The following is a 115,343-nucleotide window of genomic DNA, read 5'->3' as shown; positions in this document are numbered from 1 at the left end:
GACGTTGTAGGCCCGGTAAGCGCTAGCGCCACCGGGCTTTTTTATTCCCCCGCCAATGCCCGCGGGAACAGCACGTTATTCTCAAGGCTGATGTGCTCCATCAGGTCGTCAATCATCTCGTTAATGCCGTTGTACATCGCTTTCCAGGTGATGCACGCTTCCGGCGGCGGCGTGACGTTGTTAGTAGTGTGTTTGATCACATCCAGCAGTTCGCCCGCGTCATCGTGCTCGCTTTCCATTACGCTGATAGGTCCCATCGCCTGGCTTCCCATTCCCTGTTTAATCATCGGGAAGAGGATCTGCTCTTCTTTCATCATGTGGCTGGAAAGCTCTTCATGCAGCATGGTCAGGTATTTTGCCAGACCGCGCGGCACGGAAGGCTTGTCGGCATGTACGCGCTCAACTTTCGTTGCCTGCAGGATCAGCTCAGGCACCTGTTCACGGTGGCGGTCGTGGTAACGCACGATGATATGGTCGATGATTTCCGTGAGCGGGGCGGTGCGCCAGTCTTTTTCAACAGGCTGTTCGGCCAGCAGCGCCAGCTCCGCTTCGATAGCCTCCACGTCCAGTTCCTTGCGCGAGGCCGCTCGCGCCAGCGTTTGCTTACCGCCGCAGCAGTAATCCATATCGTATTTACGGAACAGCGCGGAAGCGCGAGGGATGGAGAGCGCCAGCTCGCCGAGGGGGTGGTCGCGAAAGGCCATAGCAGTTACCTCGTCATCAAGAATATAAGATGCATATTAAATGCATCTTTAAGGCGGCGCTATAACCCTTTAGAGGGAAGGGAGAAAGTGCGACACGGATCACAAAAAAATGTCCCGTTTAACTCCCTGAATGGATTTAGGAAAGTGGTTTAGAAAGTTTTTAAAGGTGGAGAAACAGTAAACAACCCGCCGCGCGTGCCGATAGATACACGTCAGACAAACCTGCATATAACAAAGGCAACGCATGTTTAAACGTATAAAAGTCATTACTCTTCTTATTTCGGTGCTGCTTGTGCTCGGCATCATGCAAGTGATTTCCGCGGGTATCTTTATCAACGCGCTGAATAACGATAAAGACAACTTCACCGTGTCGCAGCTTTCCAGCCAGAACGTGGCGGAATTTACCGACGCCTGGATCAGCCTGAACCAGGCGCGCGTCACGCTAAACCGCGGGATGCTGCGTCTGCAAAGCAGCATGGCCTCTCAGATTAACGGTGGACAGCTGAACGAGCTGGTTAACACCGCGAAAAATCTGCTGGCCAATGCGCAGGTCCATTACGACAAATACTACGCTCTGCCGAATACCCCGGGTCTGGATGAGAACCTGGCCGATCGGCTGGAAGAGCAGTACCGCATCTACTCCGCCACGTTGACGCAAATGAACGTTCTGCTGAGCCAGGGCAACTTGGAAGATATGTTCAAGCAGAATGCAGAACAGAAGCAGACGGCAATGCAAAAGGTCTATCGAGAGTGGCGCGAGGCGCAGGCTGCGCTCACCAGTAAAGGCATTCAGGATAACGAAAGCGACTACAAGCGCATCCTGTGGATCCTCTCTGCCGTCATGATCCTCGTCATTGCGGTGATTATCTCCAGCTGGATCGCCATGCGCCGGGTGCTGCTGCTGCCGCTGGAAGAGGTGATCAACCATATCCGCGCCATCGCGGCAGGGGATTTAACCCAGCCGATTCAGGCTGAAGGCAGGAACGAAATGGCTATCCTGGCGCGCAACGTGCAGGAGATGCAAACCTCGCTGGCGAACACCGTGGGCGTGGTGCGTGAAGGCGCAGACACCATCTATACCGGTGCGGGTGAAATCTCGGCGGGCAGCAACGACCTCTCTTCCCGTACCGAGCAGCAGGCCGCGTCTCTGGAAGAGACGGCAGCCAGCATGGAACAGCTGACCGCCACCGTGAAGCAGAACGCCGATAACGCGCGTCAGGCGTCTCGTCTGGCGCTGGATGCCTCCTCAACCGCGAAGAAGGGCGGTAACGTGGTGGAAGGCGTGGTGCGCACCATGGACGAGATCGCCACCAGCTCCAGCAAAATCGCGCAAATTACTAACGTTATCGACGGGATTGCCTTCCAGACCAACATTCTGGCGCTGAACGCGGCGGTGGAAGCGGCGCGTGCGGGTGAGCAGGGCCGTGGCTTTGCGGTGGTTGCAGGAGAAGTGCGCACGCTTGCCCAGCGCAGCGCCCAGGCGGCGAAAGAGATTAAGGCGCTGATCGATGATTCCGGCGAGCGCGTGAACGCGGGTTCTCAGCTGGTGAACGAAGCGGGCGCGACGATGGCGGAAATCGTTAACGCGGTTACCCGCGTGACCGACATCATGGGCGAAATTGCCTCTGCCTCTGACGAGCAGAGCCGCGGTATCGACCAGGTTGGTCAGGCGGTAGCCGAGATGGACCGCGTGACCCAGCAGAACGCCTCGCTGGTGGAGGAGTCTGCGGCGGCAGCGGCGGCGCTGGAAGATCAGGCCGCACGCCTGAACGAAGCGGTAGCAGTGTTCAAAATAACGCGTAATCAGGCGGTCAAAGCGGCACCGGTGAAAACCTATGTGCCAAAAGCGCAGCCAGCAGCGACGGCGTCTGAAGCGAACTGGGAAACGTTTTAAAGGCTTGCCCGGTGGCGGCTACGCCTTACAAGACCTACTGTTTTGTAGGCCCTGCAAGCGTAGCGCCGCTGGGCATTACTCACATCTCCGAAGCCGGAACGACCCTCGGTTTTTCCGGCTTCGCTCTTACCGCCATCACCACTCCCACCACCAGCAGCGCGATCCCGCAGGCCGTTAACAGCGGCGGCACGCTCTGGCGCATCAGGAAGGTGTACAGCAGCCCGGCCAGGGTTTCGAACACAATCAGCGGCCCTAAGATCACCGTCGGCAGCTTCTGGCTGGCAATGTTCCAGCACAGCGCGCCCACCCAGGAGCACAGCACCGCAATCGCAACCATTAAGCCAATAAAGACCCAGGGTCTTGGCCCGAAGGGCTGGGCAAATTCCGGCTGCTGATGACCCAGCCAGAGGCATGCGCCGGCATACCCCACTAACGAGACGGGGAGCGTGACCAGCGCCTGCGCCGTTGCCCACATCATCGGGTGTTTGTCCGGGTTCTCCCGCAGCCAGCGCGCATTGCGCAGGGCGTACCAGGCCCAGCACGCGACCGAGATGAACGCTAAAACGATCCCCGAACCGTAACGCCATAAGCTGAAGTCTGCCAGGCCGTGGCGCAGCTCGGCGATATTGACGCACACCAGCCCCACGGCGGTGCAGGCCAGGGCGGGTATCATTTTCGACCACGCCAGCTTGCCGTCCCGATGACTATAGAGCAGATTCGCGAAGATGGGGATGACCACCGGCAGCGTGCCGATAATCATGGTCGACACCGGCGCTCCGGTTCGCTGAATGGCGCTTGCCAGGCAGACGTAATAGATGAGATTGCCCATCATGGTCAGCGCCAGCGCGGTGCCCCAGTCCTGACGGCTGAGCTGTCGCAAGCGCGTACGCCCCAGCCATGCCAGAGGAAGGGCAATCAGCCCGAGCGCCAGATAACGTCCGGTAGACTGCAATATCGCCGGGTATTCCGGCACGATCAGAGGGCCGACAAAGATCAGCCCCCACATCAGACCTGCAAGCAGGGCATACAACACGCCGCTAATCATTTTTCCATCCACATTGATTTACTCTGCACTCAGTCTAGAAGGGGGAAACGCGCGCGTATTGTATGAGATTGCGCATTAGCGCCGGGCGACCTGTTTCTGGTAGCGCACGGGCGTAATGCCGTAGCGGCGGGTGAAGGCGCGGGTTAAATGCGACTGGTCGGTCAGCCCCGTTGCGGCGGCGACTTCGGCGGCGGGCATACCGTGGGTGAGAAACGCCTTGGCGCGCCACAGGCGGATGGCCATCAACATCTGGTGCGGCGTAACGTGAAAATGGGCTTTGAACTGTCGCTGGAAATGGTACGGGCTGAGCGAGACAACGTTCGCCAGTTCGTCCAGCGTCAGGGCGTGCATATAGTTGTCGTGCAAATACTCGCGCACGCGCTCGAAACGGTGTGCGCCTTCCTGAACCACCGGCGCGTGATGGGCTAGCGGCTGAAAGGTCTCGATCAGATCCAGCAATAAGCCTTTTTGCGCCAGCGGATCGTCCGTATGCCACAGGCCGTAAATTAGCCTGCCGATCTGCTGAGAGCGCTGCGGGTCGTAACGGGTTACGTCGCTGAACCACCAGTGGCGCAGGCCGGTTACCTCTTCCAGAAGATCGGGTTCGATGTAGACCATCCGGTAGCGCCAGCCGTCTTCGGTCGCGGACTCCCCGGTATGGATCTCGTCCGGGTTCATGGTAACAACGGATTTTTCAGGTGCGAGATGCTGGGTGCCGCGATAGCGAAAGCGTTCGGCACCGGTTTCGATGGTGCCGATGCCGAAGGCTTCATGGGTGTGGGGCTCAAAGGCGTAGTCAGAGATATGCGCGTGATAGAGTTCAAGGCCCGGCAGCTGCGCCAGATGGCGAAAGCGCGCGCTGTCTCTCTCGTCAGTAAACTGTTCCGGTACGCCTTGCACGATGAGCCTCCTCATGGGTCATCACACCATTATCAGAGATGACCCGAGGGGATGCCACAAAAAATAACCAATCCGTAACAATTACAGAATGGCTTTGACGCTCTCCGCCAGCGGTGTGGTCGGGCGGCCGATCAGCTTGCTCAGGGTACGGCTGTCGTCAAACAGGCCGCCTTTGGACGCGCCCACGTCGGAGTCCGCCAGCATATCCGCCAGCCCGGCGGGTAAACCCACGCTCTTCAATGCGGCTGCAAAGTCCGCTTCGCTCAGGTTTTGATACGCCACAGGTTTACCACTCTGCTTACTCAGTTCCGCCGCCAGCTCGCTCAATGTCCAGCCGTGGTCGCCTGCCAGTTCGTATACCTTGCCCGCATGACCCTCTTCAGCGATCACTTTGGCTGCCGCCGCGGCATAGTCTGCGCGGGTGGCAGAGGCAATTTTGCCTTCGCCTGCGGCACCAATGAATACGCCGTGTTCCAGCGCAGGCGGCGCGCTCGCCAGGTAGTTTTCGGTGTACCAGCCGTTGCGCAGCAGGGCGTATGGCACGCCAGATTCTGCCAGCGCTTTCTCGGTTTCGACATGTTCAACGTGCAGACCCAGCGGTGATTTATCCGCGTGTAGCAGGCTGGTGTAGGCGATAAATTTCACGCCTGCCGCTTTGGCGGCGTTGATCACGTTCTGGTGCTGGGTCGCGCGCTGGCCCACTTCGCTTGAGGAGATGAGCAGCAGCTTTTCCACGCCGCTCAGCGCGGCAGTAAAGGCGGCCTTATCGGTGTAATCCGCCTGACGAACCACAATACCCTGGTTGCTTAACGCTTCAGCTTTCGCCAGGTTACGAACAATGGCAACAATCTGGTTTGCTGGAACGGTTTTCAGCAGTTCTTCAATAACGTGCTGGCCAAGCTGGCCGGTAGCGCCGGTAATCGCGATCATGATAAATCTCCTTCGTGTTTGTCTGGTGTTGTGGCACACTATCACCATAGCTAACTTTTAGTAAGTACGCACAAAAAGGTAAGTATGAAAAAAACGATCCCAACGCTCAGCGAGCAAATGCGCGATGGCAATCTCTTCGCGGAACAGTGCCCTTCACGGGAGGTGCTTAAACACGTTACCAGCCGCTGGGGCGTGCTGATTCTGCTGGCTCTGCGCGGAGGAACGCACCGTTTTAGCGAGCTGCGCCATAAAATGGGCGGGGTGAGCGAAAAGATGCTGTCCCAGTCGCTTCAGGCGCTGGAGCAGGACGGGTTTGTCGATCGCGTGTCGTATCCGGTCGTGCCGCCGCACGTCGAGTATAGCCTGACACCGATGGGCATTGAGGTGAGCGAGAAAGTCGCCGCGCTGGCGGACTGGATTGAAGTCAATACGCCGAAGGTGATGGCGAATCGGGATGAGCGTGCGGCGTAAAAGCCGGGTGGCGGTTTCGCCTTACCCGGCACAATCACCGCTACCTGCTTAAATCCACCTGATAAATCGCGAACCCGATATCATCCGTCGCAACCTTCTTCATCGGATACTGCGCCTTATCCTTAATAAACGCGGCTGCTTTATCGGACGGTGACGTTTCAAAGCGGATATCCAGTTTCGCATCGCTGTGGATTGGCGCAAGACGCCAGTTGTTATCCACCGCCGGGTGAATTTCGCCCGCCTTCTTCGACTCCGCGCCGATCCACGCCGCCAGCACCGAGCGGTTTTCGTCCGGTGACGCAAAAGCGATGTGGCTATCGCCCGTACCGGCAAACTTGCCGCCGTAGGCGCGGTAGTTATTGGTCACGACCAGGAAGGTTGCATTCGGGTCGATCGCCTTGCCGTTGAACGTCAGGTTTTTGATGCGTTCGGCCTGCGGGTTAATCGCCTGGCACTCGCCGTCATATTTCGCCGGCTGGGTGACGTCAATCTGGTAATTTACGCCGTCGATCACGTCGAAGTTGTAGGTGCGGAAGCCGTCCCAGTTAATCAGCGGCTGTGGTTTACTGCTCTTCGGGTCGATCTGGTTAAACTGCCCGGCGGAGCACTCCAGCCACTCCTTCACCTCTTTCCCCGTGGCTTTAACCACCACCAGGGTATTCGGGTAGAGATAGAGATCGGCGGCGTTACGGAAGGTCAGCTGGCCTTTTTCGACCTCAACATAGCTTGCCGGGTCGTTCTTGCGTCCGCCCACTTTGAATGGCGCTGCGGCAGACAGCACCGGCAGCTTTGCCAGATCCGGATCGCCCTGAACAAAGTGTTCGGCATAGGCTTTCTGGGCCATGTTGACCACCTGAACGGTCGGATCATCCTGCACCAGCGCCAGGAAGCTGTACATGTTGTCGGCGGATTTGCCGATCGGCTTGCTGACGAATTCGCGGGTGGCGTCGTGGTCGTGCTTCAGCACGTCGACCAGCTTTTTATCTTCACCTGCCAGGGATTTTTTAGCCGCCGCGTCGTAAATCGGGCGCGCTTCGGCTTTTGACTGCGTCACCTTCCAGCTGCCGCTGTCGTTATTTAGCACCAGATCCACCACGCCAAGGTGGTCGCCCCACATGCCCGGCATCACCGACGGCACGCCGTTGAGCGTCCCTTTCTCGATATCCGCCCCTTTAATGCTGGCGAAATCTTTGCCCGGGAAAACGGCGTGAGCGTGGCCGAACAGGATCGCGTCAACGCCCGGGACTTCGCTCAGATAATAAACGGAGTTCTCCGCCATGGCCTGGTACGGGTCGGCTGACAGGCCTGAGTGAGCCACCACGACAACGACATCCGCACCTTTCGCACGCATTTCCGGCACGTACTTGCGCGCGGTTTCGGTAATGTCATTAACGGTCACTTTGCCGTCGAGGTTGGCTTTATCCCAGGTCATGATCTGCGGCGGTACGAAGCCGATATAGCCGATTTTCAGCGTCTGCTTTTTACCGTCCCGATCGACAACTTCACTCTCTTTAATCAGGTATGGGGTAAAGAGCGGCTTTTGCGTCTTAACGTCGATGATATTGGCGTTAACGTACGGGAACTTCGCGCCGGCCAGCGCATCGTGCAGGTATTTCAGGCCGTAGTTGAATTCGTGGTTGCCCAGGTTGCCGACGGCATAGTCCAGCGTGTTCATCGCTTTATAAACGGGATGGATCTCGCCTTTCTTCAGACCTTTCGCCGCCATGTAGTCGCCGAGCGGGCTGCCCTGAATGAGATCGCCGTTGTCCACCAGCACGCTATTTTTGACTTCACCCCGCGCGGCGTTGATCAAACTTGCTGTACGTACCAGTCCGAATTTTTCCGTAGGGGTATCTTTGTAGTAATCGAAGTCCATCATATTGCTGTGCAGATCGGTCGTTTCCAGAATACGCAGATCTACCGTCGCCGCCTGCACGCTCGCTGCAATCAGCGTCGCCAGAAGCGTTGCACTAAACTTAATCATCAGAGGAGTCCTTTTTTCGATCCGTTCCACAAAAGAGTATGTATCTATCGTTTGTTGCTTACAGAAATGTGAATCCTGACAGAAAAAAGCGACCTGAAACCGGAATTGCTTCACAGATAGCGGAATTGTTCACATTACGATATAACTAAAACAAAGAGTTAACCTCACTGCGTTAACAAAGAGGTGGAAAATGCTAGATAAGATTTGTCAGCTCGCACGGGATGCGGGAGATGCCATCATGCAGGTGTATGACGGTGTAAAACCGATGGAGATCGTCAGCAAGGCGGACGACTCCCCGGTCACGGCGGCCGATATCGCGGCGCATAAGGTGATCCTGCAAGGTCTGCAGGCCTTAACGCCGGATATCCCCGTTTTGTCTGAAGAAGCGCCGCAAAGCTGGGACGAGCGCCAGCACTGGCAGCGCTACTGGCTGGTCGATCCGCTGGACGGGACAAAAGAGTTCATCAAGCGCAACGGTGAGTTCACCGTCAATATTGCCCTGATTGAGAAGGGTAAAGCGGTGCTCGGCGTGGTCTACGCGCCGGTAATGAAGGTGATGTACAGCGCCGCAGAAGGGAAGGCCTGGAAGGAGGAGTGCGGCGTACGCAAGCAGATCCAGGTGCGCGATGCCCGTCCACCGCTGGTGGTGATTAGCCGCTCGCACAGCGACAGCGAGCTGGAGGAATACCTGCAACAGCTGGGTGAACACCAGACCACCTCGATTGGCTCGTCGCTGAAATTCTGCCTGGTGGCGGAAGGTCAGGCGCAGCTTTATCCGCGCTTTGGGCCAACCAACGTCTGGGATACCGCGGCAGGCCATGCCGTTGCCGCGGCCGCCGGGGCGCATGTGCATGACTGGCAGGGCAAGCCGCTGGACTATACCCCGCGCGAATCATTCCTCAACCCCGGCTTCCGCGTCTCTCTTTACTGAGCCAGCAGTTTGTGCAGCAGGGCGACAACCTGCTGCACCTCTTCCTGAGTTAACGCGCCGTCTTTCACCCACTGCACTCGGCCGTCCTTATCCAGCACGACAATCGCGGAGCTCTCTTCCTCAAGCTGCCAGGCCTTACGCGTCACGCCGTTGCTGTCGACGATAAACTGCGACCACGGGTAGAGCTTTTTATTGCTCTCAAGGCTTGAGCGCACAAACATCCCGGAGCCAGGAATGGCATCATCGGTGTTCACAATCGTGGTGGTCTGGTAGCGGTCATGAGGGAATTTTGCGGCCTTGATCGCCTCCACGAGGTTGGCATTCTTCTCTTTTGCGGATGTACGACCGGCAATATGTTGTACAACTCTCACTTTGCCCGCGAGCTGCGCGCTATTCCAGGCTTTATAGCTAAACTTATCATTGTCGAGAATCAATTCTCCCCGGTCAGCAATGCCGACTGGCGGTACACGTTGTCCTTTTTCAATGCTGTGAGCGGAAGCCCACAGGGGCAGCAGCAGACAAGCTGCCGCAAGGATATTACGTAGGGTCATGGCGTTTCCTTATTGTTTGCAGGTGATCCGACCACTTGGTCATACGCTTTTAATCATAAGTGCGATCAATGTGGTTTTCCCGCAATCCCAGTGCCAGTTTGCGGGTGAACGCACATATCCATGAAAAAACGACGGCTTATACTGCTCTCTATCACGCTTTGCAAAGATTATTCTGAATAATTGTAATCAAACGGTAAATAAACTTATGCACACTGGGTAACACCGTAGTTCTGGTCTATAGTCATTGGGCATCAAAATTTGCGCTCAGGACAGTCGGGCCGATTGTGGCACCGCAAGAGCGTATGATTCGCAGGAGATACAAGAATGAAAATTTTCCAACGCTACAACCCGCTTCAGGTGGCGAAGTACGTGAAGATCCTGTTCCGTGGACGGTTGTACATCAAGGATGTTGGCGCTTTTGAGTTTGATAAGGGCAAGATCCTTGTCCCAAAAGTGAAGGACAAACAGCACCTGTCTGTGATGTCCGAAGTCAACCGTCAGGTTATGCGTCTGCAAACTGAGATGGCTTAACCAACGTGCTATGCAGTAGGTAGTTAAAAAGACGGCTCCCGATGGGAGCCGTTGATGTTTGTGGGGGCAGGAACGTTACGCCGACACCTTCTCTTCCGCGTCCGGCAGCTTCGGCACCAGTACGGTCGGCTTGTTGTCGATACGCGTCACCAGCAGCTGGTCGATGCGATAGTTATCAATATCCACCACCTCAAACTTGTAGCCGGAGAACTTCACCGAGTCGGTGCGTTTCGGGATTTTACGCAGCATAAACATCATAAAGCCGCCGATGGTTTCGTAGTTACCGGACTGCGGGAACTCGTCGATATCCAGCACGCGCATGACGTCTTCAATCGGCGTACCGCCGTCGATCAGCCATGAATTATCGTCACGCTGAACAATCTGCTCTTCCAGTCCCTGGCCAACCAGGTCTCCCATCAGCGTGGTCATCACGTCGTTCAGCGTGATGATACCCACCACCAGCGCGTATTCATTCATGATCACCGCGAAGTCTTCCCCGGCGGTTTTGAAACTTTCCAGCGCTTCGGAGAGCGTCAGGGTGTCCGGCACAATCAGGGTATTGCGGATCTGCACGCCGCTGTTGAGCGCCAGGCTCTGGTTTGCCAGCACGCGGTTCAGCAGGTCTTTGGAGTCGACGTAACCGATGATGTGGTCGATATCTTCATTACAGACCAGGAACTTGGAGTGAGGATGCTGCGCTACTTTGTTCTTCAGGCTCTGCTCATCTTCATGTAAATCGAACCAGATAATGTTTTCGCGGCCCGTCATGGAAGAGGGCACGGTACGGGATTCCAGTTCAAATACGTTCTCAATCAGCTCGTGTTCCTGCTTACGCAGCACTCCGGCCAGCGCGCCGGCTTCCACCACCGCATAAATGTCGTCAGAGGTGATGTCGTCTTTACGCACCATTGGCAGCTTAAAGATGCGGAAAATCACGTTCGCCAGACCGTTGAAGAACCACACCAGCGGACGAAACACGTACAGACAGAAGCGCATCGGGTTGATGATACGCAAAGCTACAGCTTCTGGCGCAATCATACCGATGCGTTTCGGGGTCAGGTCTGCAAAGAGGATGAACAGGCCGGTTACCAGCGAGAAGGAGAGAATAAAGCTCAGCTGTTCGGCAAGCTCAGCGGACATGTATTTGACAAAGAGGCTATAAAACGCTGGAGAAAAGGCCGCATCGCCCACGATACCGCCGAGAATGGCGACCGCGTTAAGGCCAATCTGCACCACGGTGAAGAACATGCCGGGGTTTTCCTGCATTTTCAGGATGCGGGTGGCATTGATGTTGCCCTCGTCGGCAAGCAGCTTCAGTTTGATTTTACGGGACGCGGCCAGCGAGATCTCAGATATCGAGAAAAATGCACTGACGGCAATAAGACAAAGTATTACTAAAATACTGTTTAACATAGTTTATCCGGCTTCTCGCCAGATCCTCAGAAGGGGAGTTGATACCATTTGTGTGAAAACACGTAGAACGTCAGCTCGTAGCGTTGAGCCGATTATTTCAGCGGTAGTATAGCGTAAAGAGATGTAAATCTGCCAGAGGTCACATTTTTGGCATAAAACAGACCGGACAGCGTGCGCTGTCCGGTACGGGTGAAGTTTTAACGGTTAATAATCAGGCCAGCTGTGGCGGCAGGCAGACGCCGATGCCCCCGATGCCGCAGTAGCCGTACGGGTTTTTGTGCAGATACTGCTGATGATCGTCCTCGGCATAGTAGAACGGCTTCGCGGTGGCGATTTCCGTGGTCACCTCGCGCGTATCGCCTGCTTCACGCATGGCCTGCTGGAACCGCTCAAGGCTGGCGCGCGCGGCGGCGTCCTGCTCAGGCGTGAGCGGATAAATGGCCGAGCGATACTGTGTGCCGTGGTCGTTGCCCTGACGCATGCCCTGCGCAGGGTCATGATTCTCCCAGAAAACCTGCAGGAGCTGTTCGTAGCTGATGACCGTCGGGTCATATACCACGCGTACCGCTTCCGCATGGCCGGTTTCGCCGGAGCAGACTTCGCGGTAGGTTGGATTCGGCGTATAGCCGCCCGTGTAGCCGGCCGCGGTACTGTAAACGCCGGTCAACTGCCAGAAGAGGCGCTCAACGCCCCAGAAGCAGCCCATGGCGAACAGGGCGATTTCCATTCCATCAGGAACGTTGGTCATTGAATGGTTATTGACGGCGTGTAAGGTCGCCACAGGCATAGGGGTGTTGCGTCCCGGTAATGCATCAGCTTGTGAAACCAGATGCTTCTTGTCGAATAAACTCACGATGGGGCCTCCCGGGGTGCGATGTTTCGGTTAAGGTTGTCACGAAGCGTTTAATTGAACACAATAAATGCGCTGAATGAGACTAGATTTAATCATAAGAAATATTTGGGTGTTACACCCGTTTTCAACCCACGATTTGGGTTTTTGGCTTCCAGGCCGTATTTTGCCGCACGGCGGCGCTTCATTTGCTTCCAGGGTGGAAAAGGGATATTCAGGAGAAAACGTGACAAAAATCCGCCAGTTATGTTTAGTCAGTGTATTGCTGACAAGCGGGGTTGCCAGCGCGGCGAATGTCCGTTTGCAGGTTGAGGGGTTATCCGGGACGCTGGAAAAAAACGTGCGTGCGCAGCTGTCGACCATCCAGAGCGATGAGGTGACGCCGGACCGGCGTTTTCGCGCGCGCGTGGATGACGCGATCCGTGAAGGGCTAAAAGCGCTGGGGTATTACGAACCCACCATTGATTTCGATCTTCGCCCGCCGCCAAAGAAGGGGCGTCAGGTGCTTATTGCCCGCGTCTCGCCGGGCGAGCCGGTGCTGATTGGCGGCACGAACGTCATCCTGCGCGGCGGCGCGCGCACCGACCGCGACTACCTGGACCTGCTCAGCACGCGACCGAAAATCGGCACCGTGCTCAACCACGGTGACTACGACCACTTCAAAAAAGAGCTGACGAGCGTCTCTCTTCGCAAGGGCTACTTCGACAGCCAGTTCAATAAAAGCCAGTTGGGCATCGCGCTGGAGCGACGTCAGGCCTTCTGGGATATTGACTACGACAGCGGCGAACGCTACCGCTTTGGCGATGTAACGTTTGAAGGTTCGCAAATTCGTGAAGAGTATCTGCAAAACCTCGTGCCGTTTAAAAAAGGCGACTACTACCAGTCGAGCGATCTGGCGGAGCTGAACCGTCGCCTCTCCGCTACCGGCTGGTTTAACTCCGTGGTTGTCGCACCGGAATTTGATAAGTCTCGCAAAACCAAGGTGTTGCCGCTGCATGGCGTTGTCTCGCCGCGCACCGAGAACACCATTGAGACCGGTGTTGGCTACTCGACAGACGTCGGTCCGCGCGTGAAGACCTCCTGGAAAAAGCCGTGGATGAACTCCTACGGCCACAGCCTGACCACCAGCGCCAGCATTTCCGCACCGGAACAGCAGCTTGATTTCAGCTATAAAATACCGCTGCTGAAAAACCCGCTTGAGCAATATTACCTGGTGCAGGGCGGCTTTAAGCGTACCGATTTGAACGATACCGAGCAGGACTCGACAACGCTTGCGGTTTCACGCTTCTGGGATCTCTCCAGCGGCTGGCAGCGCGCCATTAACCTGCGCTGGAGCCTTGATCACTTTACCCAGGCAAACGTCACCAACACCACTATGCTGCTTTATCCGGGCGTGATGATCAGCCGCACCCGCTCGCGCGGCGGCCTGATGCCAACCTGGGGTGATTCACAGCGTTACTCTATCGACTACTCCAATACGATGTGGGGCTCTGACGTCGACTTCACGGTGGTGCAGGCGCAAAACGTCTGGATCCGCACGCTGTATGACAAACACCGCTTTGTGATGCGCGGCAATCTCGGCTGGATTGAGACGGGTGATTTCGAGCGCGTTCCGCCGGACCTGCGCTTCTTCGCCGGGGGCGACCGCAGCATTCGCGGGTATAAGTACAAATCGATCTCACCTGAAAACGAAAAAGGCCAGCTGACCGGGGCATCCAAACTGGCGACCGGATCGCTGGAGTATCAGTACAACGTCAGCGGCAAGTGGTGGGGCGCAATGTTTGTTGACGGTGGTGAAGCGGTGAACGATATCCGCCGCAGCGATTTCAAAACCGGTGCAGGCGTGGGCGTACGCTGGCAGTCACCCGTCGGACCCATCAAGCTCGACTTCGCCGTGCCGGTGGGCGACAAAGATGAACACGGATTACAGTTTTACATCGGTCTGGGGCCTGAATTATGAGTTTATGGAAGAAAATAAGCCTCGGGGTGCTGATTTTTATCGTGCTGCTGCTCGGTACGGTGGCGTTTCTGGTGGGAACGACGACCGGGCTGCATCTGCTGTTTAACGCCGCGAACCGGTGGGTGCCGGGGCTGGAAATTGGTCAGGTAACGGGCGGCTGGCGCGACCTGCATCTGAAGAACATCCGCTACGAGCAGCCGGGCGTGGCGGTCAACGCCGGGGAATTCCATCTCGCGGTGAAGCTGGGCTGCCTGCGGGACAGCAAGCTCTGCGTGAACGATCTGTCGCTAAAAGACGTCAACGTGGCGATAGACTCAAAGAAAATGCCGAAGTCTGCGCCGGTTGAGGAAGAGGACAGCGGCCCGCTGAATCTCTCCACGCCGTACCCGATTGCGCTCTATCGGGTGGCGCTCGATAACGTCAATATCAAAATCGACGACACCACCGTTTCGGTGATGGATTTCACCTCCGGCCTGCGCTGGCAGGAGAAAAACCTCACCCTGACGCCAACCTCGCTGCAGGGGTTGCTGATCGCGCTGCCGAAAGTGGCGGACGTGGCGCAGGAAGAGATCGTCGAACCGAAGATCCAGAACCCGCAGCCGGAAGAGAAGCCGCTGGGCGAAACGCTGAAAGAACTCTTCTCGAAGCCTGTCCTGCCTGAAATGACCGACGTGCATCTGCCGCTGAACCTCAACATTGAGGAGTTCAAAGGCGAGCAGCTGCGCCTGACCGGCGACACCGATCTGACGGTCTTTAACATGCTGCTGAAAGTCAGCAGCATTGACGGCAACATGAAGCTCGACGCGCTGGATATCGATACCAACCAGGGCTCGGTGAACGCGTCAGGCAACGCCCTGCTGCGCGACAGCTGGCCGGTGGATATCACACTCAATAGCGCCCTGAATATCGACCCGCTGAAGGGCGAAAAAGTGAAGGTTAAAGTGGGCGGGGCGCTGCGCGAGAAGCTGGATATCGGGGTGAATCTCTCCGGCCCGGTAGACATGGCCCTGCGCGCGCAAACCCAGCTGGCGGAAGCCGGGCTGCCGCTCAATCTGGAGGTTGTCAGCAAGCAGCTTTACTGGCCGTTTACCGGCGAAAAACAGTATCAGGCCGACGATCTGAAGCTGAAGCTGAGCGGCAAGATGACCGACTACACGCTCTCGTTCCGCACTGCAGTGAAGGGGCAGGGCGTGCCGCCCGCGACCATCACGCTGGATGCAAAAGGCAACGAACAGCAGGTTAACCTCGACAAGCTGACCGTCGCGGCGCTGGAAGGCAAAACGGAACTGACCGCGCTGCTCGACTGGCAGCAGGCGATCAGCTGGCGCGGCGAGCTGAAGCTGACGGGAATTAACACCGCCAAAGAGGTGCCGGACTGGCCGTCGAAGCTGGACGGGCTGATCAAAACCCGCGGCAGCCTCTACGGCGGCACGTGGCAGATGGACGTGCCGGAAATCAAGCTCACCGGGAACGTGAAGCAGAACAAGGTGAACGTTGAAGGCTCGGTGAAGGGCAACAGCTACCTGCAGTGGATTATCCCGGGGCTGCACGTGGCGCTGGGCCGCAACACGGCGGATATCAAAGGCGAGCTGGGGGTAAAAGATCTCAATCTTGACGCCACCATCGACGCGCCGAATCTGGATAACGCCCTGCCGGGTCTGGGCGGTACGGCGAAAGGACTCCTGAAAGTGCGCGGCACCGTGGACGCGCCGCAGCTGCTGGCAGATATCACCGCCAACAATCTGCGCTGGCAGGAGCTGAGCGTTGCCCGCGTCCGCGTGGAAGGGGATGTGAAATCCACCGATCAGATCGGCGGCAACCTGAACCTGCGCGTGGAGCGCATTTCCCAGCCGGACGTGAACATCAGCCTGGTGACTCTGGACGCCAAAGGTAACGAGAAGCAGCACGACCTCCAGCTGCGCGTGCAGGGCGAGCCCGTCTCCGGCCAGCTTCACCTGACCGGCAGCTTCGACCGGAAGGAAACGCGCTGGAAAGGGACGCTGGACAACACCCGCTTCAACACCCCGGTGGGGCCGCTGGCGCTGTCGCGCTCCATTGCGCTGGACTACCGCAACGCCGAGCAGAAGATCAGCATCGGGCCTCACTGCTGGACCAACCCGAACGCGGAGCTGTGCGTGCCGCAGACCATTGATGCGGGGGCGGAAGGGCGCGCGCAGATCAACCTGAACCGCTTCGATCTGGCGATGCTGAAACCGTTTATGCCGGACACCACGCAGGCCAGCGGCGTCTTCAGCGGGAAAGCAGATGTCGCCTGGGACACCACCAAAGAGGGGCTGCCGCAGGGCAGCGTCACGCTTTCCGGCCGTAACGTGAAGGTAACGCAGGAGGTGAACGACGCGCCGCTGCCGGTGGCCTTCGACACTCTGAATGTGAGTGCAGACCTGCATAACAACCGTGCGGAGCTGGGGTGGCTTATCCGTCTGACCAACAACGGCCAGATGGACGGGCAGATACAGATTACCGATCCGCAGGGGCGGCGCAATCTGGGCGGCAACGTCAATATTCGTAACTTCAACCTGGCGATGGTCAACCCAATCTTCGCCCGCGGGGAAAAAGCCGAGGGCATGGTGAATGCCAACCTGCGCCTGGCGGGCAACGCGCAAAGCCCTCAGCTGTTCGGTCAGCTGCGGCTCAGCGGTGTGGATATCGACGGTAACTTCATGCCGTTCGATATGCAGCCCAGCCAGATTGCGATGAACTTCAACGGCATGAGCTCGACGCTGAACGGCTCGGTATTAACTCAGCAGGGGCAAATCAACCTGAGCGGCGACGCGGACTGGAGCCAGCTCGACAACTGGCGCGCCCGTATTGCCGCGAAAGGCAGTAAGGTGCGCATCACCGTACCGCCAATGGTGCGCCTGGACGTCTCGCCGGACGTGGTCTTTGAGGCGACGCCAAGCCTCTTCACCCTGGATGGCCGCGTGGACGTGCCGTGGGCGCGCATCGTGGTTCACGAGGTGCCGGAAAGCGCGGTCGGCGTCTCCAGTGATGAAGTTATGCTCAATGAAAATCTGAAACCTGCCGAAGAGAAGAGCGCTGGTATACCGATTAATAGTAACCTTATCGTGCACGTGGGAAATAACGTGCGGTTGGATGCGTTTGGGCTGAAGGCGAGGCTCACGGGCGACCTGAAAGTGGCGCAGGATAAACAAGGGCTTGGCCTCAACGGGCAGATCAATATCCCTGAAGGGCGTTTCCATGCCTATGGTCAGGATCTGATTGTCCGTAAAGGCGAGCTGCTGTTCTCCGGTCCACCGGATCAACCGCTGTTGAACATCGAAGCGATTCGTAACCCGGAAGCGACGGAAAACGACGTCATTGCTGGCGTACGCGTCACCGGCTCTGCCGACGAACCGAAGGCGGAGATCTTCTCCGACCCGGCGATGTCGCAGCAGGAAGCCCTCTCTTATCTGCTGCGCGGACAAGGTCTGGACAGCGGACAAAGCGACAGTGCGGCGATGACCTCAATGTTGGTCGGTCTGGGGGTTGCACAAAGTGGGCAGGTTGTGGGTAAAATCGGCGAGACGTTCGGCGTAAGCAATCTGGCGCTGGACACCCAGGGCGTGGGTGACTCCTCGCAGGTGGTGGTCAGCGGCTATGTACTGCCGGGTCTGCAGGTAAAATATGGTGTGGGGATCTTTGACTCACTGGCAACACTCACGTTACGCTATCGCCTGATGCCTAAGCTATATCTGGAAGCAGTGTCCGGCGTAGACCAGGCACTTGATCTGCTCTATCAGTTTGAGTTTTAGCAATGCGAATATTTGTCTACGGCAGTTTACGAACCAGGCAAGGCAACAGTCACTGGATGACCAATGCCCAGCTACTGGGGAATTACAATATCGAGAACTACCAGTTGTACAGCCTGGGCCACTATCCAGGCGCGGTTCCCGGCGAAGGAACAGTACAGGGTGAAGTTTATCGTATTGATAATGCTACACTTGCCGAACTTGATGCCTTGCGCACCAGGGGCGGTGAATACGCTCGCCAGTTGATCCAGACACCGTACGGAAGCGCGTGGATGTATGTCTACCAGCGTCCGGTCGACGGGTTAACGCGGATTGTAAGCGGTAACTGGTTAGACAGAGACCAGTACTGAAAAACGACAACGCCACCGTGAGGTGGCGTTGTTTTTTTCACTTTCAATTCTCTTCTGTATCCCTGCGTCGGGTTAAAAAAAGAGGAACGAACAGCATGATGTATGGGGCAATAAGCCATAAAAAACACAAGGCGCGTGAACGGCCATAGTAGTTTATGCATCGCGTATTGCTTGATATGACGGGCAGGAAAAACAGTAAAAACAGCAAAATCGCATAATCGCTTCGATAAGGGATCCATAAGTAAAACAAAAACCAGGCAAGTTGGAATGTCAGGATGCAGAGATACTGCCATTTGCTGTCTTTGCCGTAACAGTCAAACGCCTTTATGTAGCCCATCTTTATGCTTTGAAGAAAGAAACTTAGCATGTATAACGCTCACGATCGCGACGGTCAGAAGCGTGCTCGTCAGCAACGCTCCTAAAAAATAGCTGTGGGTGATATCAGTAGCACCCGAGCTTAAAGTATGTAATTTAGTATATCCTCTATCTACTGCAACAAAAAGCGTATATAGCCCGATGTTAATACAGAACTGAAGCAGACAAGAAGTGACAATATTCGCTGGAATTCTTTTTAATAGCGTGAGTAACGTATAAATAATACTTGCTGAAAGAGCGAAGTAAAGCCCGTTAAATAAACTGGATAGTAAGGAGCTGTTTATTTCGCTGAATATTAAATTATCGCTTCCATAATACCATGCCAGATATTGAGTATACGTACTTCTGCCAAAGATAAAGGAGGCAATAATAATGACGAGTAGACTTACGATATGGATTTTCTTACTCATAATTTTGCTCCCTTAGAAAGCAGTTCCTTCATCGTTTTACTGGTCTCCAGCTGATCTTTGATTATGGCAAGGTCACGATAGTTGTGATTATATTTTGCAATAGCGGTTGGCGTTCCTTTACCACCATTGTCCATAAAGAAGACAATATCCTTACGACCATAAAGAAGGACCTGTGGGATGGGATCACGCCCATAGCTCACCGCCTGAGGAAGGGAGTGAATAGACTCTGTCGTGAGGAAGCGAGGAATATTTTCATGCTCAATATTGCCTAAAGGTGTAGTGGCTACAAGAGAGCCGATAAAATCAGTCGTATACACTAACGTATCTGTATCTTTGGTCGTTACTTTCGAGCCCGTAAGATATTTTATCTGTTGCCAAAGTGTAATATCTTTTGGGGTAACCTTAACACCATCCATAAACATATCTTGCTTGCGTTTTAGCTGAATGACAGTGCGGTGTACCTGTGTCAAAGAGGGGCTGATTTCCCCAACGGAAGGCATAAGTCCATCGCGGGAATATAGCCTTTCAATAATAAAGTAAATTCCAGTTGGGCGGGCAACATCAATGTTAATGGATGACATATGAATCCTGTAATCAATGGGGATTAATGCTCATTATGACAGTATGTGATTAATTGACAGCCTATTCAACCACTCCCACCATAAATGAGAGGGTGTCTTTGTTGTATTAACATGAAAGCCAAAGGGAATGGGATTTATCTTAAAAGCTAATGTATGCTGCTTTTAACAAAGATAAAAAAAGCCCCAGTATGCGGGGCTTTCATCAATCGACAGTAAGAATTACTTCTTAGCAGCGCGTTCGAAGGAGGCGATGATTTCTGCTTTCGCCGCTTCTGCGTTGTCCCAGCCGTCAACCTTAACCCATTTACCTTTTTCGAGGTCTTTGTAGTGCTCGAAGAAGTGGGCGATCTGCGCTTTCAGCAGCTCTGGCAGGTCATTCACATCTTTAATGTGATCGTACTCTTTGCTCAGCTTGGTGTGCGGTACCGCAACCAGCTTCGCATCTTCACCCGCTTCGTCAGTCATCTTCAGCACGCCAACAGGACGGCAGCGAATGACGGAGCCTGGCTGCAGTGGGTATGGCGTTGGAACCAGCACGTCAACCGGGTCACCGTCCAGAGACAGGGTGTGGTTGATGTAGCCGTAGTTGCACGGATAGAACATGGCGGTAGACATGAAACGGTCAACGAACAGCGCACCGGTGTCTTTGTCGATTTCGTATTTGATTGGATCTGCGTTGGCCGGGATTTCAATAACAACGTAGATGTCTTCTGGCAGTTCTTTACCCGCTGGGACGTTGAGTAAGCTCATGTCGGTGTCCTTTAAAATGGATGGTAAACAAGTGGCAGGTATTATAGCCAACTCACGCTGAATGTCTCCGCCTCTTTTCGCTTTCTCTCCCCGCAAGCCCCACTTTTCAGACCGTTTCCATGACAGGAAAATCCATAAACTCAGCCGCATTTTTAATGGTGAAATGAAAGCGATTACAAACTTGTGATTAACATTTTATTCACTTTCCTGAAGTGTGATGTAACGCAATTCGTTACATATTTCATTGGCTATAGTCATTTCGCAGAACATCTTTTAACCAACAATAAACACCCCTACGAGGACGCTCATATGTGGAAGCGCTTACTTCTTGTCACAGCAGTTTCAGCAGCCATGTCGTCTATGGCGATGGCCGCTCCCTTAACCGTAGGTTTTTCGCAAGTTGGCTCTGAATCCGGCTGGCGTGCGGCGGAAACCAACGTTGCGAAAAGCGAGGCCCAGAAACGCGGCATCACCCTGAAAATCGCCGATGGTCAGCAAAAGCAGGAAAACCAGATCAAAGCCGTGCGCTCGTTTATCGCCCAGGGCGTGGATGCCATCTTTATTGCACCAGTGGTGGCGACCGGCTGGGAACCGGTTCTGAAGGAAGCGAAAGACGCTGAAATTCCGGTCTTCCTGCTCGACCGTTCCATCGATGTTAAAGACAAATCTCTCTATATGACCACCGTCACCGCTAATAACGTGCTTGAAGGGCAGTTAATTGGCGACTGGCTGATTAAACAGGTCGACGGCAAGCCGTGTAACGTCGTTGAACTGCAGGGCACCGTCGGTGCGAGCGTAGCCATTGACCGTAAGAAAGGCTTTGCTGAGGCCATTGCCAAAGCGCCAAACATCAAGATTATCCGCTCCCAGTCCGGCGACTTTACCCGCAGTAAGGGTAAAGAGGTCATGGAGAGCTTTATCAAGGCTGAAAACAACGGCAAGAATATCTGCATGGTTTACGCCCACAACGATGACATGGCGATCGGGGCGATTCAGGCGATTAAAGAAGCGGGCCTGAAGCCGGGCAAAGATATCCTCACCGGCTCTATCGACGGCGTGCCGGACATCTACAAAGCGATGATCGACGGTGAAGCCAATGCCAGCGTCGAGCTGACGCCGAACATGGCGGGACCGGCATTCGACGCGCTGGAGAAATTCAAGAAAGACGGCACGATGCCTGAGAAGGTGACCGTCACCAAGTCCACGCTCTACCTGCCTGATACAGCGAAAGAAGAGTTAGAGAAGAAGAAAAATATGGGCTACTGATCCAGTGAAATTGCCGGGTGGCGCTGCGCTTACCCGGCCTACGGGAACGTGCCGGGGACATGAATATGAAAACTGAACAACACCAGGAAATCCTCCGCACAGAGGGCTTGAGTAAATTCTTCCCCGGCGTAAAGGCGCTGGATAGCGTTGATTTCAGCCTGCGGCGCGGTGAGATCATGGCGCTGCTGGGTGAGAACGGCGCGGGAAAATCGACGCTGATTAAATCGCTGACCGGCGTTTATCACGCCGATCGCGGCACCATCTGGCTGGAAGGCAACGCCATTTCGCCAAAAAATACCGCCCACGCCCAGCAGCTGGGGATCGGGACGGTTTACCAGGAAGTGAACCTGCTGCCGAATATGTCGGTGGCGGACAACCTGTTTATTGGCCGCGAGCCACGCCGCTTTGGCCTGCTGCGCCGCAAAGAGATGGAGGCGCGTGCCACGAAGCTGATGGAGTCCTACGGCTTCTCCCTCGACGTCCGCGAGCCGCTGAACCGCTTTTCCGTGGCGATGCAGCAGATCGTCGCCATCTGTCGCGCGATCGATCTCTCTGCGAAGGTGCTGATCCTCGATGAACCCACCGCCAGCCTCGATACCCAGGAAGTGGAGATGCTCTTCACCCTGATGCGCCAGCTGCGCGATCAGGGCGTGAGCCTGATCTTCGTCACGCACTTTCTCGATCAGGTGTATGAGGTGAGCGACCGCATTACGGTGCTGCGCAACGGCAGCTTTGTCGGCTGCCGCGAAACCCGCGAGCTGCCGCAGATCGAGCTGGTGAAAATGATGCTGGGCCGCGAGCTGGAAACCAACGCGCTCCAGCGTGCGGGCCGTACGCTGCTGAGCGAAAAACCGGTTGCCGCGTTCAGCGATTACGGCAAGAAAGGCGTGATATCGCCGTTTAACCTTGAGGTGCGTCCCGGCGAAATTGTCGGGCTGGCGGGCCTGCTGGGCTCGGGCCGAACCGAAACCGCCGAGGTGATCTTCGGGATCAAGCCTGCCGACAGCGGCACCGCGCTGATCAAGGGCAAACCGCAAACCCTGCGATCGCCGCATCAGGCCTCCTGTCTGGGCGTTGGCTTCTGCCCGGAAGACCGGAAAACGGACGGCATCATTGCCGCCGCCTCGGTGCGGGAAAATATCATCCTGGCCCTGCAGGCCCAGCGCGGCTGGCTGCGCCCGATCCCCCGTAAAGAGCAAAACGCCATCGCCGAGCGCTTTATCCGCCAGCTCGGCATCCGCACCCCGAGCGCGGAACAGCCGATTGAATTTCTCTCCGGCGGTAACCAGCAGAAGGTGCTGCTCTCCCGCTGGCTGCTGACCAAACCGCAGTTCCTGATCCTTGACGAGCCGACGCGCGGTATCGACGTGGGCGCGCACGCCGAAATTATCCGGCTTATCGAAACGCTCTGTGCGGACGGGCTGGCCCTGCTGGTTATCTCATCCGAGCTGGAGGAGCTGGTGGGCTATGCCGATCGCGTCATCATCATGCGCGATCGCAAACAGGTGGCAGAGATCCCGCTGGATAAACTGTCCGTTCCGGCAATCATGAATGCCATTGCGGCGTAAGGAGTGAATCGTGATGTCCCGTTCGCTTTCGCAAACCGGTGAGTCAAAGCGCCGCTTTAGCTGGCCAACCGGCACGCCGCAAATTGCAGCGCTGCTGGTGGTGCTGCTGGTAGATAGCCTTGTCGCACCGCATTTCTTCCAGATTATTGTTCAGGATGGCCGCCTGTTTGGCAGCCCGATCGATATTTTAAACCGCGCCGCGCCCGTGGCGCTGCTGGCGATTGGGATGACGCTGGTGATCGCCACCGGCGGAATAGATCTCTCCGTCGGTGCGGTGATGGCTATTGCCGGGGCCACGGCAGCCTCAATGACCGTGGCCGGTCACAGCCTGCCGGTGGTACTGCTGGCGGCCTTAGGCACCGGCGTGCTGGCCGGACTATGGAACGGCATTCTGGTGGCGGTGCTGAAAATTCAGCCCTTTGTCGCTACGCTGATCCTGATGGTGGCCGGGCGCGGGGTCGCACAGCTGATCACCTCGGGGCAGATTGTTACCTTCAACTCTCCGAGCCTGGCATGGCTTGGCAGCGGCAACCTTCTGTTCTTCCCGACGCCGGTGATTATTGCCCTGGTCACGCTTGTTGTCTTTTGGCTCTTCACCCGCAAAACGGCGCTCGGCATGTTTATTGAGGCGGTGGGGATCAACATTCGCGCCGCGCGCAACGCCGGGGTCAACACCCGCCTGATGGTGATGCTGACCTACGTGCTGAGCGGCGTCTGCGCCGCCATTGCTGGTGTCATCGTCGCCGCCGATATTCGCGGGGCCGATGCCAATAACGCCGGGCTCTGGCTGGAGCTGGATGCGATCCTCGCGGTGGTGATCGGCGGCGGGTCGCTGATGGGCGGGCGCTTTAACCTGCTGCTCTCGGTGATCGGCGCGCTGATCATTCAGGGCATGAACACCGGGATCCTGCTCTCGGGATTCCAGCCGGAACTCAACCAGGTGGTAAAGGCGGTAGTTGTACTCTGCGTGCTGATCGTCCAGTCGCCGCGCTTTGTCAGCATCATTAAGGGGATCCGTGGCCATGATAAAACGTAATTTACCGTTAATGATCACGCTGGGCGTGTTTGTGCTGGGGTATCTCTACTGCCTCACGCAGTTCCCCGGTTTTGCCTCAACGCGCGTGATCTGCAACATTCTGACGGACAACGCCTTTTTAGGCATTATCGCCGTCGGCATGACCTTTGTGATCCTCTCCGGCGGGATCGATCTCTCAGTTGGCTCGGTGATCGCGTTCACGGGGGTATTCCTCGCGAAGGCGATCGGTTTCTGGGGCATCTCGCCGCTGGTGGCGTTTCCGCTGGTGCTGGTGATGGGCTGCGCGTTTGGCGCCTTTATGGGGCTGCTGATCGACGCGCTGAAAATTCCGGCCTTTATCATCACGCTGGCCGGGATGTTTTTCCTGCGCGGCGTAAGTTATCTGGTTTCTGAGGAGTCGATTCCGATTAACCATCCGGTGTATGACACGCTCTCCAGCCTGGCGTGGAAAATTCCCGGCGGCGGGCGTTTAAGTGCGATGGGGCTGCTGATGCTGGGCGTGGTGGTGATTGGCATTTTCCTCGCCCACCGCACCCGGTTCGGCAATCAGGTATACGCCATTGGCGGCAACGCCACGTCGGCCAACCTGATGGGGATCTCAACCCGCAGCACCACCATCCGCATCTATATGCTTTCGACCGGCCTGGCAACGCTGGCGGGTATTGTCTTCTCGGTGTATACCCAGGCGGGCTATGCCCTTGCAGGCGTCGGCGTGGAACTGGATGCGATTGCCTCGGTGGTTATCGGCGGCACGCTGCTCAGCGGCGGGGTAGGGACGGTGCTGGGAACGCTGTTCGGCGTGGCGATTCAGGGGCTGATACAAACCTATATCAACTTTGACGGCACGCTCAGCTCGTGGTGGACGAAGATCGCCATTGGCATTCTGCTGTTTATTTTTATTGCCCTGCAGCGGGGGCTGACGGTGCTCTGGGAGAACCGTCAAAGCTCGCCTGTTACCCGCGTAAACACATCGGTAACAGAGCGATAACACGCTGAATTTGCTTAAAGTCTAAACATTTTCCGGTAGCGGCCGATACTCTTCTTTTATGCCCAGAAATATCTCGCTACCGGAAATAATATCATGCTTAAAACGCTATCGATTCGTACCGGCTTGCTCTCTTTACTGGCCGTTATGACCCTTCTGCTGCTGATTGTCAGCGGCATCGGCATTTATGCCCTCACACAGAGTTCTTCCTCACTGCAGCGCATTAATCACCTTCAGGGTGAGCAGATGGTGCAGCTGAACACCGGCTATACGCTGATCCTGCGCGCGCGCAATGAGGCGGGTCAGGCCGTCCGCATGATGGAAATCGGCATGCTGGACGATGCGGCCAAAGCGGTAAAAAACATCAATCAGGAAGTCGCCCTGGCCCGGAAAACGTTAAAAGGCGTGATTGACGGCGGCGTGGCTGACGAACAGGGGCAGCAGCTCCTCGACAAAGTCGCGGCCAGCCTGGCGACGTATAACCAGCAGGGGATCGGCCCGATGCTGAAAACCCTGAATGACCAGAGCGCAGACAGCTATTACGATCTGCTGGAGAACACGCTGATTCCGGTGGCGAAGCAGTTCGATAACGACATGCAGGCGTTTCAGAAATGGAGCGAAGCGCGAGGTCAGGCGGAAGTGCGTGCCGTACAGGCGAGTAAAACCCGCGTGCTGATCCTGATTATTGTCGCTGCGCTGCTGACGGCGGGCATTATCGCGCTCGCCTGGCTGGCGCTGCGCCATATGCTGCTCAAGCCGCTCTCGGCCTCCATTGCGCAGCTGGAGAACGTGGCGGCGGGCGATTTAACCCACACGCTGAATGCCCCGGCGAGCCAGGAGTTTAACCGCCTCAACGCGGCGATAGAGGAGATGCGTCAGTCGCTGATGAGCTCGGTTCTGCGGGTTCGCGATGCCAGCTCGCAAATTGATACCGGCAGCCGCGAGCTGACGGCGGGGAACCGGGATCTTGCCGAGCGCACCGAATCCACCGCCACGTCGCTGGAGCAGACCGCCGCCAGCATGGAGCAGATCACCGCCACGGTGAAGCTTAACGCCGACAACGCCGAGCAGGCGCACCAGCTGGCGAAGTCTGTTTCCGACACCGCCGATCACGGCAGCGAAATGGTCTGCTACGTGATTGAAAAAATGCGCGATATCTCCGGCAGTTCGGCGCGCATCGCCGACATCCTGAGCGTGATTGACGGTATTGCCTTCCAGACCAACATTCTGGCGCTTAACGCCTCCGTGGAAGCGGCGCGCGCGGGCGAGCAGGGGCGCGGGTTTGCCGTGGTCGCGGGTGAAGTCCGCAACCTTGCCAGCCGCAGCGCCGACGCGGCGAAAGAGATCCGCTCTCTGATCGGCGATTCGCAGGCCCACGTTAACGAGGGCAGCGAGCTGGCCCAGCAGGCGGGTGAAACGATGGATGAGATTGCCACCGAAGTGCTGCGCATGACCAAACTGATGCGCGAAATTGCCACCGCGTCTCAGGAGCAGAGCCGCGGCATCGAGCAGGTGAATATTGCGGTGAACCAGATGGATGAAACCGCGCAGCAGAATGCGGCGCTGGTGCAGCAATCCTCCGCCGCGACCCGCACCCTTGAGGAGCAGTCGCGTCAGCTGATGGAAGCCATGTCATCATTCAAAGTGACGGCTCAGACTGCGGCATAATATTTCCCAGCCCCGGTGCGTTCTGTGCCGGGGCTTTATTTCTCGCGGAATTTACCGCCTCAATATTATCGTGAATATCACCCATTAATAATTCCAGCGAGTTGGTTAACGCTAACGCTTTTTCAGTCGGCTCGAGATATAAACCTTTGCGAAAAAATAACGGCTCATCAAACAGTTGATTAAAACGCTTCAACGCCAGGCTCGCCGCAGGACGGGACATCTCCAGGCGCAAAGAGGCTTTTGCCATACTGCCGCAGCGGACGACTTCAATAAATACAGGGATAAGATTTAAATCAATGCCGGTATTAGCCCGGGAATAATTTTTCATTGCAATTCTGCTCCAGGAAATAAATGTCAAACTGTTATGGAAATAATGCAGGAGCAGGGGTGAAGATTAAAGCGTCATTTTTATAAACACTTATACGGTAAAATATATAAATGTGTTGGGGAGCCAGACTGGCTCCCCGGGAAAGATATTACGCGTCCGGGTACTCACGGATAAAACGTTCAACGTCTTCAACCATATGGTTGTTGCCAACGAAGAACGAACGACGCTGGTGAAGGCTTTCCGGCACGATGTCCAGAATACGCTGTTTACCGTCGCTCGCCTTGCCGCCCGCCTGTTCGGCCAGGAACGCCATCGGGTTGCATTCGTACAGCAGGCGCAGCTTCCCGTCCGGGTGGCTGGCGGTGCTTGGGTAGAGGTAAATACCGCCCTTCAGCAGGTTACGGTGGAAATCCGCGACCAGAGAACCAATGTAGCGGGACGTGTACGGACGCTGGGTCGCTTTATCTTCTTCCTGGCAGAATTTGATGTACTTCTTCACGCCGTTCGGGAACTTGATGTAGTTGCCTTCGTTGATGGAGTAAGTGCTGCCTTTCTCCGGGAAGCGCATACGTTCCTGACACAGGCAGAAGACGCCCAGCGACGGATCGTAGGTAAAGGCGTGAACCCCGCATCCGGTGGTGTAGACCAGCATGGTGGACGAGCCATAGACGACGTAACCGGCCGCAACCTGGTTACTGCCCGGCTGCAGGAAATCTTCTTCGGTTACCGGCGTACCAACAGGCGTGACGCGGCGGTAGATGGAGAAAATGGTACCGACAGAAACGTTAACGTCGATGTTGGAGGAGCCGTCGAGCGGATCCATCAGTACGACGTATTTCGCGTGTTCACACCCTTCGAAAACAACAATTTCATCTTCTTCTTCGGAGGCGATACCCGCAACGATGTCGCGCGCGCGCAGTGCAGCTTTCAGTTTTTCATTTGCGAACAGATCGAGTTTCTGCTGAACCTCGCCCTGAACGTTCTCGGCACCGCTGGCACCCAGGATATCGACCAGACCGGCCTTGTTGATATCACGGTGGATGATCTTAGCGCCCAGCTTTATTGCCGACAGCAAAGCAGTGAGTTCACCCGTAGCATGAGAGAACTCGTGCTGCTTTTCGACAATAAATTCACCTAACGTTTTCATAACACTTTCCCTGCATCTTTGTGAGTAGAGCGATTGTATGTTCACTAAAACGACTAAAGCCCAACAATCTTAACAAATATTCAAATACTAGCGCAGAGGTGAATCGCGCCAGCAACATACGGATTTACCTGAAATGCGTTTCACAGCCGCTAACATGTGAGTAAAATGTGCGCCACATTAAAGAAGGATAGTGACGTATGCGCATTCATATATTGGGGATTTGTGGCACTTTCATGGGCGGACTGGCAATGCTGGCGCGCTCGCTGGGCCATGAAGTGACAGGTTCGGACGCCAATGTGTATCCGCCGATGAGCACGCTTCTGGAGAAACAGGGCATCTCTTTAATTCAGGGCTACGATGCCAGCCAGCTGGATCCCGAGCCGGATCTGGTCATCATTGGCAACGCCATGACCCGCGGTAACCCGTGCGTTGAAGCGGTGCTGGAACGCAATATTCCGTTCATGTCCGGCCCGCAGTGGCTGCATGATTTCGTGCTGCGCGACCGCTGGGTGGTTGCCGTAGCCGGTACCCACGGCAAAACCACCACCGCCGGCATGGCGACCTGGATCCTTGAAGCCTGCGGCTACAAGCCGGGCTTCGTGATCGGCGGCGTGCCGGGTAACTTCGACGTCTCTGCGCGTCTCGGCGACAGCCCGTTCTTTGTGATTGAAGCGGATGAATACGACTGCGCATTCTTCGACAAGCGTTCCAAATTCGTGCACTACTGCCCGCGCACGCTGATCCTCAACAACCTTGAGTTTGACCACGCGGATATCTTTGACGACCTGAAAGCCATTCAGAAACAGTTCCACCACCTGGTGCGCATTGTTCCGGGCCAGGGCCGCATTATCCTGCCGGAGAACGACATCAACCTGAAGCAGACCATGGCGATGGGCTGCTGGAGCGAGCAGGAACTGGTGGGCGAGCAGGGCCACTGGCAGGCGAAAAAACTCAACGCGGATGCCTCCGAGTGGGAAGTACTGCTCGACGGTGAGAAAGTGGGCGAGGTGAAGTGGGGCCTGGTGGGCGAGCACAACATGCACAACGGCCTGATGGCGATCGCCGCGGCGCGCCACGTGGGCGTGCTGCCTGCGGATGCGGCCAATGCGCTGGGGACGTTTATCAACGCCCGCCGCCGCCTGGAGCTGCGCGGCGAAGCGAACGGCGTGACGGTGTATGACGATTTCGCGCACCACCCAACGGCCATTCTGGCGACGCTTGCCGCCCTGCGTGGCAAGGTTGGCGGCACCGCGCGCATTCTGGCGGTGCTGGAACCGCGCTCGAACACCATGAAAATGGGCATCTGCAAAGACGACCTCGCGCCGTCCCTGGGACGTGCCGACGAAGTCTTCCTGCTGCAGCCGCAGCATATTCCGTGGCAGGTGGCTGAAGTGGCCGACGCCTGCATTCAGCCTGCGCACTGGAGCGCGGACGTGGATGTCTTAGCGGATATGGTGGTGAAAGCCGCACAGCCTGGCGACCACATTCTGGTGATGAGCAACGGCGGGTTCGGTGGGATCCATCAGAAGCTGCTGGACGGTCTGGCGAAGAAAGCCGCGGCCGCAGAGTAAAAAAAAGCCCGGTGGCGCTAGCGCTTACCGGGCTTACATTATCTCTTCTCCCTCTTCCCTTTGGGGTGAGGGGCTTACTCTGCGTTCTCAGACAGCTCGCGCAGATACTGGAAAATCAGACGCGCGGATTTCGGCGGCTTATTCCCCTCTTTCTCTTTCTTCGCGTTGCGGATCAAAGAACGCAGCTGCTGGCGGTCGGCATCCGGCCACAGGTTCAGCACTTCCGGTACCGCATCATCACCCTGTTCAATCAGACGATCGCGGATCTGCTCCAGCTTATGGAACAGCGCAACCTGCTGGTTGTGGCGGTTTTTCAGCTTGTCCAGCGCCTGACGGATCGGATCCACGTCGCGCTGACGCAGCATTTTACCGATAAGCTGAAGCTGGCGACGACGGCCTTCTTTCTTGATTTTCTGTGCCAGTTCAATGGCATCACGCAGATCCTGGTCGAGCGGGATCTTATCCAGCGCGTTTTTACCCAGTTCTACCATTTCTGCGCCAAGCTGTTTTAACTCTTCGGCGTCACGTTTAATTTCACTTTTACTGACCCAGATGATCTCATCATCTTCGTCTTCGATGTCATCACCGGGAACGTCGTCGAGCCAGTCTTCGGGCTGCTTAGTCATGTCAGGCTCCTTAAAAAAAGAGGCTAATGTTACCAGTTAAGACGCGCACTGAAAAACGGTTCTCTGTTAGACTTCACTTAACTCTCTCTTACAGTATGGCATTTGCGATGAAAGTAACCTCACAAGTTGAAGCGCAGCGTAAGATTCTGGAAGAAGCCGTCTCCACCGCGCTGACGCTCGCTTCAGGTAAATCAGATGGCGCCGAAGTGGCGGTCAGCAAAACCACCGGCATTAGCGTGAGCACCCGCTATGGCGAAGTGGAGAATGTAGAATTTAACAGCGATGGCGCGCTTGGGATCACGGTGTATCACCAGAACCGCAAAGGCAGCGCGTCATCCACCGATCTCAGCCCGGATGCCATCGCCCGTACGGTGCAGGCGGCGCTGGATATCGCCCGTTACACCTCTCCGGATCCTTACGCAGGCGTGGCGGATAAAGATCTGCTGGCGTTTGACGCGCCGGATCTCGATCTGTTCCATCCGGCTGAAGTCACGCCGGATGAAGCGATTGAACTGGCCGCGCGCGCCGAGCAGGCGTCTTTGCAGGCTGACAAGCGCATCACGAATACCGAAGGCGGTAGTTTCAACAGCCACTACGGCATCAAAGTTTTCGGCAACAGCCACGGCATGCTGCAGGGCTACTGCTCCACCCGTCACTCGCTTTCAAGCTGCGTGATTGCCGAAGAGAACGGCGACATGGAGCGTGACTACGCCTACACCATTGGCCGCGCGCTGGGGGATTTGCAGTCTCCTGAGTGGGTGGGCAAAGAGTGTGCCGAACGCACGCTGTCTCGCCTGTCGCCGCGTAAGCTCTCCACTATGAAGGCCCCGGTCATTTTTGCCAATGAAGTGGCGACCGGTCTGTTTGGTCATCTGGTGGGCGCTATCGCGGGCGGCTCGGTGTACCGTAAATCGACCTTCCTGCTCGACTCGCTGGGCAAGCAGATCCTGCCGGAGTGGCTGACTATCGAGGAACATCCGCACCTGCTGAAAGGGCTGGCCTCCACGCCATTCGACAGCGAAGGCGTGCGCACGGAACGCCGCGATATCGTTAAAGACGGCATTCTGACCCAGTGGCTGCTGACCAACTACTCCGCGCGCAAGCTGGGGCTGAAAAGCACCGGACATGCGGGCGGGATCCACAACTGGCGCATTGCCGGTCAGGGCCTGAACTTCGAGCAGATGCTGAAAGAGATGGGCACCGGTCTGGTGGTCACCGAGCTGATGGGCCAGGGCGTAAGCGGCATCACCGGCGACTATTCTCGCGGTGCGGCAGGCTTCTGGGTCGAAAACGGCGAAATTCAGTATCCGGTGAGTGAAATTACCATCGCCGGAAACCTGAAGGACATGTGGCGCAATATCGTTACGGTCGGTAACGATATTGAAACACGTAGCAATATACAGTGTGGTTCTGTATTACTGCCGGAAATGAAAATCGCCGGCCAGTAATACCCGAAAAGCGTTTTAATAATAAAAAAGGAAGTGAGCAATGCGTAAACACCTGTTAGCGATCGTCGCGGCTTCAACGCTGGTTCTTGGCTCTTCTGCGTTTGCTGCCGATCTCGAAGACAACATGGACATCCTCAGTCAAAACCTGAAGGTAGTGCAGAAAACGGACAATGCGGCGGAAATGAAAGGCGCACTGACCAAAATGCGTGAAGCGGCGCTGGACGCGCAAAAAGCGACGCCGCCAAAGCTGGAAAGCAAAGCGGCAGACAGCGCAGAGATGAAAGACTATCGCCACGGCTTTGACGTGCTGGTCGGTCAGATCGACGGCGCGCTGAAGCTGGCTAACGAAGGCAAAGTGAAGGAAGCCCAGGCGGCGGCCGACCAGTTTGTGGCGACGCGCAACACGTATCACAAGAAATACCGTTAATTGGGTGCCTGAGCTGTACGTCCTTCCTCCGTATGCGGAGGCGCACTAAGCGCCCCCGCATCCTTGCTCCCTACTGGCCGGAGCGACAATCCATCCGCGCTGTCACTTCAAGCGAGCCGTTTCGAAAACGGATCTCGCACAGTGTTTTCCTCGTCACCAGCGTTAAGATGATTATTGTCAAAGCAACAATCATCGAAACCCGGATAATTGGGGATTGGCGTTTCATGGATGCCTCCTTGCTTTAAAGCGGGCGAGGTAGCGAACTCCACGGTCCGACGTGTCGTTTCGAGCCCCCGCCCTGATTTTCTATCAGGCGGGGCTTTCCACTTTCCGTCCCATGCCTGAGACGGTCAGTCTCAAGCACCCGCAGCCACTCTAGCGAATCCCCATAAGAAAACCTTATCCACGTCACATTTCTACGAGCCTGCTCGTAAACTTTTCCACTCCGCTTACCTGTTTAGTGCCGCTTAATAGCGTGATATTTATCACGTAAATGCGGCCGTTAATCCAGATTCACCATATTTATGTGGCACAGATCACTGCTGCGGCTCGCCTTTCCACTTCGAAGTGGAAAACAACTCGCTACAAACCCTTCACGCCCAACGTTAGTTTTATTCCAGAGCCATTAACGGGGTAAGACGAGTGATTAACGGAGCGGTAATGAACGACGTTGGGGAACAGGCGGTGCAAACAGAACAGCTCGCGAACACCATGCTGCAGCAGGTTTATGCCCTGCTGGCCCGGCACAACATCATCCCCAATGCGGTACAGGAGCAGATGCTCACCTCCCACGTTCGCGCAATGGCGCACCGGTCCGTGACCGGCGAGCCGCTGCCGGAGGTTGAAGCAGAGCTGTTCGACGAAATTTCACCAGATTCAATGCAGCTTGCCCGTGAAGTGGTGGCGCAGTTTGGCAACCTTCCTGATGAAGAAGCCTGGCTGCTCTCCGTTCACTTTGAAGTCGCGAAAGACAACCTTTAAGGAGCAACACATGGAACAGATTACAGTCGTGATTGGCGATCGCCTGGGTAAAGGTCAGAAAGTGGCTGCGGGTGTGGAAAAAGCAGGTGGACGCGCAGTGGTTGTGCCGGGCATGGCGGCGGACATGAAGCTCGGCGACGTAATGAAAGCGGAAAACGCCACCTTCGGCATCTCCTTCTGCGGCAGCGGCGGCGCGGGTGCCATCACCGCCCAAACCAAATATGGCTACAAGGCCAAATACGGCATGCGTTCCGTGGAAGAGGGCGTGACCGCCATCAACGAAGGCTGCAACGTGCTGGGCTTTGGCTTTATGGATAAAGAAGAGCTGGGCGAGCGTCTGGTGCAGGCGTGGCAGAAGAAATACGGCGCATAAGCATGAAAGAACAGTTCACAACCACGGTGAGAGTGAAGGGGAAGGGCGACGCCAAAGCGCGCGCCTTTGCCGACGCGCTCAACCACGTTCAGGCCGCGGTGATGAAAGCTTCACCGCATATCTTACTGCGTATTGAGCCACAGGATGTGCAGGTTGTTCAGGCGCAAGAAGCGGTGCGTAAAGAAGCGTTTCTGTTCTTCTTTTTGCGCCGGGAAAGACGCACCTACAGCGTGGAGCTGGATGTGACCGTCAACGTGACCGCCATCAATCTTGACCGGGTGGATTTCTTCACGCAACGCTGATTATTCATAAAAGGGCAGACTGATGTTCTTAATTATATTAATAAAATCGCTCATCATTGGCGGCCTGGTTGGCGTCGGTGTCGGAGCCGGGGCTGCACGCATGTTTCATGCGCCTACCACTCAGGGTATGGGCGCGTTTCGTACGTTGGGGGAACTGAACTCCTGTGAAGGGGATCCGGCGTCCCACTTCTCCTTTGGGTTAGGTTTCTTCTTTAACGCCTGGGCCTCTTCCGTGGCTGCGGGTGCCTTCACACAGGACGTTGACCACCGCATCATCCCGAACTGGGGTGCTGCTGCACTGATGATCAAAAACCGTAACGTCGGCGAAACGCTGCACGACCCCCGCAAAATGGCGATTGCCTGCGGCGTGATTGGCATGCTCGTCGTCACCTTCCTGAACCTGACCGCCTCCTCCGTGCCGGCAGCGCTGCAGGTCACCGCCGTGAAGGTGCTGGTGCCTGCCGCGAACCTGCTGGTTAACACCGTGATGCCGGTGATCTTCTGGCTGGCGGCCATCGACGCGGGTAAAAAATCGGGCTTCTGGGCCACCATCTTTGGCGGCGCGGCGCAGCTGATCATGGGGAACGCCGTACCGGGTCTGGTTCTCGGCATCCTGATCGGTAAAGGCGTTGAGGAGAGCGGCTGGAACCACGTCACCAAAGTGATGATGGCGGCGATCGTCCTGCTGTTCGTGTTGAGCGGCTTCTTCCGCGGCTTCGACATGAAGATGATCGAATCCTTCCATCTGACCGTGCCGAACTGGCTCGACATGATCCACAACTCGCTCAGCGGTAAATAACAGGAGCCTCTACATGGAACAGAATAAAGGTTTTTGGTATGCCGACTGGTCGTTCCCGATCTTCGTTGGCCTGCTCTCCTCCGGCGTCTTCGCCGGGACGCACATGTACTACCTCTACGGCATCGGCGCGTTTAACGAAGTGGCCTTCGTGGCGATGCTGAAAGCGGGCATCGATACCGGCGTCTACGGCGCGGTGGCGGCGTTCGGCGCGAGCTTCCTGTTCGCCCGCATTATTGAAGGGTCGCTGGTGGGTATTCTCGACATCGGTGGGGCGATCCAAACCGGCGTGGGCCTCGGCGTACCGGCGCTGTTGCTGGGCGCGGGGATCATGTTCCCGGTGACCAACTTCATTGCCTCGCTGATTACCGGCCTGGTGATTGGTCTGGCGATTGGCTACGTCATCATCCTGGCGCGTAAGTTCACCATCAACCAGAGCAACTCCACCTACGGCGCAGACGTGATGATGGGCGCGGGTAACGCCTCCGGCCGCTTCCTCGGGCCGCTGATTATCCTCAGCGCGATGACCGCCTCCATTCCAATCGGCGTCGGTTCGCTGGTAGGCGCGCTGCTGTTCTACATCTGGCAGAAGCCAATTACCGGTGGCGCCATCCTCGGCGCAATGATTTTGGGCTGGCTGTTCCCGGTCGCCCTTTAATACCCGCGGGCGCTCCGGCGCCCGCCCTATCAGGAGATCCTCATGTTTGATTTACTCCTGCGCCGTGCGCGCCTCGCCGACGATACCCTGACCGATATCGCCATTCAGGACGGGAAGATCGCAGCGACGGGCGAAATTGACGCTCCCGCCCGTAAAACGGTTGAGCTTAACGGTGACGTGTACGTTAGCGCGGGCTGGATTGACTCCCACGTTCACTGCTACCCGAACTCACCGATTTACCACGACGAGCCGGACAGCGTGGGTATTGCCACCGGCGTCACTACCGTGGTGGACGCGGGCAGTACCGGGGCCGACGACGTGGACGATTTTTACGAAATCACCCGCAAAGCCTCCACCGACGTCTTTGCCCTGTTGAATATCTCCCGCGTGGGGCTGATTGCCCAGAACGAACTGGCCAACATGGCAAACATTGACGCCGATGCGGTGAAGCAGGCGGTGAAGCGCCACCCTGATTTTATTGTCGGCCTGAAGGCGCGCATGAGCAGCAGCGTGGTCGGTGAAAACGGCATCACGCCGCTGGAGCGCGCCAAAGCCATCCAGAAAGAGAATGGCGATTTGCCGCTGATGGTACACATCGGCAATAACCCGCCGAACCTCGACGAAATCGCCGAGCTGTTAAGCTCCGGCGACATCATTACCCACTGCTATAACGGGAAGCCTAACCGCATTCTGACGCCGTCCGGCGAGCTGCGCGCCTCCATCACCTCCGCCCTTAAGCGCGGCGTGCGTCTGGACGTCGGGCACGGCACGGCGAGCTTCAGCTTTGAGGTGGCAAAACGCGCCATCGCGATGGGCATTCTGCCGCACACCATCAGCTCGGATATCTACTGCCGCAACCGCATCAACGGCCCGGTGGGCTCGCTGGCAAGCGTGATGTCGAAGTTTCTCGCCATCGGCATGTCATTGCCGCAGGTGATTGACTGCGTGACCTCGAACGCCGCCGACGGCCTGCGCCTGACGCGCAAGGGTCGCATCCAGCCGGGTCTCGACGCCGACCTGACGCTGTTCACGATTAAACGCCAGCCAACGGTGCTGACGGACGCTGAAAACGACAGCCTGCAGGCTGAATATATTCTGGTGCCGCTTGCCGCGATCCGCGCGGGCAAGGGCTACATGACCGAACAAGGGAGCACGGAACATGCCTTCGATTTATGAGAAGTATAATTTAAAGCAGGTTATCAACACCTCTGGCCGCATGACGGCGCTGGGCGTCTCCACGCCGCGCCCGGAAGTAGTGCAGGCGGCGATGGACGGCATGAATCATTACTTCGAGATGAAGGATCTGGTCAATAAAACCGGGGAATACATCGCGAAGCTGCTGGATGTGGAAGGCGCGACGGTGGTCTCCTGCGCGTCGGCGGGCATCGCCCAGTCCGTGGCGGCGGTGCTGGTAAAAGACAGCGACTGGCTGCTGGAAAACCTGCACGTCACGCCAATCGAGAACAATGAAATCGTCCTGCCGAAAGGCCACAACGTTAACTTTGGCGCGCCGGTCGGCACCATGGTGGCGCTGGGCGGCGGCAAGCTGGTGGAAGCGGGTTACGCCAACGAATGTTCCGCCGATCAGCTGGCGGCGGCCATCACCCCGCGCACGGCGGCGATCCTCTACATCAAATCGCACCACTGCGTGCAGAAAAGCATGCTCAGCGTCGAGCAGGCGGCAGTCGTCGCACGTAAACACTCCCTGCCGCTGATCGTCGATGCCGCGGCGGAAGAAGATCTGCACGTGTACTACCGCTCCGGCGCGGATCTGGTGATTTACAGCGGCGCGAAGGCGATCGAGGGGCCAACCAGCGGCCTGGTGATCGGCAAAACCCAGTACGTTGAGTGGGTGAAACGCCAGACGGCGGGCATTGGCCGCGCCATGAAGGTGGGTAAAGAGGGGATCCTCGGCCTGACCTGCGCCATTGAACACTACCTGACGGCCACCAAGGAAAGCGGTGCCGAGATGGTGGCGAAAATGACGCCGTTTATCGACGCGCTCAACACCCTGAGCGGCGTCACCGCGCGCGTGGTCTGGGACAGCGCGGGTCGCGATATCGCCCGCACCGAAATTAAGTTCGACGAAGCCACCACTGGCGTCGGCACGGGTGACCTGGTGAACGCGCTCAAGCAGGGCGAATACGCCATCTATTTCCGTGGCTACAAGGCCAACGAAGGGATTATCGAAGCGGACGTGCGCAGCGTAAGTGCTGACCAGCTGAACATCGTCTACCGCCGCATTAGCGAAGTATTAGGACAGGAGAAAAACGCATGAAACTGACCCCCAATTTTTACCGTGACCGCGTCTGCCTGAACGTGCTGGCCGGCTCAAAGGCCAACGCCAGCGCCATTTACGAGGCGGCGGAAGGTCACGTGCTGGTGGGCGTGCTCTCCAAAAATTACCCGGACGTGGCGAGCGCGGTCGCGGATATGCGTGAATACGCGGCGCTGATTGATAACGCGCTCTCCGTAGGGCTGGGCGCGGGCGATCCGAACCAGTCGGCGATGGTGAGCGAGATCTCCCGCCAGGTGCAGCCGCAGCACGTTAATCAGGTCTTCACCGGCGTGGCCGCGAGCCGCGCGCTGCTGGGGCAGAATGAATCGGTGGTCAATGGTCTGGTCTCTCCGACCGGTACCGTCGGCATGGTGAAAATCTCCACCGGCCCGCTGAGCAGCAAAGCGCCGGACGGCATCGTGCCGGTTGAAACGGCGATTGCCCTGCTGAAAGACTTCGGCGGCAGCTCGATCAAGTACTTCCCGATGGGCGGCCTCAAGTGCCGTGACGAATACCAGGCGGTGGCGGAAGCCTGCGCCCGTCACGACTTCTGGCTGGAGCCGACGGGGGGTATCGATCTGGAAAATTATGAGGCGATCCTGCAGATCGCCCTCGACGCGGGCGTAAGCAAAATCATCCCGCACATCTACAGTTCGATTATCGACAAAGCCAGCGGCGATACGCGTCCGGAAGATGTGCGTACGCTGCTGGCGATGACGAAGAAGCTGGTGAAGTAGAACTCACACATATAAAGGAGCCACCATGCACACCCGTAACCTGCTTGTCGCTTCACTCTCAATGCTCGCCACCGCCGCTATCGCCCAGACGCAATACGCCTGGGTGGGCACCTATAATCCGAACGGTGAAGGGCTGTACCGTTTTACCGTTGACCCGCAAACCGGCGCGCTCGATAACAAAACGCTGGTGAGCAAACTGCCGAACGCGGCGCAGTTGACCCTTTCGCAAGACGGTAAAACGCTGTATCTGGCAAGCGAAGTGGAGCAGGGCGTGGTGCAGGCGCTGCGCGTCGGCGATAACGGTGAGCTGAGCGAGCTGAATCAGGTGGCCTCCGGTGGCGCCGGGCCGGTGTATCTTTCGCTAACGCCAAACGGCAAGCATCTGCTGGTGGCGAACTACGTCAGCGGATCGATTGCCGTTTTGCCCGTCAACGCGGACGGCAGCCTGGGTGACGCGACGGACAGACATCAGGACCAGGGCGAACCGGGCGCGGCGAAGCCGGAAGCGGCTGTCGAAGGTAGCTTTGCCATCAGCGATCACAACGGCCCGCATGCGCACATGATCGCCGCCGATCCGAGCGGGAAATACGTTTTTTCCACCGATCTTGGTCTGGATCGTATCTATCAGTACCGCTTTGACGATCGAACCGGAAAGCTAATGCCGAACGATCCGCCGTTTATCAGCGCCTCCTCAAAAGGCGCCGGCCCGCGTCATTTTGTTTTTACGCCGAAAGGCGATGCCCTGTGGCTGATTAACGAAGAGGCGTCGACACTTACCCATTATGCGCTGGACACCAGCGGCAGGCTGAAAGAGGGTAAAACGATCTCTGCCCTGCCGGACGGCTATAAAGGCACCAGTTTTGCTGCCGGGCTGGCGCTAAGCGCCGATGGTAAACAGCTGTATGTGGCGAACCGTTTGCATAACAGCATCGGGCACTTTACCGTAACAGCGGAGGGCACGCTGACGCATCAGGAGGATGTCTGGACGCGCGGCGACTACCCGCGCACCCTGACGCTCGATAAGCAGGGCCGCTGGCTGTACGTCATGAACCAGCGCAGCGACAACATTACCCGTTTCCGCGTGGCGCAGGACGGCAAGCTGAGCTTCGAGCCAGACTATACCCCGGTCGGCAGCCCATCCCAGATGGTCATTTCACCCTGAGCAGTAAGAGGACAACGACGTGCGATTTCCGAACCAACGTTTAGCGCAACTTTTCGATCTGTTGCAAAACGAGACGCTGCCGCAGGACGAGCTGGCGCAGCGGCTGTCGGTCTCCACGCGAACAGTTCGCGCAGATATCACCGCCCTGAACGCGCTGCTGGCGAGCCACGGCGCGCAGTTTATTCTGAGCCGGGGTAACGGCTACCAGCTTAAAATTGACGATGCCGAGCGCTATCAGCAGCTGCAGGCATCGCACCCGCGCGCGCTGCGTATTCCCCGAACGGGACCGGAGCGCGTGCACTATCTGGTGGTGCGTTTCCTGACGTCGGCGTTTTCACTTAAGCTTGAAGATCTGGCCGACGAGTGGTTTGTCAGCCGCGCCACCTTGCAGAGCGACATGGTGGAAGTGCGCGAGTGGTTCCAGCGCTATAACCTGACGCTGGAAACCCGCCCGCGCCACGGCATGAAGCTGTTTGGCAGCGAGATGTCGGTCCGCGCCTGCCTGACCGATCTTCTGTGGGAGCTGGCGCAGCAGGACAGCCTTAACCCGCTGGTGACGGAGGTCGCGCTCAACGCCGGGGTACCGGAGCAGATGGTGGTCGTGCTTCACGACGCGCTCACCCGCCATCACATTCGTCTGACCGACGAAGGCGAACTGTTCCTGCGCCTGTACTGCGCGGTGTCGGTGCGGCGCATCAGCGAGGGGTATCCGCTGCCGGAATTCCACGCGGAAGACGTGGAAGAGAACGTGCGCGAGGCGGCGAAGGATATCGCGGTGGCCATTCAGGAGCTGGCGGGCAAGGCGCTTGCGCCATCGGAAGAGAGCTGGCTGTGCGTCCACATCGCGGCGCGGCAGATTCAGGAGATTGCCCCCAGCGCGATTAACGCCGACGACGACGAAGCGCTGGTCAACTATATCCTGCGCTACATCAACACCCACTATAACTACAACCTGCTCAGCGACGCGCAGCTGCACGCCGATCTGCTCACGCACATCAAAACCATGATCACCCGCGTGCGCTATCAAATCATGATCCCCAATCCGCTGCTGGACAACATCAAGCAGCACTATCCGATGGCGTGGGATATGACTCTCGCGGCGGTATCGAGCTGGGGGAAATACACGCCGTATGCGATCAGCGAAAACGAGATTGGTTTTCTGGTGCTGCACATCGGCGTGGGGCTGGAGCGCCACTACAACATCGGCTACCAGCGCCAGCCGCGCGTGCTGCTGGTGTGCGACGCCGGTAATGCGATGGTGCGCATGATCGAGGCGGTGCTCCAGCGCAAATACCCGCAGATCGAGGTGACGCGCACGCTCACTCTGCGCGAATACGAGCTGGCGGATGCCATCGGCGAAGACTTTGTCATCTCCACCGCCCGCGTGAGTGAAAAATCTAAACCGGTGGTGACGATCGCCCCGTTCCCGACCGATTATCAGTTAGAGCAGATCGGCAAGCTGGTGCTGGTGGACCGCACCCGCCCGTGGATGCTGGAGAAATACTTCGACGCGGCCCATTTCCGCATTCTCGACAAGCCTGTTGACCAGCAAACGCTGTTCCGCGAGCTGTGTGAAAAGCTTGAGGCCGAAGGCTTTGTCGGCGCGGAGTTTCTGGATTCGGTCGTTGAGCGTGAAGCTATCGTCAGCACCATGCTCGGCGACGGCATCGCGCTGCCGCACTCCCTCGGCCTGCTGGCACAGAAAACGGTGGTCTATACGGTGCTGGCTCCGCAGGGTATTCAGTGGGGGGATGAAACGGCGCACGTCATCTTCCTGCTCGCCATCAGCAAAAGCGAGTACGAAGAGGCGATGGCGATTTACGACATCTTCGTCACTTTCCTGCGAGAACGCGCGATGACGCGCCTGTGCCAGTGCGAGGATTTTGCGGCGTTTAAGGCTGAGGCGATGGAGAGTTTGAGCCGGTTTTGAGGCCAGGCGGATAGAGGTTATCCGCCTTCATTCACCGCAAATGATGCACAACCTGGTTGCTGCTGCCGCGCCAGATCAGGGCCGGGTCTTTTAAATCCTGCACGAACTTGCCGTCCACCAGCACGTTAATCAAATCCACGACTCCCCTCTGAGCAGCATTCAGCTCTTCCAGCTTATATCCCGTCCAGACCCAGATATCTTTTCCCGCACACTCGCGGCGAATGCGCTTCACCAGCTTCAGGATCTCCGGCACGTTTTGCGGATGAAGCGGATCGCCGCCGGAGAGCGAAATCCCCTGGCGTTTGATGCGCGTGTCGTTCAGGTCGTCGATGATGCGGTCTTCCATTTCGGCGGTAAACGGCATGCCGGAATTTACGCGCCAGGTGCTTTTGTTATAGCAGCCGGGGCACTCGTGAACGCAGCCTGAAACGAACAGGGTGCAGCGGGTGCCGGGGCCGTTGACGATGTCGACAGGGTAGTACTGATGGTAGTTCATAGCGGTTAACCAAGCCGGGTACAGTGTGAGTGCGGATTGTAGGCCCGGTAAGCGTAGCGCCACCGGGCATAAATGTGGCAGTGGCTCAACCGATCTGCCCATTCCCCAGATGTTTCACCCGACGCTTCACCTCTTCCTGCTTGCCGGCGTTAAACGGACGGGCATCCGGGCTGCCGAGATAGCCGCACACGCGACGGGTCACGGAGACACGGGCTGCATCGTGGTTGCCGCATTTCGGGCAGGTAAAGCCTTTGCTCGTACACTCGAACTCACCGGTAAAGCCACACTCGTAGCATTCGTCGATTGGCGTATTGGTCCCGTAATACGGCACGTGCTGATAGCTATAATCCCACACGTCTTCCAGCGCCTTCAGGTTGTGCTGGATGTTCGGGTACTCGCCGTAGCAGATGAAGCCGCCGCTGGCGATGGGCGGATAGGCCGCTTCGAAGTCGATCTTGTCGTACGGGTTTACCTTTTTCTCCACGTCGAGGTGGAAGCTGTTGGTGTAGTACCCTTTGTCGGTCACGCCTTCCACAATCCCGAACTCGGCGGTGTCCAGACGGCAGAAGCGGTCGCACAGGTTCTCGCTCGGCGTACTGTAAAGGCTAAACCCGTAGCCAGTTTCCTCTTTCCACTGGTCAACCGCGTCGCGCAGGCGCTGGACAATCGCAATGCCTTTTTCGCGCAGGGCCTCGCTGTCGTACATATGCGCGTCGCCAGACAGGGCGTTGATGGTTTCGTGGATGCCGATATAGCCCAGCGAAATCGACGCGCGGCCGTTTTTGAAGATCTCGGACACGTCATCGTCCGCCTTCAGGCGCACGCCGCAGGCCCCTTCCATATAGAGGATGGGCGCCACGCGGGCTTTCACCCCTTCAAGGCGTGCGATACGGGTCATCAGCGCCTTACGCGCCAGCTGCAGGCGTTCATCCAGCAGTTTCCAGAATTCAGCTTCATTGCCTTTGGCCTCCAGCGCGATGCGCGGCAGGTTCAGGCTGATGACGCCCAGGTTGTTACGCCCGTCGTGGATCTGCTCGCCGTTTTCATCCTCGTACACCCCGAGGAAGCTGCGGCAGCCCATAGGCGTTTTAAACGAACCGGTGACTTTTACCACCTGGTCGTAGTTCAGAATGTCCGGGTACATGCGCTTGCTCGCGCACTCCAGCGCCAGCTGTTTGATGTCGTAGTTCGGATCGCCAAACTTGTGGTTCAGGCCGTCGCGGATGGCGAACACCAGTTTCGGGAACACCGCGGTTTTACGGTTTTTGCCGAGGCCGGAAATACGGTTGCGCAGAATGGACTGCTGGATCAGGCGTGATTCCCAGCTGGTGCCCAGGCCAAAACCGAAGGTTACAAACGGCGTCTGCCCGTTGGCGGTGTGCAGCGTGTTCACTTCATATTCCAGCGACTGGAACGCGTCGTAGCACTCTTTTTCGGTACGGGAGCGCGCATAGCCGTCCGCGTCCGGGATCTGCCACTCTTCGGCAGTTTTCCGATGCTTGTTGAAGCTCGCCGTCACGAACGGGGCCAGCACTTCGTCAATGCGGTTAATGGTGGTCCCGCCATAAATGTGGCTCGCCACCTGAGCGATAATCTGTGCCGTTACCGCTGTCGCCGTGGAGATCGACTTAGGCGGTTCAATCTCGGCGTTACCCATTTTAAAGCCCTGGGTCAGCATGCCTTTCAGGTCGATCAGCATGCAGTTGAACATCGGGAAGAACGGCGAGTAATCGAGGTCGTGATAGTGGATCTCGCCGCGCTCGTGTGCCGAGACCACGTCGCGCGGCAGCAGATGCTGGCGGGCATAGTGTTTGGCGACGATACCGGCCAGCAGATCGCGCTGGGTCGGGATCACTTTGCTGTCTTTGTTGGCGTTTTCATTGAGCAGGGCAGAGTTGGTCTGCTCCACCAGGCCACGGATCTCCTGATTCAGGCGACCGCGCTTCTCACGCTGCACGTCGCGATCGTGGCGATACTCAATGTAGGCGCGGGCTAACTGTTTGTAGGGGCCAGCCATCAGCTGGTTTTCAACCGCGGTCTGGATCTCGTTGATATCGACCTGGCTGCGTTCAGTCATCTGGCTGCTAACGACTTCTGCGACGGTGGCGCAGTAATCTGCGTCATCGACTCCCGCTGCTTTAGCTGCACGCAGAATGGCTTCCTGGATGCGCTCTGATTTAAACGGCACTTTACAGCCATCACGTTTCATCACATGCGGTGTCATGATCACTCCATTTTTAAAAACAGGTTATCCACAGGGGGGGAAAAGTATTCACCGGACGTATTCCCCGCCAGGCCAAAGACTTCCCCCGTTCCCAGCTCGTGTTATCCACAATTCCGGCCAGCGTAAGCGCCGTCTTGTTGTTGGAATAGTAGACGATTAATACAAGATGTTGGGTTGGCGTGCATTTTAAGTTCTACATATAGTGATTTGCATCAAACATGTTTGCGTTTTTTTTGATTCAGAACAAAGTAAAAAGACGAGAGTACAAACGGCGGGCGCTTCAGCCTTTGTAAAGACGCGAAGGAAAAATCTGATTAATTATTCAACAAAAACAAGCGCTCAACGTGGTACATGCTGAGCGCCGTTCGGTTAACTCACCGCGCAGGCCCAGCTCAATCCTGCCTGTAAAAAGGCTGCGGTAGCGATACTGCCCAGTATCACCGGAATGAGAAGGGAGCGGTCAGGGGCCGCATCCTGTTTTTGAGGTTCTTCAGCACTCAGGGCGGACATCGCCTCTTCCCGGGTGCGCGCCGCCAGAAGCTGCGCGCGCACTCGATCTTCTGTTAATAAACTGGTCAGCGTCGTCAGCAGTTGCATATGGGTACTGCCTGCTTCCGCGGGCGGAATGGCGAGCAGGAAAACCATTCTGACCTCTTCATCACCGTCCAGCCCCGGCCAGCGTATCGGGTCGTCAAAGAGTGCCACACAAAACGCCGCCTGCTGCACCGCCTCGGTTTTACCGTGCGGAACGGCGAGCGCTTCACCCAGCGCGGTAGGGCCTTCGCTTTCGCGCTGTAATACGCTCTGGATGAATGTTTCTTCATCGCAGATGATTTTTCGCCTGGCGAGCGGTTCGGCGAGCCAGCGGATCAGCGCTTCAGGCGTACGGTGCGGCGGGTTGATAAAAACCAGATCGGGGTGCGTCAATGCAAGCAAGTTCATATTAAGCCTCCATCAAAAAATCGCAGGTTGCGAAAGGGGGGATTGCCGTTACTGGCGGCACAGGCTCTTCCAGATAGTTGATCTGACATAGCCCCACCAGACTTTCCGGGACGGGAACCGGCTGCGTCCCGGCGTTAAACACCCGGACGACGGTGCCATTCGACCATTGCGCATGGGGCAGGGCAGAAAGGACTAGCGGCTCCGGCAGGCTCAATAATGAGAATTGTGCCGGAAGCTGATGCTCAGGCAGACGCAACGCAAAGCGCTCAAGGCGGTGATCGAGCGTGTGTAACGATTGCCGCTGATAGGTGAAAGGCTGTCCCGCAGCCTGGTTTTCCAGTTGGCGAAGCGTGAGATGATCGGCTCTGTCGGCCAGCGCGACGGTAAATGAAAAGTGCAGCGGTTTCAGTAACTGGGCGTCGGGGGTCTCAACCACCGTATTATTAATGCCGGACGCACGGCCCGGTCGCCAGTCGAGATCGTTGCGCCCGAGCACGCCCGTCGCTTTAAACAACGTCAGGGCAATCGTCGCGGGTTCGCTGCCAATAATCTGAAATTCCTTCATACCGCGACTATTCACCACCAGCGCTTTGCCCGCTTCCGCGACAGCAATAATGCCTTCGGTGGTTTCGATATCCACGGGCATCTCGCGATAGCGCTCCTGCCAGTTTTCACTCTCACACCCCGTATCGCGCTGGATTATCGCGAAGGGCTGGGAGGCGATAGCGTGACGGTTGCGAATATCGCTGCCGATCAGTAAACGTAGCCGGTGATCGCAGTGGCTGTTTTCCAGCGAAGCCTCGACGTACAGGTTCGGATCGTCTTCGCGTAATGTACACTCCAGACGAAGGGATAACGGCGTTCGGGCAGTATCCTGGCGTCCGGCGAGATCTGGCGGAAGAAACAGTGTGGCTTCAACGATCAGCTTTTCGACAAGCGGCGTTTTCAGGCAGTCGACGAGCGTGAAATGGTCGCATCGCGTCGGCGTATCGCCCGCAAGCGGTGAGAAATCGTAGCTGTCGCCCGCATCTGCACAGTCTTCAAGGGTAAAGAACGAGGGGATGCATCTGCCGCTGCGTTTGTCGTGCAGGGTTAGCGTTCCGTCGTCCAGCGTTAATCGATACTGTGCATTCTCTATCTCGCTGCCCGTTGTCTGTTCAGGCTGCCGGAAAGGCGCCGGGTCATCTTCAACGTTAACGCTGAGATAGCCGACCGGCGGCAGAACCGGTGTTTTCACAGCAACGTGCCAGCGGTAATAAGGGGGAAGGGGCGTTTCACACTCGCCTTCGGCGTTAAGGGAGATCGCCGTTCCGCCGGGCAACACGTCTCTTTTCAGGACGTCGAAGGGGATGGCCTGCCCCTGATACATCAGGGCGATATTTTCAGCGCGGCTATAGAGAGTGGTTTTCACCACGCGCTGCGTTTGCGTGCCCAGCGGGTTAAAAATCAGCAGATCGCCTTCCCGAGCGCAGGCGGCGGCCAGGGTTTTCACCACCAGATTCCACAGGCTGTGGCACAGCTGTTCGGTTTGCTCCAGTCGATGCAAAATATCGCGGTTGGTGGCATCGCTGTTACAGCCGCCGATGGAGTCATGAGCATGGCTTCGCAACAGCTTCTTCCAGAGCGTATCGACCACCGAGAGGTTGACCGGGAGCCCCTGATGACGCGCCATGGCGATTGTCGGCTCCAGCTGCCGCAGGATGAACTGCTCAACTGCATAATTTTTCTTTTTAATGTCGTAGCGCACGGAGCCGATCGTTTTATGGATGCGGGTGTAGCGCGGCGATTTCAGCTCTCCTTCCCAGAATTCAAACTGCTCACGCTGCGCGCGCAGAATGTCGACGTAGCGCTCCAGCGAACTGATGACGTAATGGTCCTCATCCGGGGAGCGTGCGCTGGCGACCTGCAGGATTTTCGGCAGCGCCGGGTCGATACTGACCTGATCGCCGCCGCAGGGCAGCAGCAGGTCATTTATTCCGGCCCGCGAGCGCAGGAGATTGACCATCGGATAGATTTTTCCCTGCAAATGGCTCGCGTCTGAAGAGATGTTTTTAGCCGCGCCATAACCGAGCGCCATCGCGCAGGCGATAACGGTCGCCCCTGACGGCGCGCGCCAGAGGAACTGGCTGCTTTTCGCCTGTCTGTCGTGATCGATGCCGCGCCAGAAGACGATGTTGTCGATATTGCAGCCCTGCAAAATCGTGGGCATCTGCGCATTGTGGCCGAAGGTATCCGGAAGATACCCAACCTGCATGGCGTGCCCCAGCTTACGGGCAGAGAAGATGCCGTATTTGAGGTTGCGGATAATGGATTCGCCATGCACGTTGTAGGTATCCGTCTGGGTATACCACGGCCCCACAAAAATCCTTTTCGCTCTGACCAGCGTCTCCAGCCTGGTGCGATAATCGGGATTGATGGCGAGAAAGTCTTCTACCACCGCCATCTGTCCGTCAAGGTGATAGCAGCTGTAAGCCGGGTCGTGCTCCAGCGTGTCGATGACGTCCGCAAAGTTATATGACGCCAGCACCATGCTGTCCTGACGGGTGAAATACCACTCCTGATCCCAGTGCGTATGGGCAATGACGTGGATCTGATTCATGACCTTCCCCTTAGCTGGCGTTCTTTGAGCTGACGTAAAGCACGCCCAGGGCGCAAATCAGTGCGCCAATAAAGACGCTCGCCAGGTAGCCCGCCACGTTGGTTGCCAGCGGCCAGCCCCAGATGGCCGGCAGCGGCAGCGTCTGCTTCACGCCGAGTGCAATGGCGACCAGCGCGCCGGCGACGGCACCGGTCATGAACACCGGGATCAGACGTGGGTTTTTCAGGATGAACGGGATCGCGCCTTCGGAGATCCCAATCACGCCCAACAGCAACGAGGTGCTGCCAACGGTTTTCTCTTCCCGGCTAAAAACATCCGGTAGTCCAAAGCGGCCGTTGAGGAACGCGGCAAAGCCGACGCCAATAGAGGGGATCACGATGGAGAGTTCGCGGGCGGTGAGATCAAACGTTTCGCTCATGCCATTCAGGCCGAGCGCGACTGAGCCTGCCGCCTTGTTGACCGGGCCGCCCAGATCGAACGCGGTGCCTGCGGCGATCATCGCGGAATAGAATCCGCGCCCGGTGTCACCTGCCGAGGTAAAAAAGACCACCATCAGCTGGTTAAGCGAGCCAAAAATCGGGTTAATCAAATATTCCATGACCATCACCAGCGTAATGCCGGTGATGAGCGGGACGACCAGCATGGTCTTGATGGTGGTGAGCTGTTGGCGGACGTGAATGGAATCATTCAGCCAGCGCACCAGATAGCCCACAAAAAAGCCAATGCCGATCGCGCCGAAAAAGCCGGACGGCATAAAGCCTTCGATATCAAAGAAGCGCTTGTAGACCTCGTCTGACATGATGCCGCCGATAAGTCCGGGGATCAGCGCCGGTTTGCCAGCAATGGAAAACGCCAGATACATGGCGAAAACCGGATACATGAACTTAATGGTCATAAAGCCCACTTTATCCAGCACGCTGAACGGCGAATGGTCGATGTTAATAAACTGGCCGGTAATTTTGGCCGTTGCCATCATCAGCCCGCCCATGACCACCACCGGCAGCATATAGCTGATGGCCGCCATGATATGGCCGATAAAAATCTGGTAAGCCGAAGGCTGGAGTTCGTCTTCATGTACGACAGTCGTGACGTTTTTTTCCATGGCAAGCGCCTGACGCAGATAGCGATCGGTATGCTTGATCAGCTCTTGCGTGCGGGTCTGAAGGTGGGGAATGTTTTCAAAGCGCTCGGCATCCTGAATGGGGACGTCGGTTGCCAGAATAATGGCCGTGGCGGAGGCAATATCCTGCTTCGTTAAGCGATTTTTAACGCCGTCGCTGCCCTGCGTTTCGACCTTCACCTCAATATTATGCTCTTTAGCCCATGCAATAATTTTATTCGCCGCCATAAAGGTATGTGCAATGCCCGTCGGGCAGGCCGTTACCGCGACAACTTTCTGTTTCGTCATTGTCATAATTCCCTGGATGTGAAAACAGGGAAAGTATAAAGAGAACCTAAAACAGTTTTTAACGTTTGCTAATACTAATTACGTATCGCGATACGCGTAAATGCAATGTGTGAAGCGCCTTCCAGAGACTATTTCTCTGTTGTGTTAATATCATGCCGGGATTAAACAGGGTGTAATATATGAATTCATTCCAGGGAAGTGAACGCTTGATATTTGAATACATTCAGCATCACGCGTGTAATATTTCTAATATTTCGGCAAAAGAGATTGCCCGTGATACCTTTACAACGACAACATCCGTTAATCGTGTGTGTAAAAAAATGGGGTATAAAAGCTATACCGAGCTTCGGTATCGTTTTTTACGCGATCATTTTACCCCTGCGCCTGCAGTGCCCGACGCGGGTCCGCAGGCGGACGACATTGTGGCGGAGGTGTCCAGGCTGCTCATCCATTCCAGCCATATCTATCTGTACGCACGCGGTGCCTCGCTTACCAGCCTCAACTACCTGTCGCGCTTTTTATCGCTGGCGAGCCTGCCGCATCTTATTTTGAATGACATGCACCAGCTGACACGGGTATCGAAGGGGACGCTGGTGCTGATCAGCAAATCCGGGGAGACACAGTCGCTGATAGAAATGGCGCGAAACGCACTGCGCAAGGGCTTAAAGATTATTGCAATTACCCGTCAGGGGGCGACGCTGGCGTCGATCTCAACGCTATGCTGGCCGTTATCGATCGACATTAACGCGGTATCGCTGTATCAGCGGGAGGGCCAGCTTGAACTGTTAAGCGCCGTGGACCGTATCGGCTGCAGGCTGCTGCAGCACGATACGGTGTAGTCAGGCCATCAGAGCTGCTTCACTATCCCCAGACGTACGGCATAATCATTTTCATGGTTGCCATCATTGTTGATATAGGTTTTATCCAGTGACACCAGCTCGACGTAAGGCGTCCAGCCATCGTCGAGCTGGTAGTTGAACGCAACGGTATGCTCCCAGTAGGTATCATCCCCGGTTCCCTGATCGACATTATCCTGCCAGCGGAAGCGCGGGTTGTAGGACATACCGAATTTGCCAATGTTGTACGCGAACCAAATGTCGAACTGGTGTGACTGACGGCGGGTATAGCCGCTGCCGTCGAGTTCTTTGTCGCTGTGCGCGTCATTGATGGTGTTATAACGGTAACGGGCAGAGAGGTTCAGACCGTTATCGAACGCTTTCCAGCCCTGAATGAAGGGGCGATAGTGGGTATTACTGGGGGTGAAAACCGTCACCATGCCAGGCGCAACGGCAAAGCCATTGCCCAGATTGAAGCGCCAGCGCGTTTCAATCTCCTGTGCCGCCTCCGTTAATCCTTTGTCATCGGGATTATTTCGGTCGGTATCACCAAAAAAGGTGTCGTTATGGTTTTGTGCGGCTTCAACGGAGAAGTAAAAACCGTTATCCGCCTGATGCATAACCTTAATACGAGAATCATTTACGTCAGAGCGCGTATTATGGCCAAAGCGAAGGTCGATGGACGTATTTCCGCACCATCCCTGTGTGCTCAATAATAATGCGCTAATACACGTTACTTTAATAATTGTCTTTTTCATCATGTCCTGCCGAGGTTATTTAATTGGCAGGACTATTTTTATTTTCGGTACGCCGTGATGTAAAAGTTATCGTCGTACATTTAGCGTATCGCTAAACATAAAAAAAGGAGATACAGCATGCTGTATCTCCTGACGTTTATTCCTGCACCCACCAGATGGCTTCAAACGGGCGCAGTTGCAGCGTATCGGGACGTGAGGGGACGTCCTCATAGTTGCTAAGTGCGACCTGCCATGCGCCCTGTACCGGGTCCGGCTGCCACTGCTGGCGCTCTCGGCTCAGGTTCGCCACCACCATCAGCGTCTGGCCCTGCCACTGGCGGCGATAGCACCACAGGGAAGGGTGTTCCGGCAGCAGATCGTCATAATCTCCCCACGTCAGCACCGGGAGGGTTTTGCGCAGACGAATCAGCGACTGATAGGTGTAGAACACTGAATCCGGGTCGTCCAGCGCCGTACGGGCATTCACGGTTTCATAGTTATCGCAGACCCCAATCCACGGCTCGCCCTCGGTAAAGCCCGCATTGTGCGACGCGTCCCACTGCATTGGGGTTCGGCCGTTATCGCGGGATTTACTCGCCAGAATCGCCAGTAATTCATCCGGCTCGCGGCCATTGGCCCGCAGTTCGGCGAACATGTTCAGGCTTTCCACGTCGCGGTAGTCGGTGATGCGGCTGAAGTGCGGGTTGGTCATGCCCAGCTCTTCACCCTGGTAGATATACGGCGTGCCCTGCATGCCGTGCAGCACCATGCCGAGCATCTTTGCAGCGTGAACGCGGTGTTCCCCTTCGTCGCCAAAGCGCGACACGATGCGCGGCTGGTCGTGGTTACACCAGAACAGCGCGTTCCAGGCTTTGTTGTGCATGCCCTGCTGCCAGTGGCGGAAAAGGGTTTTCAGCGCCACGAAGTCCGGCTTTGCCTTCGTCCACTTTTCGCCGCCGGGGTAGTCCACCTTCAGGTGGTGGAAGTTAAAGGTCATCGACAGCTCGCGCCCGTCGAGCGACGCGTACTGCTGGCAGTTCTCCAGCGAGGTTGACGACATCTCGCCCACCGTCATCAGGTTGCGCGGGGTGAAGACGTCGCGGCTCATCTCCTGGAGATATTCGTGGATGCGCGGGCCGTCAGTGTAGAAGCGGCGACCGTCGCCAATGGTGTCGTCCGGGAAATCCTGGTCTTTAGAGATGAGGTTAATCACGTCCAGACGCAAGCCGTCCACGCCGCGATCGGCCCAGAACTCGCATACCTTTTTCAGCTCGGCGCGCACCGCCGGGTTTTCCCAGTTGAGATCCGCCTGCTCGGGCGCGAAAAGGTGAAGATAATACTGCTCGCTCTCGGCGTGCCAGCGCCAGGCGTTGCCGCCAAACTTGGAGCGCCAGTTGTTGGGGAGCTGCTCCGGCGTGCCGTCGCGCCAGATGTAGAACTGGCGGTACGGGCTCTCTTTGTTCAGCGACTCGCGGAACCAGGCGTGCTGCGTGGAGGTATGGTTAAACACCATATCCAGCACGATGCGAATGCCGCGTTCGTGCGCTTCGGCAACCAGCTCGTCAAAGTCATCCAGCGTGCCAAAGGACGGGTCGATGGCGGTGTAATTCGCCACGTCGTAGCCGTTATCCACCTGCGGGGAAATATAAAACGGCGTCAGCCAGATGGCGTCGATGCCGAGGGTTTTCAGGTAATCCAGCCGCTGCGTCACGCCGCGCAGATCGCCGGTGCCGCTGCCGGTGGTGTCCTGAAAACTCTTTGGGTAAATCTGGTAGATGACGCCGTTCTGCCACCAGTGAAGAAGGGTATTCATAGTGCGTTCCTGCAAATGCGAAGGGGCGCAACTGCGCCCCGAAAGATGAAGTTAAACAATCTGCAGCGTGCCCTGACGGAACTTACGCTGGTAAACCACGGTGGTGAGCGCCATGGGGACGATAATCGCCACCGCCATTGCCAGGGCAAACACCTGCCAGAAAGTAGGCTGGATGGAGAGGATCCCCGGCAGGCCGCCGACGCCAATCCCGTTCGCCATCACGCCGTTCAGGCCGCACAGCAGGCCCGCCAGGCCAGAGCCGATCATCGCGCAGAGCATCGGGAATCGGTACTTAAGGTTGATGCCGTACATCGCCGGTTCGGTGACGCCGAGATAGGCGGAGATGGCCGCCGGAACGGAGATCTCACGCTCGTTGTGCTTACGGCTAACGATAATGATGCCGGTCACCGCAGAGGCCTGCGCAATGTTAGAGAGGGCGATAATCGGCCAGACTGGGGTACCGCCGAGGCTCTGGATCATCTGCATATCGATGGCCAGCGTGGTCTGGTGCACGCCGGTGATCACCAGCGGGGCATACAGGAAGCCAAACAGCGCGGCACCGATTGGCGCGAAGCTGCCGGTCATCAGATGACGCACCGCGAAGGCCACGCCGTCGCCGATCATGCGGCCAAACGGACCGATAAAAGCGTGCGCCAGGAAGACGGCCAGGATCAGCGAGCAGACCGGCACCACCACCAGGTAGAGGTAATCCGGCACGATGCGCTTCAGACGCGTCTCAATAAAGCCCAGCGCCAGACCCGCCAGCAGGGCCGGAATGACCTGCGCCTGATAGCCCACCTTGGCGATGGTAAACAGGCCGAAGTTCCATACCTCAGGCACCTGCTGACCAAGTAAGTAAGCGTTCATTAACTGCGGAGAGACCAGCGTGACGCCCAGTACGATACCGAGAATTGGCGTACCGCCCATCTTGCGCACCGCGGACCAGCAAATCCCCACCGGCAGATAGAAGAAAATCGCCTCGCCAATCAGCCACAGGAAGTCATAGATGCTTTGCAGCGCCGGGTACATCTGCGCCAGGGTTTTACCGTTGCTCATCGGCACATCGCCGATGACGTTACGGAAGCCCAAAATTAAGCCCCCGCTGATCAGCGCCGGCAGCAGCGGGAAGAAGATTTCTGCAAAGTGGGAAATCAGCTGCTCGTGCCATTTCATATTCTGGCGCGCCGCCTTCTTCGCCTGCTCTTTATCGGCAGAAGAGTGTCCGGTGGTCGCCAGCAGAGCCTGATAGTAATCGCCCACTTCGGTACCAATCACCACCTGGAACTGTCCGGCGTTGGTGAAGCAGCCTTTCACCATGGAAAGCTCTTCAATCGCCTTCGGGTTGGCCTTGGCCGGATCGTTCAGCACGAAGCGCAGGCGGGTAATGCAATGGCTGACGGTGGCGATGTTTTCGCGGCCGCCGACCAGGACGATCAGCCGATCGATATCTGCTTGTTTGACTTTACTCATCATGAAACCTCATGACAGATGTTGAGGGGGGTAATGACCTGAGCGCAAGCCTACTCCTTCAGCGTGACGGCGAAAATGGGAACGTTCCCGAAATCGGGCGAAGATCACAATAAACGATTCAGGGGGGTTATGAGAGACGGGCAGGAATAACGATCTGGCGCGGCTCGCTCCGCCCGTTGATCTGCTCGATCAGCTGTGCGGCGGCCTGTCTGCCGGACTCGGCGTAGCCCGGATCGACGGTGATAATTTCAGGGTGCAGGAACTTCATCAGCGGCGTGCTGCCGACGCTCGCCACCTGCAGGTTATCAATGCGCTGCTCCTGCAGATACTTGCTGGCACCCAGCGCAAGGGTGTCCGTGGCGCACACCAGCGCGGTGGTCTGCGGCGTCAGGACGCTGGCGACCTGCTCGTAGCCCTGCTTCATGCCCAGCCCCGGCAGGGAGGCCACGGCAGGGAGATTGTGCTTTTTGCAAAAGGCCAGATAGGCTTCGTGGCGGCGCTTGCCGGTGGTAACGTCCGCGTGCGGCACGCCCAGATAGCTGATGTGGCGGTGGCCTTCTTCGTACAGGCGCTGCATCAGGGTGATAATCGCCCCCTCATCGTCATAACAGACGGAGGCAAAACCGTGGGCATCGCGCGCCAGCAGCACCAGCGACGGCTGCCAGTGTTTCAGCATCTCCTCGTCAATGCCGGTAAAACCAAACAGCACCACGCCGTCAATGTTACGGCGCTGGAGCATGCCGAGATGTTCTTCCACCAGCTGTGGCGAGAACTGGCTCTCCATCATGATCGGATCATAGCCCTGCTCGTAGAAGGCAGGCAGCATGGTCTGAACGGCGAGGTTTTCGGAGAGGGAATCCAGACGCGAAACGATGATCGCAACCACTTTATCGCTCTGCCCGCGCATGGCGCGCGCGGAGCGGGAAGGGGAAAAACCGTGCTGATTCATGACCGCCTCAACGCGCTCGCGGGTGCGTTCGCTGACGCCGCTTTCGTTGTTCAGCACGCGTGAGACGGTTGATTTCCCCACGCCGCTTAAACGCGCGATGTCTTTAATCGTAAGGCGGTTCTGCATGCTGTTTTCCCTGTAACAACGACAAAATGGTCAATTGAGCCTAATGCTATAGCGCGATTTCGCTATGGGCAAAGTCTGGTTTACGTACTGTTTATTTGCAGGCGCGTATAATACCGCCCGAATCGTCACAAAGGGTACGCTTAAATCTTTATACTGCGCGGCGACACCCTGTTTTTTTACTTACCGGAGGCTTTATGGATCCCGATCCCGCACCTCTCCTGAAAGGGAGAATTTGTTCTTTCCGGTAAGCCAGCTTTTGCTGTCTCACCGGTAATGTGAGGCAGCAACGTCCCAAACGTTCCTGCTTGAAAAATTGAGTGCCTGACAGGTACGGCTTTGCCACGCCTGAAGGGAATGCTGCGTCCGCCTGGCGGATGCGGAGGAATGTCTATGTTTAAAAATATCACCCGGCAGCTGCAGGCGCTGCTGAGCCGCCATCTGCCACACCGTCTTGTTCAGCGCGATCCGCTGCCCAATGCCAAAAACATGGCGGGAGCGGCGATCCCGGCGTCCCTGACCGAACGCTGCCTGAACGTGGCGGCGATGGATGAAAACGAAGTCTGGCGCGCCTTTGGCGGCCATCCGGAAGGGCTGAACGCGTCTGAAGTGGAAAAAATCCGCGCCGTGCACGGCGATAACCAGATCCCGGCGCAGAAGCCCTCTCCGTGGTGGGTGCACCTGTGGCTCTGCTACCGCAACCCGTTCAACCTGCTGCTGACCGTGCTCGGCATTATCTCTTACGCGACGGAAGATCTCTTTGCCGCGGGCGTGATTGCCCTGATGGTGGGTATCTCCACGCTGCTGAACTTCATTCAGGAAGCCCGCTCCACCAAAGCGGCGGACGCCCTGAAGGCGATGGTCAGCAACACCGCGACCGTCTCGCGCGTGATTAACGACCTCGGCGAAAACGCCTGGGTTGAGCTGCCCATTGACCAGCTGGTGCCGGGCGATCTGGTGAAGCTGGCGGCGGGAGACATGATCCCGGCGGATTTACGCATCATCCAGGCGCGGGATCTGTTCGTGGCGCAGGCCTCCCTGACCGGCGAGTCCCTGCCCGTTGAGAAGGTATCGCGCAGCCGCGACCCGCAGCAGATGAACCCGCTCGAGTGCGACACCCTGTGCTTTATGGGCACCACTGTGGTCAGCGGCACGGCGCAGGCGATTGTCACCGCCACCGGCGGCAATACCTGGTTTGGACAGCTTGCCGGGCGCGTCAGCGAGCAGGAGAGCGAGCCGAATGCGTTCCAGAAAGGCATTGGCCGCGTCAGCATGCTGCTGATCCGCTTTATGATGGTTATGACGCCAATCGTGCTGCTGATCAACGGCTACACCAAGGGCGACTGGTGGGAGGCGGCGCTGTTTGCGCTCTCCGTGGCCGTCGGCCTGACGCCGGAAATGCTGCCGATGATTGTTACCTCCACGCTGGCGCGCGGGGCGGTCAAACTCTCTAAACAAAAGGTGATCGTCAAACACCTCGACGCCATCCAGAACTTTGGCGCAATGGACATTCTCTGCACCGATAAAACCGGCACCCTGACGCAGGATAAAATCGTGCTGGAGAACCACACCGACATCGCCGGTAAAACCAGCGAGCGCGTGCTCCACAGCGCGTGGCTGAACAGCCACTACCAGACCGGGCTGAAAAACCTGCTCGACGTGGCGGTGCTGGAAGGCGTGGACGAGGAGGCCGCCCGTACGCTCTCCGGCCGCTGGCAGAAGGTGGACGAAATCCCGTTCGACTTCGAGCGCCGCCGCATGTCGGTGGTGGTCAGCGAGCAGCCGGACGTGCACCAGCTGATCTGCAAAGGCGCGCTGCAGGAGATCCTGAACGTCTCCACGCAGGTGCGCCATAACGGGGAGATCGTGCCGCTGGACGACACCATGCTGCGCCGCATCAAGCGCGTCACCGACAACCTGAATCGTCAGGGGCTGCGCGTGGTGGCGGTGGCGAGCAAATTCCTGCCCGCGCGGGAGGGGGACTATCAGCGTATCGACGAATCCGATTTGATCCTCGAGGGTTACATCGCATTCCTCGATCCGCCGAAAGAGACCACCGCACCGGCGCTGAAGGCGCTGAAGGCGAGCGGCATCACCGTCAAAATTCTCACCGGCGACAGCGAGCTGGTGGCGGCCAAAGTGTGTCACGAAGTGGGGCTGGACGCGGGCGACGTGGTGGTTGGGAGCGACATTGAGCACCTCACCGACGACGAACTGGCGCAGCTTGCCCAGCGCACGACGCTGTTTGCCCGCCTGACGCCGATGCACAAAGAGCGCATTGTGACGCTGCTGCGTCGTGAAGGGCACGTGGTGGGCTTTATGGGCGACGGCATCAACGATGCGCCCGCGCTGCGTGCGGCGGACATTGGCATCTCCGTGGACGGCGCCGTGGATATCGCCCGTGAAGCGGCGGATATCATCCTGCTGGAAAAGAGCCTGATGGTGCTGGAGGAGGGCGTCATCGAAGGGCGTCGCACCTTCGCCAACATGCTCAAATACATCAAAATGACCGCCAGCTCCAACTTCGGTAACGTCTTCAGCGTGCTGGTGGCGAGCGCGTTTCTGCCGTTCCTGCCGATGCTGCCGCTGCACCTGCTGATCCAGAACCTGATGTACGATGTCTCTCAGGTAGCGATCCCGTTTGATAACGTGGATGACGAGCAGATCCAGAAGCCGCAGCGCTGGAACCCGGCCGATTTGGGCCGCTTCATGCTGTTCTTTGGGCCGATCAGCTCCATCTTCGACATTCTGACCTTCTGCCTGATGTGGTTTGTGTTCCACGCCAACACCCCGGAACACCAGACGCTGTTCCAGTCCGGCTGGTTCGTGGTAGGGCTGCTGTCCCAGACGCTGATTGTGCACATGATCCGCACGCGCCGCATTCCGTTTATCCAGAGCCGTGCCGCGTGGCCGCTGATTGTAATGACGGGCATTGTGATGGCGCTGGGTATCGCGCTGCCGTTCTCGCCGCTGGCAAGCTACCTGCAGCTGCAGGCGCTGCCGCTGAGCTACTTCCCGTGGCTGGTGGCGATTCTTGCGGGTTATATGGTGCTGACCCAGATGGTGAAAGGGTTCTATGCGCGTCGATATGGGTGGCAGTAAGCTCATTTTGCCACAATCCAAACGTAGGCCGGGTAAGGCGAAGCCGCCACCCGGCATCTGGCTTTCCTCCCAAATTCAACAACCTGTGATCTCCGTCGGCGCATTCGCTTGACGACAATTTGTACGCATGTTAACAGAATGTTTTGCCTGTATTTGGCCCGTCAGATAAGGAACATTCATGTTACGGTACAGTCTCTTAACCGCCGGGCTTATGCTCGGCGCCTCCGCTTTTGCCGCGCCGGCAGGCGATCTTCCCCTGATGCCCTGGCCTGCGAAGGTTGAACGCCCGACGACGCAGGGCGCGCTGGTGCTTAACAATCAACTCTCCGTGAGCGTCAGCGGCGACGATCTGGGGGACGCGGTCAACCGCCTGCGCCAGCGCATTGCGCTGCAAACCGGCTGGACGCTACAGCCACAGGCCGAAAAACCTGACAAGCCGACCATCCGTATCGCCATCGCTAAAAAGGTGAAGCCGCAGCCGCTGCCGGACAGCGATGAGAGCTACAAACTCATAGTGGATGCCAACGGCGTGAACATCTCCGCTAACACCCGCTTTGGCGCATTGCGCGCAATGGAAACCTTGCTCCAGTTGATGCAGAACGGTGCCGAAAACACCTCGATTCCGTGGGTCACCATCGAAGATTCGCCGCGCTTCCCGTGGCGTGGGCTGCTGCTCGATTCGGCGCGCCATTTCATCCCGTTACCCGATATCAAGCGTCAGATCGACGGCATGGCTGCGGCCAAGCTCAACGTCCTGCACTGGCATCTGACTGACGATCAGGGCTGGCGCTTTACCTCGAAGCGTTATCCAAAATTAACCCAGCTTGCCAGCGACGGGCTGTTCTACACCCCTGAGCAGATGCGCGAGATTGTGCGTTACGCTGCCGAACGCGGCATACGCGTGGTGCCGGAAATCGATATGCCGGGCCACGCCTCAGCGATTGCCGTCGCCTATCCAGAACTGATGAGCGCGCCGGGGCCGTACGCTATGGAGCGCCACTGGGGCGTGCTGAAGCCGGTGCTGGATCCCACCAAAGAGGCGACCTACACCTTTGCCGACGCGATGGTCAGCGAACTGGCGGCGATCTTCCCCGATCCGTATCTGCATATCGGCGGCGATGAGGTGGACGACAGCCAGTGGAAGGCAAACGCGGCGATCCAGAGATTTATGCGCGACAACAAACTGGCGGACAGCCACGCGCTGCAGGCGTATTTCAACCGCAAGTTGGAGACGATCCTTGAGAAGCACCACCGGCAGATGGTCGGCTGGGATGAGATCTACCATCCCGATCTGCCGAAAAGCATTCTGATCCAGTCCTGGCAGGGACAGGACGCGCTGGGGCAGGTGGCGCAGAACGGCTATAAGGGCATTCTCTCAACCGGCTTCTACCTCGACCAGCCCCAGTCCACCGCCTATCACTACCGCAACGAAATCGTGCCGCAGGGGCTGAATGGCGTGGACGTGATAGCGGACACCGACAGCGTCCAGAGCTGGGCTTTCTCCATGCCGCGCCTGAAGGGCAAGCCGGTGGAAGGCAGCTTTACGCTGGTGAAAGGCGACGCCGGCTGGCGCGGTTTTATTGATTTTGCCGGGAAATCGCGTCGGGCGGTGAATAACATTCAGTGGCGCGACGACAACCAGGTGACCTTTACCGTCGACACCTGGATGGGTGAAACGCGCCCGGTGGTCAACGTTGATAACGACAAACTCACCGGTTATTTCCTGGTGGGAAACACCCGCTACCCGATTAGCGGCGCGCGTCTGGACGACGTGCCGAAAGGTACCCCTCCTGTCGTGCCGGACGTGGCGAATCAGGCCAACCTGCTCGGCGGCGAAGCCGCGCTGTGGGCGGAAAACGTGGTCGCGCCGGTGCTGGACATCCGCCTGTGGCCGCGCGCCTTTGCGGTGGCGGAGCGGCTGTGGTCCGCGCAGGACGTCAACGACGTCGATAATATGTATACCCGCCTGCAGGCGATGGACAGCTGGTCGACGGTGTCCGTCGGGCTGCAGCAGCATACCCAGCAGCAGGTGCAGTTCACGCGCCTCGCTAACAGTGCCGACACCCTGCCGCTGCAAATCCTCGCTCAGGCGCTCGAGCCGGCCCAGTATTACACCCGCCAGCACCTGAAGTTCCAGGCCGGAAACTACCATCAGTTTGAGCCGCTTAACAGACTTGCAGATGCGCTGAACGCCGAAAGCGCTACCGTGCGCCAGATGCACAAGTGGGCGGACCGCCTGGTGAGCGACGCGGAAGACACGGAGAGCGCCGAGGCGCTGCGCCACGTCTTTAACCGCTGGCAGAACAACACCAGCGACGTGCTGGCCTTGAGCGAAAACAGCTATCAGCTGAAGGCCATTAAGCCGGTCATTCTGGAGGTGGATAAGCTGGCCTCGATTGGCCTGAGGCTGACGGATCTGGTGGCGCGTCAGGGGACGCTGGACGACAAAGAGATCGCGTCGATCCAGAGCGAGCTGGACAGCGCGGCGAAGGTGCAGGATGAGGTGGTGATTGCGGCGGTCTATCCGCTGGAGACGCTGCTACGCGCCACGCGAAATCAGTAACACACATGCCCGGTGGCGCTGCGCTTACCGGGCCTACGTGGCGTAGGCCCGGCAAACGAAGTGCCGCCGGGCATAAAGGCCACTCAGTTCTTCAGAACCCACGCCTCTTTCCAGTGTGCGCCAACGCCTGGCTCATACTGGTTTGCGGTTGGGCTGTACTGCACGCAGAAACCGCTGTACGGGAAAGGCTTACATTCGTAGGTCTTACCGTCTTTAGGCTGAAGCACCACGGTACCTGCCTTGTACGACGCGATATTGTCCGGGAAGGTAAAGTCGTGGTGGCCGGTGCTATCCGCAGCGGCATCGCCTTCCAGCATCAGGTTCAGGACGTCCTGCGCGAACAGGGTGCCGTCTTTATTGGTCGCGTAGTATTTCAGCATGTGGTGACCGGCGGTCACGTCGGTCAGGGTCATGGTGACGTCCTGATTGCTGTTGTTCATGTCCTGCTTCAGGTAGCCTTTTTCCGCACCGTGGTGGTTCATCACGTGTGCTTCAAAATTCACGTCACCCTGCGTATTCACGTGGAAGGTCACGGTCGCGTTGCCATGTTCGATTTTGCTGTATTGCAGATCGGTAACGGCGATGGTTTCGCTCACCTGCGCTTTCTGCTCTTCATAAGAGATAGCAACGGACTGTAAGGTGCTGCCGTCTTTCACGAAGACGCTGTTGGCGCCGTGAACCGGGCTGATGTCACCGGCTTCATCCTTCACGCCGACGCGCACGTCGTGCTGCGCGGTGTTGATCTTCTGCGCCAGATCGTAGGACCACTGGTTAGCGTCGCCTTGTTCAGCAGAGCCGATGGTCATCTCGGTGCGCATGGCGGTCACTTCGCCGTGGGCGTCGAAGAAGCGTGCGATAACTTTATCGCCCACGTTCAGGTTATTACCGGCAATCTGGCCGCTCAGGGTTTTGCTCCACTCGGACACAACCGCAGGCGTTTCGTCCGGAGTAACGTTGCCGCCATTCCCGAAATCAACGTCGATAGCCTGATAGAAGCTGTTTGTGGTATCTGCAATTTCCCATACGCCGTAAATTACCTGATAGCCTGTGCGTTCAGGAACATTACAGGTCATGGATTTAGTTACGGCTGGCGCCTGGCTATTTCCGTTAATTGTACAGAACGGGGTTAATTCAAACTGATCGCGAGTTAGCGGCTTATTTGGATCCCAGTTTTGTTTGGTAATGTAATAACGCCAGTTGGTGGTTTTGTGCGGCGCAGTATGGTGCCAGACAAATTCATGCGGGCCCGCGGTCATCGGGTTTTTAGTCCACGCATTCAGGCTCTGCTTATCCAGCTGAGAATATTGAGAGATACCCGCGCTGGCGAGGTGTCCGTCTGCTGGCTCTGCCCCGGTCGGGAAGCCGGAGGTTTTCTCTACGCTCTGCGGTTCATACTGTACGGAGCCGCAATCAATATTTTGACCCAGCTTACACATATAGGCGCGGCTGGCAGGAGATTCAATATATCCGTGAGCAAATGCCGAAGATGCAACGGTCACTGTTGCGAGGGCAAGTGCAATTTTTGAAAGTTTCATTACTCATCCATTATTAGAGAATATTACTAGGCGAGGGAGAGTCTAATAATGGATCTGGCTCTGTGTCATTTTACCCGGAGAGTAAAAATAACCGAAATAAAAAAGGCAGCCCGAGCTGCCTTCTGTTTATTGAAATGTATTAACGACGTACGGCGATCGCTTCAATTTCAATTTTCACGTCTTTTGGCAGACGCGCCACTTCCACGCAGGAGCGCGCCGGGAAGGTGGCGTTGTGCTCGGTGAAGAACGCTTCATACGTAGCGTTAACGGTGGCGAAGTCGTTCAGATCTTTCACGAACACCGTCGTTTTGACGATATCACCCACTTTCAGGCCCGCAGATTCAACGATAGCCTGCACGTTTTCCAGCGACTGACGCGCCTGCGCCGCCACGTCGGCCGGTACTTCACCGGTTTTCGGGTTTACCGGGATCTGGCCAGAGGTGATGATCATGCTGCCCAGATCAACGCCCTGAACGTATGGGCCGATAGCCGCTGGTGCATTTTCCGTCGCGAGTACTTTGCTCATTTTTTCTCCAGAATTACAGCGTTAAGAATGTTCCCGGCCATTATAACAGCCGGGATTTCATTACCAACCTCAATTAGTTGGCCAGCACCACATAATGGGAAAACTCTTTTTCGCAGTATTTGCATTTGAGCGCGATGTCATTGGCGCGCTTTTTCACTGCAAAGCTGGACGAAACCGGCTCGGCGTGGCTGATGCAGTTGCTGTTCGGGCAGACCAGCACGCTTTCGATGCGCTCCGGCAGGCTCGGGCGGGATTTGCCCACCACGTCGTAATCGTCGATGCGGTTAACCGTGGCGTCCGGCGCGTACAGCGACAGCTGGTTGACCTGCTCGTCGGTCAGGAAGGTGTTCTCGATCTTGATCAGATCTTTACGGCCCATTTCGCCGGACGGCAGGTTCAGGCCGATGGTAATGCGCTGGTCGGTTTCGGTCAGTTTGAACAGCGTCAGCAGCTTAAAGCCCACCTGCGCAGGGATGTGGTCAATCACGGTGCCACGCTTGATGGCTTCAACCTGGAGTTTGTTATCGTGTGTCATGGTCGTCTCCCCTTACAGAGCTAATTCGCGATTCAGAACCAGTGCCAGTAACGCCTGGCGGGCGAAGATGCCGTTCCCGGCCTGCTGGAAGTACCAGGCGTGCGGCGTTTTATCCACGTCGGTGGCAATCTCATCGATGCGCGGCAGCGGGTGCAGCACCTTCATGTTGTCGCGCGCGCCGTCGAGATCGCTGGCGCGCAGCACGAACTGCGCCTTCACGTTGGCGTATTCGGACGGATCCAGACGCTCTTTCTGCACGCGGGTCATATAGAGAATATCCACGTTGCCCACCACCTCTTCGATGCTGGCGTGCAGGCTCCACGTAATGCCTTTCTCGTCCAGCATGTCGAGGATGTACTGCGGCATCGCCAGCGCGTCCGGGGCGATGAAGAAGAAGCGGTTGCCGCTAAATTTCGCCAGCGCCTGGGTCAGGGAGTGGACGGTGCGGCCGTACTTCAGGTCGCCGACCATGGCGATGTTCAGGTTTTCAAGCGTGCCCTGGGTCTCCTGAATGGTGAACAGGTCCAGCAGGGTTTGCGTCGGATGCTGGTTGGCGCCGTCACCGGCGTTCAGCACCGGAATACCGCCAGAAAACTCGGTTGCCAGACGCGCCGCGCCCTCCTGCGGGTGGCGCATCACAATCGCGTCAACGTAGGTGCTGATCACTGAAATGGTATCCGCCAGGGTTTCGCCTTTTTTGCCCAGCGACGTGTTGCTGCTGTCCGAGAAGCCCACCACGCTCGCGCCCAGGCGGTGCATGGAGGTTTCAAAGGAGAGGCGGGTGCGCGTCGAGGCTTCAAAGAAACAGCTCGCGATCACCTTGTGCTTCAGCAGCTCTGGCTGCGGATTGGCCTTCAGTTTTGCCGCGGTTTCCAGAACCAGTTCCAGCTCTTCGCGGCTGAGGTCGTTTATGGAAATGATGTGTTTTTGATAAAGCGGATTCATGTTTATCTCCTGACGCCGGGCAAAAAAAAGCCCCTCAAATGAGGGGCTCTGGGAATAGGTTTAGCAACGGGAAGAAAAACGGCAGGCCAGCGTCTGATTTCAGACGCGGTAAGACGTTATGTCGTACACGCTTGACCATGCTTCCTCCCGGCAAATTGTCGGGCATTATACGCAGCTCGTTTTTGGGATCAAGCGATTTAATGCACGCTTTACTCAATGCAAACGGTTCTTTATGAATATTAATGCATTCTGAGTAAATAATTAATTTGCTTGTGCACCAGCGCGGTACGCTTCACCACCCGGGGCGCGACCCAGACAATACTGCTTCCCGCCACCACGCCTAAAATTTCCGGTAACTGGTGATAATCCAGAATACGCGCCACCGCGCGGCCATATCCGGCAACGGTATGAATAAGGATAAATTCGCTATTGTGCTCCACGCTCACCACCATTTCGGAGACGGTACGCGCGGCGTCGGGGGCAGGGCGCAGCTGGGGATTCAGCGAATAAATCTTTAGCCCTTTGGCATTGCGAATTTTTATGACGCCAAGCAGCTTGAGCAGACGTGAAACGGTGGACTGGCTGATGGTCTCAAAACCCCGCTCCTGCAAGTCGCGGCGGATCTCTTCCTGAGAGAGATAGCTCTTTTCCGCGATCAGACGCTGGCAGACCGTTAGCAGTAGTTGCTCTTTGGGAGAGTACTCTTCGTAATCCATCATAGTTCCCATATCAGTTCCCGAAATAACCGGTGGCACCGCACCGATCCGTAGGCCGGATAAGCGCAGCGCCATCCGGCAAATCACAACAACGCGCCCAGGCTTAACGCCACCATAATCACCACCGTCAAAATCCCCAGCAGCGGCGCGACCCATTTCAGATAACGCACGTAGGGCACGCGGGCGATAGCCAGCCCGCCCATCACGACGGCAGAGGTGGGGGTGATAAGGTTAACGATGCCGGACGCCGACTGGTAAGCCGTAACCACCAGGTCGCGGTTGACGTTAGCGAAATCGGCAAGGGGCGCCATGATCGGCATCGTCAGAACGGCCAGGCCGGACGAAGAAGGCACAAGAAACGACAGCACCACCTCCAGCCAGTACATCACGTTAATGAACGCCACCGTCGACAATCCGGTGACCAGCCCTTCCGCGCTGTGCAAAATGGTGTGGGTAATCATGCCCTTATCCATAATCACTACGATACCGCGCGCGATGCCGATAATCAGCGCGACGCCCAGCAAATCTCGCGCGCCGTTGATAAACGTCGACGTCAGCTCCTCTTCGCTCATGCGGGCGATAAGCCCAACGATAATGGCGCTGGCGAGGAACACCGCCGAGATCTCCGCCATCCACCAGCCCAGCACCGCCACGCCGTAGATCATCACCGCGAAAGCGAGGGCGAAAATCACCAGGATGAGTTTGCGCACCGGGGTAAATTCCAGCGACTGCTCGCCCTTGTTGCCGAGGAAGTGGGCGAGGTTCTCCTCCTGTTTATCCGCCACGATCGACAGCGACGGATCTTTGCGCACCTTACGGGCATAGCGCATCACCCACGCCACGCAGATGATCCAGCCGATGACCAGCAGCGCGATGCGCAGCATGATCCCATTGGTGAAGGGGATCCCGGCGGCGTTGGCAGCGATCACCGTCGCGAACGGGTTAATAGTAGAGCCGAGCGTGCCGATCCCCGCCCCGAGCAGTACGGTGGACGCGGCAACCACCGGATCGAACCGCGCCGCCAGCATCACCGGCACCAGTAAGGTATAGAAGGGCAGCGACTCTTCGGCCATGCCGTAAATCGTGCCGCCTGCGGCAAACAGCGCCATCAGGATCGGGATCATCCACTCTTCGCGCCCGCGGAGCTTAGTGGTGACGCGCTCGATCCCGGCGTCAATCGCTCCGGTTTTGGTGACGATCCCGAGAAATCCCCCGATGATCAGGATAAACAGCGCGACGTCGATCGCCCCGGCCTGGCCGGATTCCGGATCGTACAGCCCGGCAATCGGCGCCATCAGCACCGACACCAGCCCCTGCGGGTGCGATGCCACGTGCGCATAGGTGCCGGCAACCGGCACCTCTTTGCCGAGCGCCTCGTTCATCGCCATATGGTACTGCCCGGCCGGAACAATCCACGTCAGCACGGCAACCACGGCAATCAGAAAAAAGAGAATGGTGTAAGCGGAGGGAAACTTGAACTTGCCCATGATGTTCTCCTGAAACCCGGCGCACCCCGCGGCGCGCCGGGCGGTGATTAGTCGCCGAGTGTCGCCACCATGACCGCCTTAATGGTGTGCATGCGGTTTTCTGCTTCGTCAAAGACGATAGAGTTCGGTGATTCAAAGACCTCTTCCGTCACCTCCAGCCCCTTCAGGCCGTACGCCATCTCGATCTCGCGGCCCACTTTAGTGTGCTCGTTGTGGAACGCGGGCAGGCAGTGCATGAACTTGACGTTCGGGTTGCCGGTGGCCTTCATCACGTCCGCGTTGATTTGATACGGCTTCATCAGGCTGACGCGCTCGGCCCAGGCCTCCTTCGGCTCGCCCATGGAGACCCACACGTCGGTGTAGAGGAAATCGGTGCCCTGCACGCCTTCTTCCACATCGTCGGTGAGGGTGATGCGCGCGCCCGTTTCTTTGGCGATGGCGCGGCACTGCTCAACCAGCCCGGCTTCGGGCCAGAAGGATTTCGGTGCCACAAGGCGGATATCCATCCCCATCTTGGCCGCGCCGACCATCAGGGAGTTGCCCATGTTGTTACGCGCATCGCCCAGGTAGGCAAAGCTCAGCTCCGGCAGCGTTTTGCCCGGGGAGTGCTCCAGCATGGTCATCAGATCCGCCAGAATTTGCGTCGGGTGGAACTCGTCGGTCAGGCCGTTCCATACCGGCACGCCCGCGTATTCTCCGAGCTCCTCGACGATGGCCTGGCCGTAGCCGCGGTACTCGATGCCGTCATACATGCGGCCCAGCACGCGGGCGGTGTCTTTCATCGACTCTTTATGGCCGATCTGCGACCCGCTTGGGCCGAGGTAGGTGACCTGCGCGCCCTGGTCAAACGCGCCCACTTCGAAGGCGCAGCGGGTGCGGGTGGAGGTTTTTTCAAAGATCAGGGCGATGTTTTTCCCGACCAGCGTCTGCTTTTCGCGCCCGGCTTTTTTGGCCGCCTTCAGCTCGATGGCGAGGTCGATCAGGTACTGAATTTCCGCCGGGGTGTAGTCCAGCAGTTTGAGGAAGTTGCGGTTTTTCAGGTTGATGGTCATGGCTAAATCCTTTTTAAAATGAGTGATCAGTTACGAATCAGCGTGCCTTTCTCGCCCGCCAGGATCTCCGCGCCGTCGGCCAGCGCGCCGATCCCGGCAATGCCGTTGCAGGCCTCAACAAACTCGCGGCAGGCGGCGACCTTCGGCCCCATCGATCCGGCGTCGAACGGCATGTCTTTAAGCAGTTCCGGCGTCACCTGCGCCAGCGGGCGCTGGGTCGGCTTGCCCCAGTCGAGGTACACCGCGTCGGCATCGGTGAGGATCAGCAGGGCGTCGGCCTCGATCTGACGCGCCAGCAGGGCGGCGGAGAGGTCTTTGTCGATCACCGCCTCAACGCCGCGATAGCCGTTGGCGTTTTCCACTACCGGCACGCCGCCGCCGCCGTTGCAGATGACCAAGTGGTCGCGCTGGATCAGCGCCGTGATGGCGTCGCTCTCCACGATGCGCTTCGGCTGCGGAGAGGGCACCACGCGGCGGAAATAGGCGCCGTCTGCCCTGAACGTCCAGCCTTTTTCTGCGGCCAGCGCTTTCGCCTGCGCTTCGCTGTACACCGGACCGATGTACTTGGTCGGGTTGCTGAACGCCGGGTCGGCGGCGTCCACTTCCACCTGGGTGAGCAGGACGCTCACCTCACGCTGGGGCAGATTGTTTTTCAGCGCCTGCTGGAGCATGTAGCCGATCATCCCCTGACTTTCCGCGCCGAGAACGTCCAGCGGGTAGGGCGTCACTTTGTCGTAAGCGCTGTTTTGCAGCGCCAGCAGCCCGACCTGCGGCCCGTTGCCGTGCACCAGCACCACGCGCCACTGCGCCGTCAGCCCGGCGATGGTGCGGGCGGCCTGCTCGATGTTCTGGCGCTGGATATCCGCTTCCAGCGGCTCGCCGCGCTTAAGCAGCGCGTTGCCGCCCAGAGCCACAACCAGAGTGGGTTTTCGTTCCATGATGGCTCCTTAAATTCCGTCGCGTTCCAGTGGGCAGCTCATGCAGCGCGCGCCGCCGCGACCGCGTCCCAGCTCGTCGCCGGGGATCGGCAGCACGGTAATGCCCGCTTTGTCGTACTTCTCGTTGGTCCAGACGTTACGCTCGTAGCCGATCACTACGCCCGGGCGGATGGTCAAAACGTTGTTGGCGTCGTTCCACTGCTCGCGTTCGGCTTCAAAGGCGTCGCCGCCGGTGGTGATCAGGCGGACCTGGTTAATGCCGAGGGCTTTCTCGATGGCGTGCAGCAGGTCGGTTTCCTGCGTGCGCAGCAGGCCGCCGCGTCCGTCCGGCGTGAGCGTCCAGCACTGGGCGTCTTTACGCACCACTTCCGGATAGACGGAGAAGGTGTCCACGTCGATGTGGGTCATCACCGTGTCGAGGTGCATGCAGGAGCGGTGTTTAGGCAGCTCAACGGCGATCACGCGCTCGGCCTGACGGTGTTTGAACAGGCTGTTAGCGAGGAACTCCACGCCCTGCGGCGTCGTGCGTTCGGACATGCCGATCAATACCGCGCCGCGGCCAATCACCAGTACGTCGCCGCCTTCTAAGGTGGCGTGGTCGTAATTAATATTCTCGTCGCCGAAATACTTAATAAAATCGCCGTCGGCAAATGCCGGGTGCCAGCGATATATCGCGCGCAGATTATTGGTTTCACGCTGGCGGGCGGGTTTCGCCATCGGGTTAATGGACACGCCGTTATAAATCCAGCAGGAGGTATCGCGGGTAAATAAATGGTTCGGCAGCGGCTTCATAATAAAATCATTCGCCGTGTGGGTATCCACTACCATATTTTTAATGGCTGCCGGAATTTCGCCGTAGGTTAATCCCCCGCTTAATCGCCGCGCCAGTTCGCGGTGCGGCATATCCGCCAGCCAGCCGCGCACGTCGCCGGCAAAGGTTGGCCCGAGGCGATAGTCGGAAATTTGTGTTTCAAGAAGCCAGGCTTTCGCTTCTGCGATATCAAGGGTTTGCGTGAGCAGGTCGGTCAACAGCAGGACTTCCACACCCTGCTCGCGCAGCGTGTTTGCGAAGATGTCATGCTCCTCACCCGCCCGTTCAACCGACAGTACATCATCAAATAACAGCTCCTGACAGTTTGAGGGGGTTAACCGCTTCAGACTTAAATTAGGGCGGTGCAGCATAACGCTACGCAATTGACCAATTTCAGAACCGACATAATGCTTTTCCATAATTATTCCTTTAACTGTTTTTCAGAATAAAAAGGGCATGCGCCATGTGGTGTGTTTAATTACATGGCGGCTAAGCTCAATTGATTTCGTGATTTATAGTAGGCAGTTAAATAATCCGTAATGTGATATTGCTCACGCGAAAATGGATATTAATGAGTTTGTTTTCATTTGCATGATTCGCATCAGATAATGAATAATTTCATATTATTGGGAGTTGAATAGCTAAGCAGGATCCGGTGGCATTATTTGAGGTTGTTATTATTTTGTGGAATTACACATTTTGTAATTATTAGTTATCTGTTTGATTTTAAACGATTAAATAAAGTGGAAAGAATGGCTATGCAATAATGACAATTAACTATTTTTGACTTAAGGAAAATCCATAAATAATTATGGGCTTATAACGGAAATTATCAAAGTCGTAAAATGTGATACGGCAGCGGGTTTTGTTATTAAGCTCTTTATTTCAGTGGGTTATGTGAGAACCTTAGCGCGCGCGAAATGAGGTTATGCATAACCGCTGCATAATTGCCTGGGCAGTATTAACAGCGGGTTAACACCTTTTCCGATAAACATGCGCTCGCGCAAGCCTCGTCGAAAAAGGGCTGGTATGGCAGGCTTAACTCTCGTATAAAAGACAAAAATGAAACGTTGTTTTACATCGAGAGGTTTCCCATGATTATCGGCAACATCCACCATCTGCAGTCCTGGCTGCCTGACGCGCTGCGCCAGGCCATTGAGCACGTTAAAGCCCACGTCACCGACGCCACGCCGCTCGGCAAGCATGACATCAACGGCAACAGCCTGTTTTATCTTGTGTCAGAAGACATGACCCAGCCGTTCGCCGAGCGCCGCGCCGAGTACCACGCGCGCTATCTGGATATCCAGATTGTGCTGAAGGGCCAGGAAGGTATGACGTTCAGCACCCTGCCGCACGGCACGCCGGACACCGACTGGCTGGCGGATAAAGACATCGCGTTCCTGCCGGAAGGCGAGCAGGAGAAAACCGTGGTGCTGAGCGAAGGGGATTTTGTGGTGTTCTGGCCGGGTGAAGTGCATAAGCCGCTGTGCGCGGTGGGGGAGCCTGCTAAGGTCAGAAAAGTGGTTGTTAAAATGCTGGTGGAGTAATTTCCCCTCACCCCAGCCCTCTCCCACAGGGAGAGGGCTGGGGCACCAGACCGCACCCACGCATAATGTGATCCAGCTTAAACTTCCCGCACTCCCTCCTCATCTCCCATTTACCTCCCCTTTTTCTGCGTCATAGTATGATCGTTAAATTAATGAACGCTGTTCTATAATGTAGAACAAAATGATTCAACAAGGAGATCTTATGCCGCAGTCCGCGTTGTTCACGGGAATCATTCCCCCTGTCTCCACCATTTTTACCGCCGACGGCCAGCTTGATGAGCAGGGCACCGCCGCGCTGATCGACGATCTCATCAAAGCAGGCGTTGATGGCCTGTTCTTCCTGGGCAGCGGCGGCGAGTTCTCCCAGCTCAGCGCCGAAGAGCGTAAAACCATTGCCCGCTTTGCTATCGATCATGTCGATCGTCGTGTGCCGGTGCTGATCGGCACCGGCGGCACCAACGCCCGGGAAACCATTGAACTCAGCCAGCACGCGCAGCAGGCGGGCGCGGACGGCATCGTGGTGATCAACCCCTACTACTGGAAGGTGTCGGAAGTGAACCTGATCCGCTATTTCGAGCAGGTGGCCGACAGCGTCACGCTGCCGGTGATGCTCTATAACTTCCCGGCGCTGACCGGGCAGGATCTGACTCCGGCGCTGGTGAAAACCCTGGCCGATTCGCGCAGCAATATTATCGGCATCAAAGACACCATAGACTCCGTCGCCCACCTGCGCAGCATGATCCTCACCGTTAAAGCCGCTCATCCGCACTTCACCGTGCTGTGCGGCTACGACGATCATCTGTTTAATACCCTGCTGCTCGGCGGCGACGGGGCGATTTCGGCGAGCGGCAACTTTGCCCCGCAGGTGTCGGTGGATCTTCTGAAAGCCTGGCGGGATAAAGACGTGGCGAAAGCGGCTGAGTATCATCAGACCCTGCTGCAAATCCCGCAGATGTATCAGCTGGATACGCCGTTTGTGAACGTCATTAAAGAGGCGATCGTGCTTTGTGGTCGTTCTGTCTCCACGCACGTGCTGCCGCCCGCCACGCCGCTGGACGAGCCGCGTAAGGCGCAGCTGAAAACCCTGCTGCAACAGCTCAAGCTCTGCTGAGCCGGACGATAACGATGACCATTGAGAAAATTTTCACCCCACAGGACGATGCGTTTTATGCGGTGATCACCCACGCGGCGGGGCCGCAGGGCGCGCTGCCGCTGACCCCGCAGATGCTGATGGAATCCCCCAGCGGCAACCTGTTCGGCATGACGCAGAACGCCGGGATGGGCTGGGACGCCAACAAGCTGACCGGCAAAGAGGTGCTGATTATCGGTACCCAGGGCGGTATTCGCGCCGGGGACGGACGCCCGGTTGCGCTGGGCTACCACACCGGGCACTGGGAAATCGGCATGCAGATGCAGGCGGCGGCGAAAGAGATCACCCGCAACGGCGGGATCCCGTTTGCGGCCTTCGTCAGCGATCCGTGCGACGGGCGCTCGCAGGGCACGCACGGCATGTTCGACTCTCTGCCGTACCGCAACGACGCGGCGATCGTGTTTCGCCGTCTGATCCGCTCCCTGCCCACGCGCCGGGCGGTGATCGGCGTCGCCACCTGCGATAAAGGGCTACCCGCAACCATGATCGCGCTGGCCTCCATGCACGACCTGCCGACCATTCTGGTGCCGGGCGGGGCGACGCTGCCGCCAACCGTGGGGGAAGACGCAGGCAAGGTGCAGACCATCGGCGCGCGCTTTGCCAACCACGAGCTCTCATTGCAGGAGGCCGCCGAGCTCGGCTGTCGCGCCTGCGCGTCGCCGGGCGGCGGCTGCCAGTTCCTCGGCACGGCGGGCACCTCGCAGGTGGTGGCGGAAGCGCTGGGGCTGGCGCTGCCGCACTCCGCGCTGGCGCCCTCCGGGCAGGCGGTGTGGCTGGAGATCGCCCGCCAGTCGGCGCGGGCGGTGAGCGAGCTGGATAACCGCGGCATCACCACGCGCGATATCCTCACCGATAAAGCCATCGAAAACGCCATGGTGATCCACGCGGCGTTCGGCGGTTCAACGAACTTACTGCTGCACATCCCGGCCATTGCCCACGCGGCGGGCTGCACTATCCCGGACGTAGAGCACTGGACGCGCGTCAACCGTAAGGTGCCGCGCCTGGTCAGCGTGCTGCCCAACGGCCCGGACTATCACCCGACCGTGCGCGCCTTCCTCGCGGGTGGCGTGCCGGAGGTGATGCTCCACCTGCGCGATCTCGGCCTGCTGCACCTGGACGCCATGACCGTCACCGGCCAGACGGTGGGCGAGAACCTCGACTGGTGGCAGACGTCCGAGCGCCGTAAGCGCTTCCGCCAGTGCCTGCGCGAGCAGGACGGCGTGGAGCCGGATGACGTGATCCTGCCGCCGGAGAAAGCAAAAGCGAAAGGGCTGACCTCGACGGTCTGCTTCCCGACGGGCAACATCGCGCCGGAAGGTTCGGTGATCAAGGCCACGGCGATCGACCCGTCGGTGGTGGGTGACGATGGCGTTTACCGCCACACCGGCCGGGTGCGGGTGTTTGTCTCGGAAGCGCAGGCCATCAAGGCCATCAAGCGGGAAGAGATTGCGCAGGGGGATATCATGGTGGTGATCGGCGGCGGGCCGTCCGGCACCGGTATGGAAGAGACCTACCAGCTTACCTCCGCGCTGAAGCATATCTCGTGGGGCAAAACGGTGTCGTTAATCACCGATGCGCGCTTCTCGGGCGTATCGACGGGCGCCTGCTTCGGGCACGTGTCGCCGGAGGCGCTGGCGGGCGGGCCGATTGGCAAGCTGCGCGACAACGACATCATCGAGATTGCCGTCGACCGCCTGACATTAACAGGCAGCGTGAACTTCATCGGCACCGCGGATAACCCGCTGACGCCGGAAGAGGGCGCGCGCGAGCTGGCGCTGCGGCAGACGCACCCGGACCTGCACGCCCACGACTTTTTGCCGGACGATACCCGGCTGTGGGCGGCATTGCAGTCGGTGAGCGGCGGCACCTGGAAAGGCTGTATTTATGACACCGATAAAATTATTGAGGTAATTAACGCCGGTAAAAAAGCGCTCGGCATTTAATTATTTTTCACGCGATTGTCGTCTACGGAAAATATTCCGTGGGCGGCTTTTACGCATCTTTAATTTGTTAATTTAAACAATACGTTGCGATATATCGTTGGCGTCACAAAAGCAAAATAACGTAATTCAGAAATAAGATATGACCATTGCTGGTTAATTGAACAGCTCATTACACTCCATTAACACGATGTTGTAATTCAGCACACTAAATAAGGGTGTAATTCTGATGACGCAATTAACCATGAAAGACAAAATTGGCTACGGGCTGGGTGACACCGCCTGCGGCTTTGTCTGGCAGGCCACGATGTTCCTGCTGGCCTATTTCTACACCGACGTGTTTGGACTCTCCGCGGGCATTATGGGCACGCTGTTTTTAGTCTCCCGCGTGCTCGACGCCGTGACCGACCCGCTGATGGGGCTGCTGGTAGACCGCACCCGCACGCGGCACGGCCAGTTCCGCCCGTTCCTGCTGTGGGGCGCCATCCCGTTTGGCATCGTCTGCATGCTGACCTTCTACACGCCGGACTTCTCCGCGCAGGGCAAAATCATCTATGCCTGCGCGACCTACATTCTCCTGACCCTGGTCTACACCTTCGTTAACGTCCCGTACTGCGCCATGCCGGGGGTGATCACCGCCGACCCGAAAGAGCGCCACGCCCTTCAGTCCTGGCGCTTCTTCCTCGCCGCGGCGGGCTCGCTCGCCATCAGCGGCATTGCGCTGCCGCTGGTCAGCATCATCGGCAAGGGGGACGAGCAGGTGGGCTATTTCGGCGCCATGTGCGTGCTGGGGCTGACCGGCGTGGTGCTGCTCTACGTCTGCTTCTTCACCACCAAAGAGCGCTACACCTTTGAGGTGCAGCCGGGCTCGTCGGTGGCGAAAGATCTCAGGCTGCTGCTGGGCAACGGCCAGTGGCGCATCATGTGCGCATTCAAGATGATGGCGACCTGCTCCAACGTGGTGCGCGGCGGGGCGACGCTCTACTTCGTGAAATACGTGATGGATCACCCGGAGATGGCAACCCAGTTTTTACTCTACGGCAGCCTCGCCACCATGTTCGGCTCGCTCTGCTCCTCCCGACTGCTGGGCCGCTTCGATCGCGTCACCGCCTTCAAGTGGATCATCGTCGCCTACTCGCTGATCAGCCTGCTGATTTTCGTCACCCCGGCGGAGCACATCGCGCTGATTTTCGCCCTCAACATCCTGTTCCTGTTCGTCTTTAACACCACCACGCCGCTGCAGTGGCTGATGGCCTCTGACGTGGTGGATTACGAAGAAAGCCGCAGCGGGCGACGCCTGGACGGGCTGGTGTTCTCCACCTACCTGTTCAGCCTGAAGATTGGCCTGGCGATTGGCGGGGCGGTGGTGGGCTGGATCCTTGCGTATGTGAACTACTCCGCCAGCAGCAGCGTGCAGCCGGTGGAAGTGCTGACCACCATCAAAATTTTGTTCTGCGTGGTGCCGGTGGTGCTCTACGCGGGCATGTTCATCATGCTGTCGTTCTACAAGCTCACCGACGCCCGCGTGGAGGCCATCAGCCAGCAGCTGATCAAACACCGCGCGGCGCAGGGCGAGGCCGTTCCCGACGCCGCGACAGCCGCATCCCATTAATCGGAGGCAACATGGAAATTACTAACCCGATCCTGACCGGCTTCAACCCGGACCCGTCCCTGTGCCGTCAGGGGGAGGACTACTACATCGCCACCTCGACCTTCGAGTGGTTCCCGGGCGTGCGCATCTACCACTCCCGCGACCTGAAAAACTGGTCGCTGGTCAGCACCCCGCTGGATCGCGTGTCGATGCTGGACATGAAGGGCAACCCGGACTCCGGCGGCATCTGGGCGCCTTGCCTGAGCTACGCAGACGGCAAGTTCTGGCTGCTCTATACCGACGTGAAGATTGTCGACTCACCGTGGAAAAATGGCCGCAACTTCCTCGTTACCGCGCCGTCCATCGAAGGGCCATGGAGCGAGCCGATCCCGATGGGCAACGGCGGGTTTGACCCGTCCCTGTTCCACGATGACGATGGCCGCAAGTACTTCCTCTACCGTCCGTGGGGGCCGCGCCACCACAGCAACCCGCATAACACCATCGTGATGCAGGAGTTTGATCCGCAGACCGGCACGCTCTCGCCCGAGCGCAAAACGCTGTTTACCGGCACGCCGCTCTGCTACACCGAAGGGGCGCACCTGTATCGCCATGCGGGGTGGTACTACCTGATGGTTGCCGAGGGCGGCACCAGCTACGAGCACGCCGTCGTGGTGCTGCGTTCCAAAAATATCGACGGGCCCTACGAGCTGCACCCGGACGTGACGATGATGACCAGCTGGCACCTGCCGGAGAACCCGCTGCAAAAGAGCGGCCACGGCTCGCTGCTGCAAACCCACACCGGAGAGTGGTATATGGCCTACCTCACCAGCCGCCCGCTGCGCCTGCCCGGCGTGCCGCTGCTGGCCTCTGGCGGGCGCGGCTACTGCCCGCTGGGGCGCGAGACCGGCATCGCCCGCATTGCGTGGCGCGACGGCTGGCCGTACGTGGAAGGCGGCAAACACGCGCAGCTGACCGTGCCCGGCCCGCAGGTGGCGGAGCAGCCCGCAGCCGCTCAGGGTAACTGGCGGGATGATTTCGACGGCAGTACGCTTGACCCGCAGCTACAGACCCTGCGCATTCCGTTCGACGACACCCTCGGCTCGCTCACCGCCCGCCCGGGTTACTTACGGCTCTACGGCAACGACTCGCTCAACTCGACCTTTACCCAGTCGACCGTGGCGCGCCGCTGGCAGCACTTCACCTTCCGGGCCGAGACGCGGATGCAGTTCTCGCCGGTCCACTTCCAGCAGAGCGCGGGGCTGACCTGCTACTACAACAGCAAAAACTGGAGCTACTGCTTTATGGATTACGAGGAGGGGCAGGGGAGAACCATCAAGGTGATCCAGCTCGACCATAACGTGCCGTCGTGGCCGCTGCACGAGCAGCCCATTCCGGTGCCGGAACATGCGGAGAGCGTCTGGCTGCGGGTGGACGTGGATACGCTGGTCTACCGCTACAGCTACTCGTTCGACGGCGAGACGTGGCACGCCGTGCCGGTGACCTATGAAGCGTGGAAGCTGTCAGACGATTACATCGGCGGGCGCGGCTTCTTTACCGGCGCGTTTGTGGGGCTGCACTGCGAGGACATCAGCGGCGACGGCTGTTACGCGGACTTCGACTACTTCACCTACGAGCCGGTATAGCCCAGCGCACGTGACAGCTCGAGCCCGGCCTGCTGAAGCTCCTCGCGGAAGCGGGCCAGCTCGGCGTCATCCACGCGGGAGGTGAGCGTCGACAGGCTCAGGGCGGCAATCACGTGGGATTCGTGGTTCCACACCGGCACCGCCACGCAGCGCACGCCCTGCTCGTTCTCTTCGCTGTCCAGGGCGTAGCCCTGCTCGCGGGTCTGCGCCAGGGCGGTCATTAACGCTTCACGAGAGGCGAGGGTCGCGGGAGTAAAGGTGGTGTAGTGATAGCCCTCCAGCAGGGCGTTCAGCTCGGCCTCGCCCAGCCAGGCAATCAACACCTTGCCGATGGCGGTGGCGTGAACCGGCAGGCGGCGGCCAATGCGCGAATAGGCGATGGCCGCCAGCTTGCCTTCAATCTTCTCGATATAAACCCCTTCACGCCCGTCCAGGATCCCCAGATGGGTGGTCTGTCCGGTCCGCTGGGACAGCTCCGTCAGCCAGCCTTTCGCCTTCTGGCGAATATCGATGGAGCCCACGACAAAATGACCGCGCTCGACCAGCTTCATGCCAAGGCGATATTTGCCGTTCTCCGGGTTCTGATCGATATAGCCGTGAAGCTGGAGTGTTTTCAGCAGCGAGTGGAGGGTGCTCTTGCTCAGCCCCATCAGTTTGCTGATGTCGGTGATCTTAAGCTCGGTGGCCTGCTCGTTGAACAGGTCGAGGATCTGCAACGCACGTTCAACAGACTGAATAATCGGCATAATGCTGGCATGTCCACGCTGGAATGAAGGCGAAAACGTACCTTTTTCGGGGTGAAAAATCAATGAAGTGGAGCCGGTTTGCCCGGCGGCGCTTCGCTTGCACGGGCCTACGGGGTGGGTGTTCTCCCTCTCCCTGTGGGAGAGGGCCGGGGTGAGGGCACCAGACCGCAGAGGACCCAATCACTCCCCAAGCGTCGCCACCATCACCGCCTTAATCGTATGCATCCGGTTTTCAGCCTGATCGAACACGATGCTCGCCGCCGACTCAAACACCGCGTCCGTCACCTCCATCCCGCCGTGCAGGTCGAACTCCTTCGCCATCTGCTTGCCGAGCGTGGTCTGGTCGTCATGGAACGCGGGCAGACAGTGCAGGAACTTCACGTTCGGATTGCCGGTCAGCGCCATCATCTGCGCGTTCACCTGATACCCCCGCAGCAGCGCAATCCGCTCCGCCCACTTCTCTTTGGCTTCGCCCATCGACACCCAGACGTCGGTATAGATAAAGTCCGCGCCCTTCACGCCCGCCGCCACGTCTTCCGTCAGGGTGATTTTGCCGCCGTGCTTCTCCGCCAGCGCGCTGCACTCCGCCACCAGGCTCTCTTCCGGCCAGCAGGCCTTCGGGGCCACCAGGCGCAGATCCAGCCCGGTCAGCGCCGCCGCTTCTAGCATCGAGTTGCCCATGTTGTTGCGCGCGTCGCCCGTGTAGACCAGCGTCATCTCGTTAAACGCCTTGCCCGGCAGGTGTTCCTGCATGGTCAGCAGGTCCGCCAGCAGCTGCGTCGGGTGAAACTCGTTGGTCAGCCCGTTCCACACTGGCACGCCCGCATACTGCGCCAGCGTTTCGACGACTTCCTGGCCGTGGCCGCGATACTGAATGCCGTCGTACATCCGCCCGAGCACGCGCGCGGTGTCCTTAATTGACTCTTTATGCCCAATCTGGCTGCCGCTCGGCCCTAAATACGTGACGCGTGCGCCCTGGTCAAATGCGGCAACTTCGAAAGAGCAACGGGTACGGGTCGAGTCTTTTTCGAAGATGAGCGCGATGTTCTTACCGGTAAGCTTCTGTACTTCCTTGCCATTTTTCTTATCGGCCTTGAGCTGTGCGGCAAGGGTCAGCAGAGAAGTGAACTGTGCAGGGGTAAAGTCGAGCAATTTTAGAAAGTGTTTCTTGTACAGATCAGACATTTTATCCTCGCATGGCGAACGCCACTTATTGAATTAAAATTCACTTTATATGTGTAATTATTCATTTGCAACCCCGTTTCACAAATCTTTCCAACAAAGGTGGAGGCAAACCCGTCCGTGTGTGAAAATAGAAGTATCTGCCGCACTTTAAAGAGGATTGAGCCATGGCAAACCCGGAATTACTGGAAGAGCAACGCGAAGAGACGCGTCTGATTATTGAAGAGCTGCTGGAAGACGGTAGCGATCCGGACGCGCTGTACACCATCGAGCACCATTTCTCTGCGGATGATTTCGACGCGCTGGAAAAAATGGCCGTAGAAGCCTTCAAGCTGGGTTACGAAGTGACCGAGCCGGAAGAGCTGGAAGTGGAAGAGGGCGACACCGTCATCTGCTGCGACATCCTGAGCGAAGGCGCGCTGAAGGCGGAGCTGATCGACGCGCAGGTAGAACAGCTGATGAACCTGGCCGAGAAGTTTGAAGTGGAGTACGACGGCTGGGGAACCTACTTCGAAGATCCGAACGGTGAAGACGGCGAAGAAGGCGACGACGAAGATTACGTCGACGAAGACGACGACGGCGTGCGTCACTAAGTGATTCAGGCGGNCCACCGCTTTTTCAAGGCAGAACCATGGATTACCCGCAGATACTCGCCCCCGTACTCAACTTCCTCCAGTGCCCGACCCCGCAAGCATGGATTGATAAAGCCCGCGACCCGTCGAACCTGCCGCTGCTGCTCACCGACCACATGGTGTGCGAGCTCAAGGCCGCCCAGACCGCGCTGCTGCTGGTGCGCAAATACGTCGCCGACGAAAGCGGTGCCGACGCGCTGCTCGACTGGCTCAAACCCTACGAACAGTTCACCTTTCGCGACGGCCCGGAGCCGGACTTCATCGCCCTGCATAAGCAGATTGGCAAAAGCGTAATGCCCAAAACCGACGACCCGTGGGGCCAGGCGCTCATCGACAGCATGGTGCTGCTGATTAAAGAGGAGCTGCACCACTTCTGGCAGGTGCGCGAGGCGATGCTGGCGCGCGACATTCCGTACGTCAAAATCACCGCCAGCCGCTACGCCAAAGGGATGCTGAAGGAAGTGCGCACTCACGAACCGCTGACGCTGATCGACAAGCTCATCTGCGGCGCCTACATCGAAGCCCGCTCCTGCGAACGCTTCGCCGCGCTGGCCCCGTTCCTCGACGACGACCTGCAGAAGTTCTATCTCTCGCTGCTGCGCTCGGAAGCGCGCCACTACCAGGACTACCTGACGCTGGCCCGGCAGGTAAGCGACGACGATATCTCACCGCGCATACAGCTTTTTGGCGAAATTGAAGCCACACTTATCTCGACACCGGACAACGAGTTTCGCTTCCATAGCGGCGTGCCGGTGTAAACCGGCATAACGCAAGGATAAGGATGCGAGATGAAAAAAACGTGGATCAGTACGGTCATTGTTGTTGTCGCGGCTGCCGCCGTGGCGTTCTGGGTCTTCTTCGACAGGCAGCGCGCTCCGGAAGCGCAAATTGATACCGCCCTCAACGCGATGCCCGCCTGGCAGGTGATCAAGGAGCAGGAGCCTGTGCTGCATCAGCGCATCCTCGACCAGATGGCCGCCCTGCAAAAGGCCGGCGAGCCGGAGCAGCACATTATCGACACCATCCAGCCGCAGATCCTGCATCTGCAGATGTCGCGCCTGCAAAACGCCCCGGACGCCAACGTGGTGAACTACATGACCATCAACATGGAGCAGACCGCCGCCATCCAGAAGGTGAGCGACGACGCCTGCTTCCGCTTCCTCTACCCGATGGTGAAGGGCGGCATCAACCCGATGCGTATGCTGGATAAAGACCTGATGACGCGGCGCATGCAGGCCGACGCCGACATGATGCGCGCGGCCTACGGCAAAAACCGCCACACCGTGACCCAGGCCGAACGCGAGGCGGCTGTCGAAGACGTGCGGCCGATTATGAAGGAGCTTGCCGATAAGTACGGTGAGGACATCCAGCTGCTACAGATACCGGAGAAGGCGGCGGGCAAAGAGAAGCTCTCCTGCGATATGGTGCAGGAGATGTGGGCGAAGGTGCTGGCGCTGCCGGAGCAGAAGGCGGCGAGGGTGATTCGGCTGGCGGTGTCTGAGCTGGACTGACGGTAGCGCTGGTTTTTTGGGCACTTAGCGCGGGTTTCGCGCGTCGTCGCTTGCATGGCGGCGCGCGACAGGTATAATCCACAACGTTTCCGCATCCCCTTCAGTGCCGAAGTGGCGAAATCGGTAGACGCAGTTGATTCAAAATCAACCGTAGAAATACGTGCCGGTTCGAGTCCGGCCTTCGGCACCAAAAGATGTAAATCAAAGTCGCTTAAGAGCGGCTTTTTTTGTTTCTAAAATCCAGTGTCCGCAAGGCTTCGCCCCGCTTTTCAGTCAACCGACGTCAATCTGAGTTACTCTACATCAACAAGCTTGTGAGTATAAAGCCGAATATATGCTGGTTCGATAATGCTTATATACTCACGGCAGCATATGGAAGGAATGCCATCATGGCCCTGATTGTTACCAAGGTGAGGTCAGTCCAATTGAGCTTGCGGTTCTGAACTTAAGGGGGACTGGCTTAACGAAAGCTCAGGGTAAGCAAAAATGAAATTACTACCCATCCAGTGTCGGGATGTTCATAACGAATTACTGAACTATCCAATTGAGAAAATGAGAAATTTATTCTAATTAAATAGTTAAAAGAACATAGCGCTAATAACGCGCCGCCTGAACTATGTCCCCACATTGTTAACCGTTAGAGCCCCTCATCAAATTTCTGGTAGCTGATTCCAGCAGCCCGGACTTTCAGTGTCAAAAAAATCTATCATAGTTTTTTGCCCAAGATTATCTTTGATTAATTGATTAGCTCTATTGCAATATGCTTGGTCTCCTCTGAAAACAGATACCGCGACTCGCTTTATACCCGTTCCTGCCATTCGTTTTAGTAGATGTATATCATGCTCGCCCATTCCCCAGCCTAAAATCACAAGATTCTCACGTTGTTCTGCGAGAACTTCCCGGTAAACCGTTGATAGATAGAAACTGCTCTGAATCGAGTTTACTTTTTGTTCATGCGTCCCTTCGCTCACAAACAGCGGAACGACTTCCTCGCTTTGCCAACGTTTCAGAATCGACTCAAGTAAACCCGCCTTCTGGATATGAATTTTACTCTCCTGTTCAATGCGATTTCGACACAATATGAGACTGCCATGCGGATAAAAAACAAGCGTATTAGACCGTTCATCTCCAAGCATTCCTCTTAACCGCTGCCAATCCTGCTCAAAAAGACCTCTGGCAAGAAAGCAGTCCTTAAATCGATGATGATCTTTGATATCCAAGCCATATGTCATTGCCCAGTAGACGATCAGGTCATAATTAAGCGAAATAACCGTGTTGAATTTTTTTAGAAACTCGTAAATATATGGCAGTTGTTCATTAATTTCATCATGCTCAGGATGCACATCCCTTACAGCCTCAATGAGGGATTCACGGATTTGGAGGTAGGCCTCATGGGTGCGGGCATCCTCAATTTCTAAAGATTTATTGACGTTAGACGCCTGCCAAACAATACGCAGAATAAGTTCGAAATCTTTAGTTTTAAAAAAGTCAAAAAGTCTGCGTACATCTGCCTCTAGGCTCTCTCTTTGCGTTACATGTTCAAACAGAGATCCATATGCAAAACGAGGACTAACGGCGATGCTTGCGCCGTTGCCCAGTAAAATAGTCCCATCGTATTGTGGTGCTAGCTCAGACCAAGGAAGAATGGAAAACGACATTTTAGCTATCCTCTCCGATAGTGAATTTTTTTAAATAACAAACATTTTACAGCGCAAGTCTAACTGTTTGAATTTTTTCGTCATCATTTTAACAATCTCACTAACTGAAGGGGAGAATTGTCTTTGTTTTCAGTCAGTTTCAGTACTTTGTTACATAGCCAGCACATTTATCCATATAGATATTATCTTCATGATTTTATAGACTATCTAGATAAGAATATCCCTTTCAGGAAAATGATCGATGCCCCGATTAAGGAATACTATTTTATGGTCAGGTCATGAGCACTAAAGCCGTCACGAGAGACAATCATTTAACGGAACTTCACGAAGCGGGATTCAGTTTCTATGAGTTTTTTGCGGGGGGCGGTATGGCTAGGGCTGGGCTGGGAAAACATTGGCAATGTCTGTTTGCCAACGATATGGACCCGGTAAAAGCATCGACATACATCGACAACTGGGGCGACGAACATTTCGACATGCGCGATGTACGCGAAGTAGCCCCCGATGAACTGCCACTTCATGCCGATTTAAGCTGGGCCTCATTTCCCTGCCAGGATTTATCGCTGGCCGGCAATGGCCTGGGGATTGGCGAAAGAGATTCCAGCGCGGATGAGACTACGCGTTCCGGCGCAGTATGGCCGTTCCTCGATTTAATAAGCAGGCTCAGCGAGGAAAACCGTAAGCCGCCAATTCTTGTTCTTGAAAATGTTCTTGGGTTGCTAACGCTGAATCAAGGTAGCCATTTCGCTGCTATATGTCATCAGTTAAGTAAAACTGGCTACCGATATGGCGCAATGATCATTGATGCGAAGCATTTTCTTCCACAGTCCAGGCCCCGCGTATTTCTTGTGGCGATTAGTCGCCATGTTTCCATTCCCGAATGTTTGGTTTCAGAAGAACCTTTGCCGCAATGGCATTCTCCTTCGCTCATTCGAGCCTGCGAAGCGCTTATAAAGGATGACCGCAATGACTGGGTCTGGTGGTCGCCAGGCAATATGCCAGGAGCAAGAACGAAGGAATTAGATGACTTAATTGATTTTGAGGATGATAACGCGCTTTGGCATTCTTTCGATGAAACACAACGGCTGATCGGTATGATGGCACCGGCGAATCTGTCGCGTCTGGCGAAGGCGCAGGCATCTGGCGTGGCAATTGTAGGCAGCCTTTATTTACGCATGCGCAAAGAAAAAGGTGTCAACAGGCAACGGACCGAAATTACGTTCTCGCCCGTTCTTGGTTGTCTTAGAACACCAAAAGGCGGGGCTTCACGTCCGCGTATTATTGTTGTTAAGGGCAACCAGGTAAAAACGCGTTTGTTATCGGTCAAAGAAGCGGCGGCGTTGATGGGTTTGCCGGATGATTTTATTCTTCCGGCGGCTTATCAATCGGCGTTTAAAGTGATCGGTGACGGCCTCGCCGTTCCTTCCGTCCGTTTTCTGGCCGAGCGTATTTTGGAGCCACTGGCTATGGCTGTCCGAACTAGTACCCATCGGACGGAGGATATTCGCGAATGAATTGGACGTCGCCCGTTACGCCTGATGGTTGGGAAAGTAAACTGGTTGATTATTTTCTCCGGTTCCGCGCTGACGGCGACGCGCAGGATATTCGCTGGTTTGAAGTTACGCCGACGACGCTCGCGGCGGCATTCGCCGAAAGCGGGGTTAGCGCGGATGAAGCTGAAGAAGCGTTTCGAAAATGTATGTCGAAAATACGGGATCTGCCGCAGCGCCTGGAAAGCGGTATGATGGAAAAGTCGACTCGTCGATCGCCCGGATATTTTACTTATCTTATCATGACGCTGCTTATCAGCAGTCAATTCGACGCGCAGGACGAACGTAATGATTTTCGCCTGAAATTACAGAACTGGCTGCAGGTCACTCATAGTTTTCAAAACTTATCCGGCATTAACAAGATGTGGGAGGCATTGGCCGAATGGCTTAGGCACCGTATTCAGGAAGGCGAACCCTACAGGCGTCTTATCTTGCCGCCACGGGATGGCTGGGTCCAGATCGGTCACACCTTGCGACTAGCATTCCCGAATAAAGCCGATCTGCGGCTGATGAGCGAATGTCTTGAGAGCTATCCGCAAGCCGCCGCTAACCCGCGCCAGTTAATCGAGTACTTTCAAATTTTTATTCAAAGACAGGGTGTATCTCATGCGCTGAAGGAGGCTTTCACTGAATTCAGAGACGCGTGGTTATTGGGACGTCGCGCACTGTTCGATATGCCCTTCTGGCGCTTGCGCCAACGAGCAGTGCAGATATCGTCCTGTGTAATGACTCACCAAACTATCATTGATATGTACCTCGACTTCGACGGTTCGCGGTGCTATTTCAGCGTCGCAGGCGAGAGTGACGAAAGGGTTTTTCATTCTACGTTATCCGAAGCCCTTATCGCTCGCGACGCCGCACACAGCGGAAATCTGGGGAAAGCAACGCAGGTTGGCTTACTCTTTTTTTATGAAATCGGACACGGGCGCTGGAGAGCGACATCGTCCCCCGACGTAGATTCTCAACGTTTTCATATCGCTTTATCCAGTAAACACTCTGTACAAATAAGTAAGCGCCTTAATGGATATATTACAGAAGACGAGTGGATTTTAACGGCGCAGGCGCTGAACAGATTTTCAGCGGTGGATATATTCCGCTCAATAAGTTCCTCTTCGAGTATTCAGGATGACGACGTTATCCGCCCTCAGCTATATGGGGGAATACGCGTCCCTGGCGGATGGCTAGGATTACCTGCATTTTTGCCTTTTGTTGAGTCAGATACGCGAAGCTACAGAATATATGCATCCGGGAATGTTGATGCAAGGACAAACGTTTCTGTAATAGATGGTCGTTTGATTTCTTCTGTACCGCTTAACGGTGAAATTTTCATCGAGCCAACCCTTGATACAGGTGAGAAAACGCCGCCGTGGCGCCGGCGCGCGCGTTTTTTCACTCGTGCCGTACCGCACCCGACTTTAGGCGAAAGCGCAAGATACCGGTTTGAGCCGTTTTGTGACTGGTCGACGTCTTCACTTAAGGTGCCGGTGTTTAATTTCGAAGAAAAATTTCAGTGGGAAGATAGCGAAGAATGCTGCGATCATCTTTTGGAGGTGATTTACGCCAGCGGAGCCAGCGGTTGGGAAGAAGCTGAGTTATTTGCGCTTCTTAGACATGTGGACGGTAATATCAACGTATGGCATTTGATTCGTTGTTTACAAAATGCAGGTCTGATCGAGCCACGCCTGCGTTCTGGGTGGAAAGGGCGGGCATGGACGCTGGTTAAACCTTCATTGCTTCATATTCGCAATGGAGAAAATTCTCTTGTGGTTGTGGAAGGTGCGGTCTGTGCCAGTCTGATCGATGATTTTAAAAAAGCGGTCGCCGGACTGGGCGGAGAAAGTTTCCGTCGTCGCGGCGTAAGCCTCTGGTCGCCCCCTGTATTTGGGGCCGCACTCGCTAATCCGGATTCGTTATCCCAGCGTCTAGGATGGCCGCTTATCGAAATCCCATCATCATCCGATACATTACCTCTTTCACTGGTCACAACGGAACGCGCCGCTGAATTACACGAGTCAGTGGCGATCTGGAACTGGCGTTCAGGAAGATTTCAGCAGCATGGTTCCAAGGATAAAGAGTCTGCTTCGCTGTCACTTCATATTCACCCTGGCGGACGGGATCATGATATCTATCGAGTTGTTTCCGGAAGAAAAACAACACATTATCTTTCTAGAACTGCAGCTATTATCGCCGCTGGCGCAAAAAATCGGGAACCCATTTTTGAACGCGTCACCAAAAATCATCTGCTATGTCTTATCAATGATTGCGGCCTTCCCGACGCACTAGCTGCGGGAATACGGCGTTATACGCTTAGAAACGGAGGTCCGTTTGACTCCGGCTACGCATATCCTGTTGATGATGTCTCTTTCCTCTGGTTAGAGTCACTGCTACCGGGATGTTTCTATTCCCTTTCTCCAAACGGCGAGGGTGATTTGAGCAGCATAATCTCCGCTAGTCGCCATTCCGGGGGAAAAGTGCGTCTGATATGGCGAAATGGTCAGCTAAAGCTGACGTAGGGATAATAAGGAAAATTAAATATGGGCAAAATCCCTTGGTATCTTGGTCAATTTGATCGCAGAAATTATCAGTCTTACCTTAAAGCTATTGCACAGGAAACGCCTGTTGGTTGGCGTTCGATCGATAATCCTAAGAAACTGTTTCCTCGCACGGGAGAAGTTGAGTTTAACGAGGCTGAGGCTTTGTCGCTTCGTAAGGGAGATTGGGCCGCTTTTCATGTTGGGCCTGGCACTCGCAACAGAGCACAGGCGAAACATGCCCGCCGTATTTATCCTTATTATGATTTATCTTCTGGCCAGACACTATTGGAAACGCGTCGCCAACTGAGTTTCGATGGTATAACAACAGATGGCGAGCCGGGATTATGGGCTATTCGTTTTGGCGCGGATGGCCTGATTTTGGCAAATCTAGCTGAGTCGAAATCAGGTTGTCTGATCCTGTCTAAAAGCCAGAACGTATATGAATATGATTTTCATGGAGGTGTCGTAATTTCCGTATCTGGCATATCTGAAAGCGGAAAATTGTTTTATATGCCTGATGTCGATGCGTCACCTGCTTATATCCATGATTGGACGCCGGATAAGCAGTACATCGAAAACGTTATTCAAATACTTTCCTGCGCTGATTCGACAGCAGCAATTGCTTCATGGCTTCGGGTGCACACAAATGAGCAAAACGGAAAATTAACTTCCGGAGTCAATGACCTTCTGGCTGCAGCTCAAACGCTCCGGGGAGGAGAGTTGGCTAAGAAACTGGAAGAAGAGGATTCGTTGACTCGTCAGTTTACAGAAGCAGTCTTGAAGGACCAGTATATCGCCCAGCTTCTCGAGCATCAGATACAAAAAATCGCGGAAGAAGAGCGAGTCGCGTTGCGTGCCGAACAGTATAGGTCGCTTGATAAAGAGTTTTCTACTGAACGACTGCGGCGTCGTGAAGTTATTGAAACGGAAATGTCTGTTTTTGAGAAGACAAGGAAATGCGAGCTTGAAGAGGAGATTGCACAATTACGACAGCTCGAAGAAGAAAAACTGCAGATTGATTTTGCAAAAAAGCAAGCGGACTTAGAACGAACGCTCAAACAGGAAAAAGAGTATCTTGAAAACGAAATTAGCCGTTTGAAAGACGCTTGCGCTGAGTTATGTGCTCAGAACGCAAATCAGCATCAGATACTCACTACCCTGATCAGCGAGCATAAAGCATGTTTGGCATCTTTAACCGATGTCAAAGAATGTACTGCTCAGGCAAAAAATGAACTCGAAAAAATGGATATCGCCATTGCCGAGAAGGCTCGTCGAATGGCTTACTCAGCAATCCCCGAAGTACGCCTTCCAGCGCAAGCAAGAGTAATATCCTGTGAAGAATTCGGTCATAGCGTTAGAGAGAACAAGTTACTGACACCTGATGGAAAAATACTCATGACGCAATTTCTTGCGTTGATGTTGGCTGGTGAGTGTCCGTTGCTATATGGCCCAGAAACACAAGACTTCCTTGCTATTGCCGAATCGCTAATTTCTTCAGGCCGCTCCATCCGATTAGTTGCCGATCCGACGATGATTTCCTGCGGGGATCTTTGGGTTCGTGCAGGAAATCATCTGGCGACGCCGCTTTACCAGGGTTTATTGTTGTGCGAGTCTTCTTATCCCAGAACGATCCTCGCCGTCATTGAGCGTGTCGAATGTTCCGCCGCGCGTTTCTGGTTGCCAGCACTGAAAGAACAATTGTACGGTGGTGATTTCCCCCGACGCTTTCTGATTTGCGGCACGATTGAAAACGAAGATTGTGAGGAAACGGAGAAAATGAAGGAACAACATCTTCGCCTGCGAATGGAAAATGTTGTCATTCGGAATGCGATTGCGTTATCCCCTTTACATCTTTCTTCAGAAAATCATAGCGAGCTGGATCCCGGCCCGGCATCGCAAGGCTCTCTCCCGGACAGACTCGCTATTGCGGATGAAATGTCAGCTGGACGTTTGGATCTGGCATATACACTACGGGCGATGAGAACAGCGCATGAAGTCGGACTGCTTGATGCTCAAAACAAATCGATGTATCAGGAAAATTTAATAGATTTATACGCCGAAATTAAAGAATAACGAAATGTACGCTCAATAAATTACAGGAGAAGGAAATCATGTTAGACCCTATTGGCGGCTTTCGCCGTATTCAGGATTTCTTCATTTCATATATAGAAACCAGCTTTCGTATTGCCGATCCTTCAGTTTCGGCCTCAAGACGTAATCTTTTGAATAGCAGTGGAGAATTTGCTGCGGAGCCCTACATTGAGCCTGTTTTACGATATGAGTCTTCTGATAAAACGCTTGAAGCTCTGGCCGAGATGGAAGGTGGGCCGCTAAATAGTTTATCTCACAAAGGCCGTAAGGCGTTCGTCGAATTAGCGTTATCCGGCCTGTTCGATTCAAAACCTGGTGATGAAGTCTGGCCGCGTCGTTCGGTCCATGCGCCATATAGCCACCAGACTCAAATGCTGGAGCGTGGTATTTCTCCTGGTTGCCCCGGTATTGTTACATCGGGAACAGGTTCAGGAAAAACGGAAAGTTTTATGTTGCCTATACTGGCCGCACTATCGAATGAAGCTGTTAGCTGGGCGGCCCCTTGCGACGGTTATCTGCAAAATCGATGGTGGAACGATGAAAAAACAAGCTGGGTTTCTCGTCGCGAAGGAGAAAAACGTCAGGCGGCAGTCAGAGCGTTGGTGCTGTACCCGATGAACGCTCTGGTTGAAGATCAAATGGCGCGTTTACGTAAAACATTAGATTCAGATAACGCGCGGAAAGTGATGGAGCATCGCTTCGCTAGGAATCGAATTTTCTTTGGGCAATATACTAGCGCAACACCAATCACTGGCTATGCCAACCACCCACGTCTTTCCGGAGTCAAATCGGAAAAAAGTCGCCGTGCTCGTAATCTTGAAAAATTACGTAAGGCGTTGAAGCGAATTGATAGCGATCAGCAGGCTGCGCGCGCATTCGACGAAAAAGAAAACCCTTCGGAAAAGACCCGATATATATTCCCTTCGACAGACGGTGGGGAAATGATGTCTCGCTGGGATATGCAGGCTGCCCCACCTGACGTTCTCGTCACTAACGCCTCAATGCTAGGGGCAATGCTTTCGCGCGAAGTTGAAGACGGTATATTTGATGCTACTCGCGAATGGTTGATGAATAACAACGACGCATACTTCTATTTGGTATTTGACGAGCTGCATTTATTACGTGGTTCCGCTGGAACTGAAACCGCGATGTTGATTAAGTCGCTGATTGTAAGACTCGGGCTTGACGACCCGAAACATCGTTACAAACTGCGTTTACTCGCGTCTTCAGCATCACTGCCGATGGAAGGTGTGGATGGAGAGCAATCACGGAAATACCTACGCGATCTATTTTCGCCCTTCGGTACTTGCCGCGATTCTTTCGATCCCGGTAGCGATGAGCCTGATTTTTGGCGTAACTGCGTCATTCAGGGAAAACCTTATATACCATCGAAACCAGAAGGAAAAATCGCCGTGCGGCCTTTCGCCGCATTGATGCGTGTTGCCCTTGAGGGGCAGGGGAATGTTGTTCGCAATCTGAACATGACGGACGCGCTTAGTAAAGCTTTGTCAAATGTCTTCCAAGCTTTGGGGGTGAAAGCACAAAATGATGTGCAAGGCATTAAACAAGCAGCGGAAAAAGCAGCTGCCCTGCTGACCAACGCTTGCATTGAAGAAGGCAGCGAGTCGCCGCGAGCGATGCCGCCGGGACTCATCATTGATAAGATTTTTCTGAAGGAAGAGACGGATAAACAAGATGAATTGGAATTAGCATTACGCGGATTAATGCTGGTACGCGCACTGCCGGAATCCGGGATGGATTGTGAGCAACTCGCGAACGTCACACCAGCTTTTCGCGTACATACATTCGTCAGAAATATTGAAGGTTTCTTCGCCTCCGTAGCACCGGGAGAACAAAAGGCAAAATTTGCTGATTTTTGTATGGAACGAGGCCTGTCTCACGCGCCTTCGGCCCCGGGTAGAGAGCGCGGTCGTCGTTTATTTGAAATGCTATACTGCGAAGCATGCGGTGATTTACTGCTCGGTGGTCAGAAGGGGCAGAATCACGGTAAAACAATCGAATTATTACCTTCGGCGACCAATCTGGAAAATCTTCCCGAACGTCCCGGTGCTGAATATTACGATGATATGACGCTGGAGGAGTTTGCGGTTTTTTGGCCTGTCGATATAGCCGGGCGGCCTCCTATAGGCTGCGAAAAAGGGTGGGATGTCTGGGAAAAAGCGGCGCTTAATCCTGTTACAGGCATTGTGACCATTGGGCAGGAAACATCGACGAATACTGACGCGGTTCGCGGGTATCTCTATTTCCAAAATCCTGTTAAACCTAAAAAAGGCGAACCAGCGAAGAATCCTTCTGCTCAGCCTTTCTGCTGCCCTAACTGTGGGATTGACTATTCCAGTCGACCTGCCAGCAATCGTTCCAGATCGCCCATTCGCGCATTTCGCACTGGTGTGACGAAATCATCCCAACTGGTAGCAACTGAGCTATTTGAATTACTCCATGCAATCGGCGCGGAAGCAAAGAGTATCGTTTTCTCCGATAGTCGACAGGATGCGGCATCAATGGCGCTGGAAATCGAACGGTTGCACTTACGCGATTTACGCAGGGAAATTTTGGTTGCCGCTTCCAGAGCAATGATTAACGAGGCTGAAAGGAGGTATATTTCAGACGAGGATATTGAAGACTGGAAAGCCAAAGCCAAACAATCTGGAGATTACGATGAGTATATCAGACTGCATGACCTTCAAAAAAGCCAAGATGGAATTACTGAGCTTTGTAAATATCGACGGATAAAAATCGACAAATTACTTGAGTCCGAAGGTGACTCAATCGGAAGAATCACGTCTGAGCTCGTCGGGCTAGGTATATCGCCCTATAAATATCGTTCTAATTCAGATGAGAATGATAATTCTGTTTGGCATACAAATTTCATAAAAGAAGGAGGGGATATTAGGTTCAGTGAAAGGCTTCCTGCTCATGAACGAATGAAAATAAAAACAAAAATATCCTATGATCAATCTGAATTGATAGATGATGTTATTTTTGCCAATACTTTTTTCGCTCTGGAAGAAACAGGGCTGGCATACCCGTGCATCTCAGATAAAGATGATATGCCGGAAATTGATGCCTGGCTAAGGGTATTTTCAGGTGCCTATCGTATTAAAGAGAATAAATATTTCGATGCAAGTCGTACACGTGATTGGTATGTTGGGAAAGATGTTGAGAAAGAGAAGGTTAAGCGCGTCGCCAGAGCCTTGTTCGGTGATGGCGGGTATCAAGATGGTTTAACGAGCATCTTAAATAAACTTTCTATGCTTGATCATAAAGCAGGACTAATCAATATCGGTAAGTTGTTCCTCAAAATAAGTAAACCAGGCGATCATTACTGGCAATGTGCAAATTGTGGGCGAATTCACTTACATCTAGGATTTAAATATTGTACCCGTTGTGTGAATGAACTCGACCTTGAACCTAGCGGAATTGTCGAAGATCTTTGGGAGGAAAACTTTCTCGGTAAGCGCATTGTACGTGGAGAGCGAGATGGAGTTAAACGTTTCCGGCTGAACGTCGAAGAATTAACGGGACAGACGGATGATTTCTCCGATCGTTTGCGTAAGTTCAAGGGGATTTTTGTCGATAAGATGAGTGAGCTTGAAAAGCTTGATTCGGAAATAGACATGCTTGCCGTTACCACGACAATGGAAGTCGGAATTGATATCGGTTCACTTCAGTCGGTTTATCAAGCCAACATGCCACCTCAGCGGTTTAACTACCAGCAGCGCGTCGGTCGAGCTGGGCGACGTGGCCAAGCTTTTTCTTTCGTTATCACATTTTGTCGCGGACGAACTCATGATGCTTACTATTTCGCTCATCCTCATGCGATCACCGGAGATCCACCGCCGCCACCTTTTCTGGCGGTAGATCATGATGCCATTCCATTAAGACTTATGCGGAAAGTATGGCTTAGAGCTGCATTTAATCTTTTACGTGAAGAGGATCATAAAAACGGTACAGCTTTCCCTGGGGATAAACTCGTTCCGCCTGATATTCATGGCGAATATGTATCTACGCATGATTACTATCATAGCGATGAAACTAATTGGGCTGAACGATTGCTGGGAGCGTTGAAAGCAACGCAGAATATATATGATCGCTTTATTAACGCAGCAACGTTCGATCCAGAGCAAAAACAACGGCTTAATTTATTGTTAAATGCGGGGAAAATAATTGATGAAATCGCTGAGCTGAAAATTTATATCCCTGAAGAGGATATGGGGCTTGCACGTTTTCTGGCCGAACATGGTAAATTGCCGATGTATGGAATGCCGACTCGGGTGCGCAACCTTTATTTGGGATTGCGTAAAACAAAAGGTCTGAATGCACAAGAAGAATACGAATGGTCGACGATGGATCGCGATCTTGATCTCGCAGTTTTCGAGTATGCTCCAGGCTCAGTATTAATCAAGGATAAGAAAAAGCATGAGGTAATAGGCTTCACAGGTAATTACCAAGAGCCGCAGGTCCAGAACAATCGCATATCGGATCTCTCGACGGTAGGCTCGTGGCTGGAGTCTTGTAGCCATGTAGCAGTTTGCCCGGCATGTGGTTCCGCCAAACTAGAGCTACATAAACCTGAAAACAACATTAATTGCGAGGATTGCTGCACGCCTATCAGTCCTGACGAATTCAGGCTTTATATCACGCCAGCCGCTTTTCGTACGGATTTCAAACCCAAAGACGATATGGAAAATTTTATCCGCATGTCGTTGAAAACCACAGCGACAGTGTTACATGAAGGCGTTCCAACAAAATGCGATTCCTTCACTGTTCAACGCGGCGAAGTGACCATTCTACGGCTCAACGATGGTCCCATTAATGGGGAAAAGGAAGGCGAACGATTTAATGTTGACTTGGTGTACGATCAAAAAGCACCAATGCCCTTTTCAACTTATTGCCCGTCAGTTAAAGGCGATCAGGCTATCGACTCAGACTGGCTAAAATCGCACAATAACCCGCGCTGGCAGTTTCGTGGCGAGAAAAAAAGCTTTGGGCTTGTATCAAGTAAAGAGACGGAGTCTCTTCATCTTGAAATAACAGAATTCAATACTCGCCTTAATCTGGATATGGTCGCCAGATACGGCGAGTACATGAATTTGCCTACGCGCGCGGCGGCTATCAGCGCGACCCAGATCTTAACGCATAAGGCAGCACTCTATCTCGATGTTTCGCCAGATGAATTTGAAATGCTTGAACCCCGACTGCATCTTGGTAAACCCAGATTGCAAATCGCCGACGCGTTAATCAACGGCTCAGGATTATGCAGACGGCTTGCCGAACCAGCAACTGCAGGCGGCTTACCGCTGATAGTCAAGTTATTACATGAGATTCTCGAAGAGAATGACAACTGGCCGATGATTGATTTTTTAAACAAAGATCACCCGATTCAATGCCAAACCGCGTGTTACAAGTGCATACAGCGCTATGGCAATCGGCAATATCACGGCTTGCTCGACTGGCGTTTAGGTATGGCCTATCTACGGGCGATGGTTATGCCCAAATTCGCATGTGGTCTGAATGCCGCAGACTGGAATCAGCCAGAGATGAAAGGATGGAGAGAAAGAGCGTTCCAATTAGCGGAAGATGTAGAGGCTCTACGACCAGCAACAATCAAATTGTTAAAAGATTATTCGTTACCTGTGCTTATCGAAATGCAGGACGGGAAAGAGCTTTGGAGAGCGGCCGTAACGCATCCTTTATGGCAATGGAGAGATCACAAACGCGATGCACTGATTAATTCTTTTGGATTGGCTGACGGGGAGTCGCCTCTTCTGTTCATTGATACGTTTGAACTGGAAAGACGGCCGCTGCGTGCGCTGGCGAACCTTAAACGGAGTTAAAATGTTAACAATCATGCTGCTATTTACCGGTTGATGTTTTTGGCTTAAGGCGCTTTCGTATCCGAAAGCGCTGTCCTCCTCTTTTATCTCAAGGAAACATTAAGTGCTTGAGCCAATTTGTCTTGTATCTGAAATTGATGATGTTAGTGTAAATGTGTATTGATTAATGGGTAAAGATAAGGAGTTATGATGGTAACAAGGGATAGAATGAAACAATGGATCATTGAGTGTCTTCAGGGGCGGGGGGGAAGTGCTTGGCCGCGGGAAGTCTCAAAATATGTATGGGATAATTATGAAAAAGAGTTAAAGGATGCTGGGGATATATTATATACGTGGCAATATGACATCCGTTGGGCAGCTCAACAATTGAGAAATGAGGGTGTTCTCAAACCAGTATTTAACCGTAGGGATTTACCTTGGGAATTAGCATGAAATAGTAAGTTTATTACTAATGCTTTTATCGCTGTCATGGTTATCTTGTTCATCTTTACTGAAAAGCGCCATCCTTATTAAAATTTTCGTCGATAACCATATCAGTGTTGTAATGATATGGTTAAGATCCGCTAAGTCATACAACTTTGATCATCTCAGCCCAACATCAGTAATGTTTTTTCCAAAAATTTAAGAAGATCTTCTTAAAAAGGTACTTTTACTTAATATTACATTCAACCATATTTCATTCCTCTCTGGACGATTATCCTTTGTGGTCCATAGTTTATTTATATATACGCTCGGAACCGCCCTCAGCAACTTCCGCAACCCCTCTTCATCCAGATCCGTAAACCGTCTTTCACCCTGCACGCGTTCACCGTTGCCATACTTAAAGGACACATACCAAACGCCGCCAGGCTTAAGCGCATCCGCAAGCTTCTGCATCACCGCAGGCAACTCAGAAGAGGGGACATGCAGTAATGAGGCACAGCACCAGATCCCATCGTACTGCGCTTTACCGTCGACCTCTGAAAACGCCATCAACTGCACGGGTAACCCGGTATGTTGCCTTGCCAGTTCCACCATTGCAGAAGAGGCATCAAAAGCATCCACCAGATAACCCATCTCATGAAAGGCTTTTGCGTCCCGGCCTGAACCGCAACCCGCATCCAGAACCCGTGCACCGTGTGGCAGATGTTGGGTGAAGGCCTCGTATAGCGGGGTCATATCGACATTGACTGTGCCATCGAAGAAATCCTGCGCGTGGTTCTGATAGTAGTGAAGTGTCATTAAAACGTTGCCTCGCCTTCCGCGTTGGGTTTCCAGGTATGGATAAGTTTGTCCAGCGCGGCCTGCCAGTTACGCTGAAGAAAGCTTTTCCGTGCTTCAGGACGTTGCCCTGTCTGTAGAACAATCGTCTCATGTAACGGCAGTTTGCTCTGAATAAAATACTCATTGCGAGTGTGTAACCGCTGCAGGAGCCTGAGCTCGGGAATGCGTGCAGACTTGCCTTCAACGCCACGGTTACAGCACCGACAGGCCAGCACTAAGTTCCATACGCCGTTAATGTTGCTCACTTCATGGCGGGCAGCCCAGGGAATAAAGTGGTCGACGTCCGCCAGTTCTGCGTCTCCCGGTACCAGACTGATGGGTTTAAAGCAGTAAAAACACCGTCCTTTCTGGTACCCATTCAGGCTGTCGCGGCAGCTGGTGATGTCTACGCGACGCGCGTTCACCCTTGTGAACAGCAGCTGATTATCTTCATCGAACTCCACGCCCACAAGATTACGCGATATCCCCATCGACCAGGCCTGTTCCACCAGGTTCCAGCGGGCATTGGTTTCAAAGGCGAGGTTTTTATACTGCAGGCGTTCGCCCAGTAAATAGAAGTTATCCGTCAGTCGGATCCCGTTGTTGATTTTGCGCTCATCAAGGAAAAAACGTTTATCGATCTCGCCCTGGTTCACGTAATGAAAGGCATCTATCACGTTGTTAAAGCCAAGGCGCACCGTCGCTTCAATGAGCTGGGCGTGGGTGATTTCGCCTCTGTTGAACTTCAGGCAGGTTTCCAGAAATTGACTGCTGCGGGAGGTGATCTGTTTTGGCGCATGCTTCAGGTGCTCGCAAAGATAGCGGCTGAACGGCACAGCAAGCTGATCGAGCGTTATCAAATCGCTGCCCGTCTTTTCCACTTCATACAACGCCGACGCCAGCGCAAATTTGTAAGATGCGACGTTCCTTCCAAAAAGGATCACACCACGCCAGTAGTTCTCAAGCGTCGGATCGGCCTGATAAAATTCCATCGATGAAGTCCTGTTACGGTTGGCTGGGCAGGGCGTTACTAAAGCCTGTAACAGGATCACATAACAAAATCAGGGTGATGTAAATCGTTAATCTATAGGTTTGATGAATTTTTGTGGGATCTGAGAAGAAGGGCTGGATGCGACGGATTTATCGTCTAAGGCACTTTAGCGAATGAATAGATTTATGGATGAGGAAAATAAGACTGATTTTTCAAGCCTGCGATTTACCAGTATCCCCCAAACCCATTCCCTGAATCCCCCTCGTATTTCCCAATTTTACCTGTCGCAAAACCGCTGTATTTATATTCAGTTCTGTATAATAGGCAGCGGTAATTACGCCAGTCGGAAAAACGCCTCTTCATGGGGATGTCCTCATGAGGCTTATGAAGACATTACTAGCATCAGGGAGCAGGTCACTCTGCCAGCGGTTCGGTCAAGCCCCTGAGGGTACATGGTCAACTTGATAAACTTAGCTTCCTAATACACCTCTGATGTTACCGGTTAACGGCCTTACACGTTGTCTTACCACCAACGGGCTATTGTCTGAAAATCAGAGGTCTCTCGGAAGAAAACCTTCTTATGTCCGATTGCGTAGGAGTACGATAAGCCAATAAATCATTATAGATAAAAGGGTTATCTATGGCTCTACATGGAAAGTTCGTAATTAATGATGCGTACTACTCCCCGTTATCGTTTCCTGGTATAGGCACGTTTTTAGCTTTCTCTGGTAATGGTGCTTACCGTAATCGTGGGGCATGTGGAATGATCCCCAAAGAGGGGCCAGTACCAGCGGGTAAATACTGGATTGTTGACCGCCCTCAGGGTGGACTCAAGTCACAGCTAAACACAGTGGGAAGAGACATTTATAATCACTTCGCCAATGGTGCAACATTCAAACATTCTGAATGGTTCGCATTATGGCGTGATGATTGGGGGATCGACGATTACACATGGATTGAGAGCGTTCAGCGTGGCAATTTCCGTTTGCATCCAGGCGTACTATCAGAAGGTTGTATCACTCTCCCACATGATTCTGATTTTGCCATGTTGCGTAATGCTCTGTTGAGAAGCCAAAAAATAGATGTTCCTTGCATGAGGAAGCTACAGGCATACGGCACGATTGAGGTGATCTCCAATGGCAAAACATGCCCTTAGTTTATTCATCAAGATAGTGCTGTTCGCTGTTGTTATGCTGATCGTTGCTGAAATGGTTCCGTATGATGGATTAGTTAATTCTATTACGGAGCTTTTCGATTTCCAAAGCGCCGACAAGTTTACCCGCTTCATTTTAGGTGAACCTGATTCAGAAGTTTGGGAATCTTTAGACGGCTACTTTAGCATCTTAATCAATACATTAATCAGCGTACCTGTCATGAGCGCTATTACCACGGCGTACCGTGGCGCGACTCACAAAGTTAGTCCAGCTGGTATCCCCAGAGAGTGGTTCAGTTCCACATTGCGACGGTTAGCTAAAATCTTCGGGTTTACCTTCCTTTTTTGGGCGTTATTTCGCTTGCTGCCTTATCAGTCTTTATTCCCGAATCAAACGTATTCAAATTTCACAATAGCGGCGATTGTGGGCTTTCAGTTGCTCTTAACGATTGTTTGCTACTGGTTCATCACGAAGAAAATCACAACTAAAAGGAGTTTGTAAAATGCCTATTCCGGCTTACATGTGGCTTAAGGACGATGGCGGCGCAGACATTAAAGGAGCTGTAGACGTTCAGGATCGTGAGGGGAGTATAGAGATTGTTGGCTTTAGTCATGGTCTGAACATTCCAGTAGACAGTGCCAACGGGAAGATTACTGGCAAGCGTTCACATTCTCCGATGATGATTGAAAAGGAGTTTGATAGCTCCAGCCCGTACCTATACAAAGCCGTTGCCACCGGTCAAACGTTGAAAAGTGCGGAGATTCGCTGGTATCGCATTAACCATGCAGGACAAGAAGAGTGCTACTTCGTCATGACCATTGAGGGTGTGAAAGTGACGGGCATTAACCCAGGGATGCCAAACGCTAAGATGGCAGGAAACTCGCAGATCAACCACATGGAATCTGTTTCCCTGATGTATGACAAAATCACCTGGCGTTATGTTGATGGTAATGTCCAGTATACGGACGATTGGAACGTAAGAGCGTAACAAATAGAAAGGAGGCATTGAGTGCCTCCTCTTTATTAACGCTTATCCTCTCAAAGGAGCCTGTCCGTAATGCTGTGTAACTGCCATCGTATTAAAGGTGAACGCTCAGTCGGTCACCGAACTTGATAATAAAATGACTCATTGCCAGCCCGCAGATAGGCGAATGGTTGCTCAGAGGTCCATGCGGGCGCTCACCTTATATTCTGATAGTCCTCGCTGCGTAATTTCTCTGACCCAACCCTTTTCCTGAATCCCCCTCGCAAATTTCAAATTTACTCCACACCAAACCGCTGTATTTATATTCAGCCCTGTATAATGAGCACCAGAAATTACGCCGAACGGCAAAGGAAGTATCGAAGAATATTTAAATAAGAATTCGCGATATGAAGGTGCTGCAACACCCCCATACCGCTAACCACAACCAACTAGACAGGAGTTGAAAATGGCTGCGACGAATTTTAAGCCAGAGTTTACCGTTTGCAAAACAGAATCAGACGCTTTCACCGGCATGATTGAAAACCGCGAGCTGGTACGCAAAAACAGCGCCCGCCGTCTGCACGGCAACCCGCCCAACGCGGCGCCTCTCCATCCCCGCGCCGAAACGCCGCAGGACAGTGCCGCTTGCTGCGAACTGTATGCGCGTATAGACATGAAATACCTTCTTCTGGGCGGTGACTGGCTAACCCGTGCGGGCTTTATCAACGGTATGCCCGTAAAAATCCGCGCCATGAAAGACTGCATTGTGATTACGCCCCAGCATACAAGAGAATTATGGGGATGCCTGGAAGGTATGAGTGTGGTGAATATCAATAAGCAGAAAGTCGCGCAGTGGCTGAAGACCTTTCCGGGGGCGTTGAATGATACAGGTGATGTTCCGGTGATTAAGCGTGGGAGTGGGAAGGCTGTTTAAACTCAAGACTAACGAGTGCGGGCATGTGAGCTCATGCCCGCGCTATGCCAAAAGTCACTCAATAATGATGTACTTGTTCTTTCACTGCCTTAACCAGTACAGCATGGAGTTCGCCAACGGTTAAATCGCGTATCACCGGTTCCTGAATGCCTCGCAACCTGCGAATCAAGCGGCAGATACCAAAGTAATCTATGCCCTCGGTGCTAAAAAGAAACTCGTTTTCAGCGAGGGAAAAAGTTTTCTCATAGCCATCTTCTTCAGTGACGAGCGTAACGCCAAACGCTGCCTCGCAGTCTTCAATCAGGACATCGCCATCCATGCCGCATATATCAAGGTCGGCTTCGATTAGGGTGTTTTCATCGATGCGCTTGCGAGGATGTCCAGAGGACTGACGTACAACCTCAATGACCTGCGAAAGAGTGGGGTACATTATGTTGGATTCCGTGGGTGAAAAAATGACGTAGACACTTATTAATAGACCTAGTTAACGCCTGGGACTGATTATTGATGGTACAAAGAAAATCAAAATAATCCACGCAAACATCCCAATGATTTTTAACGGCCAGGGTTCGAATACATCAAAGCACACAATTGCTCCTATAACTAATAGTGGTCCTCCCAATAATTCCAGTATTCCTTCTAAGATAGATAACTTATGAGGCAATACACGATTCAGTAAAACGGCCATGAAATGTGCGCATCCTAAAGTGATGATTATAGCTATAGTGCATTCTTTCCAGTTATCAGTGACGCCCACGCATATGAGGCATAACACAATTACAAAAACACAAAGTAACGTATTCAGCATGGAAATAATAAACTTACTCATAGCAGTTGCCGTGGCGTTTAAAATATTAAGAGTCTATAAATATAGCGCTCTTAACAGAATAACAAACGACAATGGCTAATAATGCATTTCAGAATTTATTGCGCCTTGCTAATTTACGTAATAATCGAGTTAGCGGCTTCATGCCCATCCCACGCACTCCACCGCTAAACCTAACTTAACTAAACACCGGCACCCCCAGCCCCACCTTCACCTCCCTCAACATCTCCTGCGTCACCCCCTGCGCCCGTTCGGTCCCGCGTTTCAGCATCGCCATCAGCTCCCCCTTATCCCGCATATACATCGCCCTCCGCTCCCGCATCGGTGCAATCAGCTCCTGCAAACACCCCTCCAGTTCGTTCTTACATACCCGGTCGCCCAGCCCGCCCGCCTGATAGTGCGCCTTCATCGCCGCCACTTTGGCCTTGTCCGGATGAAATGCATCGAGATACGTAAACACCACGTTCCCCTCAATCTGCCCCGGGTCGCTCACCTTCAGGTGGTTCGGGTCGGTGTACATCGCGCTGACCGCACGGTGAATGGTCTCTTCGCTGGCCGAAAGGTGCAGCGTGTTGCCCAGCGATTTCGACATCTTGGCGCTGCCGTCGATGCCGGGCAGGCGGCTGGTGTCGCTCAGCATCGCCTTGCAGTGGCGCAGCACCGGGGCGGGCAGCAGGCTGTTCATCTTGTGTACAATCTCGTTGGTCTGCTCAATCATCGGCAGCTGGTCGTCGCCGACGGGCACGCACTCGGCCTTAAACGCGGTGATGTCCGCTGCCTGGCTGATGGGGTAGGCCATAAACCCGACCGGCAGCGAGCGGGCAAAGCCCTTCTGCGCAATCTCGTTTTTCACCGTCGGGTTACGCTCCACGCGGGCGACGGTGACGATGTTCATGTACAGCATCGTCAGCTCGGCGAGGGCGGGCAGGGCGGACTGCAGACAGATGGTGGTCAGGTTCGGGTCGATGCCGGCGGCGAGGTAGTCGGCCAGCACTTCGGGGATGTTGTCGCGAATTTTTTGCGGGTTGCTGCCGTTGTCGGTCAGCCCCTGCAGGTCGGCAATCAGCACAAACTGGTTGTGTGTGTGCTGGAGCGCCACGCGCTGGCGCAGCGATCCGACGAAGTGGCCGAGGTGCAGCGGGCCGGTTGGGCGATCGCCGGTGAGGATCGTGGGTGCGTTCATAAAGACTCCTTGACGTTGTCATGCCGAAAGGGGTCTTAGATGTGAGAAAGCCGCCTTTCGGCGGCTATCTGAAAATGGGAAAAACTACTCCGTGCCGCCTTTAAGAAGGCAGCCACCAGCGGTTTACGGTGAGGACGGCGTGGTTTATGTTCATCTCTTTACCGTACCACGTCCTGCGCGAAAAACAAAAGGGCACGTCATGCTGCAATCACTCAACCACCTGACCCTCGCGGTCAGCGACCTGCAAAAAAGCGTCACCTTCTGGCACGAGCTGCTGGGACTGACGCTGCACGCCCGCTGGAATACCGGGGCCTATCTCACCTGCGGCGATCTGTGGGTCTGCCTGTCGTACGACGAGGCGCGCCGGTATGTGCCGCCGCAGGAGAGCGACTATACCCACTACGCGTTTACCGTGGCGGAAGCGGATTTTGAACCGTTCTCGCATAGACTTGAGCAGGCGGGCGTCACCGTCTGGAAGCAGAACAAAAGCGAGGGGGCGTCGTTCTACTTTCTCGACCCGGACGGGCATAAGCTGGAGCTGCACGTGGGCAGCATCGCCGCGCGGCTGGCGGCGTGTCGCGAGAAGCCCTATGCGGGCATGGTGTTTACTTCAGACGAGGCTTGAGGCGCGCACCTTCAGCCTGCCCGCCAGCGTCACGTGCGTGGCGGCATCTTCCTGATTGCACAGGTACTCCACCGCCAGCCGTCCCAGCTCGCTGTAGGGCAGCTGGATACTGGTCAGCGGCGGGGTGAGCTGCTCGGAAATCTTCTGGTCGTCGTAGCCCGCCAGCAGCATGTCCTGCGGAATGCGCACGCCGTTCACCGCCAGCGCCTGATAGCAGCCAATCGCCAGCCAGTCGCTGGCGCAGAAGATGGCGTCCGGGCGCTCGGCCAGTTCCAGCAGGGCCGTGGTCGCGGTAAAGGACTCGCTGAACTGCCAGTTGGTCTGGCGCACCAGGCCGTCGTCGCACGCTAATCCGGCCTGCTGTAGCGCCGCCCGGTAGCCCGCCAGACGCTGGCGGGAGGCCTCCATCCAGCTCTCGCCGGTGATGTGGGCGATGCGCGTGGCCCCGCAGGCGATGAGGTGTTTAGTCACCTGGAAAGCATTGGCGTAGTCGTCCGGGATAAACGACGGCAGCAGCGGCGAGCCGGGGTCTCGCTGGTTGAGCAGCACCAGCGGGATGCGGGTACAGTCGTGAAACGCCGTCATGTCCACCAGCGTGGTAACCGGAGAGGCGAGAATAATCCCGATGCAGTTGCGCTTCTCCAGCTGGCGGATAATGTTCAGCGCCAGCTCGATGTCGTCGCCGTAGTCGTAGACGGTGAGCAGGGTCTCGTTGCGCCACGCCGCTTCCCGCGCCTGGCTGATGGCGTCGATAAACGGGTCGAAGCTCTGCAGCGAGCTGACCAGCAGGGCGATCTCTTCCTGGTTGCGCGGGGCGTGAACGGCGGGGAGGCGGTCGTAGCCGAGCTCGGTGGCGACGCTAATCACCCGCTGGCGGGTGTCGTCGCTGAGCTTGATGTTGCGGGACTGGTTGAGCACCAGCGATACCGTTGCCTGCGATACCCCTGCCGCCCGCGCAATATCGTTCATCGTCACTTTTGTTTTTCGCTTCATCCGTACTCTCCCTTTCGCGACTTCGCATCATACCCTAACCGCACGCTTTAGCGCCGTCGATCACGTTTCTCATTCATCGAAGCGTGAACTTTGTGAGGGGCATCGCTTTTCTAAACGCCGTGATTTGCGCATTTATCCTGCAGCTAATATTTATTAGCTAAACATTATCAGTAAGAGGATGCGTAATGAAAGAGCAGTGGAGCAGGGAGCAGGCACAGGCGTGGTATGAACAAAAAGGCTGGCTGTGCGGGTTTAACTATTTGCCGTCAACGGCGGTGAACTGGACCGATATCTGGCAGGCAGAGACCTTCGATGCCGCAACCATTGACCGCGAGCTGGGCTGGGCGGCGGAGGCGGGCTATAACACCCTGCGCATTAATCTGCCGTTTATCGTCTGGGAGCATGACCGCGACGGGCTGATGGCGCGCATCGACCGCTTTTTGACGATTGCCGACGGTCACGGGTTCAGCACCATGCTGACCCTGATGGACGACTGCGGCTTCTCCGGTGACGAGCCGTACCTTGGCCCGCAAAAGCCGCCCGTGCCGGGCAAGCACAACAGCCAGGCGGCGGCGAGCCCCGGTCGCGATAAGGTGTGCGATCCCGACTGCTGGGCAGACATTGAACGCTATATCCGCGACGTTGTGCGCCAGTTCCGCGACGACAGGCGCGTGTTGCTGTGGGATCTGTATAACGAGCCGGGCAACCGCGGCATTTTCGCGACGGGCACGCAGGAGGTGCAGTACGACGCGAAGCTGGAGACCTGCGCCCACGAGCTGATGAAGCTGGCGTTCCAGTGGGTGCGTGAAGAAAACCCGACCCAGCCGCTCACCGTCTGCGCGTGGCGCGTCCCGCCGGAAGAGGAGGGCGAGACGTTCTTCCAGCACCCGCTGGACCAGACCGCGCTGGCGCTCTCGGACGTGGTGAGCTTCCACGCCTACACCCACACGGGACGCATGACGGCGATGATTCAGCAGCTGCAAAAGCTCGGTCGCCCGCTGTTCTGCACCGAATGGCTGGCACGCCACGTGGGCAGCACCATCGAAGAGCAGCTTCCGCTGATGTACATGGCGAAGGTTGCGCCGTATCAGTGGGGGCTGGTGCGCGGCAAAACCCAGACGTGGCTGCCGTGGCCGGTGGCGATGAAAGAGTCCACGGACTACTGTCGCCTCTGGTTCCACGACGTGTTTGAGGAGAACGGCATTCCGTTCTCACGCGCTGAAATTGCGCTGATGCAGAAGCTGCGCAAAATCGCCCCGAATCCGCAGGGCTAATAATAACGACCCGGCGCGCTGTCGCCGGGCAACCAGGTACGCACTATGGCAACGACAATGAAAATACCGTCTCGCGAGTTGTGGTCTTAATTTGGCTATGGTTTAGGTCAGTGTTTTAGCTTTGGTTTAGTGGGTTCGTTTATTAACTACTTTTACACCGACGTGCTGGGGATCTCGGCGCTGGCGGCGAGCACCATCTTCCTGTTTGCCCGCGCGTGGGACGCGGTTCACGATCCGCTGTTTGCCAGCATAATGGACACCATTAACAGCCGGTTCGGCAAGTTTCGGCACTTTTTGCTGATCGCGCCGCTGCTGATTACCGGCGTCACGCTGCTGTCGTTTTATAAAATCGAAGCGGACATGACCACCAAAATCCTCTACGCCGGGGTGACATATATCCTGTGGGGGACGCTGTACGCCATCTCCGATATCCCGTTCTGGTCGATGTCGTCGGTGATGACCAACGACTCCGCCCAGCGCACCCGCGCGGTGACGGCGGCGATGCTCGGGGTGAACGCCGGGATTGCCTGCGCCAATATCTTCTTCCCGAAGCTGGCGGCGTTCTTCGCCCAGTACAGCAACGATAAAGGCTACTTTATGGCGGCGCTGGTGATGATGCTGGTGGGCCTGCCGCTGATGCTTAACGGCTTTATGCAGATCAAAGAGCGCGTACCGCCGAGCCCGGAAAAGGTGACCATCCGCGACACCTTCCACAACCTGCGCCAGAACAAGCCGCTGTTTATCGTCCTGCTGTCGTTCTTTTTCTGCGTGTTCCACAACGTGGCGGGCGGGCTGTATATCTACTTCTTTATCAACAACCTGGGCGACGGCAGCCTGCAGATGGCGATTGGCGTGATGGGCATTGTGGCGGCGGTGTTGTGCCTGGTCGCCCCGATGCTGACGCGCCGGATGCAGAAGCGGAAGCTGTTTATGATCCTCTGCGGGCTGGACGTGGCGGTGCGCGTGGTGATGTGGTTTGTCGGGTATCAACAGGTGACGATGCTGTTTATTCTCCTCGGCCTGAGCACGCTGTTCGTGATGATGACCAACATCCTTACCTCGTCGATGATTGCCGACACCATCGAGTACGCGGAGTACCACACCCACAAGCGCTGCGCGGCGATCACCTTCTCCGGGCAGACCTTTACCGGCAAGATGTCGGTGGCGGTGGGCGGCGGGCTCATCGGCGTGTTTCTGACGATGATCGGCTACGTGCCGCAGGCGCAGATCCAGAGCGAAGGCGTGCTGTCGGGGCTGTTCTTTGGGATTTGCCTGCTGCCGGCGATTGGGTCGCTGATCCGCATGGGCTTTATGTCGCGCTTTACTTTTACCGAGGAGAAGCATGCGGAGGTTTGTCGGCTGCTGGCGGAGCGCAGGCGGGGGAGCGAGCAGAATGGCATCGTGGATGAGGCGTTGACCCGCCCGGTATCGGTCAATTAATCGCTTCAGACGCCTGCTTTACAGGCGTCTGCTTCTAATTCCGCAGCTTCAGGGACTCGGGGAGGTGGAGTATCGAGCTCTGAATACTGGTTCCGATGGTAAAAGGGACGATCCACAAACGTAGCGCATGGCTGTCCGGCTTATGAAGTTCGAAGGGATGGGGGAGCGCATCGCTAAAACCGTCATGCTGCGGGTAGATCAGGATCATATCGCCGCGGCTATCGAGATATTTCGTTCCGTAGGCCAGCATCTGGTAAAGATCGCTTTGCGAAATGTTAAAGCCAGGTTTATGAGGCTTAATCTTTTTCCATTTCGTATCGCAAATAATTGAAGAATGTTTCGACGTGTCATACGGGCGAAGCCAGATATCCGGCTTGAGTCTAAACATATACCTGGTGTGATAGCGAGCCAGAGTGTGTGTTTTTGCTTGGGTATCAATTTGGTAACGTTGATGATGATGATGCCTCATCCACGCCGCAACAAAGGATTCAAATACCGCTTCCATTGGAAAGAGCAGCGATATGGCATCAGCATGACCCTGCATACAAAGTGGTGACTCCCCGTGTAGGATCAATTTGGCCCACTCCAGCGCCTGTTCATAGTGATGCATATGCCTGTCGAGGCGAACCAGATCGAACGCGTGAGCGGTATCAACAACGGGAGGAATACCTTCGAAGGCCGACTGCAAGGGGCGAAGCTGCTGGATGAGCTGAGGGTTGCGGGTCAGGCGCGAAACCGTATCGATGGCCGTTTTGAGAATGCGGTTCTCCGGTCGGTCAACACTGTACTCGTCATACTCCACCTGAAAGCGATCCCGGCGAACGCTATTTGTCGACAGTTGTGCTGAAACCCGCAGTTTTCCCTTCATCCACGGTAGATTCTCCTGCTGGCGAAGGTAGTCACGCTTAAGACCCTGCTGCAGGACCGCCTGGACGCTCTGGATAAATTGATGAATAAAGATATCCATCAGCGGCATGCGCGAGGTTTTGATACTGGCGGAGGTTGTGGCGATGTGCCGGAAGGTTTTCAGCGTGCGCAGCATCATCATCAGCTGTTCGCGGGCGTTATCATGGCCGGTCTTTGGCAACACCTCGATGAACGCTCCTCCCGGCAGCGCAATGACGCCGACATAGTTTTTCACCTGCAGCACCTTCACGCGCCCGACCGTTTTCAGCGTCAGCAGGCGCGCGTCGTATTCCGCATCGTCGTTCAGGCAGCATTGCTCCAGCCACGCAAAACAGGCCTGAGGAAGCTCCACTGCGTCCTTAACCCGGCCGCTGTCCTCTTTACTGACCAAATAACCGTATTCAAAGGTGGACCACTGCCGCCGCCCGGTCATTCGTCGTTCTCCGCGCCTCGCGCACCTGCATCGTAAATCTGACGCCAGGCGATGGCATTATTCCAGACAGGATCGTCTTCGCCTGCAAGGTGATAGCGCTCTCCCTCTTCCTGCAGATCGTCCGATGCATCCGTTCCAAACAGCCGCTGAATATTTCCCTCGTTTTTGATCGAACGGATGAAGCACAGGGCGGGATCCTGCTTCTGGTTATCTCCAAGGACCAGACGAATTTTCTGCCAGTCGTTGTAAAAGTACTCCTCCAGCAGCGGCAGCACTTTATTTTTAATCACCCGCTGCAGACGGGCGAAAGCAACGTCATCGTCCTCCGTCTCAATTACCGGTATGAAAAAAGCGTGCCCGAGCGTGTGCTCGCTATCGTACAGCGCCTCAATGCGTTCATTGAGCATCTGCAGTAGCCGTTTGAGATCGATACCTTTGATGACGTGGCCTTCCAGAATGGAGGCTTTCGGCAGCATGGCCTTAAACTCGAAGCGGCGGCGCAGGGCGGTGTCCAGAGCGGTCAGGGAACGGTCCGCGGTATTCATGGTGCCGACCAGGAACAGGTTGTTTGGCACGCTGAATTTTTCGCCCGAATAGGGTAGCGTCACGCTCAGGGCCTCGGGTTCACCCATGCGCTTGGATTTCTCAATTAAGGTGATGAGCTCTCCGAAAATTTTGGAGATATTGCCACGGTTAATCTCGTCAACAATCAGCACGTAGTTCTGGCGTTTTGCCGGTGCATTTTTTTTCGGTGTGACGGGAAGATTATAATTATCATGAAGATAGTTGAGGATACCCCGGACATACGACTCGTTGTGGATATCAATCCCGTTGTTCTGATACCAGGCTTTGATGTCTTTCACGTAGGCGTTGTATCCATTCCCCAGATCCCCTTTTTTGCTGTTTAAAGGGAAGATGCCGAAGTTCGTTTCACTTTTATAGGTGACGCCGAACGGTTTACCTGATGTCGTTTTGAGCGTGGCGGCTTCGCCATTCAGCAGTTCTTTTTGAAACTTTGATAGCGCCTCGTTCAGCGCCAGCTGTTCACCTGCGTAACCAAACGCCGCATCCTCACAGATTTGCTTAAAGACGCCGGATTTAATGTCATAGCGAACGTTACCGTCACGGGTGGTATCGGCGCGTAGCCCTTCAATAAACTCTTCATAACCAAAGCTTTGGTGGAAAGTGACAAAGCGGATGCGCTGTTCGGAGACCAGCCGGTCATAAAGCGCTTTAAGTGCGTTCCGGTAATCACTGCCCTGAAGGCCATCCAGCAGGCGGGAATACTCAGCGGGTTCACAGGCGCGGACGGCATGCTCAACGGTGGAATAGGTTTTACCCGTCCCCGGAGGGCCATAGAGAATGACGTTCAGTGGAACATCCGCCACGCTCTCATCCGTATCCTGATCGTCGTCTTCGGCCCAGGACTCGCTACCTACCAGGCCGATATCACTCTTATCTTTGATGAAATGCGTGTAGAGATGCCACAGCGACATATTGAGTTCGACAGGGTCTACATGGCCGCCCAGCTCGCGGTTCAGAGCCGTCTTCAGCTCCAGGTTTTTTTCAAACCACGTCCCTTTCCCGGCGAGCCCAAGCCCGAAGCGGTTATTACAGTAGTTATAAATGCGGGAAAACATTTTGGTATTTACCACGTTCGAAACCCGCTCAGGGTACAGCGTGGCAAAAGCCCGGTGACACAACGCCCAGTACTGTTTCTTGAGAATGGATTTGGCCTTAAGCGCCTGTAGCTTGTTGACCACCTTTTCATATACGGCCGGGGTGCAGCCCTGTGCCATCAGGGTTGTGATTTCCCGCAGGTGAATCTGGGCCGCATTGTATTCGTTCTGCGACATTCCACCCTGTTTAATGCTGGCGACGCCGTTGGAGCGTTCATACCAAAGTGCCTTGATAAGGCTTTGATCACGAAACTCGGGCCGCTCTGTCGCTACGCGGTTGACCATCTGGTGATAGGCTGGCCCCCATTTAGGGCTGTATCGGCTGTTGTTATTGATATGCTCATTAAAGAAGGGGGCTAACGCGGTGCGATCCTGAACCATCACAAACTCCGGAAGTCGGGTAAAGGCGGTAAAGGTCAGTATTTTATAGGATTAATCTGAATAGTGTCACTGCTTGTTCAGGTGGGTTGAGGTGATAAGGGGGCTGTCGCCATTGGCGTCAGCCCTCAGACTTACAGCGACTTCACAAACGCCAGCAGATCTTCGTTGAGCTGATCCTGGTGGGTCAGCGCGAAGCCGTGCGGGGCGTTGTCGTACACCTTCAGCGTGGCGTTTTTGATCATCTCCGCCGCCAGCTTGCCGGTGCTTTCAAACGGCACGATCTGGTCGTTGCTGCCGTGGATCACCAGCGTCGGCACGTCGATTTTCGCCATATCCGGGCGGAAGTCGGTTTCGCCGAAGGCGGTCACGCAGTCGATGGTGCCCTTCAGGGATGCCAGCAGAGCGATGTTCAGCGTCTGGGTCAGGGCACCGGCAGAGACGGTCTGCCCGGCGTTGATGCCGTAGAACGGCGTCGCGAAGTCGCTGATGAACTGGGCGCGATCTTTACGCAGTCCGTCGCGAATACCGTCGAACACGCTCTGATCCACACCCTGCGGGAAGGAGTCGGATTTACCGAAGATCGGCGTGACCGCGCCCAGCAGCGCCAGACCGGCCACGCGCGCGCTGCCGTAGTTGTTGATGTAGCGGGTCACGTCGCCGCCGCCCATGGAGAAGCCCACCAGCGTCACGTCCTGGAGGTCCAGGGTGGTGATCAGGTCGTTAATGTCGGACGCAAAGGTATCGTAGTCGTAGCCGTTCCACGGCTGATCCGAGCGGCCAAAGCCGCGACGGTCAAAGGCGATGGCGCGGAAGCCGCGCTCCGCCAGGTAGTTCAACTGGCTATCCCACATGTCGCCGTCCAGCGGCCAACCGTGGCTGAAGAGAACCGGTTTGCCCGCGCCGCAGTCTTTGTAGTAAATCTGCGTGCCGTCTTTTGCCTTAAACGTTGCCATAGTGTGTTCCTGTACAGGTGATGGTTATGGTTATACCGGCGCGACCAGATAGCGAATTGCCGGTGATGTTGTGCCCTGATGAAAAGCCAGAACGCGGCTCTGCAGCAGGAGGTCATTCATGGTGTGGCGCTCCTGCTGGCGCAAATGCTCAATCCACGAGCCCATCAGGAAGGTCTCGATAAACAGACCGGGGCGCTCAATATCCTCGTACACCGCCCAGCTCATCGCCCCGGCGCGGCGGCGCACCCGGCGCAGCTCGTGTACCGCCTCCAGGAAGGCTTTCGCGTTCTGCGGGTCGATGATGTACTCGTGCGACACCAGCACCGGGCCGCGCTCGTTCGGCAGCTCAATCTCCACACCGTCCAGCGGCTGGCCGCTCAGGTCGAGGTTTAAATCAGGATCTTTCTCTAGCTTCCAGCGGAACACCGTTGCGCTTGCCAGCACCATCCCCAGCGTGGCGACCACCAGCGAGGTCGGGGTGCCAAACTGCGAGGCGATCTGCCCCCAGATGGCGCTACCCGTGGTCATCGAGCCGAAAAAGACCGTCAGATAAACCGCCAGCGCCCGGGCCTTTACCCAGCGGGCGGCGCTGCGCTGTGCGCCGAGGTTGAGGGTGGAGAGCACCGCAATCCACGCAAAGCCGGTGAAGAACTCAAACAGGTTGAGCAGCCAGACGTGGCGCACGAACGCCAGCGCCAGCATGGTGAGGGCAAAAACCAGACTCGCGGCCACCATCAGCCGATCGGCGTTCAGCCGCTGGCGCAGGCGCGGCAGCAGGATCGCCCCGGCAATGGCGCCCAGGCCAATGCACGCCAGCATCACGCCGTAGCCTGCCGGGCCTAAGCCCAGCTCGCGGCGCGCCACCAGCGGCAGCAGTGCCCAGCCCGCGCTGCCGAAAACGAAGAAGGCCACGGTGCGCACCAGCACGTTGCGCAGCACCGGCGCGGCGTGCACGTAGCGAATGCCGGAGCGCACCGCGGAGAAGAAGTGCTCCGGCGGCAGGCGCTGCACGGATGGCGCCGGACGCCAGCGCCACAGCACCCACGCTACGCCCACCACGGACAGCGCGTTCAGGGCAAACACCATCCACGGCCCGGCGAGCGAAAGCAGAAAACCGCCCAGCGCGGGGCCAATCGCCCGGCTGATGTTCACCCCGAGCGAGTTCAGCGCCACGGCGGCACCCAGCTCCGGCTTGCTCACCAGATCGGGCACCACGGCCTGGAACGGCGGCGAGCTCATCGCCGCGCCCACGCTCAGCAGGAACGTCGCCACCAGCAGAACGGTAGGGGTGACGTGTTCGGTGAAGGAGAGCACCGTCAGCCCGGCGGCGGCGATGAACACCCACAGTTGTGAGAAGAGCAGGTATTTACGCCGGTCAACGATGTCCGCCATCACCCCGGACGGCAGGGCGAAGAGGAACATCGGCAGGCTGCTCGCCGCCTGCACCAGCGCGATATCCAGCGGGTCGGCGCTGAGCGTCAGCATGCTCCAGTTGATGCCGACGTCGCTCATCCATGAGCCGACGTTAGAGACCACCGTGGCGATCCACAGCATGCGGAACACCGGCTGGCTCAGCGGCTGCCAGGGCGAAACCGCCCGCGCGGGCGTCGTCTCAACGTGTGCGTCGCGAACGTCGTTAACCTGGGTCATGCGAACCTCTCCGTCGCCTTACGCTGCAGCCGCCACTGGCCCGGCCCGGTGAGGGCGAGAGTGGTGAAGATAATCAGCAGCAGCCAGCCAAACTGCCCTTCGGCAATCGACCAGTCCGGGTGTACCGCCAGCATCGCCACCAGCAGCACGGCGATAATCGGCAGACACGCCAGGCGGGTGTAGACACCCGCAATGATCAACAGCGGGCAGATGACCTCGGCGACGATCGCCGGGATCAGGCTCGCGTAAGGCCCGAAGCCGAACGGATCTTCAATGCGCGTCAGCTCTTCGCTGAAGTGGAGCACCTTCGGCAGGCCGTGCACGTAGAGCAGCAGCAGGCTGCCGGTGAGGCGCAGGAAGAACAGCCCCAGGTCGACCCGAGGCGGCATAGTAGTGTTTTTCATCAGAATGCAAAGCAGCTGCAGCCCAGCGCCCCCCAGAAAGCGTTATCGTCGGACACCGGCATCTCTGACGTGCGGGCGAAATCATGCTGGTGGCTGTGAACCCCGCACGGGCCGCTGCAGTGGTGAGCCACACTCAAGCCGACGCGCGTAACCTGCGGCGGCGCGCTGCGGTAGTGGCCCGGTACCTTCACCACCGGAGACCACTCGGGCAGGACCGGAATGGCCGGTGGCGCGAGCGGGCCAAAGCTGCCTGCGGCGTAGACGATGTCGCCGTTGACCACCGTCAGGACGGACTCGATGCCCTTGATCTCCTCTTCCGGCACGCGGAAGTAGTCTTTGCTCAGCACCGCCAGGTCGGCGAGCTGGCCGACCTTGATCTGCCCCTTTTGGTTCTGCTCGCTGGAGAACCACGCGCTGCCCTGGGTCCAGAGCATCAGGGCGGTATCGCGGTCCAGGCGGGCACTGTGATCGTACATCTGCATCCCGCCGACGGTGCGGCCGGAGACCAGCCAGTAGAGCGCGGTCCACGGGTTATAGCTCGCCACGCGGGTGGCGTCGGTGCCTAAGCCCACCGGCACGCCGGTCTCGAGCATTTTTGCCACCGGCGGCGTGTGGCGGGTAGCTTCGATGCCATAGCGCTCGGCAAAGTACTCCCCCTGGAAGGCCATGCGGTGCTGGACGGCAATGCCGCCGCCCAGCGCTTTGATGCGGTCGATGTTGGCCTGGGTAACGGTTTCCGCATGGTCGAAGAACCAGTGCAGGCCGTTGAACGGAATGTCGCGGTTCACCTTCTCGAACACGTCCAGCATGCGGCTGATGGATTCGTTGTAGGTGGCGTGCAGGCGGAACGGCCAGCGGTGCTCCACCAGATGGCGCACCACGCGCTCCAGCTCGTCCTCCATGCCCGGCGCGAGGTCCGGGCGCGGCTCGAGGAAGTCTTCAAAATCGGCGGCGGAGAAGACCAGCATCTCGCCCGCGCCGTTGTGGCGGAAGAAGTCGCTGCCCTGGCCCGGCGTGAGCATGTCGGTCCATTTTTCAAAGTCTTCCAGCTCGTGGCCCGGACGCTGGGTAAACAGGTTATAGGCGATGCGGATGGTCATCTGCTTTTTCTCGTGCAGCTCGGCAATCACCTCGTAATCTTCCGGGTAGTTCTGGAAGCCGCCGCCCGCGTCGATGGCGCTGGTCAGCCCCAGACGGTTCAGCTCGCGCATAAACTGACGGGTGGAGTTAACCTGCTGCTCCAGCGGTAGCTTCGGCCCTTTCGCCAGCGTGGCGTAGAGGATCATGGCGTTCGGACGGGCGATCAGCATCCCGGTCGGGTTGCCGTTGGCGTCGCGCTGGATCTCGCCGCCCGGCGGGTTAGGCGTGTCTTTGGTGTAGCCGACCACCTTCAGCGCGGCGCGGTTGAGCAGGGCGCGGTCGTACAGGTGCAGGATGAAGACAGGGGTGTCCGGCGCGGCGTCGTTAATCTCATCCAGCGTCGGCATGCGGCGCTCGGCAAACTGGAACTCGCTCCAGCCGCCCACCACGCGCACCCACTGGGGCGACGGGGTGCGCAGAGCCTGTTCTTTCAGCATCCGCAGGGCGTCGGCCAGGGACGGCACGCCTTCCCAGCGCAGCTCGAGGTTGTAGTTCAGCCCGCCGCGGATCAGGTGCAGGTGCGAGTCGTTCAGGCCGGGGATCGCGGTGTGGCCTTTCAAATCCACCACCTTAGTGCCGTCGCAATGGTGCTGCATCACCTCGGCGACGGTACCCACTTCCAGAAATTTTCCATCGCGCACGGCAACGGCTTCCGCGACAGGGTTCTCGCGATCGACGGTGTGAAACTGGCCGTTAACCAGAATAAGATCGGCTTTACCGAGGGTAACCATAACTGCTCCTGACTGAGAGGGGGAATGGTCAGGATTATGGGAACCGGTTTCGGCAAAGATCCAGTTATACAATAGGATAGGTATACCAAAGTATAACTATACCTAAGGTTAACTATACGAAGAGATAATTACGCGCGGCGACGGAAAAATCGCAGGATGAGGGTGACTTTATCGTCGCGGCGCTCGCGGCGATTTCTACCCTTAACCACTGGAAAATGCTATGACCTCTTCAAAGCTCGAAGTGTTAACCCCTGCGAACTGTCAGATCATCTTTATCGATCACCAGCCACAGATGGCGTTTGGCGTGCAGTCT

97 protein-coding genes, 1 tRNA gene and 2 pseudogenes (1 of these 100 cut by a window edge) are annotated in these 115,343 nt (G+C 56.0%); 51 read left to right on the top strand and 49 right to left on the bottom strand.

What is annotated here, in order from left to right:
• Nucleotides 1-41 precede the first annotated feature (41 nt).
• Nucleotides 42-704, bottom strand: coding sequence for an iron-sulfur cluster repair protein YtfE (ytfE, locus tag ACTJI7_RS16005; protein ID WP_028015274.1), 663 nt, complete (start codon nt 702-704; stop codon nt 42-44).
• A 244-nt stretch (nt 705-948) separates the two neighbouring features.
• Between ytfE and ACTJI7_RS16000 the strand changes: the two genes are divergently transcribed.
• Complete coding sequence (locus ACTJI7_RS16000; RefSeq protein ID WP_101865853.1) at nt 949-2,598, top strand: methyl-accepting chemotaxis protein; 1,650 nt, start codon at nt 949-951, stop codon at nt 2,596-2,598.
• Nucleotides 2,599-2,677: 79 nt separating this feature from the next.
• On the opposite strand, the gene ACTJI7_RS15995 is transcribed toward ACTJI7_RS16000, so the two are convergent.
• From ACTJI7_RS15995 to ACTJI7_RS15985, 3 genes are all read right to left on the bottom strand, one after another.
• Nucleotides 2,678-3,643 carry a DMT family transporter gene (locus ACTJI7_RS15995; protein WP_041911471.1) on the bottom strand — a complete coding sequence of 322 codons (966 nt, stop codon included), beginning with the start codon at nt 3,641-3,643 and terminating at the stop codon, nt 2,678-2,680.
• A 75-nt stretch (nt 3,644-3,718) separates the two neighbouring features.
• The gene (locus tag ACTJI7_RS15990) at nt 3,719-4,543 is read right to left on the bottom strand and encodes an AraC family transcriptional regulator (protein ID WP_028015277.1); all 825 of its coding nucleotides are present in this window, start codon (nt 4,541-4,543) and stop codon (nt 3,719-3,721) included.
• An 81-nt stretch (nt 4,544-4,624) separates the two neighbouring features.
• Entirely contained in the window at nt 4,625-5,473 is an 849-nt protein-coding gene (locus ACTJI7_RS15985) for an SDR family oxidoreductase (RefSeq protein ID WP_193051135.1), read from the bottom strand.
• Nucleotides 5,474-5,557: 84 nt separating this feature from the next.
• On the opposite strand from ACTJI7_RS15985, the gene ACTJI7_RS15980 reads away from it, so the two are divergent.
• Complete coding sequence (locus ACTJI7_RS15980) at nt 5,558-5,944, top strand: winged helix-turn-helix transcriptional regulator (RefSeq protein ID WP_028015279.1); 387 nt, start codon at nt 5,558-5,560, stop codon at nt 5,942-5,944.
• 40 nt (nt 5,945-5,984) lie between these two features.
• Here ACTJI7_RS15980 and ACTJI7_RS15975 read toward each other — a convergent pair whose 3' ends face one another.
• On the bottom strand, nt 5,985-7,928 hold the full coding sequence (locus ACTJI7_RS15975; protein ID WP_193066889.1) for a bifunctional 2',3'-cyclic-nucleotide 2'-phosphodiesterase/3'-nucleotidase: 1,944 nt from the start codon (nt 7,926-7,928) through the stop codon (nt 5,985-5,987).
• A 190-nt stretch (nt 7,929-8,118) separates the two neighbouring features.
• Between ACTJI7_RS15975 and cysQ the strand changes: the two genes are divergently transcribed.
• Nucleotides 8,119-8,859 (top strand): 3'(2'),5'-bisphosphate nucleotidase CysQ, encoded by a 741-nt coding sequence (gene cysQ / locus ACTJI7_RS15970; protein WP_323307517.1) that lies wholly within the window; start codon nt 8,119-8,121, stop codon nt 8,857-8,859.
• Here cysQ and ACTJI7_RS15965 read toward each other — a convergent pair.
• The gene (locus ACTJI7_RS15965; protein ID WP_063154911.1) at nt 8,853-9,410 is read right to left on the bottom strand and encodes a YtfJ family protein; all 558 of its coding nucleotides are present in this window, start codon (nt 9,408-9,410) and stop codon (nt 8,853-8,855) included. The two genes, cysQ and ACTJI7_RS15965, sit on opposite strands and share 7 nt — an antisense overlap.
• Before the next feature lie 324 nt (nt 9,411-9,734).
• Between ACTJI7_RS15965 and ACTJI7_RS15960 the strand changes: the two genes are divergently transcribed.
• Nucleotides 9,735-9,941, top strand: a complete 207-nt coding sequence (locus ACTJI7_RS15960) for a DUF1107 domain-containing protein (protein ID WP_008501430.1) — start codon at nt 9,735-9,737, stop codon at nt 9,939-9,941.
• 75 nt (nt 9,942-10,016) lie between these two features.
• Here the strand turns inward: ACTJI7_RS15960 and ACTJI7_RS15955 are convergent, their stop codons facing one another.
• Together ACTJI7_RS15955 and msrA are read right to left on the bottom strand one after the other, a co-directional pair.
• Nucleotides 10,017-11,354 (bottom strand): hemolysin family protein, encoded by a 1,338-nt coding sequence (locus ACTJI7_RS15955; protein ID WP_028015283.1) that lies wholly within the window; start codon nt 11,352-11,354, stop codon nt 10,017-10,019.
• Between the two features lie 211 nt (nt 11,355-11,565).
• On the bottom strand, nt 11,566-12,207 hold the full coding sequence (msrA, locus tag ACTJI7_RS15950) for a peptide-methionine (S)-S-oxide reductase MsrA (RefSeq protein ID WP_248223695.1): 642 nt from the start codon (nt 12,205-12,207) through the stop codon (nt 11,566-11,568).
• A 223-nt stretch (nt 12,208-12,430) separates the two neighbouring features.
• On the opposite strand from msrA, the gene tamA reads away from it, so the two are divergent.
• The 3 genes from tamA to ACTJI7_RS15935 are packed head-to-tail and all read left to right on the top strand — an operon-like array spanning nt 12,431 to nt 18,284.
• Complete coding sequence (tamA, locus tag ACTJI7_RS15945) at nt 12,431-14,164, top strand: autotransporter assembly complex protein TamA (RefSeq protein WP_045259622.1); 1,734 nt, start codon at nt 12,431-12,433, stop codon at nt 14,162-14,164.
• A complete protein-coding gene (gene tamB, locus ACTJI7_RS15940; RefSeq protein ID WP_136431075.1) occupies nt 14,161-17,937 on the top strand; it encodes an autotransporter assembly complex protein TamB in 3,777 nt (1,258 codons plus the stop codon). Before tamA ends, tamB begins: the two co-directional genes overlap by 4 nt.
• A 2-nt stretch (nt 17,938-17,939) precedes the next feature.
• Entirely contained in the window at nt 17,940-18,284 is a 345-nt protein-coding gene (locus ACTJI7_RS15935; protein WP_008501424.1) for a gamma-glutamylcyclotransferase family protein, read from the top strand.
• Between the two features lie 314 nt (nt 18,285-18,598).
• Here the strand turns inward: ACTJI7_RS15935 and ACTJI7_RS15930 are convergent, their stop codons facing one another.
• From ACTJI7_RS15930 to ppa, 3 genes are all read right to left on the bottom strand, one after another.
• Nucleotides 18,599-19,069: a hypothetical protein gene (locus ACTJI7_RS15930; protein WP_063154907.1), complete on the bottom strand. Its 471-nt coding sequence runs from the start codon at nt 19,067-19,069 to the stop codon at nt 18,599-18,601.
• On the bottom strand, nt 19,066-19,650 hold the full coding sequence (locus tag ACTJI7_RS15925; RefSeq protein ID WP_440670699.1) for a hypothetical protein: 585 nt from the start codon (nt 19,648-19,650) through the stop codon (nt 19,066-19,068). Before ACTJI7_RS15925 ends, ACTJI7_RS15930 begins: the two co-directional genes overlap by 4 nt.
• A 219-nt stretch (nt 19,651-19,869) precedes the next feature.
• Nucleotides 19,870-20,400 (bottom strand): inorganic diphosphatase, encoded by a 531-nt coding sequence (gene ppa, locus ACTJI7_RS15920; RefSeq protein ID WP_041911466.1) that lies wholly within the window; start codon nt 20,398-20,400, stop codon nt 19,870-19,872.
• 309 nt (nt 20,401-20,709) lie between these two features.
• Here ppa and ytfQ point away from each other — a divergent pair, with 309 nt between their 5' ends.
• The 5 genes from ytfQ to ACTJI7_RS15895 all read left to right on the top strand — a co-directional run bounded on the left by ytfQ (nt 20,710) and on the right by ACTJI7_RS15895 (nt 26,923).
• Nucleotides 20,710-21,666: a galactofuranose ABC transporter substrate-binding protein YtfQ gene (gene ytfQ / locus ACTJI7_RS15915; RefSeq protein WP_021240696.1), complete on the top strand. Its 957-nt coding sequence runs from the start codon at nt 20,710-20,712 to the stop codon at nt 21,664-21,666.
• 65 nt (nt 21,667-21,731) lie between these two features.
• Entirely contained in the window at nt 21,732-23,234 is a 1,503-nt protein-coding gene (ytfR, locus tag ACTJI7_RS15910) for a galactofuranose ABC transporter, ATP-binding protein YtfR (protein WP_041911465.1), read from the top strand.
• A 10-nt stretch (nt 23,235-23,244) separates the two neighbouring features.
• Complete coding sequence (gene ytfT / locus ACTJI7_RS15905; RefSeq protein WP_162196517.1) at nt 23,245-24,270, top strand: galactofuranose ABC transporter, ATP-binding protein YtfT; 1,026 nt, start codon at nt 23,245-23,247, stop codon at nt 24,268-24,270.
• Nucleotides 24,257-25,258, top strand: a complete 1,002-nt coding sequence (gene yjfF / locus ACTJI7_RS15900; protein ID WP_021240694.1) for a galactofuranose ABC transporter, permease protein YjfF — start codon at nt 24,257-24,259, stop codon at nt 25,256-25,258. The genes ytfT and yjfF overlap by 14 nt, the downstream gene beginning before the upstream one ends.
• A gap of 93 nt (nt 25,259-25,351) precedes the next feature.
• The gene (locus ACTJI7_RS15895) at nt 25,352-26,923 is read left to right on the top strand and encodes a methyl-accepting chemotaxis protein (protein WP_063154905.1); all 1,572 of its coding nucleotides are present in this window, start codon (nt 25,352-25,354) and stop codon (nt 26,921-26,923) included.
• Here the strand turns inward: ACTJI7_RS15895 and ACTJI7_RS15890 are convergent.
• Nucleotides 26,895-27,251: a helix-turn-helix domain-containing protein gene (locus ACTJI7_RS15890; protein WP_440670701.1), complete on the bottom strand. Its 357-nt coding sequence runs from the start codon at nt 27,249-27,251 to the stop codon at nt 26,895-26,897. The genes ACTJI7_RS15895 and ACTJI7_RS15890 overlap by 29 nt on opposite strands.
• A 148-nt stretch (nt 27,252-27,399) precedes the next feature.
• Nucleotides 27,400-28,398, bottom strand: coding sequence for a class 1 fructose-bisphosphatase (gene fbp / locus ACTJI7_RS15885; RefSeq protein ID WP_028015293.1), 999 nt, complete (start codon nt 28,396-28,398; stop codon nt 27,400-27,402).
• A 197-nt stretch (nt 28,399-28,595) separates the two neighbouring features.
• Between fbp and mpl the strand changes: the two genes are divergently transcribed.
• A complete protein-coding gene (mpl, locus tag ACTJI7_RS15880) occupies nt 28,596-29,969 on the top strand; it encodes a UDP-N-acetylmuramate:L-alanyl-gamma-D-glutamyl-meso-diaminopimelate ligase (protein WP_028015294.1) in 1,374 nt (457 codons plus the stop codon).
• 74 nt (nt 29,970-30,043) lie between these two features.
• Here mpl and yjgA read toward each other — a convergent pair whose 3' ends face one another.
• Nucleotides 30,044-30,595: a ribosome biogenesis factor YjgA gene (yjgA, locus tag ACTJI7_RS15875; protein WP_028015295.1), complete on the bottom strand. Its 552-nt coding sequence runs from the start codon at nt 30,593-30,595 to the stop codon at nt 30,044-30,046.
• A 95-nt stretch (nt 30,596-30,690) separates the two neighbouring features.
• Between yjgA and pmbA the strand changes: the two genes are divergently transcribed.
• Both pmbA and cybC read left to right on the top strand, forming a co-directional pair.
• The gene (gene pmbA, locus ACTJI7_RS15870; RefSeq protein WP_032644960.1) at nt 30,691-32,043 is read left to right on the top strand and encodes a metalloprotease PmbA; all 1,353 of its coding nucleotides are present in this window, start codon (nt 30,691-30,693) and stop codon (nt 32,041-32,043) included.
• A 40-nt stretch (nt 32,044-32,083) separates the two neighbouring features.
• On the top strand, nt 32,084-32,470 hold the full coding sequence (gene cybC, locus ACTJI7_RS15865) for a cytochrome b562 (RefSeq protein ID WP_028015297.1): 387 nt from the start codon (nt 32,084-32,086) through the stop codon (nt 32,468-32,470).
• Between the two features lie 70 nt (nt 32,471-32,540).
• Here the strand turns inward: cybC and ACTJI7_RS15860 are convergent, their stop codons facing one another.
• Nucleotides 32,541-32,663: a Hok/Gef family protein gene (locus tag ACTJI7_RS15860; RefSeq protein ID WP_223825222.1), complete on the bottom strand. Its 123-nt coding sequence runs from the start codon at nt 32,661-32,663 to the stop codon at nt 32,541-32,543.
• Between the two features lie 449 nt (nt 32,664-33,112).
• Between ACTJI7_RS15860 and ACTJI7_RS15855 the strand changes: the two genes are divergently transcribed.
• Genes ACTJI7_RS15855 through ACTJI7_RS15810 form a run of 10 tightly spaced genes read left to right on the top strand, consistent with a single transcriptional unit; the run spans nt 33,113 to nt 41,687 of the window.
• A complete protein-coding gene (locus ACTJI7_RS15855; protein WP_026080657.1) occupies nt 33,113-33,451 on the top strand; it encodes a PRD domain-containing protein in 339 nt (112 codons plus the stop codon).
• Nucleotides 33,452-33,461: 10 nt separating this feature from the next.
• Complete coding sequence (locus ACTJI7_RS15850; RefSeq protein ID WP_023293430.1) at nt 33,462-33,824, top strand: SFCGS family glycine-rich protein; 363 nt, start codon at nt 33,462-33,464, stop codon at nt 33,822-33,824.
• A gap of 2 nt (nt 33,825-33,826) precedes the next feature.
• On the top strand, nt 33,827-34,126 hold the full coding sequence (locus tag ACTJI7_RS15845) for a DUF4312 family protein (protein ID WP_440670703.1): 300 nt from the start codon (nt 33,827-33,829) through the stop codon (nt 34,124-34,126).
• Nucleotides 34,127-34,148: 22 nt separating this feature from the next.
• Nucleotides 34,149-34,925, top strand: coding sequence for a DUF4311 domain-containing protein (locus ACTJI7_RS15840; protein WP_023310182.1), 777 nt, complete (start codon nt 34,149-34,151; stop codon nt 34,923-34,925).
• A 13-nt stretch (nt 34,926-34,938) separates the two neighbouring features.
• The gene (locus ACTJI7_RS15835) at nt 34,939-35,580 is read left to right on the top strand and encodes a DUF4310 family protein (RefSeq protein WP_003856081.1); all 642 of its coding nucleotides are present in this window, start codon (nt 34,939-34,941) and stop codon (nt 35,578-35,580) included.
• 42 nt (nt 35,581-35,622) lie between these two features.
• Nucleotides 35,623-36,756, top strand: a complete 1,134-nt coding sequence (locus ACTJI7_RS15830) for an amidohydrolase/deacetylase family metallohydrolase (protein WP_048999485.1) — start codon at nt 35,623-35,625, stop codon at nt 36,754-36,756.
• A complete protein-coding gene (locus ACTJI7_RS15825; protein ID WP_248178472.1) occupies nt 36,740-37,858 on the top strand; it encodes a DgaE family pyridoxal phosphate-dependent ammonia lyase in 1,119 nt (372 codons plus the stop codon). Before ACTJI7_RS15830 ends, ACTJI7_RS15825 begins: the two co-directional genes overlap by 17 nt.
• Complete coding sequence (gene dagF, locus ACTJI7_RS15820) at nt 37,855-38,595, top strand: 2-dehydro-3-deoxy-phosphogluconate aldolase (RefSeq protein ID WP_041911457.1); 741 nt, start codon at nt 37,855-37,857, stop codon at nt 38,593-38,595. Before ACTJI7_RS15825 ends, dagF begins: the two co-directional genes overlap by 4 nt.
• A gap of 25 nt (nt 38,596-38,620) precedes the next feature.
• The gene (locus tag ACTJI7_RS15815; RefSeq protein ID WP_248223692.1) at nt 38,621-39,757 is read left to right on the top strand and encodes a lactonase family protein; all 1,137 of its coding nucleotides are present in this window, start codon (nt 38,621-38,623) and stop codon (nt 39,755-39,757) included.
• Nucleotides 39,758-39,776: 19 nt separating this feature from the next.
• Complete coding sequence (locus tag ACTJI7_RS15810) at nt 39,777-41,687, top strand: BglG family transcription antiterminator (protein WP_192979084.1); 1,911 nt, start codon at nt 39,777-39,779, stop codon at nt 41,685-41,687.
• A gap of 31 nt (nt 41,688-41,718) precedes the next feature.
• On the opposite strand, the gene nrdG is transcribed toward ACTJI7_RS15810, so the two are convergent.
• The 5 genes from nrdG to ACTJI7_RS15785 all read right to left on the bottom strand — a co-directional run bounded on the left by nrdG (nt 41,719) and on the right by ACTJI7_RS15785 (nt 49,356).
• Entirely contained in the window at nt 41,719-42,183 is a 465-nt protein-coding gene (gene nrdG, locus ACTJI7_RS15805; protein WP_063154898.1) for an anaerobic ribonucleoside-triphosphate reductase-activating protein, read from the bottom strand.
• A gap of 85 nt (nt 42,184-42,268) precedes the next feature.
• Entirely contained in the window at nt 42,269-44,407 is a 2,139-nt protein-coding gene (gene nrdD / locus ACTJI7_RS15800; protein WP_028015304.1) for an anaerobic ribonucleoside-triphosphate reductase, read from the bottom strand.
• 369 nt (nt 44,408-44,776) lie between these two features.
• Nucleotides 44,777-45,349 (bottom strand): fructose PTS transporter subunit IIA, encoded by a 573-nt coding sequence (locus ACTJI7_RS15795; RefSeq protein WP_088204682.1) that lies wholly within the window; start codon nt 45,347-45,349, stop codon nt 44,777-44,779.
• A 1-nt stretch (nt 45,350) separates the two neighbouring features.
• Complete coding sequence (locus ACTJI7_RS15790) at nt 45,351-47,948, bottom strand: glycoside hydrolase family 38 C-terminal domain-containing protein (RefSeq protein ID WP_440670708.1); 2,598 nt, start codon at nt 47,946-47,948, stop codon at nt 45,351-45,353.
• Nucleotides 47,949-47,958: 10 nt separating this feature from the next.
• Complete coding sequence (locus ACTJI7_RS15785; protein ID WP_440670710.1) at nt 47,959-49,356, bottom strand: PTS fructose transporter subunit IIC; 1,398 nt, start codon at nt 49,354-49,356, stop codon at nt 47,959-47,961.
• Between the two features lie 179 nt (nt 49,357-49,535).
• Between ACTJI7_RS15785 and ACTJI7_RS15780 the strand changes: the two genes are divergently transcribed.
• Nucleotides 49,536-50,195 (top strand): MurR/RpiR family transcriptional regulator, encoded by a 660-nt coding sequence (locus tag ACTJI7_RS15780; protein ID WP_041911449.1) that lies wholly within the window; start codon nt 49,536-49,538, stop codon nt 50,193-50,195.
• Nucleotides 50,196-50,203: 8 nt separating this feature from the next.
• Here ACTJI7_RS15780 and ACTJI7_RS15775 read toward each other — a convergent pair whose 3' ends face one another.
• The 4 genes from ACTJI7_RS15775 to treR form a co-directional block, all read right to left on the bottom strand.
• On the bottom strand, nt 50,204-50,950 hold the full coding sequence (locus ACTJI7_RS15775; RefSeq protein WP_440670712.1) for an oligogalacturonate-specific porin KdgM family protein: 747 nt from the start codon (nt 50,948-50,950) through the stop codon (nt 50,204-50,206).
• A 136-nt stretch (nt 50,951-51,086) separates the two neighbouring features.
• Nucleotides 51,087-52,742: an alpha,alpha-phosphotrehalase gene (gene treC / locus ACTJI7_RS15770; RefSeq protein WP_440670714.1), complete on the bottom strand. Its 1,656-nt coding sequence runs from the start codon at nt 52,740-52,742 to the stop codon at nt 51,087-51,089.
• A gap of 51 nt (nt 52,743-52,793) precedes the next feature.
• Nucleotides 52,794-54,212 (bottom strand): PTS trehalose transporter subunit IIBC, encoded by a 1,419-nt coding sequence (gene treB, locus ACTJI7_RS15765; RefSeq protein WP_440670799.1) that lies wholly within the window; start codon nt 54,210-54,212, stop codon nt 52,794-52,796.
• 127 nt (nt 54,213-54,339) lie between these two features.
• Nucleotides 54,340-55,287 carry a trehalose operon repressor TreR gene (gene treR / locus ACTJI7_RS15760; protein WP_028015312.1) on the bottom strand — a complete coding sequence of 316 codons (948 nt, stop codon included), beginning with the start codon at nt 55,285-55,287 and terminating at the stop codon, nt 54,340-54,342.
• 390 nt (nt 55,288-55,677) lie between these two features.
• Between treR and mgtA the strand changes: the two genes are divergently transcribed.
• Nucleotides 55,678-58,386 (top strand): magnesium-translocating P-type ATPase, encoded by a 2,709-nt coding sequence (gene mgtA, locus ACTJI7_RS15755; protein ID WP_048957647.1) that lies wholly within the window; start codon nt 55,678-55,680, stop codon nt 58,384-58,386.
• Between the two features lie 178 nt (nt 58,387-58,564).
• A complete protein-coding gene (locus ACTJI7_RS15750; protein WP_440670717.1) occupies nt 58,565-60,949 on the top strand; it encodes a beta-N-acetylhexosaminidase in 2,385 nt (794 codons plus the stop codon).
• 83 nt (nt 60,950-61,032) lie between these two features.
• Here ACTJI7_RS15750 and gbpA read toward each other — a convergent pair whose 3' ends face one another.
• The 5 genes from gbpA to ACTJI7_RS15725 all read right to left on the bottom strand — a co-directional run bounded on the left by gbpA (nt 61,033) and on the right by ACTJI7_RS15725 (nt 64,629).
• Nucleotides 61,033-62,484 (bottom strand): N-acetylglucosamine-binding protein GbpA, encoded by a 1,452-nt coding sequence (gbpA, locus tag ACTJI7_RS15745; RefSeq protein ID WP_028015315.1) that lies wholly within the window; start codon nt 62,482-62,484, stop codon nt 61,033-61,035.
• Between the two features lie 139 nt (nt 62,485-62,623).
• Nucleotides 62,624-63,010 carry a 2-iminobutanoate/2-iminopropanoate deaminase gene (gene ridA, locus ACTJI7_RS15740; RefSeq protein ID WP_003863373.1) on the bottom strand — a complete coding sequence of 129 codons (387 nt, stop codon included), beginning with the start codon at nt 63,008-63,010 and terminating at the stop codon, nt 62,624-62,626.
• Between the two features lie 73 nt (nt 63,011-63,083).
• Nucleotides 63,084-63,545: an aspartate carbamoyltransferase regulatory subunit gene (pyrI, locus tag ACTJI7_RS15735; RefSeq protein ID WP_010427352.1), complete on the bottom strand. Its 462-nt coding sequence runs from the start codon at nt 63,543-63,545 to the stop codon at nt 63,084-63,086.
• Nucleotides 63,546-63,557: 12 nt separating this feature from the next.
• Nucleotides 63,558-64,490, bottom strand: coding sequence for an aspartate carbamoyltransferase (pyrB, locus tag ACTJI7_RS15730; RefSeq protein WP_028015316.1), 933 nt, complete (start codon nt 64,488-64,490; stop codon nt 63,558-63,560).
• A 34-nt stretch (nt 64,491-64,524) separates the two neighbouring features.
• A complete protein-coding gene (locus ACTJI7_RS15725; RefSeq protein WP_022646880.1) occupies nt 64,525-64,629 on the bottom strand; it encodes a pyrBI operon leader peptide in 105 nt (34 codons plus the stop codon).
• On the opposite strand from ACTJI7_RS15725, the pseudogene ACTJI7_RS15720 reads away from it, so the two are divergent.
• Nucleotides 64,609-64,726, top strand: a pseudogene (locus tag ACTJI7_RS15720) (hypothetical protein). The gene ACTJI7_RS15725 and the pseudogene ACTJI7_RS15720 overlap by 21 nt on opposite strands.
• Before the next feature lie 3 nt (nt 64,727-64,729).
• Here ACTJI7_RS15720 and ACTJI7_RS15715 read toward each other — a convergent pair.
• From ACTJI7_RS15715 to arcA, 5 genes are all read right to left on the bottom strand, one after another.
• Nucleotides 64,730-65,209 carry an arginine repressor gene (locus ACTJI7_RS15715; RefSeq protein WP_440670801.1) on the bottom strand — a complete coding sequence of 160 codons (480 nt, stop codon included), beginning with the start codon at nt 65,207-65,209 and terminating at the stop codon, nt 64,730-64,732.
• An 80-nt stretch (nt 65,210-65,289) separates the two neighbouring features.
• Entirely contained in the window at nt 65,290-66,693 is a 1,404-nt protein-coding gene (locus ACTJI7_RS15710) for a YfcC family protein (protein WP_048957643.1), read from the bottom strand.
• Between the two features lie 47 nt (nt 66,694-66,740).
• Nucleotides 66,741-67,745, bottom strand: coding sequence for an ornithine carbamoyltransferase (argF, locus tag ACTJI7_RS15705; RefSeq protein ID WP_003863360.1), 1,005 nt, complete (start codon nt 67,743-67,745; stop codon nt 66,741-66,743).
• Nucleotides 67,746-67,771: 26 nt separating this feature from the next.
• Entirely contained in the window at nt 67,772-68,683 is a 912-nt protein-coding gene (gene arcC, locus ACTJI7_RS15700) for a carbamate kinase (RefSeq protein WP_047367009.1), read from the bottom strand.
• 9 nt (nt 68,684-68,692) lie between these two features.
• Nucleotides 68,693-69,913, bottom strand: coding sequence for an arginine deiminase (gene arcA / locus ACTJI7_RS15695; protein WP_008501384.1), 1,221 nt, complete (start codon nt 69,911-69,913; stop codon nt 68,693-68,695).
• 675 nt (nt 69,914-70,588) lie between these two features.
• Here arcA and ACTJI7_RS15690 point away from each other — a divergent pair.
• The 5 genes from ACTJI7_RS15690 (at nt 70,589) to ACTJI7_RS15670 (ending at nt 77,365) form a co-directional block, all read left to right on the top strand.
• Nucleotides 70,589-71,041 carry a YhcH/YjgK/YiaL family protein gene (locus ACTJI7_RS15690; protein ID WP_028015322.1) on the top strand — a complete coding sequence of 151 codons (453 nt, stop codon included), beginning with the start codon at nt 70,589-70,591 and terminating at the stop codon, nt 71,039-71,041.
• Between the two features lie 202 nt (nt 71,042-71,243).
• Nucleotides 71,244-72,152, top strand: coding sequence for a dihydrodipicolinate synthase family protein (gene yagE / locus ACTJI7_RS15685; RefSeq protein WP_248215385.1), 909 nt, complete (start codon nt 71,244-71,246; stop codon nt 72,150-72,152).
• Nucleotides 72,153-72,166: 14 nt separating this feature from the next.
• Nucleotides 72,167-74,134 carry a xylonate dehydratase YagF gene (gene yagF, locus ACTJI7_RS15680; RefSeq protein ID WP_440670721.1) on the top strand — a complete coding sequence of 656 codons (1,968 nt, stop codon included), beginning with the start codon at nt 72,167-72,169 and terminating at the stop codon, nt 74,132-74,134.
• 226 nt (nt 74,135-74,360) lie between these two features.
• On the top strand, nt 74,361-75,743 hold the full coding sequence (locus ACTJI7_RS15675) for an MFS transporter (protein WP_227441993.1): 1,383 nt from the start codon (nt 74,361-74,363) through the stop codon (nt 75,741-75,743).
• 11 nt (nt 75,744-75,754) lie between these two features.
• Nucleotides 75,755-77,365, top strand: coding sequence for a glycoside hydrolase family 43 protein (locus ACTJI7_RS15670; RefSeq protein ID WP_440670723.1), 1,611 nt, complete (start codon nt 75,755-75,757; stop codon nt 77,363-77,365).
• On the opposite strand, the gene xynR is transcribed toward ACTJI7_RS15670, so the two are convergent.
• The 3 genes from xynR to argL form a co-directional block, all read right to left on the bottom strand.
• Nucleotides 77,350-78,111 (bottom strand): DNA-binding transcriptional repressor XynR, encoded by a 762-nt coding sequence (xynR, locus tag ACTJI7_RS15665; RefSeq protein WP_088204666.1) that lies wholly within the window; start codon nt 78,109-78,111, stop codon nt 77,350-77,352. The genes ACTJI7_RS15670 and xynR overlap by 16 nt on opposite strands.
• 180 nt (nt 78,112-78,291) lie before the next feature.
• Complete coding sequence (gene argF, locus ACTJI7_RS15660; protein WP_440670726.1) at nt 78,292-79,296, bottom strand: ornithine carbamoyltransferase; 1,005 nt, start codon at nt 79,294-79,296, stop codon at nt 78,292-78,294.
• Complete coding sequence (gene argL / locus ACTJI7_RS15655) at nt 79,266-79,361, bottom strand: putative translational regulatory protein ArgL (RefSeq protein ID WP_213083700.1); 96 nt, start codon at nt 79,359-79,361, stop codon at nt 79,266-79,268. The genes argF (ACTJI7_RS15660) and argL overlap by 31 nt, the downstream gene beginning before the upstream one ends.
• Before the next feature lie 99 nt (nt 79,362-79,460).
• Here argL and rraB point away from each other — a divergent pair, with 99 nt between their 5' ends.
• The 4 genes from rraB to ACTJI7_RS15635 all read left to right on the top strand — a co-directional run bounded on the left by rraB (nt 79,461) and on the right by ACTJI7_RS15635 (nt 81,626).
• Nucleotides 79,461-79,886, top strand: a complete 426-nt coding sequence (rraB, locus tag ACTJI7_RS15650) for a ribonuclease E inhibitor RraB (RefSeq protein ID WP_003862940.1) — start codon at nt 79,461-79,463, stop codon at nt 79,884-79,886.
• A gap of 38 nt (nt 79,887-79,924) precedes the next feature.
• Nucleotides 79,925-80,683: a tRNA isopentenyl-2-thiomethyl-A-37 hydroxylase MiaE gene (gene miaE, locus ACTJI7_RS15645; RefSeq protein ID WP_440670729.1), complete on the top strand. Its 759-nt coding sequence runs from the start codon at nt 79,925-79,927 to the stop codon at nt 80,681-80,683.
• 30 nt (nt 80,684-80,713) lie between these two features.
• Nucleotides 80,714-81,436 carry a topoisomerase II gene (locus ACTJI7_RS15640; protein ID WP_440670731.1) on the top strand — a complete coding sequence of 241 codons (723 nt, stop codon included), beginning with the start codon at nt 80,714-80,716 and terminating at the stop codon, nt 81,434-81,436.
• Between the two features lie 105 nt (nt 81,437-81,541).
• Nucleotides 81,542-81,626 (top strand) — tRNA-Leu (locus tag ACTJI7_RS15635).
• 460 nt (nt 81,627-82,086) lie between these two features.
• Here ACTJI7_RS15635 and ACTJI7_RS15630 read toward each other — a convergent pair.
• Complete coding sequence (locus tag ACTJI7_RS15630) at nt 82,087-83,094, bottom strand: DUF4917 family protein (RefSeq protein ID WP_232928847.1); 1,008 nt, start codon at nt 83,092-83,094, stop codon at nt 82,087-82,089.
• Between the two features lie 278 nt (nt 83,095-83,372).
• On the opposite strand from ACTJI7_RS15630, the gene ACTJI7_RS15625 reads away from it, so the two are divergent.
• From ACTJI7_RS15625 to ACTJI7_RS15605, 5 genes are all read left to right on the top strand, one after another.
• Nucleotides 83,373-84,608: a DNA cytosine methyltransferase gene (locus tag ACTJI7_RS15625; RefSeq protein ID WP_014830473.1), complete on the top strand. Its 1,236-nt coding sequence runs from the start codon at nt 83,373-83,375 to the stop codon at nt 84,606-84,608.
• A complete protein-coding gene (locus ACTJI7_RS15620) occupies nt 84,605-87,157 on the top strand; it encodes a hypothetical protein (RefSeq protein ID WP_440670733.1) in 2,553 nt (850 codons plus the stop codon). The genes ACTJI7_RS15625 and ACTJI7_RS15620 overlap by 4 nt, the downstream gene beginning before the upstream one ends.
• A gap of 21 nt (nt 87,158-87,178) precedes the next feature.
• Nucleotides 87,179-89,251, top strand: coding sequence for a hypothetical protein (locus ACTJI7_RS15615; protein WP_440670735.1), 2,073 nt, complete (start codon nt 87,179-87,181; stop codon nt 89,249-89,251).
• A gap of 38 nt (nt 89,252-89,289) precedes the next feature.
• The gene (locus ACTJI7_RS15610; RefSeq protein ID WP_440670737.1) at nt 89,290-95,127 is read left to right on the top strand and encodes a DEAD/DEAH box helicase; all 5,838 of its coding nucleotides are present in this window, start codon (nt 89,290-89,292) and stop codon (nt 95,125-95,127) included.
• A 207-nt stretch (nt 95,128-95,334) separates the two neighbouring features.
• Nucleotides 95,335-95,559 (top strand): hypothetical protein, encoded by a 225-nt coding sequence (locus tag ACTJI7_RS15605; protein ID WP_227009530.1) that lies wholly within the window; start codon nt 95,335-95,337, stop codon nt 95,557-95,559.
• Between the two features lie 189 nt (nt 95,560-95,748).
• On the opposite strand, the gene ACTJI7_RS15600 is transcribed toward ACTJI7_RS15605, so the two are convergent.
• On the bottom strand, nt 95,749-96,348 hold the full coding sequence (locus tag ACTJI7_RS15600; RefSeq protein WP_248176965.1) for a class I SAM-dependent methyltransferase: 600 nt from the start codon (nt 96,346-96,348) through the stop codon (nt 95,749-95,751).
• Nucleotides 96,348-97,361, bottom strand: a complete 1,014-nt coding sequence (locus ACTJI7_RS15595) for an HNH endonuclease (RefSeq protein WP_440670740.1) — start codon at nt 97,359-97,361, stop codon at nt 96,348-96,350. The genes ACTJI7_RS15600 and ACTJI7_RS15595 overlap by 1 nt, the downstream gene beginning before the upstream one ends.
• A gap of 639 nt (nt 97,362-98,000) precedes the next feature.
• Here ACTJI7_RS15595 and ACTJI7_RS15590 point away from each other — a divergent pair.
• The 4 genes from ACTJI7_RS15590 to ACTJI7_RS15575 all read left to right on the top strand — a co-directional run bounded on the left by ACTJI7_RS15590 (nt 98,001) and on the right by ACTJI7_RS15575 (nt 100,412).
• Nucleotides 98,001-98,516 (top strand): DUF2778 domain-containing protein, encoded by a 516-nt coding sequence (locus ACTJI7_RS15590; RefSeq protein ID WP_008501362.1) that lies wholly within the window; start codon nt 98,001-98,003, stop codon nt 98,514-98,516.
• Nucleotides 98,497-99,015: a hypothetical protein gene (locus ACTJI7_RS15585; RefSeq protein ID WP_440670742.1), complete on the top strand. Its 519-nt coding sequence runs from the start codon at nt 98,497-98,499 to the stop codon at nt 99,013-99,015. Before ACTJI7_RS15590 ends, ACTJI7_RS15585 begins: the two co-directional genes overlap by 20 nt.
• A 1-nt stretch (nt 99,016) precedes the next feature.
• Nucleotides 99,017-99,502 (top strand): Hcp family type VI secretion system effector, encoded by a 486-nt coding sequence (locus ACTJI7_RS15580; RefSeq protein WP_008501360.1) that lies wholly within the window; start codon nt 99,017-99,019, stop codon nt 99,500-99,502.
• A 442-nt stretch (nt 99,503-99,944) separates the two neighbouring features.
• Nucleotides 99,945-100,412, top strand: coding sequence for a SymE family type I addiction module toxin (locus ACTJI7_RS15575; RefSeq protein ID WP_193542051.1), 468 nt, complete (start codon nt 99,945-99,947; stop codon nt 100,410-100,412).
• 58 nt (nt 100,413-100,470) lie between these two features.
• Here ACTJI7_RS15575 and ACTJI7_RS15570 read toward each other — a convergent pair whose 3' ends face one another.
• Both ACTJI7_RS15570 and trpS read right to left on the bottom strand, forming a co-directional pair.
• Complete coding sequence (locus tag ACTJI7_RS15570; protein ID WP_440670743.1) at nt 100,471-100,842, bottom strand: hypothetical protein; 372 nt, start codon at nt 100,840-100,842, stop codon at nt 100,471-100,473.
• Nucleotides 100,843-101,416: 574 nt separating this feature from the next.
• Nucleotides 101,417-102,421: a tryptophan--tRNA ligase gene (gene trpS / locus ACTJI7_RS15565; RefSeq protein ID WP_440670745.1), complete on the bottom strand. Its 1,005-nt coding sequence runs from the start codon at nt 102,419-102,421 to the stop codon at nt 101,417-101,419.
• A gap of 199 nt (nt 102,422-102,620) precedes the next feature.
• On the opposite strand from trpS, the gene fosA reads away from it, so the two are divergent.
• On the top strand, nt 102,621-103,046 hold the full coding sequence (gene fosA, locus ACTJI7_RS15560) for a FosA/FosA2 family fosfomycin resistance glutathione transferase (RefSeq protein ID WP_440670747.1): 426 nt from the start codon (nt 102,621-102,623) through the stop codon (nt 103,044-103,046).
• Here fosA and ACTJI7_RS15555 read toward each other — a convergent pair.
• Nucleotides 103,032-104,039 (bottom strand): LacI family DNA-binding transcriptional regulator, encoded by a 1,008-nt coding sequence (locus ACTJI7_RS15555; protein WP_440670749.1) that lies wholly within the window; start codon nt 104,037-104,039, stop codon nt 103,032-103,034. The two genes, fosA and ACTJI7_RS15555, sit on opposite strands and share 15 nt — an antisense overlap.
• A 185-nt stretch (nt 104,040-104,224) precedes the next feature.
• On the opposite strand from ACTJI7_RS15555, the gene ACTJI7_RS15550 reads away from it, so the two are divergent.
• Nucleotides 104,225-105,313: a cellulase family glycosylhydrolase gene (locus tag ACTJI7_RS15550; protein ID WP_440670751.1), complete on the top strand. Its 1,089-nt coding sequence runs from the start codon at nt 104,225-104,227 to the stop codon at nt 105,311-105,313.
• Between the two features lie 45 nt (nt 105,314-105,358).
• Nucleotides 105,359-106,753 (top strand): annotated as a pseudogene (locus tag ACTJI7_RS15545) (MFS transporter).
• A gap of 34 nt (nt 106,754-106,787) precedes the next feature.
• Here the strand turns inward: ACTJI7_RS15545 and ACTJI7_RS15540 are convergent.
• The 6 genes from ACTJI7_RS15540 to ACTJI7_RS15515 form a co-directional block, all read right to left on the bottom strand.
• Complete coding sequence (locus ACTJI7_RS15540; protein ID WP_440670753.1) at nt 106,788-108,092, bottom strand: McrC family protein; 1,305 nt, start codon at nt 108,090-108,092, stop codon at nt 106,788-106,790.
• Nucleotides 108,089-110,152 (bottom strand): McrB family protein, encoded by a 2,064-nt coding sequence (locus tag ACTJI7_RS15535; RefSeq protein ID WP_440670755.1) that lies wholly within the window; start codon nt 110,150-110,152, stop codon nt 108,089-108,091. The genes ACTJI7_RS15540 and ACTJI7_RS15535 overlap by 4 nt, the downstream gene beginning before the upstream one ends.
• A 131-nt stretch (nt 110,153-110,283) precedes the next feature.
• Entirely contained in the window at nt 110,284-111,105 is an 822-nt protein-coding gene (locus tag ACTJI7_RS15530) for an alpha/beta fold hydrolase (protein ID WP_023293378.1), read from the bottom strand.
• 30 nt (nt 111,106-111,135) lie between these two features.
• Entirely contained in the window at nt 111,136-112,755 is a 1,620-nt protein-coding gene (locus ACTJI7_RS15525) for an MFS transporter (RefSeq protein ID WP_063154874.1), read from the bottom strand.
• Nucleotides 112,752-113,159: a DoxX family protein gene (locus ACTJI7_RS15520; protein WP_028015359.1), complete on the bottom strand. Its 408-nt coding sequence runs from the start codon at nt 113,157-113,159 to the stop codon at nt 112,752-112,754. The genes ACTJI7_RS15525 and ACTJI7_RS15520 overlap by 4 nt, the downstream gene beginning before the upstream one ends.
• Complete coding sequence (locus tag ACTJI7_RS15515) at nt 113,159-115,030, bottom strand: amidohydrolase (protein WP_063154873.1); 1,872 nt, start codon at nt 115,028-115,030, stop codon at nt 113,159-113,161. The genes ACTJI7_RS15520 and ACTJI7_RS15515 overlap by 1 nt, the downstream gene beginning before the upstream one ends.
• A 220-nt stretch (nt 115,031-115,250) precedes the next feature.
• Between ACTJI7_RS15515 and ACTJI7_RS15510 the strand changes: the two genes are divergently transcribed.
• Nucleotides 115,251-115,343 carry the start of a hydrolase gene (locus ACTJI7_RS15510; RefSeq protein ID WP_023331928.1) on the top strand. It continues 594 nt past the right edge of the window, so 93 of the gene's 687 nt are visible here — the first part of the coding sequence; it begins with the start codon at nt 115,251-115,253; the stop codon falls past the right edge of the window.

It is taken from the genome of Enterobacter sp. 22499 (genome assembly GCF_052044815.1).
GTDB lineage: Bacteria > Pseudomonadota > Gammaproteobacteria > Enterobacterales > Enterobacteriaceae > Enterobacter > Enterobacter bugandensis.
This window is presented reverse-complemented; position numbering and strand designations above follow the sequence as displayed.

What these genes read in the sequence shown, in the direction of transcription:
- ytfE (WP_028015274.1), bottom strand. Translation starts at nt 704, where the DNA reads ATGGCCTTTCGCGACCACCCCCTCGGCGAGCTGGCGCTCTCCATCCCT.
- ACTJI7_RS16000 (WP_101865853.1), top strand. Translation starts at nt 949, where the DNA reads ATGTTTAAACGTATAAAAGTCATTACTCTTCTTATTTCGGTGCTGCTT.
- ACTJI7_RS15995 (WP_041911471.1), bottom strand. Translation starts at nt 3,643, where the DNA reads ATGATTAGCGGCGTGTTGTATGCCCTGCTTGCAGGTCTGATGTGGGGG.
- ACTJI7_RS15985 (WP_193051135.1), bottom strand. Translation starts at nt 5,473, where the DNA reads ATGATCGCGATTACCGGCGCTACCGGCCAGCTTGGCCAGCACGTTATT.
- ACTJI7_RS15980 (WP_028015279.1), top strand. Translation starts at nt 5,558, where the DNA reads ATGAAAAAAACGATCCCAACGCTCAGCGAGCAAATGCGCGATGGCAAT.
- ACTJI7_RS15975 (WP_193066889.1), bottom strand. Translation starts at nt 7,928, where the DNA reads ATGATTAAGTTTAGTGCAACGCTTCTGGCGACGCTGATTGCAGCGAGC.
- cysQ (WP_323307517.1), top strand. Translation starts at nt 8,119, where the DNA reads ATGCTAGATAAGATTTGTCAGCTCGCACGGGATGCGGGAGATGCCATC.
- ACTJI7_RS15965 (WP_063154911.1), bottom strand. Translation starts at nt 9,410, where the DNA reads ATGACCCTACGTAATATCCTTGCGGCAGCTTGTCTGCTGCTGCCCCTG.
- ACTJI7_RS15960 (WP_008501430.1), top strand. Translation starts at nt 9,735, where the DNA reads ATGAAAATTTTCCAACGCTACAACCCGCTTCAGGTGGCGAAGTACGTG.
- ACTJI7_RS15955 (WP_028015283.1), bottom strand. Translation starts at nt 11,354, where the DNA reads ATGTTAAACAGTATTTTAGTAATACTTTGTCTTATTGCCGTCAGTGCA.
- tamB (WP_136431075.1), top strand. Translation starts at nt 14,161, where the DNA reads ATGAGTTTATGGAAGAAAATAAGCCTCGGGGTGCTGATTTTTATCGTG.
- ACTJI7_RS15935 (WP_008501424.1), top strand. Translation starts at nt 17,940, where the DNA reads ATGCGAATATTTGTCTACGGCAGTTTACGAACCAGGCAAGGCAACAGT.
- ACTJI7_RS15930 (WP_063154907.1), bottom strand. Translation starts at nt 19,069, where the DNA reads ATGAGTAAGAAAATCCATATCGTAAGTCTACTCGTCATTATTATTGCC.
- ACTJI7_RS15925 (WP_440670699.1), bottom strand. Translation starts at nt 19,650, where the DNA reads ATGTCATCCATTAACATTGATGTTGCCCGCCCAACTGGAATTTACTTT.
- ppa (WP_041911466.1), bottom strand. Translation starts at nt 20,400, where the DNA reads ATGAGCTTACTCAACGTCCCAGCGGGTAAAGAACTGCCAGAAGACATC.
- ytfQ (WP_021240696.1), top strand. Translation starts at nt 20,710, where the DNA reads ATGTGGAAGCGCTTACTTCTTGTCACAGCAGTTTCAGCAGCCATGTCG.
- ytfR (WP_041911465.1), top strand. Translation starts at nt 21,732, where the DNA reads ATGAAAACTGAACAACACCAGGAAATCCTCCGCACAGAGGGCTTGAGT.
- yjfF (WP_021240694.1), top strand. Translation starts at nt 24,257, where the DNA reads ATGATAAAACGTAATTTACCGTTAATGATCACGCTGGGCGTGTTTGTG.
- ACTJI7_RS15895 (WP_063154905.1), top strand. Translation starts at nt 25,352, where the DNA reads ATGCTTAAAACGCTATCGATTCGTACCGGCTTGCTCTCTTTACTGGCC.
- ACTJI7_RS15890 (WP_440670701.1), bottom strand. Translation starts at nt 27,251, where the DNA reads ATGAAAAATTATTCCCGGGCTAATACCGGCATTGATTTAAATCTTATC.
- fbp (WP_028015293.1), bottom strand. Translation starts at nt 28,398, where the DNA reads ATGAAAACGTTAGGTGAATTTATTGTCGAAAAGCAGCACGAGTTCTCT.
- mpl (WP_028015294.1), top strand. Translation starts at nt 28,596, where the DNA reads ATGCGCATTCATATATTGGGGATTTGTGGCACTTTCATGGGCGGACTG.
- yjgA (WP_028015295.1), bottom strand. Translation starts at nt 30,595, where the DNA reads ATGACTAAGCAGCCCGAAGACTGGCTCGACGACGTTCCCGGTGATGAC.
- pmbA (WP_032644960.1), top strand. Translation starts at nt 30,691, where the DNA reads ATGGCATTTGCGATGAAAGTAACCTCACAAGTTGAAGCGCAGCGTAAG.
- cybC (WP_028015297.1), top strand. Translation starts at nt 32,084, where the DNA reads ATGCGTAAACACCTGTTAGCGATCGTCGCGGCTTCAACGCTGGTTCTT.
- ACTJI7_RS15860 (WP_223825222.1), bottom strand. Translation starts at nt 32,663, where the DNA reads ATGATTGTTGCTTTGACAATAATCATCTTAACGCTGGTGACGAGGAAA.
- ACTJI7_RS15850 (WP_023293430.1), top strand. Translation starts at nt 33,462, where the DNA reads ATGGAACAGATTACAGTCGTGATTGGCGATCGCCTGGGTAAAGGTCAG.
- ACTJI7_RS15845 (WP_440670703.1), top strand. Translation starts at nt 33,827, where the DNA reads ATGAAAGAACAGTTCACAACCACGGTGAGAGTGAAGGGGAAGGGCGAC.
- ACTJI7_RS15840 (WP_023310182.1), top strand. Translation starts at nt 34,149, where the DNA reads ATGTTCTTAATTATATTAATAAAATCGCTCATCATTGGCGGCCTGGTT.
- ACTJI7_RS15835 (WP_003856081.1), top strand. Translation starts at nt 34,939, where the DNA reads ATGGAACAGAATAAAGGTTTTTGGTATGCCGACTGGTCGTTCCCGATC.
- ACTJI7_RS15830 (WP_048999485.1), top strand. Translation starts at nt 35,623, where the DNA reads ATGTTTGATTTACTCCTGCGCCGTGCGCGCCTCGCCGACGATACCCTG.
- ACTJI7_RS15825 (WP_248178472.1), top strand. Translation starts at nt 36,740, where the DNA reads ATGCCTTCGATTTATGAGAAGTATAATTTAAAGCAGGTTATCAACACC.
- dagF (WP_041911457.1), top strand. Translation starts at nt 37,855, where the DNA reads ATGAAACTGACCCCCAATTTTTACCGTGACCGCGTCTGCCTGAACGTG.
- ACTJI7_RS15815 (WP_248223692.1), top strand. Translation starts at nt 38,621, where the DNA reads ATGCACACCCGTAACCTGCTTGTCGCTTCACTCTCAATGCTCGCCACC.
- nrdG (WP_063154898.1), bottom strand. Translation starts at nt 42,183, where the DNA reads ATGAACTACCATCAGTACTACCCTGTCGACATCGTCAACGGCCCCGGC.
- nrdD (WP_028015304.1), bottom strand. Translation starts at nt 44,407, where the DNA reads ATGACACCGCATGTGATGAAACGTGATGGCTGTAAAGTGCCGTTTAAA.
- ACTJI7_RS15795 (WP_088204682.1), bottom strand. Translation starts at nt 45,349, where the DNA reads ATGAACTTGCTTGCATTGACGCACCCCGATCTGGTTTTTATCAACCCG.
- ACTJI7_RS15790 (WP_440670708.1), bottom strand. Translation starts at nt 47,948, where the DNA reads ATGAATCAGATCCACGTCATTGCCCATACGCACTGGGATCAGGAGTGG.
- ACTJI7_RS15785 (WP_440670710.1), bottom strand. Translation starts at nt 49,356, where the DNA reads ATGACGAAACAGAAAGTTGTCGCGGTAACGGCCTGCCCGACGGGCATT.
- ACTJI7_RS15780 (WP_041911449.1), top strand. Translation starts at nt 49,536, where the DNA reads ATGAATTCATTCCAGGGAAGTGAACGCTTGATATTTGAATACATTCAG.
- ACTJI7_RS15775 (WP_440670712.1), bottom strand. Translation starts at nt 50,950, where the DNA reads ATGAAAAAGACAATTATTAAAGTAACGTGTATTAGCGCATTATTATTG.
- treC (WP_440670714.1), bottom strand. Translation starts at nt 52,742, where the DNA reads ATGAATACCCTTCTTCACTGGTGGCAGAACGGCGTCATCTACCAGATT.
- treB (WP_440670799.1), bottom strand. Translation starts at nt 54,212, where the DNA reads ATGAGTAAAGTCAAACAAGCAGATATCGATCGGCTGATCGTCCTGGTC.
- treR (WP_028015312.1), bottom strand. Translation starts at nt 55,287, where the DNA reads ATGCAGAACCGCCTTACGATTAAAGACATCGCGCGTTTAAGCGGCGTG.
- mgtA (WP_048957647.1), top strand. Translation starts at nt 55,678, where the DNA reads ATGTTTAAAAATATCACCCGGCAGCTGCAGGCGCTGCTGAGCCGCCAT.
- ACTJI7_RS15750 (WP_440670717.1), top strand. Translation starts at nt 58,565, where the DNA reads ATGTTACGGTACAGTCTCTTAACCGCCGGGCTTATGCTCGGCGCCTCC.
- gbpA (WP_028015315.1), bottom strand. Translation starts at nt 62,484, where the DNA reads ATGAAACTTTCAAAAATTGCACTTGCCCTCGCAACAGTGACCGTTGCA.
- ridA (WP_003863373.1), bottom strand. Translation starts at nt 63,010, where the DNA reads ATGAGCAAAGTACTCGCGACGGAAAATGCACCAGCGGCTATCGGCCCA.
- pyrI (WP_010427352.1), bottom strand. Translation starts at nt 63,545, where the DNA reads ATGACACACGATAACAAACTCCAGGTTGAAGCCATCAAGCGTGGCACC.
- pyrB (WP_028015316.1), bottom strand. Translation starts at nt 64,490, where the DNA reads ATGAATCCGCTTTATCAAAAACACATCATTTCCATAAACGACCTCAGC.
- ACTJI7_RS15725 (WP_022646880.1), bottom strand. Translation starts at nt 64,629, where the DNA reads ATGGTCAAGCGTGTACGACATAACGTCTTACCGCGTCTGAAATCAGAC.
- ACTJI7_RS15715 (WP_440670801.1), bottom strand. Translation starts at nt 65,209, where the DNA reads ATGATGGATTACGAAGAGTACTCTCCCAAAGAGCAACTACTGCTAACG.
- ACTJI7_RS15710 (WP_048957643.1), bottom strand. Translation starts at nt 66,693, where the DNA reads ATGGGCAAGTTCAAGTTTCCCTCCGCTTACACCATTCTCTTTTTTCTG.
- argF (WP_003863360.1), bottom strand. Translation starts at nt 67,745, where the DNA reads ATGACCATCAACCTGAAAAACCGCAACTTCCTCAAACTGCTGGACTAC.
- arcC (WP_047367009.1), bottom strand. Translation starts at nt 68,683, where the DNA reads ATGGAACGAAAACCCACTCTGGTTGTGGCTCTGGGCGGCAACGCGCTG.
- arcA (WP_008501384.1), bottom strand. Translation starts at nt 69,913, where the DNA reads ATGGAAAAGCATTATGTCGGTTCTGAAATTGGTCAATTGCGTAGCGTT.
- ACTJI7_RS15690 (WP_028015322.1), top strand. Translation starts at nt 70,589, where the DNA reads ATGATTATCGGCAACATCCACCATCTGCAGTCCTGGCTGCCTGACGCG.
- yagE (WP_248215385.1), top strand. Translation starts at nt 71,244, where the DNA reads ATGCCGCAGTCCGCGTTGTTCACGGGAATCATTCCCCCTGTCTCCACC.
- yagF (WP_440670721.1), top strand. Translation starts at nt 72,167, where the DNA reads ATGACCATTGAGAAAATTTTCACCCCACAGGACGATGCGTTTTATGCG.
- ACTJI7_RS15675 (WP_227441993.1), top strand. Translation starts at nt 74,361, where the DNA reads ATGACGCAATTAACCATGAAAGACAAAATTGGCTACGGGCTGGGTGAC.
- ACTJI7_RS15670 (WP_440670723.1), top strand. Translation starts at nt 75,755, where the DNA reads ATGGAAATTACTAACCCGATCCTGACCGGCTTCAACCCGGACCCGTCC.
- xynR (WP_088204666.1), bottom strand. Translation starts at nt 78,111, where the DNA reads ATGCCGATTATTCAGTCTGTTGAACGTGCGTTGCAGATCCTCGACCTG.
- argF (WP_440670726.1), bottom strand. Translation starts at nt 79,296, where the DNA reads ATGTCTGATCTGTACAAGAAACACTTTCTAAAATTGCTCGACTTTACC.
- argL (WP_213083700.1), bottom strand. Translation starts at nt 79,361, where the DNA reads ATGAATAATTACACATATAAAGTGAATTTTAATTCAATAAGTGGCGTT.
- rraB (WP_003862940.1), top strand. Translation starts at nt 79,461, where the DNA reads ATGGCAAACCCGGAATTACTGGAAGAGCAACGCGAAGAGACGCGTCTG.
- miaE (WP_440670729.1), top strand. Translation starts at nt 79,925, where the DNA reads ATGGATTACCCGCAGATACTCGCCCCCGTACTCAACTTCCTCCAGTGC.
- ACTJI7_RS15640 (WP_440670731.1), top strand. Translation starts at nt 80,714, where the DNA reads ATGAAAAAAACGTGGATCAGTACGGTCATTGTTGTTGTCGCGGCTGCC.
- ACTJI7_RS15630 (WP_232928847.1), bottom strand. Translation starts at nt 83,094, where the DNA reads ATGTCGTTTTCCATTCTTCCTTGGTCTGAGCTAGCACCACAATACGAT.
- ACTJI7_RS15625 (WP_014830473.1), top strand. Translation starts at nt 83,373, where the DNA reads ATGAGCACTAAAGCCGTCACGAGAGACAATCATTTAACGGAACTTCAC.
- ACTJI7_RS15620 (WP_440670733.1), top strand. Translation starts at nt 84,605, where the DNA reads ATGAATTGGACGTCGCCCGTTACGCCTGATGGTTGGGAAAGTAAACTG.
- ACTJI7_RS15615 (WP_440670735.1), top strand. Translation starts at nt 87,179, where the DNA reads ATGGGCAAAATCCCTTGGTATCTTGGTCAATTTGATCGCAGAAATTAT.
- ACTJI7_RS15610 (WP_440670737.1), top strand. Translation starts at nt 89,290, where the DNA reads ATGTTAGACCCTATTGGCGGCTTTCGCCGTATTCAGGATTTCTTCATT.
- ACTJI7_RS15605 (WP_227009530.1), top strand. Translation starts at nt 95,335, where the DNA reads ATGAAACAATGGATCATTGAGTGTCTTCAGGGGCGGGGGGGAAGTGCT.
- ACTJI7_RS15600 (WP_248176965.1), bottom strand. Translation starts at nt 96,348, where the DNA reads ATGACACTTCACTACTATCAGAACCACGCGCAGGATTTCTTCGATGGC.
- ACTJI7_RS15595 (WP_440670740.1), bottom strand. Translation starts at nt 97,361, where the DNA reads ATGGAATTTTATCAGGCCGATCCGACGCTTGAGAACTACTGGCGTGGT.
- ACTJI7_RS15590 (WP_008501362.1), top strand. Translation starts at nt 98,001, where the DNA reads ATGGCTCTACATGGAAAGTTCGTAATTAATGATGCGTACTACTCCCCG.
- ACTJI7_RS15585 (WP_440670742.1), top strand. Translation starts at nt 98,497, where the DNA reads ATGGCAAAACATGCCCTTAGTTTATTCATCAAGATAGTGCTGTTCGCT.
- ACTJI7_RS15580 (WP_008501360.1), top strand. Translation starts at nt 99,017, where the DNA reads ATGCCTATTCCGGCTTACATGTGGCTTAAGGACGATGGCGGCGCAGAC.
- ACTJI7_RS15575 (WP_193542051.1), top strand. Translation starts at nt 99,945, where the DNA reads ATGGCTGCGACGAATTTTAAGCCAGAGTTTACCGTTTGCAAAACAGAA.
- ACTJI7_RS15570 (WP_440670743.1), bottom strand. Translation starts at nt 100,842, where the DNA reads ATGTACCCCACTCTTTCGCAGGTCATTGAGGTTGTACGTCAGTCCTCT.
- trpS (WP_440670745.1), bottom strand. Translation starts at nt 102,421, where the DNA reads ATGAACGCACCCACGATCCTCACCGGCGATCGCCCAACCGGCCCGCTG.
- fosA (WP_440670747.1), top strand. Translation starts at nt 102,621, where the DNA reads ATGCTGCAATCACTCAACCACCTGACCCTCGCGGTCAGCGACCTGCAA.
- ACTJI7_RS15555 (WP_440670749.1), bottom strand. Translation starts at nt 104,039, where the DNA reads ATGAAGCGAAAAACAAAAGTGACGATGAACGATATTGCGCGGGCGGCA.
- ACTJI7_RS15550 (WP_440670751.1), top strand. Translation starts at nt 104,225, where the DNA reads ATGAAAGAGCAGTGGAGCAGGGAGCAGGCACAGGCGTGGTATGAACAA.
- ACTJI7_RS15540 (WP_440670753.1), bottom strand. Translation starts at nt 108,092, where the DNA reads ATGACCGGGCGGCGGCAGTGGTCCACCTTTGAATACGGTTATTTGGTC.
- ACTJI7_RS15535 (WP_440670755.1), bottom strand. Translation starts at nt 110,152, where the DNA reads ATGGTTCAGGATCGCACCGCGTTAGCCCCCTTCTTTAATGAGCATATC.
- ACTJI7_RS15530 (WP_023293378.1), bottom strand. Translation starts at nt 111,105, where the DNA reads ATGGCAACGTTTAAGGCAAAAGACGGCACGCAGATTTACTACAAAGAC.
- ACTJI7_RS15525 (WP_063154874.1), bottom strand. Translation starts at nt 112,755, where the DNA reads ATGACCCAGGTTAACGACGTTCGCGACGCACACGTTGAGACGACGCCC.
- ACTJI7_RS15520 (WP_028015359.1), bottom strand. Translation starts at nt 113,159, where the DNA reads ATGAAAAACACTACTATGCCGCCTCGGGTCGACCTGGGGCTGTTCTTC.
- ACTJI7_RS15515 (WP_063154873.1), bottom strand. Translation starts at nt 115,030, where the DNA reads ATGGTTACCCTCGGTAAAGCCGATCTTATTCTGGTTAACGGCCAGTTT.